The organism is Micromonospora sp. NPDC049240, assembly GCF_040647835.1.
Taxonomy (GTDB): domain Bacteria; phylum Actinomycetota; class Actinomycetes; order Mycobacteriales; family Micromonosporaceae; genus Micromonospora.
Map to the genome: position 1 here is coordinate 1 of NZ_JBEZCX010000020.1, position 115,343 is coordinate 115,343.

Annotated in this window: 64 protein-coding genes, 1 pseudogene and 2 riboswitches (1 of these 67 running past the window's edge); of the genes and pseudogenes, 44 read left to right on the plus strand and 21 right to left on the minus strand. The window is 74.0% G+C overall.

Annotation, left to right across the window (positions count from 1 at the left end):
- A partial coding sequence (locus AB0B02_RS26180; protein ID WP_357304503.1) for an amino acid adenylation domain-containing protein occupies positions 1-5,388 on the minus strand: 5,388 nt, incomplete at its 3' end.
- A 294-nt stretch (positions 5,389-5,682) separates the two neighbouring features.
- Between AB0B02_RS26180 and AB0B02_RS26185 the strand changes: the two genes are divergently transcribed.
- The gene (locus AB0B02_RS26185; RefSeq protein WP_281939061.1) at positions 5,683-6,831 is read left to right on the plus strand and encodes an acyl-CoA dehydrogenase family protein; all 1,149 of its coding nucleotides are present in this window, start codon (positions 5,683-5,685) and stop codon (positions 6,829-6,831) included.
- Between the two features lie 13 nt (positions 6,832-6,844).
- On the opposite strand, the gene AB0B02_RS26190 is transcribed toward AB0B02_RS26185, so the two are convergent.
- Positions 6,845-8,167 (minus strand): NAD(P)/FAD-dependent oxidoreductase, encoded by a 1,323-nt coding sequence (locus tag AB0B02_RS26190; protein ID WP_281939063.1) that lies wholly within the window; start codon positions 8,165-8,167, stop codon positions 6,845-6,847.
- Positions 8,168-8,378: 211 nt separating this feature from the next.
- Between AB0B02_RS26190 and AB0B02_RS26195 the strand changes: the two genes are divergently transcribed.
- Positions 8,379-10,130, plus strand: a complete 1,752-nt coding sequence (locus tag AB0B02_RS26195) for an AMP-binding protein (RefSeq protein WP_281939065.1) — start codon at positions 8,379-8,381, stop codon at positions 10,128-10,130.
- Between the two features lies 1 nt (position 10,131).
- Here the strand turns inward: AB0B02_RS26195 and AB0B02_RS26200 are convergent, their stop codons facing one another.
- The 5 genes from AB0B02_RS26200 to AB0B02_RS26220 are packed head-to-tail and all read right to left on the minus strand — an operon-like array spanning position 10,132 to position 25,652.
- Complete coding sequence (locus AB0B02_RS26200; RefSeq protein ID WP_281939067.1) at positions 10,132-11,385, minus strand: cytochrome P450; 1,254 nt, start codon at positions 11,383-11,385, stop codon at positions 10,132-10,134.
- A gap of 9 nt (positions 11,386-11,394) precedes the next feature.
- Entirely contained in the window at positions 11,395-13,155 is a 1,761-nt protein-coding gene (locus tag AB0B02_RS26205) for a non-ribosomal peptide synthetase (protein WP_357304509.1), read from the minus strand.
- Positions 13,142-13,900 carry a thioesterase domain-containing protein gene (locus tag AB0B02_RS26210; RefSeq protein ID WP_357304512.1) on the minus strand — a complete coding sequence of 253 codons (759 nt, stop codon included), beginning with the start codon at positions 13,898-13,900 and terminating at the stop codon, positions 13,142-13,144. Before AB0B02_RS26210 ends, AB0B02_RS26205 begins: the two co-directional genes overlap by 14 nt.
- Positions 13,901-13,914: 14 nt before the next feature.
- Positions 13,915-14,133, minus strand: a complete 219-nt coding sequence (locus AB0B02_RS26215; RefSeq protein WP_281939074.1) for an MbtH family protein — start codon at positions 14,131-14,133, stop codon at positions 13,915-13,917.
- On the minus strand, positions 14,130-25,652 hold the full coding sequence (locus tag AB0B02_RS26220; RefSeq protein WP_357304515.1) for an amino acid adenylation domain-containing protein: 11,523 nt from the start codon (positions 25,650-25,652) through the stop codon (positions 14,130-14,132). The genes AB0B02_RS26215 and AB0B02_RS26220 overlap by 4 nt, the downstream gene beginning before the upstream one ends.
- Before the next feature lie 277 nt (positions 25,653-25,929).
- Here AB0B02_RS26220 and AB0B02_RS26225 point away from each other — a divergent pair, with 277 nt between their 5' ends.
- The 3 genes from AB0B02_RS26225 to AB0B02_RS26235 are packed head-to-tail and all read left to right on the plus strand — an operon-like array spanning position 25,930 to position 28,779.
- Complete coding sequence (locus AB0B02_RS26225) at positions 25,930-26,679, plus strand: class I SAM-dependent methyltransferase (protein WP_357304518.1); 750 nt, start codon at positions 25,930-25,932, stop codon at positions 26,677-26,679.
- A complete protein-coding gene (locus AB0B02_RS26230) occupies positions 26,669-28,546 on the plus strand; it encodes an HAD-IIIC family phosphatase (protein ID WP_357304523.1) in 1,878 nt (625 codons plus the stop codon). Before AB0B02_RS26225 ends, AB0B02_RS26230 begins: the two co-directional genes overlap by 11 nt.
- Entirely contained in the window at positions 28,543-28,779 is a 237-nt protein-coding gene (locus AB0B02_RS26235; RefSeq protein ID WP_281939081.1) for an acyl carrier protein, read from the plus strand. Before AB0B02_RS26230 ends, AB0B02_RS26235 begins: the two co-directional genes overlap by 4 nt.
- On the opposite strand, the gene AB0B02_RS26240 is transcribed toward AB0B02_RS26235, so the two are convergent.
- Positions 28,749-29,531 (minus strand): alpha/beta fold hydrolase, encoded by a 783-nt coding sequence (locus AB0B02_RS26240; protein ID WP_357304526.1) that lies wholly within the window; start codon positions 29,529-29,531, stop codon positions 28,749-28,751. The two genes, AB0B02_RS26235 and AB0B02_RS26240, sit on opposite strands and share 31 nt — an antisense overlap.
- A gap of 128 nt (positions 29,532-29,659) precedes the next feature.
- On the opposite strand from AB0B02_RS26240, the gene AB0B02_RS26245 reads away from it, so the two are divergent.
- Positions 29,660-30,700: a ketoacyl-ACP synthase III family protein gene (locus AB0B02_RS26245; RefSeq protein WP_281939085.1), complete on the plus strand. Its 1,041-nt coding sequence runs from the start codon at positions 29,660-29,662 to the stop codon at positions 30,698-30,700.
- Here the strand turns inward: AB0B02_RS26245 and AB0B02_RS26250 are convergent.
- Entirely contained in the window at positions 30,684-31,832 is a 1,149-nt protein-coding gene (locus tag AB0B02_RS26250; protein WP_357304529.1) for a glycosyltransferase, read from the minus strand. The two genes, AB0B02_RS26245 and AB0B02_RS26250, sit on opposite strands and share 17 nt — an antisense overlap.
- Positions 31,833-31,947: 115 nt before the next feature.
- Between AB0B02_RS26250 and AB0B02_RS26255 the strand changes: the two genes are divergently transcribed.
- On the plus strand, positions 31,948-32,361 hold the full coding sequence (locus AB0B02_RS26255; protein WP_357304533.1) for a hypothetical protein: 414 nt from the start codon (positions 31,948-31,950) through the stop codon (positions 32,359-32,361).
- Positions 32,362-32,462: 101 nt separating this feature from the next.
- On the opposite strand, the gene AB0B02_RS26260 is transcribed toward AB0B02_RS26255, so the two are convergent.
- Positions 32,463-33,755, minus strand: coding sequence for a cation:proton antiporter (locus tag AB0B02_RS26260; protein ID WP_357304536.1), 1,293 nt, complete (start codon positions 33,753-33,755; stop codon positions 32,463-32,465).
- 313 nt (positions 33,756-34,068) lie between these two features.
- Positions 34,069-34,272, plus strand: a riboswitch (cobalamin riboswitch).
- Between the two features lie 34 nt (positions 34,273-34,306).
- Here AB0B02_RS26260 and bluB point away from each other — a divergent pair.
- The 14 genes and pseudogenes from bluB (at position 34,307) to cobA (ending at position 52,737) form a co-directional block, all read left to right on the plus strand.
- Entirely contained in the window at positions 34,307-34,948 is a 642-nt protein-coding gene (gene bluB, locus AB0B02_RS26265; protein ID WP_357304539.1) for a 5,6-dimethylbenzimidazole synthase, read from the plus strand.
- A gap of 196 nt (positions 34,949-35,144) precedes the next feature.
- Positions 35,145-35,274, plus strand: a riboswitch (cobalamin riboswitch).
- A gap of 320 nt (positions 35,275-35,594) precedes the next feature.
- Positions 35,595-39,263 (plus strand): cobaltochelatase subunit CobN, encoded by a 3,669-nt coding sequence (gene cobN, locus AB0B02_RS26270; protein WP_357304542.1) that lies wholly within the window; start codon positions 35,595-35,597, stop codon positions 39,261-39,263.
- Complete coding sequence (locus AB0B02_RS26275) at positions 39,260-41,506, plus strand: VWA domain-containing protein (RefSeq protein ID WP_357304545.1); 2,247 nt, start codon at positions 39,260-39,262, stop codon at positions 41,504-41,506. Before cobN ends, AB0B02_RS26275 begins: the two co-directional genes overlap by 4 nt.
- Positions 41,507-41,566: 60 nt before the next feature.
- Positions 41,567-42,178 carry a cob(I)yrinic acid a,c-diamide adenosyltransferase gene (cobO, locus tag AB0B02_RS26280; protein WP_281939095.1) on the plus strand — a complete coding sequence of 204 codons (612 nt, stop codon included), beginning with the start codon at positions 41,567-41,569 and terminating at the stop codon, positions 42,176-42,178.
- Positions 42,175-43,536 carry a cobyrinate a,c-diamide synthase gene (locus tag AB0B02_RS26285; RefSeq protein WP_357304548.1) on the plus strand — a complete coding sequence of 454 codons (1,362 nt, stop codon included), beginning with the start codon at positions 42,175-42,177 and terminating at the stop codon, positions 43,534-43,536. The genes cobO and AB0B02_RS26285 overlap by 4 nt, the downstream gene beginning before the upstream one ends.
- On the plus strand, positions 43,533-44,315 hold the full coding sequence (gene cobI, locus AB0B02_RS26290; RefSeq protein ID WP_281939097.1) for a precorrin-2 C(20)-methyltransferase: 783 nt from the start codon (positions 43,533-43,535) through the stop codon (positions 44,313-44,315). The genes AB0B02_RS26285 and cobI overlap by 4 nt, the downstream gene beginning before the upstream one ends.
- Positions 44,312-45,151, plus strand: coding sequence for a precorrin-4 C(11)-methyltransferase (gene cobM, locus AB0B02_RS26295; protein ID WP_281939099.1), 840 nt, complete (start codon positions 44,312-44,314; stop codon positions 45,149-45,151). The genes cobI and cobM overlap by 4 nt, the downstream gene beginning before the upstream one ends.
- Positions 45,148-46,299 carry a cobalt-precorrin-5B (C(1))-methyltransferase gene (locus AB0B02_RS26300; protein ID WP_281939101.1) on the plus strand — a complete coding sequence of 384 codons (1,152 nt, stop codon included), beginning with the start codon at positions 45,148-45,150 and terminating at the stop codon, positions 46,297-46,299. The genes cobM and AB0B02_RS26300 overlap by 4 nt, the downstream gene beginning before the upstream one ends.
- A pseudogene (gene cbiE, locus AB0B02_RS26305) lies at positions 46,299-47,510 on the plus strand (precorrin-6y C5,15-methyltransferase (decarboxylating) subunit CbiE); the annotation flags it as partial. The gene AB0B02_RS26300 and the pseudogene cbiE, both read left to right, overlap by 1 nt.
- Entirely contained in the window at positions 47,498-49,243 is a 1,746-nt protein-coding gene (cobJ, locus tag AB0B02_RS26310; RefSeq protein WP_357304552.1) for a precorrin-3B C(17)-methyltransferase, read from the plus strand. The pseudogene cbiE and the gene cobJ, both read left to right, overlap by 13 nt.
- Positions 49,231-49,428, plus strand: coding sequence for a 4Fe-4S binding protein (locus AB0B02_RS26315; protein WP_281939103.1), 198 nt, complete (start codon positions 49,231-49,233; stop codon positions 49,426-49,428). Before cobJ ends, AB0B02_RS26315 begins: the two co-directional genes overlap by 13 nt.
- Positions 49,425-50,525, plus strand: coding sequence for a HoxN/HupN/NixA family nickel/cobalt transporter (locus tag AB0B02_RS26320; RefSeq protein ID WP_357304555.1), 1,101 nt, complete (start codon positions 49,425-49,427; stop codon positions 50,523-50,525). Before AB0B02_RS26315 ends, AB0B02_RS26320 begins: the two co-directional genes overlap by 4 nt.
- Positions 50,522-51,118: a precorrin-8X methylmutase gene (locus AB0B02_RS26325; protein WP_281939106.1), complete on the plus strand. Its 597-nt coding sequence runs from the start codon at positions 50,522-50,524 to the stop codon at positions 51,116-51,118. Before AB0B02_RS26320 ends, AB0B02_RS26325 begins: the two co-directional genes overlap by 4 nt.
- On the plus strand, positions 51,115-52,737 hold the full coding sequence (gene cobA / locus AB0B02_RS26330; protein WP_357304558.1) for a uroporphyrinogen-III C-methyltransferase: 1,623 nt from the start codon (positions 51,115-51,117) through the stop codon (positions 52,735-52,737). The genes AB0B02_RS26325 and cobA overlap by 4 nt, the downstream gene beginning before the upstream one ends.
- Before the next feature lie 73 nt (positions 52,738-52,810).
- Here cobA and AB0B02_RS26335 read toward each other — a convergent pair whose 3' ends face one another.
- The 5 genes from AB0B02_RS26335 to AB0B02_RS26355 all read right to left on the minus strand — a co-directional run bounded on the left by AB0B02_RS26335 (position 52,811) and on the right by AB0B02_RS26355 (position 60,680).
- Positions 52,811-54,859: a glycogen debranching N-terminal domain-containing protein gene (locus tag AB0B02_RS26335; RefSeq protein ID WP_357304651.1), complete on the minus strand. Its 2,049-nt coding sequence runs from the start codon at positions 54,857-54,859 to the stop codon at positions 52,811-52,813.
- Between the two features lie 5 nt (positions 54,860-54,864).
- Positions 54,865-55,224 carry an SCP2 sterol-binding domain-containing protein gene (locus AB0B02_RS26340; protein WP_281939110.1) on the minus strand — a complete coding sequence of 120 codons (360 nt, stop codon included), beginning with the start codon at positions 55,222-55,224 and terminating at the stop codon, positions 54,865-54,867.
- Between the two features lie 225 nt (positions 55,225-55,449).
- Complete coding sequence (locus AB0B02_RS26345; protein WP_357304562.1) at positions 55,450-56,982, minus strand: ricin-type beta-trefoil lectin domain protein; 1,533 nt, start codon at positions 56,980-56,982, stop codon at positions 55,450-55,452.
- Between the two features lie 151 nt (positions 56,983-57,133).
- Positions 57,134-59,488, minus strand: coding sequence for an AbfB domain-containing protein (locus AB0B02_RS26350; protein ID WP_357304564.1), 2,355 nt, complete (start codon positions 59,486-59,488; stop codon positions 57,134-57,136).
- 181 nt (positions 59,489-59,669) lie between these two features.
- Positions 59,670-60,680 (minus strand): hypothetical protein, encoded by a 1,011-nt coding sequence (locus AB0B02_RS26355; RefSeq protein ID WP_357304567.1) that lies wholly within the window; start codon positions 60,678-60,680, stop codon positions 59,670-59,672.
- A gap of 199 nt (positions 60,681-60,879) precedes the next feature.
- On the opposite strand from AB0B02_RS26355, the gene AB0B02_RS26360 reads away from it, so the two are divergent.
- On the plus strand, positions 60,880-62,445 hold the full coding sequence (locus AB0B02_RS26360) for a cellulose binding domain-containing protein (RefSeq protein WP_281939116.1): 1,566 nt from the start codon (positions 60,880-60,882) through the stop codon (positions 62,443-62,445).
- A gap of 216 nt (positions 62,446-62,661) precedes the next feature.
- Here the strand turns inward: AB0B02_RS26360 and AB0B02_RS26365 are convergent, their stop codons facing one another.
- Positions 62,662-64,155, minus strand: a complete 1,494-nt coding sequence (locus AB0B02_RS26365; RefSeq protein ID WP_281939120.1) for a sulfatase — start codon at positions 64,153-64,155, stop codon at positions 62,662-62,664.
- Between the two features lie 210 nt (positions 64,156-64,365).
- Between AB0B02_RS26365 and AB0B02_RS26370 the strand changes: the two genes are divergently transcribed.
- From AB0B02_RS26370 to AB0B02_RS26390, 5 genes are all read left to right on the plus strand, one after another.
- A complete protein-coding gene (locus AB0B02_RS26370) occupies positions 64,366-65,637 on the plus strand; it encodes a glycosyl hydrolase family 18 protein (protein ID WP_281939122.1) in 1,272 nt (423 codons plus the stop codon).
- Between the two features lie 20 nt (positions 65,638-65,657).
- Positions 65,658-66,839 carry a glycosyl hydrolase family 18 protein gene (locus AB0B02_RS26375; RefSeq protein ID WP_281939124.1) on the plus strand — a complete coding sequence of 394 codons (1,182 nt, stop codon included), beginning with the start codon at positions 65,658-65,660 and terminating at the stop codon, positions 66,837-66,839.
- A gap of 231 nt (positions 66,840-67,070) precedes the next feature.
- The gene (gene lanKC, locus AB0B02_RS26380) at positions 67,071-69,704 is read left to right on the plus strand and encodes a class III lanthionine synthetase LanKC (protein WP_281939126.1); all 2,634 of its coding nucleotides are present in this window, start codon (positions 67,071-67,073) and stop codon (positions 69,702-69,704) included.
- A complete protein-coding gene (locus AB0B02_RS26385; protein WP_255562982.1) occupies positions 69,701-69,835 on the plus strand; it encodes a hypothetical protein in 135 nt (44 codons plus the stop codon). Before lanKC ends, AB0B02_RS26385 begins: the two co-directional genes overlap by 4 nt.
- Before the next feature lie 212 nt (positions 69,836-70,047).
- On the plus strand, positions 70,048-70,461 hold the full coding sequence (locus AB0B02_RS26390; protein ID WP_281939131.1) for a hypothetical protein: 414 nt from the start codon (positions 70,048-70,050) through the stop codon (positions 70,459-70,461).
- Between the two features lie 52 nt (positions 70,462-70,513).
- Here AB0B02_RS26390 and AB0B02_RS26395 read toward each other — a convergent pair whose 3' ends face one another.
- On the minus strand, positions 70,514-72,655 hold the full coding sequence (locus AB0B02_RS26395) for a discoidin domain-containing protein (RefSeq protein ID WP_357304573.1): 2,142 nt from the start codon (positions 72,653-72,655) through the stop codon (positions 70,514-70,516).
- 182 nt (positions 72,656-72,837) lie between these two features.
- On the opposite strand from AB0B02_RS26395, the gene AB0B02_RS26400 reads away from it, so the two are divergent.
- Both AB0B02_RS26400 and AB0B02_RS26405 read left to right on the plus strand, forming a co-directional pair.
- Positions 72,838-74,154, plus strand: a complete 1,317-nt coding sequence (locus tag AB0B02_RS26400) for a family 43 glycosylhydrolase (RefSeq protein ID WP_357304576.1) — start codon at positions 72,838-72,840, stop codon at positions 74,152-74,154.
- A gap of 107 nt (positions 74,155-74,261) precedes the next feature.
- A complete protein-coding gene (locus AB0B02_RS26405; protein WP_281939137.1) occupies positions 74,262-75,089 on the plus strand; it encodes a peptidoglycan-binding domain-containing protein in 828 nt (275 codons plus the stop codon).
- A gap of 104 nt (positions 75,090-75,193) precedes the next feature.
- On the opposite strand, the gene AB0B02_RS26410 is transcribed toward AB0B02_RS26405, so the two are convergent.
- Positions 75,194-78,559, minus strand: coding sequence for a CARDB domain-containing protein (locus AB0B02_RS26410; RefSeq protein WP_357304580.1), 3,366 nt, complete (start codon positions 78,557-78,559; stop codon positions 75,194-75,196).
- Between the two features lie 262 nt (positions 78,560-78,821).
- Positions 78,822-80,117 carry a beta-1,3-glucanase family protein gene (locus tag AB0B02_RS26415; RefSeq protein WP_357304654.1) on the minus strand — a complete coding sequence of 432 codons (1,296 nt, stop codon included), beginning with the start codon at positions 80,115-80,117 and terminating at the stop codon, positions 78,822-78,824.
- Between the two features lie 327 nt (positions 80,118-80,444).
- Between AB0B02_RS26415 and AB0B02_RS26420 the strand changes: the two genes are divergently transcribed.
- Complete coding sequence (locus AB0B02_RS26420) at positions 80,445-83,534, plus strand: discoidin domain-containing protein (protein ID WP_357304583.1); 3,090 nt, start codon at positions 80,445-80,447, stop codon at positions 83,532-83,534.
- A gap of 44 nt (positions 83,535-83,578) precedes the next feature.
- Here the strand turns inward: AB0B02_RS26420 and AB0B02_RS26425 are convergent, their stop codons facing one another.
- The gene (locus AB0B02_RS26425; protein WP_281939143.1) at positions 83,579-84,382 is read right to left on the minus strand and encodes a DUF1206 domain-containing protein; all 804 of its coding nucleotides are present in this window, start codon (positions 84,380-84,382) and stop codon (positions 83,579-83,581) included.
- A gap of 104 nt (positions 84,383-84,486) precedes the next feature.
- On the opposite strand from AB0B02_RS26425, the gene AB0B02_RS26430 reads away from it, so the two are divergent.
- The 11 genes from AB0B02_RS26430 to AB0B02_RS26480 all read left to right on the plus strand — a co-directional run bounded on the left by AB0B02_RS26430 (position 84,487) and on the right by AB0B02_RS26480 (position 111,087).
- Positions 84,487-85,278, plus strand: a complete 792-nt coding sequence (locus AB0B02_RS26430; RefSeq protein ID WP_357304588.1) for an alpha/beta fold hydrolase — start codon at positions 84,487-84,489, stop codon at positions 85,276-85,278.
- 142 nt (positions 85,279-85,420) lie between these two features.
- Positions 85,421-86,428 carry a class I SAM-dependent methyltransferase gene (locus AB0B02_RS26435; RefSeq protein ID WP_281939146.1) on the plus strand — a complete coding sequence of 336 codons (1,008 nt, stop codon included), beginning with the start codon at positions 85,421-85,423 and terminating at the stop codon, positions 86,426-86,428.
- 5 nt (positions 86,429-86,433) lie between these two features.
- On the plus strand, positions 86,434-89,058 hold the full coding sequence (locus AB0B02_RS26440) for an amino acid adenylation domain-containing protein (protein ID WP_357304658.1): 2,625 nt from the start codon (positions 86,434-86,436) through the stop codon (positions 89,056-89,058).
- Entirely contained in the window at positions 89,039-90,208 is a 1,170-nt protein-coding gene (locus tag AB0B02_RS26445) for a potassium transporter TrkA (protein WP_357304593.1), read from the plus strand. Before AB0B02_RS26440 ends, AB0B02_RS26445 begins: the two co-directional genes overlap by 20 nt.
- Complete coding sequence (locus AB0B02_RS26450; RefSeq protein WP_357304596.1) at positions 90,199-91,560, plus strand: DUF6002 family protein; 1,362 nt, start codon at positions 90,199-90,201, stop codon at positions 91,558-91,560. Before AB0B02_RS26445 ends, AB0B02_RS26450 begins: the two co-directional genes overlap by 10 nt.
- Entirely contained in the window at positions 91,557-93,908 is a 2,352-nt protein-coding gene (locus AB0B02_RS26455; RefSeq protein WP_357304599.1) for a non-ribosomal peptide synthetase, read from the plus strand. Before AB0B02_RS26450 ends, AB0B02_RS26455 begins: the two co-directional genes overlap by 4 nt.
- Positions 93,905-95,563, plus strand: a complete 1,659-nt coding sequence (locus tag AB0B02_RS26460; RefSeq protein ID WP_357304602.1) for a beta-ketoacyl synthase N-terminal-like domain-containing protein — start codon at positions 93,905-93,907, stop codon at positions 95,561-95,563. The genes AB0B02_RS26455 and AB0B02_RS26460 overlap by 4 nt, the downstream gene beginning before the upstream one ends.
- Positions 95,560-99,063, plus strand: a complete 3,504-nt coding sequence (locus AB0B02_RS26465) for an amino acid adenylation domain-containing protein (protein ID WP_357304605.1) — start codon at positions 95,560-95,562, stop codon at positions 99,061-99,063. The genes AB0B02_RS26460 and AB0B02_RS26465 overlap by 4 nt, the downstream gene beginning before the upstream one ends.
- Positions 99,060-101,363: a lantibiotic dehydratase gene (locus AB0B02_RS26470; RefSeq protein ID WP_281939159.1), complete on the plus strand. Its 2,304-nt coding sequence runs from the start codon at positions 99,060-99,062 to the stop codon at positions 101,361-101,363. The genes AB0B02_RS26465 and AB0B02_RS26470 overlap by 4 nt, the downstream gene beginning before the upstream one ends.
- Positions 101,360-105,724, plus strand: a complete 4,365-nt coding sequence (locus AB0B02_RS26475; RefSeq protein ID WP_281939160.1) for a type I polyketide synthase — start codon at positions 101,360-101,362, stop codon at positions 105,722-105,724. The genes AB0B02_RS26470 and AB0B02_RS26475 overlap by 4 nt, the downstream gene beginning before the upstream one ends.
- Positions 105,721-111,087 (plus strand): amino acid adenylation domain-containing protein, encoded by a 5,367-nt coding sequence (locus AB0B02_RS26480; protein ID WP_357304611.1) that lies wholly within the window; start codon positions 105,721-105,723, stop codon positions 111,085-111,087. Before AB0B02_RS26475 ends, AB0B02_RS26480 begins: the two co-directional genes overlap by 4 nt.
- Here the strand turns inward: AB0B02_RS26480 and AB0B02_RS26485 are convergent.
- Positions 111,055-113,370 (minus strand): lantibiotic dehydratase, encoded by a 2,316-nt coding sequence (locus AB0B02_RS26485; protein ID WP_357304614.1) that lies wholly within the window; start codon positions 113,368-113,370, stop codon positions 111,055-111,057. The two genes, AB0B02_RS26480 and AB0B02_RS26485, sit on opposite strands and share 33 nt — an antisense overlap.
- A 46-nt stretch (positions 113,371-113,416) precedes the next feature.
- Between AB0B02_RS26485 and AB0B02_RS26490 the strand changes: the two genes are divergently transcribed.
- The 3 genes from AB0B02_RS26490 to AB0B02_RS26500 form a co-directional block, all read left to right on the plus strand.
- Complete coding sequence (locus tag AB0B02_RS26490; RefSeq protein ID WP_357304617.1) at positions 113,417-114,427, plus strand: 3-oxoacyl-[acyl-carrier-protein] synthase III C-terminal domain-containing protein; 1,011 nt, start codon at positions 113,417-113,419, stop codon at positions 114,425-114,427.
- A gap of 76 nt (positions 114,428-114,503) precedes the next feature.
- Positions 114,504-114,737, plus strand: coding sequence for an acyl carrier protein (locus tag AB0B02_RS26495; RefSeq protein WP_281939165.1), 234 nt, complete (start codon positions 114,504-114,506; stop codon positions 114,735-114,737).
- Positions 114,734-115,343, plus strand: the 5' portion of a protein-coding gene (locus AB0B02_RS26500; RefSeq protein WP_357304621.1) for a thiamine pyrophosphate-dependent dehydrogenase E1 component subunit alpha. Its footprint extends 296 nt past the window's final position; the window shows 610 of its 906 coding nt (coding positions 1-610); it begins with the start codon at positions 114,734-114,736; its stop codon lies beyond the right edge, outside the window. Before AB0B02_RS26495 ends, AB0B02_RS26500 begins: the two co-directional genes overlap by 4 nt.

Sequence of the window (115,343 nt, forward strand, 5' to 3'; positions counted from 1 at the left end):
GTAGGCGTTGATCATGAGCCGGTTGGGGGACCAGTGGTGGACGAGGTCGCCGGGGCAGGCTTCGGCGCCGACGAGGAGGCATCGTAGGTGGGGTATGGGGGTGGGGGTGACGGTGGCCAGGAGTGTGGGTGGGATCAGGGTGTGGGTTATTCGGGCGTGGTGCAGGAGGTCGCTGAGGTCGTGTCCGGCGACGATTCCGGGTGGGGCGATGATGAGGGTGGCGCCGTGGGGTAGTGACATGAGGAGTTCCATGACCCAGGCGTCGAAGCTGGGTGTGGAGAGTTGTAGGACGCGGGCGTCTGGTCCGAGGGTGAGTCGGGTGTGGAGGGTGTGGGCCAGTGAGGTGAGTCCGGTGTGGGGGACTCGTACGCCTTTGGGTTGGCCGGTGGATCCGGATGTGAAGATCACGTAGGCGCTGGCGTGTGGTGTGGTGGGGGCGACGACGTCGACGGGTTCGGTCGGTTCGGTGGGGATGTCGTCGGCGGGTATCGCGGTGAGGTTGAGGGTGGTGGCCAGTTGGGTGGTGGTGTGGTCGGTGACGGCGATGTGGACGTCGGCCTGGGTGATCATGGTGTGCAGGCGTGGGGTGGGCAGTGTCGGGTCCAGGGGTGTGAACACGCCGCCGGCTCGGGAGACTGCCAGCACCGCGGTGACGAGGTCGATGCCGCGTGGGAGGAGGAGTCCGACCACTGTTTCGGGGCCGACGCCGGCGGTGGTGAGTCGGGTGCTCAGGGCGCCGGCGCGTTGCCACAGTTGGTGGTAGGACAGGGTCAGGTCGCCGGCGGTGACGGCGGGGGCGTCCGGTTGGGCGGTCACTTGTGCGGCGACCATTTGGGCCAGGGACAGCACGGGTTGGCTGTCGCCGCCGTCGCCCCAGCGCAGCAGGTCGGCACGCTCCGCTGCGGACACCACGTCCCACTGCGAGAGTCGGGCTTCGACACCCCCGGCGGCCAGTCCGGTCAGGACCCGCAGCCACCGATCGACCAGTTCGGTCACGACCGCCCGGTCGAACAGATCCAACGAGAACTCCACCACCCCATCCATCCCGGACGGACGGCCGTCCGGACCGCGGTGCTGGCGGACGATGACGCTGAGGTCGAGGCGCGCGCTGTCGCGGCCGACCGGCAGGACATCCGCGTCGAGGCCGGGCAGGTCGAAGGCGGTCTCGACGATGTCGTCCTCGATCGCGAGCAGGATCTGGACCAGCGGGTGCGCGGCCAGCGAGCGGGTGGGGTTGAGCACCTCGACCAGGTGGTCGAAGGGGACGTCCTGATGGGCGTAGGCGTCGAGGGTGGTGTGCCGCACCCGGCGCAGCAACTCGGCGAACGTCGGATCGCCCGAAGTGTCCACCCGCATCACCAGCGTGTTGACGAAGAAACCGACCAGATCGTCCAGCCGCTCGTCCAACCGACCCGCCACCGGAGAACCGATCGGAATGTCCACCCCCGCACCCAGCCGGCTCAACAACCCACCCAGACCAGCCAGCAACACCATGTACACCGTCGTACCGGTCTCCCGGGCCAGCCGGACGATGCCCGCATGCAGGTCGGCGTCGAACGTGAACCGGTAGGTGTCACCCCGGAAGGAGGCAGCCGCCGGCCGTGGCCGGGCCAGTGGCACCGAGACGATCTCGGGCAGCCCCGCGAGCACCGACCGCCAGTAGCCGGTCTGGCGGGCGAGGCGGCTGTCGGGCTCGTCCGGCGGGCCGAGGTACTCCTCCTGCCAGAGCGTGTAGTCGGCGTACTGCACGGGCAGCGGTGGCCACGCCGGTGTCGTGCCGGCGAGCCGGGCCCGGTAGGCGGTGCCCAGGTCACGCACGAGCGGGCCCATGGAGGCCCCGTCGGCGGCGATGTGGTGCAGAACGATCAGCAGTACCGTCGTCGAGTCGTCCACGGCGTACAGGTGACACCGCACGGGCAGGTCGCGGGTGAGGTCGAACGGCGCTGCCACGGCGCGTCGCAGTGCGGGCCCGAGCTCGTCGGCGGGTACCGGACGTTCGTCCAGCGCGATGTCGAGGCCGCCGGCGTCGAGGACGGCCTGGTGCGGGTCGCCGTCGACCTCCGGATACACGGTACGCAGCGACTCGTGGCGCGTGGCGAGGTCGTTGAGGGCGGCGCGCAACGCGTCCCGGTCGAGCGGTCCGCGCAGCCGCACGGCCAGCGGGACGTGGTAGGTGTCCCGGCTGCCGAGCCGGTCGAGGAACCACAGCCGTCGCTGGGCGGGGGAGAGCGGGACGAGATCCGGTCGACCAGCGGGGCGCAACGCCGGGCGGGCGGCGCGACCGGGTGCCACGTGGGCGAGCACGCCGGTGACGGTGGGCCGGGCGAAGAAGTCGGCCATCTCCAGATCGGTGGCCAGCGTGGACCGGATGCGGCCGATCAGCCGGGTCGCGAGCAGCGAATGGCCGCCGAGGTCGAAGAAGTTGTCCTCGGCGCCGACCGTGCGAACGCCGAGCGCGTCGGCGAACAGCTCCGCCAAAATCTGGGCGTACGGTTCGTGGTGCACGCCCGCGCTGACGCCGGGCGATGCCGGTGACGGCAGCGCGGCGCGGTCCAGCTTGCCGTTGGCGGTCAGCGGCAACGCGTCCACGATCACCAGCGCCGCCGGCACCAGGTGATCAGGCAGCGTCCGGGCCAGGTCGTGGCGCAGGGCGGCCGGGTCGAGTGTGGTGTCCGGGGCGGGGACCACGTAGGCGACGAGACTGATCTCGCCGCCATCGTTCTCCCGAGGCACCACCACGGCCTCGGCGACGTGGGCGCCCCGGGCCAGCACGGCGGCGATCTCGCCCGGCTCGACCCGGAAGCCGCGGACCTTGACCTGGTCGTCGGTGCGGCCGAGGAACTCCAGGGCCTGCCCCGTCCACCGGACCCGGTCACCGGTGCGGTACATGCGCGCGCCGGGCGGCCCGAACGGATCGGCGACGAACCGGGTGGCCGTGAGGTCGAGTCGGCCGAGGTAGCCGCGGGCGACACCGTCGCCGGCGACGTAGAGTTCCCCGGCGGCGCCGGCCGGTACCGGGTGCATGCTGCCGTCGAGTATGTAGGCGGCGAGATGTGGCAGCGGCGTGCCGATCGGGCTGACCGGGCGACCGACATCGTCGGCGGTGACGTCGTAGCGGGTCACGTGGACCGTCGTCTCGGTGATGCCGTACATGTTGACCAGCCGCGGGCGGTCGGCGCCGTGCCGGTCGAACCAGCCGCCGAGGCGGTCCGGGGCGAGGCGTTCGCCGCCGAAGACGATGTAGCGCAGGCTGAGGTCGTCAGGCGCCGTGACGTCGGCGCGGTCGAGCGCGGCGAACGCGGAGGGTGTCTGACTCAGGACGGTGACGCGTTCGCGGGCGAGCAGCCGCCGGAAGGCGTCGGGCGCGCGAGCGACGTCGCGGGGCACGATGACGACGCTGCCGCCGGTGGTGAGCGCGCCCCAGATCTCCCAGACGGAGAAGTCGAACGCGTGGGAGTGGAACATGGTCCAGACGTCGGCCGGACCCACGTCCAAGTCGACGAGCGTGTTCGCGAGCAGCCGTTCGACGTTGCGGTGGGTGACGACGACACCTTTCGGCGCGCCGGTGGAGCCGGAGGTGTGGATGACGTACGCCGCGCTGTCCGGGGTGGGGCCGGCCATTGGCTCGGCGGTCTCGGTCGCGCCGGTGTCGTCGCCCCCGTCGACGTTCAGCACCGCGATGTCGAGTGGCGGCAGCAGGTGCCGTAGCGCGCTCGTGGTCACCACGGCGGCGGGTGTGGTGTCGGCCAGCAGGTAGGCGACGCGGTCGGCGGGGTGGTCCGGATCGATCGGCGCGTAGGCGGCCCCCAGCCGGGTCACGGCCAGCATCGCGGTGACCAGTTCCGCGGAGCGGGGCAACACCAGCGCCACGCGCTGCTCGGGCCGGACGCCGTGCCGGTGCAGCAGCGTGGCCAGGCGTGTCGAGTCCGATTCGAGGTCGCCGTAGCTCAGGGTGCGGGACCCGTCGATGACCGCCGGAGCGCCGGGCGTGGCGACGACCCGCCGGCGAACCAGGTCGACGAGGGTGGTGTCGGCGGTGGCGGATGCGGCTGCGGATGCGGCTGCGACGCCGGCTCCGGCGCCCACGCCCATGCTCAAGCCGCCGACCGGCCGGTCGATCCGGCGGGCGGCGGCGGCCAGCAACGCGAGCAGGCGGGTGGCGTGGCCATCGAGGTCGGACGGGGTGTAGAGCGCGGGATGCCCGTTCAGGTCGACGCGGGGTCCGGCGCCGGCGCGGTCGTAGGCGACCACGGAGAGGTCTTCCAGCAGCGGCGCGGCCGGGTTGTGCATGATCGTGCGGTGCTCGCCGAACCGGAGCTCCTCGAACCGCATGACGTTGACCATCGGGCCGAAGAAGCGCCGCTCGGGCCCGCCCAGTCGCAGTTCGCGGTGCAGGTCCTCGCCGCGGTAACGCTGGTGCGCGAGCGCGGCGCGCAGCTCGCCGTCGACCTGCCCGACGAGGTCGGCCACGGTGGTCGTGGGGCGCACGGTCAGGCGTAGCGGCACGACGTTCGTCGTCATCGCCGGGGTGCGGCCGGCGTGGGGTGCGCTCCGGCCCGCGACGGGCAGACCCAGCACGATGTCGTCGGCGCCGGCCATGCGGTGCAGGTACACGGCTGTGGTGGCGATGAGCAGCCGGGACCAGCGCACGCCGGTACGCCGTTCGGCCGCCAGCAGTTCGTCGACGGTGTCGGCGGGCAGTTCGTGACGACTGCGGACGAAGGTGGAGCTGATCGACGTGTCCACCGGGTTGAGGCTGATGCGTTCGGGCCGGTCGGCGAACCGCTCGTGCCAGAAGGCACGGTCGGCGGCGCGGGTTCCCGAGCTGTGGTAGGCGGCTTCTTCGTCGACGAGCGCCGCCAGCGAGCCGAACGGGGTCGGCGGTGGGGTCCGGCCCGAGACGAGTGCCGTGTAGAGGGCCGCGACGCGGCGGGTGATCAGGCTCGCGCCGTAGGCGTCGACCGCGATGTGGTGGTAGCGCTGGTACCAGAAGACCCGATTCGGCCCAGCGGTGAACACGACGTGGGCGAATGGCGCGTCCGTGGTGAGATCGACCGGCCGGGCGAGGTCGGCGCGGGCGTACGCGTCGACGGCCACGATCGCGTCCTGACCGGTGTCGAGATCGATGACGCGGGGCGCGACGGGCGCCGGTGGGTGCAGCACCTGCACCGGCCCGTCGGCCGAGCGGGCGAATCGCACGTGCAGCGCCTCTGCCTCGGCCACCGCCAGGGTGATGGCCCGTACCAGCGCCCCCACGTCGACCGCCCCGTGGATCTCGAGGTAGTTGCCCCAGAGATAGAGCGACGCGTCCGGGTCCATCTCCTGCCCGAGCCAGACGCCGGTCTGGGCCGCCAGCAACGGGTACCGCGTGGGTGACGCTGCGGACACGGCACTCCCCTCGTCGAGTCTTACCCGCACACCGATCGGCGGCGCGATCGGCGTTGCTGTGGTTGCCGCACAAAACAGACGCAGGTCCCTTGCCCCGCGGTGCACTTAATTCGAAGTGCATAAATGTTTGGTCAGGCTTTCATGATGCCCGGAACGCTGTCAACACTTCGGTTCGCTTCGATGTAAGGGTCTTAGTGATCGTTTTTATCCGTGCGGAGCGGGGTGGCCGCCGGTGCGGAAGGTGAACGATGTGAGTCGATGCGAGTGGCTGTCGGCAGTGGTTAAGGTGAGGTGGTGGACGACACCTACCGATCGCCGTGGCAGGTCGACGACGTCGCCGAGCTGGCCAGCCTGAGCCGCCGCTTCTTCACCACCGAGGCCGCGCCGCGGCGCGCCGAGTGGGCGGCGCAGCGGCACGTCGACCGGGTCTTCTGGCGCCAGGCGGCAAAACTCGGCCTGCTGTGCGCCGGCGTGCCGGCCGAGTACGGCGGCGGTGGCGGCGACGCCCGCCACGATCTCGTCGTCATCGCCGAGCAGGCGCGCGCGGGGGAGTTCGGCTTCGGGAACGCGGTGCACAGCGGTGTCGTGGCCCGGTATCTGGTCACCTACGGCACCGACGGGCAGAAGCGCCGATGGTTGCCGCCGATGGCGAGCGGTGACGTGATCGCCGGGATCGCGCTGACCGAGCCGGAGGCGGGATCGGATCTGAAGGCGATCCGCACGCGCGCCGAGCGCGACGGCGACGGCTGGCGGGTGAGCGGCGCCAAGACGTTCGTCACCAACGGCGGCTCGGCCGACCTGCTCGTGGTGGCGGCGAAGACGAACGCGTCCGCCGGGGCGCGGGGCATATCGCTGTTCCTGGTTCCGGTGGGAGATCAGCCCGGGGTGGTACGTGGCCGGGTGCTCGACAAGATCGGCCAGGAGTCGGCCGACACGTCGGACATCACCCTCGACGACGTCCGGCTGCCCGCGGAGGCGTTGCTGGGCCGGGAGAACGCCGGCTACGCGATGCTGCTCGACCAGTTGTCGTGGGAGCGCCTGCTGGTCGGTGTGATGGCCGCCGCCGTGACCGAGCGCGCGGTCGAGCTGACGGTGGCCTACGCCCACCAGCGCATGGTGTACGACGACGAGCTGTTCGCCCTGCAGCACGTGCGCATGGAACTGGCCGAGTGCGCGACGTTGGCGCAGGTCGGCCGGGTCTTCGTCGATCACTGCGTCACCCGGCACCTGGACGGCACGCTCGACGCGCGCACCGCGTCGATGGCGAAGTTCTGGCTCTCCGACGTGCAGTGCCAGGTGCTCGACCGGTGCCTGCAACTGCACGGCGCCAACGGCTACACCCGCGACTACCCGATCGGCCAGCTCTACGTCGACGCCCGCGCGCAGCGCATCTACGGCGGAGCCAACGAGGTGATGAAGGAACTCATCGCCGGCACCCTGTGAACCTCGCGCGAGGCTACGCGTTGGCAGGCTCGCCGAGAGCGACGTGGTCGCGTTCGGCGGCTTCGAGTTCCGGATAGACCGGGCAGCCGTAGAGCGGCTCGTACGGCGCGAAGCTCCGGTACTCCTCGATCGTCCGCAGGTGTCGGGCCAGCGGGTTCTTCTGGCTCCAGAAGTCACCGCCGAGCAGCCGCGCGATCCAGATCGGCGCCACCCGCGCGCCGGTGCTCTTGAGAAACCGGCCGAGCCGGAAGTCGTGCTCGTAGAACGCGTAGATCAGCCGGAAGTACGTGTCGTAACCGGTCTTGTAGAACCGCGAGTAGAGCTCGGTCGCCGCCGTCTCGTCCTGCGCGCCGTCGAGGATCGCCACCGTCGTCTCACCGGCCCGGATGCCCGAGGTGAGCGCCAGGTAGACCCCGGCGGAGAAGATCGGATCAACGAAACAGCCCGCGTCGCCGGCCATCAGGTAACCCGGACCGGCGACCTGGTCGGAGAAGTAGGTGAAGTCGCTCTCCACCCGCGTCTCGCTGTGCTCGGTGAGATCCGCGATCCGCTGGTGCACCCGCGGTATCCGCCGGGTGAACTCGTCGAACACCCGATCGGCGCCCATCCGTTGCAGGATCTCGGGTCGGGTGACCGCGCCGACGCTGATCCGCTCGGGCCGGATCGGGATCGCCCACACCCAGCCGTCGGCGTGGCTGCCGATCTGGATGTCGCCCGCCACGCCGGGATTGGTGGCCTCCCGCACCCCGTCGTAGTGGCGGAACGCGGCGACCATGCGCAGCCGGTCCGGGGTGCGACGGCTGCGCAGCACGCCGGTGCTGATCACGCCGGCCCGGCCGCTGGCATCGATGATGCGGCGCGCGGACAGGTGACGCGTCACGCCGTCCTGGGTGTAGGTCACGCCGGTGAGGCGCTCGCCCGCGCGCTCGAACCTGGTGACCCGCGCGCCGAGACGCACGTCGGCGCCGGCCTTGGCGGCGTGCCGCAACAGCATGTCGTCGAAGGCGGACCGCTCGACCTGGTAGGTGGTCAGCTCGCGCCCCGCGCCCTGGTCGGTGAAATCCACCCGGGTGTAGCCGCCGTCGACGTCGCAGAACTCGGCCCCCGTCTTCACCGGAAAGTCGGTCGCGTCGACCTCCTCACGCACGCCCAGGCGGTCCAGCAGCGCGGCGGTGTAGGTCAGCATCGACTCTCCGATGTGAAAACGGGGGAACTGCGCGCGCTCCAGCAGAACTGTCGAGTGCCCGCTCGCCGCGACGAGCTGCGCGGCCGAGGAGCCGGCCGGGCCGCCTCCGATCACGATGGCGTCGACTTCTTCCCGGATTGTCTCGGACACGATGTCCACTCCCCACATAGATCGACACCCGTCGCTACCACTATTGCATCGACCGGGGTCCACGAAAAGGGTTTGCATGCTTGTGGTCCGCGACTGCGGTCGCCTGATGTGATCGTCCGGGGTTTGCCGCTGCGGTCGTCCGCGTGAAACGATAACGATCGATCAGCTGACCGATTGTCGCGTGGCCGTGCACCGTGTCCGGAGGTTTACCGTGTCCGCATCCTCGTCGGCTCCCGCCAGCGATCTCTTCCGGGCCGCGCGCGACCTGTTGCAGAGACACCGCGACGACTACGCCGCCGCCACCGCCGCCTTCAGTTGGCCGAGGCTGCCGTCGTTCAACTGGGCGCTCGACTGGTTCGACCACCTGGCGGAGCGACCGGATCGCCGCGACCGACCGGCGTTGCAGCTGTGGGAGACCAGCACCGGCAGCCCGCGGTGCGAGACCACGCTGACGTACGCGCAGCTCTCCGCCCGCTCCAGTCAGCTGGCCAACTGGCTCCTCGGGCACGGGGTGGCCCGTGGTGATGCCGTGCTGGTGATGCTCGACAACCGGGTGGCGCTGTGGGAGACCATCCTGGCCGTGATGAAGCTCGGCGCCGTGATCGTGCCGGCCAGCCCGATGACCGGCGTCGACGGGATCGCCGACCGGATGCTCCGCGGCGGTGTCAGGCATGTGATCGCGACGGTGGCGAGCGCGCCGGTGTTCGACGCGGCCGGGCGCGGCGACGTCACGTTCATCGCCAGCAGGGACGAGCCCGGTCAGCCGGTGCCCCCCGGGTGGCTCGACCTCGAGGACGCCGCCACGGCGGCCACGACGTTCACCCCGTCCGGTCCGACCCGTGCCCAGGACCCGCTCATGCTGTACTTCACCTCCGGCACCACCTCGCACGCCAAGCTGGTCAGTCACACCCACTCGTCACTGCCGGTCGGACAACTGTCGACGATGTACTGGATCGGGCTGCGGCGCGACGACCGGCACCTGGCGGTGGCGTCACCGGGCTGGGCCAAGCACGTGTGCAGCAACCTGTTCGCGCCGTGGTCGGCCGAGGCGTGCGTGGTGGCGCTGCGCGCCGGCAGGTTCGACCCGGACGTGACCCTCGAGACGCTACGCCGGGGCGAGGTCACCACGTTCTGCGCGCCGCCGACGGTGTGGCGGCAGCTCCTGCCGCGCACGACCACCCGCACCCGGCTGCGGCTGGACGCCGCGACGTCGGCCGGTGAACCCCTCGACGCGGCGCTGCTCGACGGCGTGCGTGCCGAGTTCGGCGTCACTGTCCGCGACGGCTACGGCCAGACCGAGATTCCGGGCCTGATCGCGAACTCGCCCGGCGTCGCCGTACGGCCCGGGTCGATGGGCCGGCCGCTACCGGGGTTGCCGCTGGTGTTGCGGGACAGCCGCGGCGCGCTCGCCGAGGAGGGCGAGATCTGCCTGGATCTCGCGTCGGACCCGATCGGCCTGATGGCGGGATACCTCGGCGACCCGGCCGCTACCGCCCGGGTCATTCGGGACGGCTTCTACCACACCGGCGACATCGCGCGCCTCGACGGCGACGGGCACTTCGGCTACGTCGGCCGGGCGGACGACCTGTTCAAGTCGTCCGGTTACCGCATCTCACCCTTCGAACTGGAGCGGGCGCTGCGCGAGCACGACACCGTGACCGACGTCGTCGTGGTGCCGGCGGCCGACCCGGTCCGGTTCACCGTCCCGAAGGCGTTCGTCGAGCTGGCACCCGGTATCCCGCAGGACACCGACGCCGCCGGCGAGCTGTTCCGGTTCATCGCGACCCGGCTCTCGCCGTACCAGCGGGTGCGGCGGCTGGAGTTCGTGCAGCTTCCGCGCACCAGCACGGGCAAGGTGCAGCGCGGTGAGGTGCAGGCGTGGCAGCGGCAGGGCGGCGAGCGCGTCGAGTTCCGCGAGGACGAGTTCACCGGCCTGCCGCGCTGGGGCGCCGCGACCCGCTGAGTCAGCTCGCCGCCGGTCGCCCGGCGCGGCGGGTCCGGATCGGGAGGTGGCTGATGCCCGCCACGAAGTTGGACTTCAGGTGGCGCACCGGCCCGGCCGGCTCGATGTCGTCGACCAGCGCCACGAACTCGGTGAGCAGCATCCGCAGTGCGATGCGGGCCAGCGAGGCGCCGACGCAGAAGTGCGGGCCGTACCCGAAGGCGAGATGACGCTCGGTCCGGCGGCCGATGTCGAAGCGGTACGGGTTGGCGAAGACCGCCTCGTCGCGGTTGGCCGAGCCGAGCCACACCGCGACCGCGGTGCCACGCCGGATCCGCTGATCCGCGATCGTCACATCCGTGCGGGCGTACCGCATGAAGTGGTTGGCCGGCGACGACCACCGTAGGCCCTCCTCGACCGCGGGCGCGATCAGACCGGGGTCGGCCTTGAGACGCCGGAACTCGTCGGGGTGCTCGAGGAACGCGCAGACCAGTGCCGTGAGCACGTGCGGCGTCGTGACATTGGCGCCGAGCAGCAGGCTGTAGCAGTTGTAGACGATCGCGTCGTGCCGCAGCGGCCCGCCGTCCGGCCGCATCTGCGTCAGGAAGCCGATCAGGTCGTCGGACGGCTCGGCGAGGCGACGGGTGACCTCGCTGGAGAAATAGTCGAAGAGCTCGTGGTGGACGCCGACGAGCGTGATGTGGCTGTCCCCCTCCTGGAACTCGGTGTCGTCGGGCGCGATCGCCATCGTCGTCGCGCGCGTCAACCGGGGCCAGTCGGCCTCCGGGATGCCCATCAACGCGCCGGTGAACGACATCGGGAAACCAGCCGCCGCGACCGCCAGGTCCCACACGTCCCCGTCGCGGGCGGGTTCCAGAGCTTGGCGCACCGCGCGCGTCAGCAGGTGCCGGCGCTGGTTCAGCCGGTGCGGGGACAGCTCCCGGGCCAGCGGCTCGCGCATCGACGTGTGCCGCGGCGGATCGGTCGCGGCCATCATCTGGCCACCGGCCGGGTCACCGCGGCTCAGCGCGTTGAGCAACGTGCCGCGTTGCGACGTGAACTCGGTGTGGTCGGCCAGCACCCGACAGGCGTCGGCGTGCCGCGTCACCGACCAGAACTCGCGGCCGTCCGCCAGCCGCTGGTGGTGCGCGGGCGCATGCCGGCGCAGCGCGTGCCAGATCGGGTGCGGGTCACCCGTGGCGTACAGCTCGGGGTCGAACAGGTCGACCCGGCTCAGGTCGACCTCGGCGTCCGCGGTGGGCACGGTTATCCGCATGCCAGTTCCTCAGCTCCCGGTGCCCAGATGCGCGTCGACGATCCGGGCCAGCTCCGCCACCGTCGAGTTCTCGTAGAACGTCCTGGCCGGCAGGGAGAGGCCGAAGTTCGCCTCAAGTTCGCCGGTGATCCGCATGCCCGCCAGTGAGTAGCCGCCGAGCTCGAAGAAGTCGTCGTGCACGCCGACGGTGAGCAGGCCCAGCACATCGGCCCAGACCGTGGCGACGGCCTGCTCCGTCGGGGTGCCCGGCGGCTGGAACTCGGCGTTGACCTCGGGCCGGTCCCGGCCGGCCCAGGCGGCCAGGGCCGCTCGGTCCACCTTGCTCTGGGGCGTCAGCGGCAGGTCCTCCACGACGGTGATCGCGGCCGGCACCGCGTATCGGGGCAGCGACGCGGCCAGGTGGCGGCGGATCGACAGCGTCGACAGCGGAGGTTCCGCGGGATCACCTGCCACGAAGGCGACCAGGCGCTGGCTGCCGTCCGGGGCGCCCTGTGCCACCACGGCCGCGGACCGCACCGGCGGACAGCGGCGCAGCGCCGCCTCCACCTCGCCCGGTTCGACGCGGTAGCCGCTGATCTTCACCTGGTCGTCCACGCGGCCGAGGAAGTCCACCGCTCCGTCCGGGCGGCGGCGCACCAGGTCGCCGGTGCGGTACATGCGGGCGCCGGCCACGAACGGGTTGGCCACGAAACGCTCCGCGGTGCGGGCCGGCTGCGCGTGGTAGCCACGCGCCAGCCCGCTTCCGTCGACGTACAGCTCACCGGTCTCGCCGTCGGGCACCGGGCGCAGCCTGGCGTCGAGGATGTGCCCGCCGCTGCCCGGCACCGGCCGGCCGATGGGAACCGCCGGTCCGTCGACCGGCGTGCGTACCGGGTGACACAGGCTGAACGTGGTGTTCTCCGTCGGCCCGTAACCGTTCACCACGCGCAACCCCGGCACGGCCGCCAGCACGCGGTTGACCGCCGCCGGGTCGATCACGTCACCGCCGACGAGGAGCGTGCGAACCCCGCCGAACGCGTCGAGCGGCCCGGCGGCCATGTGGTGGAACAGACCCGCGGTCAGCCACAGCACGGTGACCCGCTCGTGGGCGATGACGTCGAGCAGGTCGCGCGGCTCGACGGCGTCATGTGGCCGCACGGCCACCCGCGCGCCGTGGCACAGCGGCGTCCACAGCTCGAACGTGGACGCGTCGAACGCGACGGGCGCCGCGTGCAGCACCGTGTCCGCCGGGGTCACCTCGACGTAGTCCGGTGCGGCGACGAGCCTGGTGACGGCGCGGTGGGGTATCCGGACGCCCTTGGGACGGCCGGTCGAACCGGAGGTGTACGCGACGTAGGCGGTGCTGTCCGGATGCGGCCGTCGGGGCGTGGGGGCATCGGGGCCGTCGCCGTCGACGGAGAGGGCGGTACGGCCGTCCACCGCGCTGTCGTCCTCGGCGGTCACCACGATCCGCACGCCGGCGTCGTCGAGCAGCGCACGCCGGTAGTCCGGTGGCTGCGACGGGTTGACGCCGAGGTAGGCGGCGCCGGCCTTGAGGACGCCGAGCAGCGCGACCGGAAGCCGCACCGACGCCGGCACGTCGACCCCCACCGGGGTGTCCGGCCGGACGCCCGCCGCGATCAGGCGATGGCCGAGGCGGTTCGCGGCGGCGTCGAGGTCCCGATAGGTCAGCCGCTCGTCGCGCCAGCTCACCGCGACCGCGTCCGGGCGGGTGGCGACCTGCTCGGCGATCATGTCGAGGACGGTGCCGGCGGACTCAGGTGTCGGCATCGCTGGCCGTCCTTTCGAGGTCGCGCATGATCTCGCCGCGCAGTGCCGGCGGTGCGGCCAGGAACGCGTGATGGTCGCCTCGCAGCGTCACGAAACGCACGTCCCCGGAGTAGGCGCGCCAGCCGACCATCTGCTCGGGCCGGATCTCCCGGTCGTCGGTCCAGCCGATCACGGTGATGGCCGTCGCCAGCCGGACCGGTTCCGGGAAGACGTACCGGCGGTTGGCCGCCAGGTCGGCTCGCAGCACGCCCAGCCCGACCTCGATGGCGTCGGGCTGCGGCCGGCCGCCCATCGCCCGGATCAACCCGGCCAGTTCGACGCCCAGGGCTTCGTCGTCCATGTCGAGGAACCGACCGTACGGGCCGTCGTGGGGCGCCACCTCCGACGACACGAAAAGCCGGTCCGGTACCGGAAGGCCGAGCCGCTGCAGATGCAGCGCGGTGGCGAACCCCGCCAGAGCCGAACTGCAGTGCCCGAAGAACGCGAACGGCCGGTCCAGCAGCGGCCGGATGTCGTCCACCAGGGCGGCGGCGTAGTCCTCGTACCGGCCGTAGTGCGGCTCGCGGAACCGGTTCTCGCGCCCCGGCGGCTGCACCAGGCACACCTCGGCCGGGCCGAGCCGGGCCGGCCAGCGCGCGTACATGGACGCGCCGACTCCGGAGTACGGCAGCAGGAACAGGCGGTACGTGCTGTCGTCCGTGGGCTTGCGCAGCAGCCATGGTCGGCGGGTGGCCGTGACGTCCATGCGGGCGGCTCCGGTCAGGTGTCGGTTTCGGCCATCGCCTCGACCAGGCTGCGTGGCCGCATGTCGGTCCAGTGCTCCTCGACGTAGGTCAGGCAGCCCTCGCGGGTGTCCTCACCGTGCACCACCCGCCATCCGGCGGGCACGTCGGCGAACGTCGGCCACAGTGAGTGCTGGTCCTCGTCGTTGACGAGCACGACGAAGCGGCCGTCGGGATCTTCGAAGGGGTTGGTCATTCTCGGCTCCTTGACGTGGTGTGCGGATCGGCGCTGAGCGCCCGGGCCAGCGCCGGCCCGAATGCGGCGACCGCGTCCGGTTCGAGCAGCCGTGGATGGGTGGAGGCGACCTCGACCGTGCGGACCGCCCCGTTGACGTAGGGCTGCCAGCTTGCCGGGTCGGGCCAGTCGTCCACCGGGTTGGCGGTCGTGACGACCAGCAACACGTCGCCGTCGAAGCGTTGCGGTCGGTAGCCGAACTGGAGGCGGATGTTGTTCTCGAACGTGCCGAGCACCGCCTCGATACCGGCCTCGTCCACCCCGGACAACGCGCCACCGGAGGCATGGAGCCGGCGTACCGTGGCGGCCACCGTGATCTCCTCGAGGTCACCGGGATCGGCGCCGACGAACATGAGGAAGCCGGCCAGGATCTCCTCGCGGGAGGGTATGGCCGGTGGCGTCGAGAACGCGCTCTGCGGGTAGGTGTCGAGGATCGCCAGCAGCTCGACGGTGTCGCCGGCCGCCTGCAGGGTGGTCGCGAGCGCGTGCGCGGCGATGCCACCGAACGACCAGCCGAGCAGGTGGTAGGGGCCGTCGGGCTGCACCGCGCGGATCTCGGCCAGCCACCTGTCGACAAGCGCCGGCATGTCGGCCGGAGCCGGGTCGCCGTGCAGACCGGGTGACTGCAACGCGTACAGCGGCCGGTCCGGTTCGAGGAACCGGGCGAGTCTGGCGTACGACCAGCCGACACCGGCGCCCGGCGGCAGGCAGTACAGCGGTGGGAGCGTGCCGCTGGGCCGCAGCGGCAGCAGTGTCGCGAACGAGTCGAGGTGACCGTCGCCGTCGTCGAGCCGCCGGGCCAGGTCGGCCACGGTCGGCGTCTCGAACAGGTGCAGCAGGCTGAGCCGCGTGCCGAGCGTCTCCTCGATCCGCCGCAGCAACGTCGGGGCCAGCAGCGAGTGCCCGCCCGCGGCGAAGAAGTCGTCGTTCGGGCCGATGTGCGGCCGGTCGAGCACCTCGGCGAACAGCGCGCACAGCAGCTCCTCGCGGGGAGTGCCGGCGGTACCCCCGACCCCGGTCACGGGCGCCGGCGCGGGCTCGTCGGCGGGGACGACAGTGATGTCGGCGGGCACCAGGTGGGCGGGCAGCCGGGTCCGCAGTCGATCGCCCAGCGCCGCCACGTCCAGCGTCGCGCCCGGATCGGCCACCAGATAGGCCGACAGCCCCTGCGTGGCTCTGCCGTCGCCGTGCAGGGCGAGATCCACGTCGCGGACACCGGCCTCGCCGCGCAACGCGGCGCGCACCTGACCGAGATCCAGCGGTGTGACGGCCCCGGCCGCCACCACACGGGCCCCGTCGCACCGCGACAGGGACCGCTCCGGATCCGCCAAGGCGGCGGTGAGCAGTTGGCGCCAGCGGCCGACCAGGGCCTCGACGGTGGCGCGGTCGAACATGTCGGTCCGGAACTCGGCGATGCCGTCCAACCCGAGCAGCGCGCCGTCGGCCGCCTTGCGCTCGATGAGCTGGAAGGACAGGTCGAACTTGGCGCTGGCCGTCGGGACCGGCTCCGCGCCCACCGTGACACCGGGCAGACCGAAGCCGGTGAACGGCACGTTCTGCAACGCGAGCAGAACCTGGAACAGCGGCTGGTGGGCCAGGGACCGGGTCGGGTTGAGGGCCTCCACCAGGTGTTCGAACGGCACGTCCTGGTGACCGTACGCGGCGAGCGCCGTCGACCGGGCCCGCTCGACGAGGCCGGCGAAGCTCGGATCGTCGCTGGTGTCCACGCGCAGGACGAGTGTGTTGACGAAGAACCCCACCAGGTCGTCGAGGGCTTCGTCGAGGCGCCCGGCGACCGGTGTGCCGATGGGGATGTCGTCACCGGCGCCCAGCCGGGAGAGCAGCCCGGCAAGGCTGGCCAGCAGCACCATGAACGTCGTGGCGTCGACGCTGCGGGCGGTGGCCACGAGCGCGCCGTGCAGGTCGGCGTCGAAGGTGAAGGTGACGACCCCACCGCGATAGGAGGCGACCGGTGGCCGTGCCCGGTCGGCCGGCAGCACGAGTTGTTCAGGCAGGCCACGCAGGGTTTCCCGCCAGAAGGCCACCTGGTCCGCGTAGAGGCTGTGGGGGTCGTCCTCGGCCCCGAGCAGTTCCTGCTGCCACAGCGTGTAGTCGATGTACTGGACCGGCAGTGGCGACCAGGCCGGTGGCCGCCCGTCGCTGCGGGCGGTGTAGGCGGTGAGCAGGTCGCGGGTCAGCGGCGCCATGGACCAGCCGTCGCCCGCGATGTGGTGTATCAGCACCAGCAGGACCGAAGTCCGGGCGTCGACGGTGAACAGCCACGCCCGTACCGGCAGCTCAGCGGCCAGGTCGAAGCGGTAGGCAGCGGCCACGGCCAGCGCCTCCGCCAGGCCGGCCTCGTCGGCGGGTGTCACGGTCATCGGCACGGCGAGGCCGTCGACCGGCTGGACCTGCTGCACCGGGTGGCCGGCGGTCTCCGGGAAGGTGGTGCGCAGCGACTCGTGCCGGCCGACCACGTCGGTCAGCGCGGCCCGTAGCGCCGGCACGTCGAGTTCGCCGCGCAGCCGCAGCCCGATGGGCACGTTGTAGGCGGCGTCGGCCACGCCGAGACGTTCCACGAACCACAGCCGCCGCTGCGCGTACGACAGCGGCACGACGGCGGGGCGGGGCATCGGCCGGACCGCGGGCCGGGTGGTGGCGACCGCGTCGGTGAGGTGCTCGGCGAGCATGGCCGCGGTCGGGGCCACGAAGATCTGTCCCACCGGTATCTCGACGCCGAGCACGGCCCGGATGCGCGCGGCCAACCGGGTGGCCAGCAACGAGTGCCCACCCAGGGTGAAGAAGTTCTCCTCCGCGCCGACGGTGGGGTGGCCCAGGACCTCGGCGAACAGGTCGCACAGGATCTCCTCCTGCGGCGTGCCGGGCGCGCGGGTGGTGCGTGACGGGGTGGCGGCGGGGGCCGGAAGAGCGGCCCGATCCACCGTCCCGTACGGCGTCCGCGGGAGATCGTCGAGTACGACGGTGGCCGACGGCAGCAGATGGGCGGGCACGTGCCGCCGTAGTGCGGCGGCGTCGACGTGATGTCCGGCGTGCCCGGCGACGTAGGCGACGAACCGCGGCGGCGTCTCCTCGCCGGAGCGGACGACGACGCCGCGCCGGACCGCCGGGTAGTCCGCGACGGCCGCCTCGACACGGCAGGGGAGCAGACCCGGTTCGAGGCCGTCGACCTGTTCGGTCGGGCCGTAGAGGTCGAGCTGCCCGTCCGGGCGCAACCGGCCACGGTCACCGGTCGCGGCCAGGCCGGTGCCGTCGTGCACGTGGATGTCGCCGGCGACGCCCGGCGGCACGGGCCGCCGCCAGGCGTCGAGCAGGTGGAGGCGTTCACCGGCAGCGGGTCGCCCGATCGGCAGCGGATCGATCGCGGCGGTGCCCGCGGCGGGTTCGAGCGGGTCGCTGATCGTGAGCCAGGGGTGCGTGGCGGTGCCGTACACGTTGACGAACCGCCGGCCGACGGCCCAGTCCGTCACCATCGCGGGAGGGCAGTTCTCCCCGGTGACGGCGATGCCGTTGAGGCCGGCGGGCGCCGCGTCCGGGTCGAGGTCGCTGAGGCGGGTCGGGGTGGTGATGAGGTGACTGACGCGTCCGGTGTGCAGCCAGCCGTCGAGATCGGCCGAGTCGGTCGGCACGGGTAGCAGCGACGCACCGGTTTCGGCGGCCAGGAGCGCCAGCGCTCGCGCCACGGCGGGCCCGGCGGTCGCCTCGTGCGCGACGCGGGCATCGGGGCCGATCCCCAGTGCGGCGGCCAGCGCCCGCGCCCGCGCCGTGAGCACGTCGTCCACCTCGACGGTTCGAGCGACGTCCGGGTCGGGCACCGTGGCGTGTTCGGCGGGCGTCAGCAGATCTATCGCGCCCAGCCGGATGCCGGGGTCGGCGACGGCGGCGGCGAGGAGGCGGCGGTAGCGGTCGGCGAGGGCCTCGACGGTGGCCCGGTCGAACAGGTCCGTGTTGAACTCCACCATGCCCGAGATGCCGGCCGGCGCGCCGGTCTCGTCGCGTTCCTCCGCGACGTTGACGAACAGGTCGAACCGGGAGGCGCCGACGCGGGGCCCGTGCGCGCCGGCCGCGAGGTCAGCCGACCTGAACTGCCCGCCCGGTGCGTTCTGCAGGGCGAACATGACCTGGAACAACGGCTGGTGGGCCAGGGACCGGGTCGGGTTGAGCACCTCGACGAGATGCTCGAACGGCACGTCCTGATGGCTGTACGCGGCCAGCGCGGTCGACCGGGCTCGCGTGAGGAGGTCGGCGAAGGTCGGATCACTGCTGGTGTCCATGCGCAGGACCAGAGTGTTGACGAAGAACCCGACCAGTTCGTCAAGCGCCTCGTCCAGCCGGCCGGCCACCGGGGTGCCGATGGGCACGTCGCAGCCTCCGCCCAGCCGCGACAGCAGCCCGGCCAGTCCCGCCAGCAGCGCCATGAACATGGTGGCGCCGTGACCACGGGCGGTGGCGGCGAGCGCGGCGTGCAGGTCGGCGTCGAGCGTGAAGGCGACCACGTCACCGTGGTACGCGGCGACCGGTGGCCGCGGTCGGTCGGCCGGCAGCACGAGCTGTTCCGGTAGGCCCCGGAGCGCGTCCTGCCAGTAGCTCACCTGCTGCGTGTAGACGCTGTCGGGATCACCCTCGGCGCCCAGCAGTTCGTGCTGCCACATCGTGTAGTCGGCGTACTGCACGGGCAGCGGTGTCCAGGCCGGCGGTTGCCCGTGGGCGCGGGCGGCGTAGGCCGTGTGCAGGTCGCGGGTCAGGGGCGCCATGGACCAGCCGTCACCCGCGATGTGGTGCATCAGGATCAGCAGTACCGAGGAGTGCTCGTCGACGGTGAACAGCCACGCCCGCACGGGTGGCTCGGCGGCCAGGTCGAACCGGTGACCGGCGGCCTCGACGAGCGCGGCCGCCAGGCCGGCGGCGGTCACCCCGACGGTCTCGACGTGCGCCACCACCTCGCCGATCGGGAGCACCCGCTGCGACGGTACGCCGTCGGTGTCCGTGATGACGGTACGAAGCGACTCGTGGCGTTCGAGCACGTCACGGTAGGCGGCCCGCAGGGCGGCCTCGTCCACGGCCCCGTCGAGGCGGATCGGCACCGGCACGTTGTAGGTGGGACTGGGACCTTCGAGGCGGTGCAGGAACCACAACCGGCGCTGCGCGAAGGACAGCGGCACCACGTCCGGCCGGGCGATCGGCACCACGGCCGGGCGCAGCGAGCGGTGCGGGTCCAGCGCCGTCGCCAGCCCGGCCACCGTGGGCGCGTCGAAGAGCCTGCGCACCTCCAGTTCGACTCCCAGCGTGGAGCGCACGCGACTGACCAACCGGGTGGCCAGAAGCGAGTGGCCGCCCAGATCGAAGAAGCTGTCGTGGACGCCCACCGCCGAGACGCCCAGCACCTCCGCGAACAGGCCGCACAGCACTTCCTCCTGCGGTGTGCGGGCCGCCGCCACCGCGCTTGTGGCACCGGATTCGGGTACCGGCAACGCCGAGCGGTCGAGCTTGCCGTTCGGGGTCGTCGGCAAGGATTCCAGCAGCATCACGACCGGCACCATGAACTCCGGCAGCCGGTCCCTGATCCAGTCACGCAGGCGGGATTCGACGAGCCCGGCGTGGGGCGCGGGCACGACGTAGGCGACGATCTGGGTGACGCCCGGCCGGTCGTGCGCGACGACGGCGACCTGGTTGACGTCGGGGTGCTCGGTGACGACGGCCTCGACCTCGGACAGCTCGACGCGATGACCGCGGATCTTCACCTGGTGGTCGACGCGGCCCAGGTACTCCAGCGTGCCGTCGCGCCGCCACCGCACCAGGTCCCCGGTGCGGTACATGCGGCCACCGGCCGCGCCGAACGGGTCGGCGACGAAGCGTTCGGCGGTCAGCCCGCGGCGTCGCAGGTACCCGCGAGCGGCGCCACGACCGGCGATGTACAGCTCACCGGTGGTCCCCGGCGGCACCGGGTTCAGCCACGGGTCCAGCACGTACACCTGCTGGTTCGCGATGGGCCGGCCGATCGGGGCCGCGGGTGGCCAGTCGTCCACGCCCGGCGGCAGTTCGCACGCGGTGACGACGTGCGCCTCGATCGGGCCGTAGTGGTTGTGCAGGCGGCGTTGCGGACCGCGGCGCATGAAGTCACGGATCTGCCTGCTGAGCAGCAGCGCCTCCCCGGACTGCGACACCTCGCGCAGCGCCGGCAGATCCGTGTCGTGCTCGTTCGCCGCCTCGCAGACCGCCTCGATGACCAGCGTCGGGCTGTAGAACTCCCGGATGCGCTGCCGCGCCAGCCATTCGGCCAGCGCACCCGCGTCCCGGCGGATGGTCTCGGCCGGCAACACGAGCGTCTTGCCGGTGGTGAGCGCCGAGAAGACCTCCTGCGTGGCCACGTCGAACGTGACGGTGGTGAACTGGGCCACCCGGGCGTCGGGGTCGGCGCCGATGTGCGCGTCGTGCCAGCGCAGCATGTTGGCGATGACGGTCGTCGGCATGACGACGCCCTTGGGCCGGCCGGTGGTGCCGGAGGTGTAGAGCACGAAGACCGGGTTGAGTGGATGCGGCCGGCCGGTGCGCTCGGCATCGGCCAGGTCTCCGGCGGGGACGGTGCGCAGCCGGTCGCGTACCTCGTCGGCGTCCACCACGATCACCGGCGCGACGTCGTGGTCCACGCCGCCCGCCAGCGCGGTGACGGTGAGCACGGCGGCGACCTGCCCGTCGTCGAACATGAAGTCGACGCGTTCGGCCGGGAAGCCGGGGTCCGCCGGCAGGTAGGCCGCGCCGGTCTTGTTCACCGCGAGCAGCGCCACGATCAGGTCGACCGACCGCGGCATCAACAGCCCGACGAGGCGTTCCGGGCCGGCGCCGTGTGCGACGAGCAGGCGGGCCAGCCGGTTGGCGCGCGCGTTGAGGTCGGCGTAGGTCACCCGCTCGCCGTCGGACTCGACCGCGATCCGCTCCGGCGCCCGCGTCACCTGCGCCTCCACCCGCTGGTACAGCAACTCGGCAGGCACCGGCCGTATCGTGTCGTTCCACGCGGCGAGATCCGCCCGCTCGGTCGGTTCGAGGAGGTCGAGCGCGCCGAGCCGACGGTCGGGATCGGCAACCGCCGCGGCCAGCAACCGGATCCAACGCCGCGCGAGTACGCCCACCGTGGCCCGGTCGAACAGGTCGCTGCGGTACTCGATGATGCCGTCCATGCCGGTCGGCCGCCCGGTGGCGTCGTGGCGCTCGACCACGTTCCAGAACAGCTCGAAGCGGGACGTCGCGGTGCCGACGGGCTGGAACGTGACCTGCGCGCCGGGCAGCTCGAAGCCGGCCTCCGGCGCGTTCTGCAGGGCGAGCATGACCTGGAACAGCGGGTGGTGGGCCAGCGACCGGACCGGGTTGATCACCTCGACCAGACGCTCGAACGGCACGTCCTGATGGGCGTACGCGGCCAGCGCCGTGCCGCGGACGCGTTCGAGCAGGTCCGCGAACGACGGGTCCCCGCTCAGGTCGACCCGCATGACGAGCGTGTTGACGAAGAAGCCGACCAGGTCGTCGAGCGCCTCGTCGAGCCGCCCGGCGACGGGGGTGCCGATCGGCACGTCCCGGCCCGCACCCAGCCGCGAGAGCAGCCCGGCCAGGCCGGCCACCAGCACCATGAACACGGTCGCGCCGGACGACCGGGCCACCTCGACGATCCGCTCGTGCAGCCGCGCGTCGACACTGAAGTCGAGCAGGTCGCCCTCGTAGGACGAGAGCGCCGAGACGGGCCGGTCGGTGGGCAGCGCGATGCGGTCGGGCAGGCCGGCCAGCGCCCGCTGCCAGTAGTCGGTCTGCTGGGCGGCCAGGCTGTCCGGGTCGTTCTCGGCGCCGAGCAGCTCCTGCTGCCAGAGCGCGTAGTCGGCGTACTGCACCGGAAGGGGCCGCCAGCCGGGCGCACGCCCCTGCGTCCGGCTGGCGTACGCGGTGAACAGGTCGCGGGCCAGCGGCGCCATCGACCAGCCGTCGGCGGCGATGTGGTGCACGTTGAGGAGCAGCACGTGGTCATCCGGCGCGAGCACCAGCAGGTCGCCCCGCACGGGTGGCTCCGAGGCGAGCTGGAACGAGTAGCGGGCCGCCCTCTGCAACACCGCTTCCAGCGTCTCCGACGTCACCGGCGTGACGGTGAGGTCCACCCCGGCTCGGTCCGGCGGCCGGACCAACTGGGACGGCGTACCGTCGACCTCCGGGTAGAGCGTGCGCAGGCTCTCGTGGCGGGCGACCACGTCGGTCAACGCGGCCCGCAGCGCGGCGCGGTCGAACGTGCCGGTGATCCGCAGCGGCAAGAGGATGTTGTAGGTGGGGCTGGGGCCTTCGAGGCGGTGCAGGAACCACAGCCGGCGCTGCGCGAACGACAGCGGCACCACGCGTGGCCGGGCCCGCGGTGTCAGGGCCGGGCGCAACAGTCGGTTGGCGTCCAGCCGCGACGCCAACCCCGCTACCGTTGGCGCCTCGAACAGCGTCCGCACCTCCAGCTCCACACCGAGGGTGGAGCGCGCCCGGCTCACCAGGCGGGTCGCCAGCAGCGAGTGCCCGCCCAGGTCGAAGAAGTTGTCCCGGGTGCCCACCGAGGACAACCCGAGCACCTCCGCGAACAGGCCGCACAACACCTCCTCCTGGGGTGTGCGCGCTTCGGCGCCGCCGGTGACACCGAATTCGGGTGCCGGTAGCGCCGCCCGGTCGAGCTTGCCGTTCGGGGTCAGCGGCAACGACTCCACCACCATCACGACCGGCACCATGAAGTCCGGCAACCGCTGGCGGAGATGCTGGCGCAGCGCGCCGACGAGCAGGCGGCCGGGATCACCCCCGAGCGGGCGGTTGGTGAACGCGGTGGCCGCGTGCCGGCCACCGGGCGCGGCCGGCGCGACGGCCACCGCCATGCCGGTGCCGGGCGGACTGTCTGCCGTCGTGCCGGCGGCGATGTCGAGGTCGAACCGGTCGACGTCCTCCGCCGACCATCGGGCGGCCGCCACGCGCCCGGCCCGGTGCACGGCGTCGAGCGCGTCCTGCGGGTCCACGCCGCCCGCGTCGTACGCGGCGGCCACCGCGTCGACCCAGACCCGTCCGGCGTCCACGACACGCGCCACGGCGGCGTCGGCGGCGACGCGCGCGTTGGGGATACCCGTGACGCGTACCGCTTCGCCGACGCCGGCCAGCCGCTCCACCAGGGCCGCCACCGACGAGACGTCGATGTCCCACCGCCAGGTGGTCTCGGCCGGTGCCGCCGGATCCGGCCCGCCGGCGCGGTAGAGCACGGCGTCATAGCGGTAGCGGTTCAGCTCGGTGTCGTGGCGTCCCCGCTTGAGCCGCACGTCGACCGCGCCCAGCAGGGGGAACGCGGCTGCGGCGTCGGTGAACATCCGTGGGTCGACAAGCAGTTCCCGTTCGAGGTCGATGTCGTGGTCGAGTCGCTGCCGGACCTGGTCGACGTCGGCGAACGCCGGGGTGTCGACCAGCCGGACACCGGCGTGGAAGCAGCGCACCAGCGCGAGGTTGCGCAGATCGCCCAGGAACACCGCACCGCCCGGCCGGACCGACCGGAGCGCGATGGTGACCACGTCGACCAGGTAGTCGGCGCTCGGGAAGTACTGGACGACGGAGTTCACCACCACGGCGTCGAAGTGAGCCTCCGGCAGGCCGGTCGGATCGTCGGCGGCCTGCTCGCGTACCCGCACCCGGCCCGCCAGCGTCGGATCGGCGGCTGTCCGGGTCCGCAACGCGGTGACGGCCGGACCCGAGAAGTCGGTCGCCACGTACTCCTCGGTGTGCGGCGCCAGCGGCCCCAGCAGCAGGCCGCTGCCGGCTCCGATCTCGAGCACGCGGCGGGGTCGCAGCGCACGGATCCGCGTGACGGTCTCGTCGCGCCACTCCCGCATCGCTTCCAGCGGGATCGGCGCGTCGTCGTAACTGCTGTTCCAGCCGCTGAAGTCGTCGTCGAGCGGCGCCGGCACGGTGGACCGACCGGAGTAGAGATCGTCGTAGACGTCGCGCCACTCGCCGACCAGTTCCGCCGCGACCTCCTGGGTGCCGGCGGCGTCGGTGGCCGGCACCACGTACCCGACGAGGCGCTGGTCGCCGGGTTGGACCTCGTGTACGGTCACCGCGGCCTGTGCGACGCCGGGGTGGGTGGCCAGCACCGCCTCGACCTCGCCGAGCTCGATGCGGAAGCCGCGCACCTTCACCTGCCCGTCGGCGCGGCCGACGAAATCGAGCACGCCGTCGGGCCGCCATCGGACGATGTCGCCGGTGCGATACATCCGGCCGCCGCCCGGATGGTACGGGTCGGCCACGAACCGCTCCGCCGTGAACGCCGGTCTGTTCAGGTAACCGAGCGCCACCCCGGCGCCGGCGATGTAGAGCTCGCCGTCGACTCCGGGTGGCACCGGCCGCAGCGCCGGGTCGAGCACGTAGACGCGGGCGCCGTTGACCGGCCGCCCGATCGGCGGCACCCCCATCTCCGGGTCGACGAAGCAGGTGGTCGCGTGCACCGTCGTCTCGGTCGGCCCGTAGATGTTGAGGATGCGGCAGTCCGGCCGGGTCTCGTGGAGGTCCCGGACGGTCTGGGCGGGCAGCGCCTCGCCCCCGAGAACGACGGTGTGCAGGGCCAGTGACGCCCACAGCTCGGCGGCGACGGTGCGGGTGGCCAACAGCTCGGCGAAGGCCGACGGCGTCTGGCTGAGCACGGTCACGCCCTCGGCGGCGAGCAGTCGTAGGAAGTCCAGCGGAGAGCGGGTGTCCGAACGGCTGGCGACCACCAGCCGGCCGCCGTGCGACAGCGGTCCCCACATCTCCCACACGGAGAAGTCGAACGAGTACGACTGGAACAGCGTCCACACCTGGTCGTCACCGAGACCGGACCACGGTGCGTCGGTGGCGAACAGCCGGATGACGTTGCGGTGCGCGACGGCGACGCCCTTGGGGCGGCCGGTCGACCCGGAGGTGTAGATGACGTAGGCGGTGTGCTCGGGGGTGAGGCTGCCGCCGGTCTCGTCGACGCTCAGCGTGTCGGCGGGAAGCTCGGCCAGACGGGCCACCGTCTCCGGGTGGTCGAGCTCGATGACCGTCGCGGTGGCGGGCAGGCCCACACCGCTCGCCCCGGTTGTCACCACACACGCCGGCCGCGCGTCGGAGACGAAGAACGTCAGGCGATCCGGTGGGTAGTCCGGGTCGAGCGGGAGGTACGCGGCGCCGGTCTTGAGCACCGCGATGACGGCGACGACCAGGTCCACCGAGCGCGGCAGCGCCAGGGCGACGATGCGGCCGGGCGCCGCGCCTCGCTCGACAAGCAGGCGGGCGAGCCGGTTGGCGCGCTCGTCGAGCCGGCCGTAGGTCAGGCGGTCGTGGCCAGCCGCCACGGCTTCCGCGCCGGGCGTACGGATCACCTGTGCCTCGAACATCTGCGGCAACGTCGCGCTGGTCCGCCCCGAGTGCCGGGCACGCTCCGTCGCAGTGTCCGTCATAGCGCTCCTCAAGCTCGCCGATCACGTCGGCAGCGGTGCCGCTCGAATCCCCCTGCGGTGGTCGAAAATTGTCCCGGCGAGCAGCCTCCTGGAATGCCTCGAAGCTAGAGCGCCCATCGATGGCAGTCAAGGCTTGACCTCGTCCGACGCCTCTGGTAGCGATATAGAAGTCAATAAATGCTTTGATCATCATCGACTGTTCGCGAAACGATCAGTGCACCTCGGCGCTTGACATCGCCACGCACCGGGCCGGGGCGGTCATGCAGGGGGAGGCTTCGTGCTCCATCGCAAGGACATCGTCTTCACAAAGCCGCCCATCTTCCGGCCCGGAATCGAAGAGTACGCCACCGCGCACACCTCGCCGGTTGCCGGAGAACTGCACCAGATACAGCAGCGCACGCAACGGGAGTGCCCACAGTGGGCGGACATCGCGTCCACCTCCATCCAGGCCGTCTTCCTCGGCATGCTCGTATCCCTGGCACAGGCCCGAAACGTGTTGGAGGTCGGCACCTTCACCGGTCATGGCGCGGTCGCGATGGCGTCCGCGCTCCCCGCCGACGGCAGGGTGGTCACCGTCGACAGCTTCGTCGCCGACGAGCAGGCCCGCGCGGTCGCCAAGTCGGCATTCGACGCCAGTCCGCACGGTCACAAGATCCGGCTGGTGGAAGGTGACGCGCTTGACGTTCTCGGCGAGGTGAACGGGCCATTCGACATCATCTTCGTCGATGCCGACAAGCCGAACTACCAACGGTATTTCGACCGGATCATGCAACGGCGGTTGCTTTCCCCGCACGGATTACTCATTTTCGACAACACGTTGTGGGGCGGGGCGGTCACCGACCCACCGCCGGCCTCCGGCGTCGAGCTCGACCGCACCACGGACGCCGACGAGTGGTTGCGCGCCATGCGCGGCGACTGGGCGCGGCACCTGGCCGCGTTCAACGCCTCGATCACGGCCGATCCGCGGGTGGAGAACGTGTTACTGACGGTGCGGGACGGCATGACGCTGATCCGACATGCCCGTTGACGGACAGCCGCCGTTGGAGGCGTTGCGGTCGCTGCACTCCGCCGGCGCGCTGGCCACCGAGTTCCGTCGCGTGCCGCCACTGCTGAACCAGCTGGCCCGCGCTCCCGACGCCGCCGCCAACCTGACCCGGGCCGGTCAGCTACTGACCCGCATGGACCCGGCCGACGTGCCCCGGCCGGACCGGCGCGGTCTGCTCACGGTCGCGATCACCAGCGCCACCACCGTACGGCCGTTGCTGGCGCCGTTGACCGCCGAGTGCGCGCGACACGGTCTGCTGATGCGGCCCCACGTGACCGAACAGGACCCGCACGCGCTCGCGCTGCGCCGGGGCGGCGTCGTCGAGGCGGCCCGGCCCAATCTCACGCTCTGGCTGCTGGCCCCGCCGATGGTCACCTCGCGGCTGCCACCCGGCTGGCGGGCACCGGATCTCGCCGCCGTGCTCGCCGCCGTCGGCGACGAGATCGGCGCCGTCGTCAGCGAGGTTCTCGCCACCACCACCGGGCTGCTGGTGCTCAACACGACGCCGCTGGTCCGCGCGCTCAGCCACCAGGCGCGCGACCTGCGGACCCGGGCCGAGGTCGGCGCGTTGTGGCGCGAGTTCAACACGGCCCTGCTCCGGCTGAGCGCGCGCGATCCACGCGTCGTGGTCATCGACCTCGAACCGCTGGCGAACGCCACCGGACCCGTCAGCGACGAGCGCATGGCCGGGTACGCGGGGGTGCACCTCAGCGACGAGCTGTTCGCCGCGTACGCCCGCGAGGTCGGCCACCTCGCCGCCGCGGCGGCCGGGCTCACCCGCAAGGTGCTCGTGGTCGATCTCGACGGCACCCTGTGGGACGGCATCCTGGGCGAGGACGGTCCGGCCGGGATCGCCGCCGCGGGAACGCTGCGCGGGGAGGCGTTCCGCGCCGTCCAACAGCTCCTCAAACACCTGTCCGGGCAGGGGGTGCTCCTTGCCGTGAGCAGTAAGAACGACATCGACGCGGTACGCGCCGTGCTGCGCGAGCACCCGGACATGGTGCTGCGCGAGGCGGACTTCGCGCGCCTCAATGCCAACTGGCATCCCAAGGACGTCAACCTGGACGATCTCGCCACCGGGCTGAACGTCGGCGCGGACAGTCTCGTCTTCGCCGACGACTCGCGTTACGAAGTCGGCCTGATCGCCGCCGCCCGACCGGAGATCGCCGTGGTCGAGCTCGACGACGAGCCGGCGTCCCACGTGTCGCGACTGCTCGCCGACGGCTGGTTCGACGTGCTCGACCTGACCGATCAGGACCGCACCCGCACCGCCGGCTACCACGCCGACGCCGCCCGCACCGAGCTGCGCGATCAGGCCGGCTCGACCGCGGCGTACCTGCGAAGCCTCGGCACCGTGGTGCGCCTGGCCCGACCGCGCCCGCACGAGATCGGCCGGATCTCGCAGTTGACGTTGCGCACCAACCAGTTCAACCTCACCGGCGAGCGGGTGCAGCCGGCCGGTGTCCAACGGCGGCTGGACGATCTCGTGGTCGCCGTGGAGGTCACCGACCGCTACGGCCGCTACGGCATCGTCGGCGCCGTCTTCGCCCGCCGCGACGGCGACACGCTCGACCTCACCAACGTCGTGCTCAGCTGCCGGGTCTTCGGCCGGGACATCGCCGAGGCAGCGGTGATCAGCATGCTGCACCACGCCCGCGACACCGGGTGCGACCAGGTGATCGGCCGTTACCGTCCGACCGGCCGCAACGCCGGTGCGGCGCGGTTCTACCCGGCGCTCGGCTTCGCGCCCGCCGCCGGCGGCTTCCGCCACGACCTGCGGGCTGTGCCGGAGCAGCCCGAGCACCTCGCCGTCGAGAACGACCTTGCCCCGACGGAGGCGGCGTCATGATCGATGAGGCGGAGTTCCTCCGGCTCGTCCGCGACGAGCTGAGCCTGCCGGTGGCCGACACCGGTGACCTCGACGTGGACCTCGACGCGGTCCCCGGCTGGGACTCGATCCATGTGCTGCGGCTGGTGGTGGCCATGGAGAGGCGCACCGGCCACCGGGTGCCCGTCGGCGCCCTGCTGACCCAGCGGACCCTGCGTGGCATCTACCGCCGCGCGACCGCGGCGCCGGACTGACCCGGCACCGCCGCGAGCAACCGCCGGCCCACGTCCTCGACCACCGCACGTTCCTGCGGCGTCAGGAAGAAATGGTCACCGGACCACGTCCGCAGCTCGAACCGGCCCCGGGTCACGTCCCGCCACGCGGCGACGTCGTCGACGGACACCTCCGGATCGGTGTCGGCGCTGTAACCGACGATCGGCACGTCCACCCGATCGACGTGATCCGGATAGTACGTCTCCACCAACCGGTAGTCAGCCCGCACCATCGGCAGCAGCATCGTGCGCAACTCCGGATCGTCGAAGACATGTGCGGTATGACGGTCGAGCCGGCGGATGTCGTCGATCAGCGCGGCGTCCCCGCGAATGTGCAGATCGTTGCGCGACAGGCGATGGGGCGCGGGTCGCGCGGACACGAACAGCATGCGCAGCACCGGGCCGAGGTCGCGCTCCAGCCGCACCGCGACCTCGTGGGCCACCGATGCCCCCAGACTGTGGCCGAAGAACGCCAGCGGCGGTCCGACGAGTGTCGCCGTCGCCGTGCTGATCGCGTCGGCCATCGGCGCCATCGCCTCGATGAACGGCTCCCGGATGCGGTCCTCGCGGCCCGGGTAGCGCACCGCGAGCACCTCGACGCCGGGCGGCAACGCGCCCGGCCAGTTGCGGAAGAAGCTTGCCGCGCCGCCGGCGTGCGGGAAGCACACCAGCCGCGCGGTGGGAGCCGGCACCCGCCGATGCCACCGGAACCAGAGCGGGTCGGCTTGCGTCATCTCGCCTCCTCACTCCGGCCGGACGTCACCATCGACCGGTGCCGCCACGCGACGCCCCCTCAAGCCTTTCACGTTAGTCTATGCGTTGACCGGCTTACGGGCCGAACCCGCCGACCGAAGGGAACACCGTGCGCTGGGCCGACGTCTATCTCGCCGGGACCGGTGCGTATCTGCCCGAGCGTCGCGAGTCCGCGCGGCGGGCCGTCGCGACGGGGCGCTACGACGCCGCCGAGAGCACCGCCAACGGCATCCGCGCCGTCCGCGTCGCCGGCCCCGCCGAGCCGCCGCCCGTGATGGCCGTCGCCGCCGCGCGGCAGGCGCTCGACCGGGCGGGCCGCCCCACCGACGGTGGGCCGACCCTGGTGATCCACGCCAGCCTCGGCCACCAGGGCTTGGACTTCTGGACGCCGGCGCACTACATCCGTCGCGAGACGATCGGCGGCGACGGCCCGACCTTCGAGATCCGGCACAGCTCCAACGGTGGGATGGCCGCGATCGAGACCGCCGCCGCCTACCTGACCGCGATGCCCGCCGTCACGGCAGCCGTCATCACCGCGGCCGACGCGTTCGCCCTGCCGTACGTCGACCGGTGGCGCAGCGAGAACCAGCAGGTGTACGGCGACGGCGCCGGCGCCCTGGTGCTCACCCGCGAGCCCGGCCTTGCCCGCCTGGTCGCGACCGCCACCGTCACCGACTCGGGCCTCGAACCGATCTACCGCGGCGCGGCCGAATGGGTGGCGGCGCCGATGCCCGACGGCGGCCCGGTGGACCTGCGCGGCCGCAAACGGGAGTACCTGTTGCTCAGCCCGGAACGCTACGACGAGGCGATCGAGCAGACCCAGGCCGGCCTGCGCACCGCCCTGGACAACGCCCTGGCCGACGCGGGGATCACTGTCGACGGGGTGGACCTGTTCGTCCACCCGGTCATCGGCGAGACGGTCGTGGCGTACACCTATGGCGAGCGCCTGGGCATTCCGGCCACGGCGACCCTCTACGACTGGGGCCGGGACATCGGGCACCTCGGCGCCGCGGACCAGTTCGTCCAGCTCCATCACCTGCTCGTCAACGGCCTGGTCCGAGCGGGGCGGCACGTCGTGGCCATCGGCTCCGGTGCCGGCTTCGGCTGGACGGTCGCGGTGTGGGAGATCCTGCCTACCGCACCCCGGTGAGCGCGGGGAACTCGGCGACCAGATCGTCCACCGACGGCAGCGCCGCCATCTGCCGGCGTACCGTGTCCGCCCGCTCGCGGTAGGCCGGCTCGCTCAGCACCTGCCGGATCTCCCGCCGCAGCCGCGCGATCGTCGCCTCGGGGGCCGGCGCCGTCGCCGCGACGCCGGCATCGACGCAGCGGGCGGCGTTGTACAGCTGGTCTCCCATGATCGGCATCGTCACCATGGGAACCCCGGCCCCCAGTGCCTCGCGCACGCTGTTCTGCCCGGCGTGCGTGACGAACACGTCGCAGTGGGCCAGCAGCAACGGTTGCGAGATCGTGTCGACCAGCACCACGTGCGGCCGCCCCGGCGCCACGCCCGCCGGCAGCACGCCTGCCGTCGACACGATCGCGTCGACCTCGAGCCCGTCCAGGGCCGTGACCAGCATCCGGACAAGTGCGGGCCCGTAGCCGGTCACATGCGGCACCAGGGTGCCGAGGCTCGCGAAGACCAGTGGGCGTCCGGAACGCCGCTGTTCCAGCCATTCCGGCAGCGACTCACCGGCGGTCAGCGGATCGGCGTGCCGGTAGCAACGCGTGTGCGGCAGCGACTCCTCGGCCCGGTCGTAGCCTGGCGGCAGGAAAGAGGCGTGCCGATAGCGGTAACTCGCCAGCCCTTCCGGGTCCGGCGCGAGGCCGAGCGCCTCCCGGTGCGGCGCCAGCGAGGCCGCCAGCCGATCGGGCCCGTACGTCAGCGCCGTCGCGCCCCCGGTCGACACCGAGACGTGCGGCACGCCGAGCACCTCCGCCGCCAGCGCGCCGCCGAACTCGGTCGACGCCCGGACAATGAGATCCGGCGTCTTCCGCTCGGCCAGTGCCAGCAGGTCAGCGGCGGTTCGCCCGGCCGGCCCTCCCGCCATCTGCTGCGCCACGGTGCGCGCCCCGTCCTCAAGCTCCGCCAGCGGCACGACAGGCGACCGACCGTCCTCGCCGGTGAGCTGCGCCAGCCAGTCGTCCCCGACCGCAGCCGTGGCGAACCCCTGCCGTCGAGCCAGCGGCTCCGCCGCTGCGGGCACCGCGACCGTGACGTCGTGTCCCGCCCGTCGCGCCGCGTCGGCCACCGGCAGCAGCGGCCGGACATGGGACGTCATCGCGTGACTCGTGATCCAGATATGCATAGACGGCCTTCGCTGGATTGGATGAGCGTCACTGTACCGAAGCCGGTGGCTCACTGCCACCGCCCGGCGTCCCGGTTAGAGTCACCGTGTGCACCAGGCGGACGTGACCACCGAGTTGGCCCGGGCGACCGCTCTGATCGGCGGCGGTGACGTCTCCCGCGACCGTCTGATCAGCGAGTGGGCCGCGTCGTCGGATCCGCTGACCCGTTGCGTCCTGGCCCACCACATCGCCGACCTCAGCCCCGACGCTGCCGACGAACTGGCCTGGGACGAGCGCGCCCTGGCCGACGCGGACACCGCCCCGCATTCGTCGGTAGCCCCGTTCTATCCCTCACTGCACCTCAACCTCGCTGCCTCGCACCTGCGCCTGGGCGACCTCCCCGCCGCCCGCCGTCACCTCGACCGCGCCGAAGCCACCCGGTCCGCGCTGGGCGACGACCCGTACAGCGTGATGATCGGCGCCGCCGTCGACCGACTGCGCGCCAGGACCCAGGCTCCGTAACCCGGAGGCGCGCTGCCCCGGATCGCCGGCGACGTCCGGGAGGCGACGGCGCGCCGACAGTGGTGCCCACGGTCGGGCTTCCACGGCGTGACGGGCGGAGATCAGCTCAGAGCCTCGGCACGACGGTGTTCCCGCGCCGACGCGGGCAGTCGGGCGGCCGCGTAGCGCAGGCAGGGCGGCGCCATCACCGAGGTGACGATGGCGACCAGCACGATGACCGTGAACATGGCGGTGTCGAGGACGCCGAGGCGCAGCCCGACCGTGGCGACGATGATCTCGATGACGCCTCGGGCGTTGAGGCCGGCGCCGAGGGCGAGGCCCTCCCAGTGACCCAGGCGGGCGGCCCGGGCCCCGACGTACGCGCCGACGAACTTGCCGACGACCGCCACGGCCAGCACCAGCAGGGCGACACCGAGCACGGCGGGCCGGGCCAGCGCGGTCAGATCGCTGCGCAGGCCGACGGTGGCGAAGAACAGCGGCGCCAGTACGCTCATCACGACCAGCCGCAACGGGGCAAGAGCCTCACGGTCCAGGCTGGCGCAGCCGTTGATCACCAGACCGCCGACGAAGGCGCCGAAGACCGGCTCCAGGTGCAGCGCGTGGGTGGCGGCGGCGAACAGCAGCAGGATCACCACCACCGACGCGACGGTGGGACCACGCTCTCCACCAGCTCGTACCCGCCGCAGCAGCGCGCCGACGAGCGGCCGGGCGAGCCACAGGGCGACCACGACGACGAGGGCCACGGTGCCGACCGCGAGGGCGACGTCGAGGCCGCCGAGACTGCCGGCTGCCATCGCGGCCACGACCGAGAGCAGCAGCCAGCCGACGACGTCGTCCACGATGGCCGCGCTCATGATCAGGTGGCCGATGTCGCGGTGCAGCAGTCGCATCTCCCACAGGGTCTTGGCGATGACCGGGATGGCACTGACACACATCGCCACCGCGAGGAACAGGGCGAAGACCGGGCGGTCGGTGCCGGCCGGGAGCACGCTGGACGGGAGGAGCAGGCCCAGGCCGACGCCGAGCGCCAGGGGGACGACGAGCCCTCCGATGCTGACCCGGGCGGCCACGCCACCGTCGCGGCGTAGCTGCCCGAGGTCCAGGTGCATGCCGGTGAGGCCGACCAGAAGGAGCACGCCGAGTTGACCGACCGCGTCGAGCAGGTGCAGTTGCTCGGACTGCTGGGGGAACAACCACCGGGACAGGTCGGGCACGGCCGCGCCGAGGACCGACGGACCGAGCACCACGCCTGCGGTCAGTTCACCAACCAGCGAGGGCATGCCCGCGCGTGCCGCGAGGCGCCCGAGCGCGACGGCGGCGGCCAGCAGGATGCCCACCTGGAGCAGGAAGATCAGCAGCGAATGGGTGCCGAGAGGTGCGACCGGTATGGCCACCAGGAGTCCTTTCGGTGCGGGCCGCGCGGACGCGGACGGGAAACGCCGCGGCGGAGCCGACCCGCCGCGGCATCGGTGCGGGCCGTGGCGTCAGCCGGTCGACGTAGCACCATTCCCGGATTGACTGTCGCCAACGAATTGACCTTCCCAAATTCGTTGAGATCACTCAAGGCATCGGACAACCGGATCGGGAAGGCTCGCTGGAAGGCGATCGGCGCTGCCGGCGGCGGTTCCCCGGCCGTGAGCCGCTGGATGACCGCTTGTGGCTCTCCATCCCGCCACGGGCGCGGCCCCCTCCGGGTATTGTGCCGGGCGGCATGAACTGTTGCGAGGTGCCCCACCCGGTGGTGGGGAGAATCGGGAAGCCGGTGTGACTCCGGCACGGGCCCGCCGCGGTGACCAGGGAACTGCCGCCCACGCGCACGTGTGCGCAGTCACTGGCCGAACCGGCTGGGAAGGCGGGCGGACCGGTGTTGATCTGGGAGTCCGAAGACCGGCCTCGCGTCATCGGCCCCACCCGGGTGGGGCATGAGCGCAGCGGGAGCCTGCCCATGATCAGCGACATCTACGACGTGATCCACCGCCGCCGCGACGTCCGCGGCCAGTTCACCGGCGAGCCCCTCGCCCCCGGGGTCCTCGACCGGGTGCTGGCTGCGGCGCACGCCGCGCCCAGTGTCGGACTGTCCCAGCCGTGGGATTTCATCCTGGTCCGTGACCGGGACCTGCGCGAAGCGTTCCACCGGCACGTCCGGGCCGAGCGTGACACGTTCGCCGCCACTCTCGACGCCGAGGCGGCCCGGCGGTTCTCCCGCATCAAGATCGACGGGATCATGGAGTCCTCGCTGTCGATCGTGGTGACCTACGACCCCGACCGCGGCGGCCCCGCGGTCCTGGGGCGGCACGCCATCGCCGACGCCGGCCTGTACTCCGTGTGCCTGGCCATCCAGAACCTCTGGCTGGCCGCCGCCGCCGAGAACCTCGGCCTCGGCTGGGTGTCGTTCTATCGCGAGCAGTTCCTCCAGCGGTTGCTCGCCATTCCGGCCGGCATCCGACCCGTCGCCTGGCTCTGCCTCGGCCCCGTCACCCACCTCGAAGCGGTGCCCGATCTCGAACGACACGGCTGGCGCCACCGCCGCCCCCTGCGCACGGCGATCCACCACGACCGCTGGAACCCCGGATCGGTCACGGACTGACGTCTGTCCACCGTGGCTGGGGCCGGTGGCCCGGCCGGCATCGCGCGGCAGGGCCACCGGCCCGGGTGTCGTGACGGCGCCCGACCCGGCGAGGTCGATCAACACGTTTCGATGGCTGGGTCGCGCCCACCCCTGGCGGGAGGGGCGTTGACCCGGGGTCGGGAGGTGTGGCAGCATTCGCGGCCTGACGGCAGTGAAGGAAGCCGGTGTGATTCCGGCGCGGTCCCGCCACTGTCACCGGGGAGTGATCCCCCCTCGCGAGTCACGGCCGTGTGCGTGCGGTTGGAAGGCCGGGGGTGAGCGTCGATCCGGAAGCCAGGATACTTCGGCCGTCGGACGTACCCCAGGGCGTGGACACCCGAGGAGGACCCGATGACGCACGGCATCTCTTTCATCGACGAACATCGTCATGATCCGCACGGTGGACACTCCGCCGCACCCGTCGCCCGCCACGCCGCCGGCCGTGCCGGCGCACCCGGGACGGTTCACGCTCCCGACTGGGCCGCGTGCCGCCGGCGTTGACCGCTCGCCGACCCGCGTCCCGGTGAGTCGCGCCGTGGGTCGCCGCACCCGCTGACGCCGCTCCCATCCCGCTTCGCCCCGGTCGCCTTCACGCGACCCCGGGCGTCACTCTCCGGAGTTTCTCGTGCGCATCCTGCTGCTGTCCACCGCCGACACCGACCTGCTGGCCGCCCGCGCCAGTGACGCCGACTACCGGCTCGCCAACCCCGAGCGGGTCGACGCCGACGCGGTGCCCGCGCTCGTCGACGGCGTCGACCTCGCCGTCGTACGCCTGCTCGGCGGCCGGCAGACGTGGCCGGACGGGCTGGCCGCCGTGTTGGCCAGCGGCGTCCCCACGGTGGTGCTCGGCGGTGAGGCGCTGCCTGACGCGGAGCTGATGGCGGTCTCCACCGTGCCGTCCGGTGTGGTCACCCAGGCGCTCGCGTACCTGGTCGAGGGTGGCCCGGCGAACCTGGGCCGGCTGGCCCGGTTCCTGTCCGACCGGGTGCTGCTCACCGGCGAGGGCTTCGACCCGCCCGCGCCCACCCCGGCCTACGGCGTGCACGGCGATCCGGAGATCGTCCCCGGCCGGCCCACCGTGGGGATCGTCTTCTACCGGGCGCACGCGCTGGCCGGCAACACCGGCTTCGTCGACGTGCTCGCCGACGCGGTACGGGCCGCCGGCGGGAACCCGCTGCCGATCTTCTGCGGCTCGCTGCGGGGGTTGACCACCGGCGCCGGTCCGCTCGGACTCTTCGGCCGGTGCGACGCGCTGCTGGTCACCGTGCTCGCCGCCGGCGGAGCGGTGGCCGCTGACGCCTCCGGCGGCGGCGACGAGGACGCCTGGGACGTCGGCGCCCTCGCGGCGCTGGACGTGCCGGTGATCCAGGCCCTCTGCCTCACCAGCACCCGCGAGCAGTGGGCGGGCAGTGACGCCGGACTGTCCCCGCTGGACGCCGCCATGCAGGTGGCCATCCCCGAGTTCGACGGCCGGATCATCACCGTGCCGTTCTCGTTCAAGCGGATCGACGCCGACGGGCTCTCGGTCTATGCCGCCGACCCCGACCGGGCCGCCCGGGTGGCCGGCATCGCGGTCCGCCACGCCCGGCTGCGGCACGTGCCCGCCGCCGACAAGCGCGTCGCGGTGGTGCTCAGCTCGTACCCGACCAAGCATTCCCGGGTCGGCAACGCGGTCGGTCTGGACACCCCGGCCTCCGCCGTCCGGCTGTTCGCGGCGCTGGCCGACGCCGGCTACCACCTGGGCGACGCCCCGCCACCCGACGACGGCGACGCCCTGATCCACGCGTTGATCGCCGCGGGCGGCCACGACGTGGAGTGGCTCACCCCGGAGCAGCAGCGCGCCGCCGAGGCCCGGATACCGGGACACACGTACCGGCGGTGGTTCGACGAGCTGCCCGCCGCGCTGCGCGAGCGGATGCGGGAGCACTGGGGTGAGCCGCCCGGCGAGCTGTACACCGACGGCGGGGACATCGTGCTGGCCGGCCTGCGCTTCGGCAACGTGGTGCTGCTGATCCAGCCGCCGCGCGGCTTCGGGGAGAACCCGATCGCCATCTACCACGACCCGGACCTGCCGCCCAGCCACCACTACCTGGCCGCGTACCGCTGGCTCGCCGCGCCGGTCGCCGACGGTGGGTTCGGCGCGGACGCCGTGGTGCACCTGGGCAAGCACGGCACCCTGGAGTGGCTGCCCGGCAAGGGCCTCGGCCTGGCGGCCGACTGCGCCCCCGACGCGGTGCTGGGCGACCTGCCGCTGGTCTATCCGTTCATCGTCAACGATCCCGGTGAGGGCACCCAGGCCAAACGGCGTGCCCACGCCGTCGTGGTCGACCACCTGGTGCCGCCGATGGCCCGCGCCGAGACCTACGGAGACCTGGCCAGACTGGAGCAACTGCTCGACGAGTACGCCACCGTGCAGGCCCTCGACCCGGCCAAGGCGCCGACCGTGCGGGCGCAGATCTGGGACCTGGTCTGCGCCGCCGAACTGCACCACGACCTGCACGCCGAGGCGATGCCCGACGCCGACGACTTCGACGACTTCGTGCTGCACCTCGACGGCTACCTCTGTGAGGTCAAGGACGTGCAGATCCGCGACGGGCTGCACGTCCTCGCCGCCGCCCCCACCGGCGAACCGCGGGTCAACCTGGTCCTCGCGGTGCTACGCGCCCCGCAGGTCTGGGGCGGCACCCGTGCCCTGCCCGGCCTGCGGCAGGCCCTCGCCGGCGCGTACGGTCTCGACGAGCAGGCGCTGCTCGCGTCGCCGGGGCGGCGGGTGGCCGTGCCGGCCGCGCTGACCGAGGTCGTGGACGGGCCGTCGGTCACCGCCGCCGACGCCGTCGACCTGATCGAGGCGCTGGCGCGCCGGCTGGTGGTCGGCCTGGAGACCCTCTGCTGGGAGGCCGACGCGGTCGAGGCGGTGGTCGCGGAGGTGACCGGCCGGGCCGTCCCGGACGCCGCCGCGGTGCTCCGCTTCGCCGCCACCGAGGTGGTGCCCCGCCTGGCGCGGACCACCGACGAGCTGACCAACACCCTCGGCGCCCTGGACGGCCGGTTCGTGCCGCCCGGCCCGTCCGGCTCGCCCACCCGGGGGCTGGTCAACGTGCTGCCCACCGGTCGCAACTTCTACTCCGTCGATCCCAAGGCCATCCCCAGCCGCAACGCCTGGGACGTCGGCACGGCGCTGGCCGACTCGCTGCTCGCGCGGCACCTCGCCGACACCGGCGTGTACCCCCGGTCGGTCGGGTTGTCCGTCTGGGGCACCAGCGCCATGCGGACCCAGGGCGACGACATCGCCGAGGTGCTGGCCCTGCTCGGCTGCCGACCCGTGTGGGACGACCGCTCGCGGCGGGTCACCGGCGTCGAGGTGGTGTCGACCGCGGAACTGGGCCGGCCCCGCGTCGACGTCACGGTCCGCATCTCCGGGTTCTTCCGCGACGCGTTCCCGCACGTGGTGGCGCTGCTCGACGACGCCGTCCGGCGGGTGGCCGCGCTGGACGAGCCGGACGCGGAGAACTTCGTCCGCGCGCACGTCGCCGCCGACCTGGCCGAGCACGGCGACGAGCGGCGGGCCACCGCCCGGATCTTCGGCTCCAAACCGGGCGCGTACGGCGCGGGGCTGCTGCCGCTGATCGACGCCCGTACCTGGCGCAGTGACGCCGACCTCGCCGAGGTGTACGCGGTCTGGGGTGGCTACGCCTACGGCCGCGGTCTCGACGGGCGGGAGGCGCGTGCCGACATGGAACGCTCGTTCGCCCGGATCGCGGTGGCCGTGAAGAACCAGGACACCCGCGAGCACGACATCGTCGACTCCGACGACTACTTCCAGTACCACGGCGGGATGGTGGCGATGGTCCGCCACCTGACCGGCGCCTCGCCGGAGGCGTACGTGGGTGACTCGGCGATGCCGCACGACGTGCGCACCCGGACGCTGGGCGAGGAGACCCGGCGGGTGTTCCGGGCCCGGGTGGTCAACCCGAAGTGGATCGCCGCCATGCGCCGGCACGGCTACAAGGGCGCGTTCGAGCTGGCCGCCACCGTGGACTACCTGTTCGGCTACGACGCCACCGCCGGGGTGGTCGACGACTGGATGTACGAGCACCTCGCCGCCGCCTACGTCTTCGACGACACCACCCGTGACTTCCTGGAGCGGTCCAACCCGTGGGCGTTGCGCGGCATCACCGAGCGGCTGCTGGAGGCCGCCGACCGGGGGCTGTGGGCCGAACCGGAGCCGGCCACCCTGGACCGGCTCCGCGACACGTACCTCGCCAGCGAGGGTGACCTGGAGGAACGCGCATGAGCACCTACCCGTTCAGCGCTGTGCTCGGCATGGCCGACATGCGGCTGGCGCTGCTGCTCAACGCCGTCTCCCCGGCGATCGGCGGGGTGCTGGTGCGGGGCGAGAAGGGCACCGCCAAGTCCACCGCCGTACGGGCCCTCGCCGCGCTGCTGCCACCGGTGCGGCGGGTGGCGGGCTGCCGGTTCGGGTGCGATCCGGCCGCGCCCGACCCGGCCTGCCCGGACGGTCCGCACCCCGCCGGCGCCGCCGCCGAGACCGTGCCGGCCCGGCTGGTCGAGCTGCCGGTCGGCGCCGCCGAGGACCGGGTGGTCGGCTCGCTGGACCTGGAGCGGGCCCTCGGCGAGGGGGTACGCGCCTTCGAACCGGGCCTGCTGGCCGCCGCGCACCGCGGGGTGCTCTATGTCGACGAGGTGAACCTGCTGCACGACCACCTGGTCGACCTGCTGCTCGACGCCGCCGCGATGGGTCGCAACCACGTCGAGCGGGAGGGCGTCTCGGTCAGCCACGCCGCCCGGTTCCTGCTGGTCGGCACGATGAACCCGGAGGAGGGTGAGCTGCGCCCGCAGCTCCTCGACCGGTTCGGGCTCACCGTCGAGGTGGGCGCCAGCCGGGACCCGGCGGTCCGCGTCGAGGTGGTCCGTCGCCGGCTGGCCGCCGACGCCGACCCGGCCGGCTTCGCCGCCCGCTGGGCCGAGGCCGAGGCGCGGACCGCCCGACAGGTGGCCGCCGCCCGGCAGCGGCTCGCCCGGGTACGACTGCCGGACTCCTCGCTGCGCCAGATCGCCGAGGTCTGCGCCGCGTTCGACGTGGACGGGATGCGCGCCGACATCGTCACCGCCCGTACCGCCATGGCGCACGCCGCCTGGCACGGGCGGGACCGGGTGACCGTCGACGACGTCCGGATGGCCGCCCGGCTGGCCCTGCCGCACCGGCGTCGCCGCGACCCGTTCGACACTCCCGGCCTGGACGACAAGCGCCTCGACGAGGCGTTGCAGCGCGCCCAGGACGAGCACCCCGACGACCCGGACGACGGCGGCCCCGACGGCGACGGCCCGCGGGACGGCGGTCCAGGCGGTCCGGGCGGTCCCGGCGGTCCGGGCGGTCCGGGCGGTCCGGGCGGTCCGGGCGGCCACGGTGGGGCCGCCGGGGACGGTCCCGGCTTCGGCGGGGGCGGCCCGGACGGGCGCGGCGGAGACCGGGGTGCCGGGGACGGTCGCGGTCCCGACGTGGCAGACCCGGAGGCGCACGGTTCCGGCGGGCGCGGCACCGTCGACGCCGAGCGACGCGGACCCGACGGAGAGCCGTTCGCCGGGGACGGGCCGCCCGGTCCCGGCGGGCGGGCCGACGGCGGCCGGCCGGGCGACGGCGGCAGCGACGACCGGCGTCGGGGCCGGCCCGGTCCGGGCGACGGCGGCGCCGGCCCTCAGTCGGTGGCCGTACCCCGGGGTGGGCTGACGGCGCGGCTGCTCACCGCGCCCGGGGTGGGGGACGGGGTGCCCGGTCGGCGGTCCCGCGCCCGCACCGGGCGGGGCCGCACCACGGGCGCCCGGGTGCCGTCCGGTCGGGTGGCCGCGCTTCACCTGCCGGCCACGGTCCGCGCGGGCGCGCCGCACCAGGCGGCCCGGGGTCGGCTCACCGGCCCACTGCGGCTGCGCCCGGACGACGTGCGCGAGGCGGTCCGCGAGGGACGCGAGGGCAACCTGGTGCTGTTCGTGGTGGACGCCAGCGGGTCGATGGGCGCCCGCGAGCGGATGACGGCGGTCAAGGACGCCGTGCTCGCCCTGCTCACCGACGCGTACCAGCGGCGGGACAAGGTGGCGGTGATCGCCTTCCGGGGCGACCGGGCACGCACCCTGCTGCCGGCCACCTCGTCGGTGCTGACCGCCTCGATCCGGCTGGCCGAGATGTCCACCGGTGGGCGTACCCCGCTGGCCGAGGGCCTGCTCGCGGCGGCCGACCTGCTGCGCCGGGAACGGCTGCGCGACCCGAAGCGCCGCCCGCTGGTGCTGGTCGTCACCGACGGTCGTGCCACCGCGGGTCGGCGCCCGCTGGAGCGGGCGGCCACGGCGGCGACGGTGCTCGCCGCCACCGGCGCTCCCTGCGTGGTCGTCGACTGCGAGTCGGGTCCGGTCCGCCTGCGCCTGGCCCACCGCCTGGCCACCCAGCTCGACGCCCCCCGCCACCCGTTGCACGCGGTCACCCGGCCGTCCGCCCGCGGTCCCGCACGCGCCGCCCCGGCGTAGCGGACGACGCGCGCCCATGACCGACCGTCCGACCGGAGTGCCGACGAGGAGAGATCGCTGATGCCACAGGGGAAGCCGAGCACGGTGCCCGACGACGGCCTGACGACCCGGCAGCGGCGGCACCGGCCACTGCTGATCGTCCACACCGGACAGATGAAGGGGAAGTCGACCGCCGCGTTCGGGTTGGCGCTGCGGGCCTGGACCGCCGGCCTGCCGATCGGGGTGTTCCAGTTCGTCAAGAGCGCCAAGTGGCGGGTGGGGGAGGAGAACGCCTTCCGGGCGCTCGGCGAGGTGCACGAGCGCACCGGTCAGGGCGCGCCGGTGGCCTGGCACAAGATGGGCGAGGGCTGGTCCTGGATCCAGCGCGCCGGTGCGGCCGACCACGCCGCCGACGCGCTGGAGGGCTGGCGGCAGATCCAGCGCGACCTGGCCGCCCAGCGGTACGGGCTGTACGTGCTGGACGAGTTCACCTACCCGATGAAGTGGGGCTGGGTGGACGTCGACGAGGTGGTCGCCACCCTCGCCGACCGGCCCGGCTTCCAGCACGTGGTGATCACCGGGCGCGACGCCGACCCACGGCTGGTCGAGGCGGCCGACCTGGTCGCCGAACTGACGAAGGTCAAGCACCCGATGGACGCCGGTCAGAAGGGCCAGAAGGGTATCGAGTGGTGACCGACCCGACGACGCCCTGGGCGCTGCCCCGGCTGGTGGTGGCCGCGTCGGCCAGCGGGCACGGCAAGACCACGGTGGCCACCGGGCTGCTCGCCGCGCTGCGCCGCCGTGGCCTGACGGTCAGCCCGCACAAGGTCGGTCCGGACTACATCGACCCCGGCTACCACGCGCTCGCCGCCGGCCGGGCCGGCCGCAACCTCGACCCCTTCCTGGTCGGCGCGGACCGGATCGCCCCGCTGCTGCGGCACGGCGCGAGCGTGCCCACGCCCGCCGACGTCGCCGTGGTCGAGGGCGTGATGGGCCTGCACGACGGCGCGGTGGGCCGGGGCGGGTTCGCCTCCACCGCGCACGTCGCGCGGCTGATCGACGCGCCGGTGCTGCTGGTGCTCGACACCACCGCGCAGGGCCGGTCGGCCGCCGCGCTCACCCTCGGCATGGCCGCCTTCGACCCGACGGTGCGCATCGGCGGGGTGATCCTCAACCGGGTCGGTTCGCCCCGGCACGAGACGCTGCTGCGCGACGCGCTCGCCGAAGTGGGCGTGCCGGTGCTCGGGGCGGTCACCCGGGCCGCCGAGGTGGCCGCCCCGGCCCGGCACCTGGGGCTCGTCCCGGTCGCCGAGCGGGCGCCCGAGTCGCTCGCGATCGTCGCGGCCCTCGCCGACCTGGTCGAGTCCACGGTGGACCTGGACGCCGTGCTCGACCTGGCCCGCACCGCCGCGCCGCTGCGGGTGCCCGCCTGGGACCCGGTCGCCGCCGTCGGCGGCCCGGCCGGCGGGGACCGTCCGCTGGTCGCGGTCGCCGGCGGTCCGGCCTTCACCTTCTCGTACGCGGAGACCACCGAACTGCTCACCGCGGCCGGCGCCGACGTGGTCACCGTCGACCCGCTGCGCGACCCGGCACTGCCCGCCGGCACCCGCGCGGTGATCGTCGGGGGCGGTTTCCCCGAGGCGTACGCGGAGGCGCTGGCCGGCAACGCCACACTCCGTGCCGAGGTGGCCGCCTTCGACGGCCCGATCGTCGCCGAGTGCGCCGGGCTGCTCTACCTCGGCCGGTCCCTGGACGGCGCGGCCATGTGCGGGCGGCTCGACCTGACGGCCCGGATGACCGGCCGGCTGACCCTCGGCTACCGGGAGGCGGTCGCCGCCGCCGACTCCCCGGTGGCCCGGGCCGGCGACGCGGTACGCGGCCACGAGTTCCACCTCACCACCACCGACCCCGGCCACGGCGAGCAGCCGGCGTGGCGCTGGAACGGCGCGGCGCACGGCTTCGTGGCCGGCCGGGTGCACGCCTCCTACCTGCACACCCACTGGGCCGGCCACCCGTCCGCCGCCCGGCGCCTGGTCGAGGCGTGCCGATGACCGCCGGGGCCGCCGCGCCGGTCGACGCCGTGCTGACCGGGATCGGCGTCGGGCCCGGCGACCCGGAACTGCTCACCCTCAAGGCGGTACGGGTGCTGCGTGCGGCCGACCTGGTCTTCGTTCCCGTGATGGCCGATCGGCCCGCGGGCGCCGCGGACCAGGGCGGGGCCGCCGGGCGGGCCGAGCGGACCGTGCTGGCGCACGTCGGGGCGGACCGGCTGCGCCGGCTGCCGTTCGCCCTGGACGACCGGGGCGGCGTGAGCCCGCGCCGGGCGGCGGCCTGGGACGCCGCCGCCCGCGTGGTGGTCGAGGCGGTCGACGCCGGGGCGCGGGCGCTCGCCTTCGCCACCATCGGCGACCCCAACGTCTACTCCACCTTCGGCTACCTGGCGCAGAGCGTCCGCGCGCTGCGCCCGGTGGTGCGGGTCGCCACCGTGCCCGGTATCACCGCCATGCAGGAGTTGGCCGCGCGCAGCGGCACCCCGCTCTGCGAGGGACGCGAGCCGCTGACCCTGCTACCGGCGACCGCCGGGCTGGCGCTCTTCGCCGACGCGCTGGCCGGCCCGGGCACCGTGGTCGCCTACAAGGGCTGGCGGCGGCACCCGGAGCTGGTCGGGGAGCTGCGCCGGCAGGGCCGCCTCGGCGACGCCGTGCTCGGGTGCGGCCTCGGGCTGCCCGACGAGCGGATCGGCGCGGTGGACGACGCCGAGCACGACCTGCCGTACCTGTCGACGCTGCTGGTTCCCGCCCGCCGGGACCGCCGAGGAGGAAAACTGTGACCGGCTCCGGAAAGGTGTGGTTCGTCGGGGCCGGCCCCGGCGCGGCGGACCTGTTGACCCTGCGGGCGGCCCGGGTGATCGCCGACGCCGACCTGGTGATCTGGGCGGCCAGCCTGGTGCACGCCGACGTGCTCGGCCACGCCCGGGCCGACGCGGAGATCGTGGACTCGTCGCAACTGCCCGTCGAGGGAGTGCTGCCGCTGTACGAGCGGGCCGCGCGGCGCGGGCTGACGGTGGCCCGGATCCACTCCGGCGACCCGGCGCTCTGGGGCGCGGTGCAGGAGCAACTGGACCTGTGCCGGGCGCTCGGCCTGGCCGTCGAGATCGTTCCCGGCGTCTCGTCGTTCACCGCCGTCGCCGCGATCGCCGGACGCGAACTGACCGTCCCCGAGGTCGCCCAGTCGGTGATCCTCACCCGTCTCGAAGGCGGCAAGACCCCCATGCCGCCCGGCGAACGGGTCCGCGACTTCGCTAGGCACGGCACCACGATGGCGCTGTTCCTCTCCGCCGCACGGTCCGGCCAGGCGCAGGCCGAGCTGCTGGCCGGCGGCTATTCGGCGGACACCCCGGCGGTGGTCGCGTACCGGGCGACCTGGCCGGACGAGCTGGTGGTGCGCTGCACGGTGGGCACCCTGGCGGCGACGGTCAAGGAGCACCGGCTCTGGAAGCACACGCTCTTCCTGATCGGGCCGGCGCTGGCCGCCACCGGGACCCGCTCCCACCTCTACCACCCCGGGCACTTCCACACCTACCGGCGGGCGGAGCCGGCCGCCCGGGCCGAACTGCGCCGCCGCACCGCGGCCCACCCCACCGATCCGACGGACGGTTCCCGGTGACGTACCCGGAACCGCCGCTGCGGGAGCCGGACCTGCCGCGTACCGCGAAGGTGCGGCCCACCGCGCTGCGCACCGGCTGGACCACCGGCGCCTGCGCGACGGCCGCGGCCAAGGCCGCGGTGACCGCGCTGGTCTCCGGCGTGCCGCAGCCCGAGGTGGAGATCGGGCTGCCGGCCGGCCGACGGGTCCGCTTCCCGGTCGCCCGCTGCGAGCTGACCGGTGTCCCGCCGAGGCGCGCCGAGGCGGTCGTGGTCAAGGACGCCGGTGACGACCCGGACGTCACCCACGGCGCGGAGCTGACCGCCACCGTCGACTGGGCCGACGCCCCCGGGCTGCGCCTGGCCGGCGGGCCGGGCGTGGGCACCGTCACCAAACCCGGCCTTGGGCTCGCCGTGGGTGGCCCGGCGATCAACGACACCCCGCGCCGCATGATCGACGCGGCGGTGGCCGAGGTGGTCGACCTGGCCGAGGTCGGCGTCCGGGTGGTGATCAGCGTTCCCCGGGGCGAGATCATGGCCCGCAAGACCACCAACCGCCGGCTCGGCATCCTCGGCGGCATCTCGATCCTCGGCACCACCGGGATCGTCCGTCCCTTCTCCACCGCCTCCTGGCGGGCCAGCGTCGTGCAGGCCGTGCACGTCATGGCCGCGCAGGGCGAGCGGACCGTGGTGCTCTGCACCGGTGGGCGTACCGAGCGGGCGGCCCGCGCGCTGCTGCCGGAGCTGCCCGAGGTCTGCTTCGTCGAGGTCGGTGACTTCACCGGCGCGGCGGTCCGGGCCGCCGTCGCCGACGGCATGACCGGTGTGGTGTTCGTCGGGATGGCCGGCAAGCTGGCCAAGCTCGCCGCCGGCGTCCTGATGACCCACTACACCCGCTCGGCCGTGGACCTGTCGCTGCTCGGCGCCGTGACCGCCGAGGCCGGCGGCGACCCGGCGCTGGTCGCCGCCGTGACCGGGGCGAACACCGGCCGGCACGCGTACGAGCTGTGGGAGGCCGCCGGGCTGCTCGGTCCGGCCGGGGACCTGCTCTGCCAGCGGGTCCGGCAGGTGCTGCTGCGCTTCGCCGGGCACGCCGTCACGGTGGACGTGGCGATGGTCGACTTCGCCGGGAGTCGCACGGTCGCCGCCACCGGCCGGTGGGCACGGTGAGCACGGTGACCGTGGTCGGCCTGGACGCGGCCGGTGCGCCGGCGCATCCCGCCCTGACGCCGGCGCTCGCCGCCGCCGGGCTGGTGGTCGGCGCCGCCCGGCACCTGGCCGCGGTGCCCGTACCGCCCGGCGCGGCCACCGTCGCCCTCGGGCCGCTCGCCCCCGCCGTGGACCGGCTGGCCGCCGCCGTCGCCGCCGGCGTACCCGCCGTGGTGCTGGCCAGCGGCGATCCCGGCCTGTTCGGCATCGTCCGGCGCCTGCGCGCGGCCGGGCTGCCACTGCGGGTCGTGCCGGCGGTGTCCAGCGTGGCCGCCGCGTTCGCCCGCGCCGGGCTGCCCTGGGACGGCGCCGCGGTGGTCACCGCGCACGGCCGGGACCCCCGGCCGGCGCTGAACGCCTGCCGGGCGCTGCCGCTGGTGGCGGTGCTCACCGCCCCCGGCACCGGGGCCGCCGAGCTGGGCGTCGGGCTGGTCGGCTGGTCCCGCCGGCTGCTGGTCGCCGAGCACCTGGGCACCGACGCCGAACGGATCAGCGAGGTCACCCCGGCCCAGGCCGCCGCCGGGACGTGGTCCGACCCGCACGTGCTGCTCAGCGTCGCCACGCCCGACCCCGGCGGGATGCGGTGGGACAACCAGCCGGCCGCCGCGCCGGTCGACGGGTGGGCCCTGCCGGAGAGCGCCTACGCCCACCGCGACTCCATGATCACCAAGTCGGAGGTACGTGCCCTCGTCGTCGCCCGGCTGCGCCCCCGGCTGGGCCGGCTGGTCTGGGACGTCGGCGCGGGCAGCGGATCGGTCGGCGTCGAGTGCGCCCTGCTCGGTGCGGCGGTGCTCGCCGTCGAGCAGGACGCCGGGGCCGCCGACGCGATCCGGGCCAACGCCGCCGCGCACGCCGTCGACGTACGGCTGGTCGTCGGGCGGGCCCCGGCGGTGCTGGCCGGCCTGCCCGACCCGGACGCGGTCTTCGTCGGCGGCGGGGGCACCGACGTCCTCGCCGCCGTGGTGGCCCGCCGCCCCGACCGGGTGGTGCTCACGCTGGCCGCCCTGGACCGGGTCGCGCCGGCCGTGGCGCTGCTGCGCGCCGCCGGCTACCGGGCCGGGGGCAGCCAGCTCTCCGCCGCCCGCCTCGCCGACCTGCCCGGCGGGTCGATCCGTCTCGCGGCCACCAACCCGGTGGTCGTCCTCACCGGGGAGCGCACGTGCACCACCTGACCTCGCACGCCCGGATCGGGCTCGTCGCGGCCACCGCCGCCGGCCGATGCCACGCCCGGACCGTCGCCGCCGCCTGGCCGCACGCCCGGCTGGTGCCGGGGGAGAGCGTCGCCGACGCACTGCGAACCGCCTGGTCCGACTGTGACGCGGTGATCGCCTTCCTGGCCACCGGCGCGGTGGTCCGGATCCTCGCGCCGCTGCTCGGCGACAAGCGCACCGACCCGGCCGTCGTGGTCGTCGACGAGGCAGCCCGGCACGCCGTGGCGCTGCTCGGCGGGCACGCCGGCGGCGGCAACGCCCTCGCCGAGGCCGTCGGCGCGCTGGTGGACGCCCGGCCGGTGGTCACCACCGCCACCGATGCGGTCGACCTGCCCGGCCTGGACACCCTGGGCTGGCCGGTGGAGGGTGCCGTCGCCGCGGTCTCCCGGGCCGTGCTGGACGGCGAACCGGTCCGGCTGGTCGCCGACGTCGACTGGCCACTGCCCGCTCTGCCGCCGAACGTGCGCCCGTCCGGTGCCGACGCACCGGGGGCCGCCGACGGGGTGCCGGCCGGCTACCGGCTGCTGGTCACCGACCGGCTGGTGCCGCCGGACGACCGGACCGCCGTGCTGCGCCCCCCGTCGCTGGTCGCCGGGATCGGGGCCAGCCGGGGCGTGCCCGCCGACGAGGTGCGCGACCTGCTGCACCGGGAGCTGACGTCGGCGGGGCTCAGTCCGGCCAGCCTGCGCTGCCTGGCCAGCGTCGACGTCAAGGCCGACGAGGTGGGCATCGTGGCGACCGCGAACGCGCTGGGCGTACCGCTGGTGACGCATCCGGCGGTGACGCTGGCGGCGGTCGACGTGCCGCACCCCAGCGAGGTGGTGCGCGCCGCGGTCGGCACACCCAGCGTCGCGGAGGCCGCCGCGCTGCTCGGCGTCGACGGCCGGTCCGGCGACGCCGAACTGCTGGTGCCCAAGACGGCGTCGGCGATGGCCACCGTGGCGGTGGCCCGGCACGCGCCGCGCGGCCGGCTCGCCGTGGTCGGGCTCGGGCCGGGCGCCGCCGACCTGCGTACCCCCCGCGCGGTCGCCGAGCTGCGCCGGGCGGCCGTGGTGGTCGGCCTGGACCAGTACGTCGACCAGGTGCGCGGCGTGCTGCGCCCGGGCACCCGGGTGGTGGCCAGCGGGCTGGGCGCGGAGGAGACCCGGGCCCGGGCCGCCGTCGCCGAGGCCGCCGCCGGCCGGGCGGTCGCGCTGATCGGCTCCGGCGACGCCGGGGTGTACGCGATGGCCAGCCCCGCCCTGGAGTACGCCGACGAGCGGATCGACGTGGTCGGCGTGCCCGGGGTGACCGCGGCGCTGGCCGCCGGGGCGCTGCTCGGCGCCCCGCTCGGCCACGACCACGCGTACCTGAGCCTGTCCGACCTGCACACTCCCTGGGAGATCATCGAGCGGCGGGTGACCGCCGTCGCCGAGGGCGACTTCGTGGCGCTGTTCTACAACCCGCGCAGCCGGGCCCGCGACTGGCAGCTCGGCCGGGCCCTGGCGATCCTCGCCGCGCACCGCCCACCGGACACCCCGGTCGGCGTGGTGCGCAACGCCAGCCGCGACGGCGAGCGGGTGCACCTGGCCACCCTGGCCACCCTCGATCCGCAGGTGGTCGACATGTACAGCGTGGTCGTCGTGGGCAGCAGCGACACCCGCCTGGTCGCCGGTCGGATGGTCACGCCCCGGGGGTACCGGTGGCGCTCGTGACCATCGGCGCCTGCCAGGGCTGCGGCGCCTGCCTGCTCACCTGTCCCACGCACGCGATCCGGCCGGTCGCCGGCGGCCTGACCGTCCGGGCCGACCGCTGCACCGGCTGCCTGGAATGCGTGGAGATCTGCCCGGTGGACGCGATCCGGCTCACCGACCCCGACGAACGTGGAGGAACCCGATGAGTACGACCGCCGCCAGCACCGCACCTCCGGTCGGCCGCTGGAGCCGCGCCGAACGAGCCCGCCTCGGCGGCATCGTGCTCGCCGTCGCCATGCTGCACGTCGCCGGCTGGAGCTTCTACCTGTACTGGAACAACCAGCCCGCGGCGGCCGGTGGGCTGGCCGGCGCCGGCACCCTGGCGTACGTGCTCGGGGTGCGGCACGCGTTCGACGCCGATCACATCGCCGCCATCGACGACACCACCCGGCTGATGCTGCTGCGCGGTCGGCGGCCGGTGGGTGTCGGCTTCTTCTTCGCCCTCGGGCACAGCGCGGTGGTGCTGCTGCTGGCCCTGATCGTCGGCCTGGCCTCGACGAACCTCAGCGGCGCGGGGCTGGTGCGGGCCCGCGAGCTGGGCGCCACCGTCGCGATCGTCACCGCCACCGTGTTCCTGACGCTGGTCGCGGTGCTCAACGCGGTGGTGCTGAGTGGGCTGGCCCGGCTGTGGCGCCGGCTGCGCCACGGTGGCCTGGACGAGCGGGAGCTGGACCTGCACCTGCTCAACCGGGGGCTCATGCAGCGGGTCCTCGGCGGCCGGGCCCGGGCGCTGGTGCGCTCCTCGTGGCACATGGCCCCGGTCGGTTTCCTGTTCGGCCTCGGCCTGGAGACCGCCAGCGAGGTGACCCTGCTGGCGCTCTCGGCGAGCACCGCCGCCGCCGGTGGCCTGCCGGTGCTGGCCCTGCTGACACTGCCGCTGCTCTTCGCCGCCGGGATGTCCGCCATGGACACCGCGGACAGTCTGCTGATGAGCCGCGCCTACTCGTGGGCGTACCGGCAGCCGGCCCGGCGGCTCTTCTACAACCTGGCCACCACCGCGATGACGGTGCTGGTGGGCGCCGTGGTGGCCAGCGTCTATCTGGCCGGGCTGCTGGTCGACCACCTGGGGATGACCGCGCTCTCCGGGTACGCCGCCGTCGCCGACCACTTCGAGCAGCTCGGATACGTCGTGGTGGGTCTCTTCGTGGCCTCCTGGGTGGGCGCGGTCGCGCTGTGGAAGCTGCGCGGCTACGACCGCCGCTACGCCGGCACGCTGCCCGCCGGCACCGGGGAGCAGCCGTGAGCCGGGTGGTGCACCCGATCGAGGCGGAGTCCTACCGGATCCTGCGCGAGCGGGTCGACCTCACGCACCTGCCGCCGTTGACCCGCGCGGTGACCGAGCGGGTCGTGCACGCCAGCGCCGACCTGGCGTACGTCGACGAGTTGGTCTGCGACGAGGCGGGCCTGGCGTCCGGGCTGGCCGCGCTGCGCGCCGGCGTGCCCGTGGTGACCGACGTGGCGATGGTCGCGGCCGGGATCACCCGGGCCGGCCTGGACCTGGTCTGCCCGGTCGCCGAGCCGGCGGCCGCCGAGCTGGGCCGGGCCGCCGGGATCACCCGGTCGGCGGCGGCCGTGCGGATCGCCCTGGACCGGGTCGGCCCGGGCGCGGTCTGGGTGGTCGGTTGCGCGCCGACCGCGCTTGTCGAACTGCTCACGCTGGCCGCCGCACCGGCCCTGGTCGTCGGTATGCCGGTCGGTTTCGTCGGTGCCGCCGAGTCCAAGGCGGCGCTGCGGGCCAGCGGCCTGCCCGCCGTGTCCAACGTGGGGGAGAAGGGCGGTTCGGCGGTCGCCGCCGCCGCCCTCAACGCCCTGCTCTACATCGAGGAGATGCCATGACCGGTCTGGTCATCGTCGGGCACGGTACGCGCAGCGCGGCCGGGGTCGACCAGTTCGCCGCGCTCGTCGAGCGGGTTCGTCGACGCGGTGTCGTCGGGGACGTCGAGGGTGGCTTCATCGAGCTGTCCCGTCCGCCGCTGACCGACGCGGTGACCGCGTTGGTGGAGCGGGGACACCGGGCGCTGGTGGCGCTGCCGCTGGTGCTCACCGCCGCCGGGCACGGCAAGGGCGACATCCCCGCCGCGATGGCCCGCGAGCAGCAGCGCCACCCCGGGTTGACCTACCGCTACGGCCGTCCGCTGGGCCCGCATCCCCTGCTGCACGCCGCCATCGAGGAGCGGATCGACGCCGCGCTGGCCGGCGCCGACCGGGCCGGTACGTGGATCGCGTTGATCGGCCGGGGCTCCACCGACCCGGACGCCAACGCCGAGGTGGCGAAGGTCGCGCGGCTGCTCTGGGAGGGACGCGGTTACGCCGGTGTCGAGCCGGGGTTCATCTCCCTCGCGGAGCCGTCGGTGCCGGCGGTGCTGGAACGGCTGCGCCGGCTCGGGGCGCGGCGGATCGTGGTGGCGCCGTACTTCCTGTTCGCCGGGGTGCTGCCGGACCGGATCGTCGCCCGGTCGGCCGAGTTCGCCGCCGCGCACCCGGATCTGGACGTGCGGGTGGCCGAGGTGATCGGCGACTGCGACGCGCTGGCGGACCTGGTGCTCGAACGGCACGCCGAGGCGCTGGCCGGGGACATCCGGATGAACTGCGACACCTGCGCGTACCGGGTGCTGATGCCGGGCTTCGCCGACAAGGTGGGCCGCCCGCAGCGCCCGCACGACCACCCGGACGACCCGGTCGACGGTCACCACCATCACCACGGCCACGGCCACCATCACCACCACGAGGCGACGGCGGGGTCGGTCGCGGTCGTCGGCGGTGGGCCCGGCCCGGACGACCTGATCACGGTACGCGGAAAGGCCCTGCTGGACGCCGCGGACGTGGTGGTGGTCGACCGGCTGGCCCCGCACGGGCTGCTCGCGGGCCTGCGTGACGACGTGCTGGTGGTCGACGCGGCCAAGGTGCCCCGCGGTCCGTCGATGGCGCAGGACACGATCAACGCGGCGCTGGTGACGCATGCCCGCGCCGGCCGGCGGGTGGTGCGGCTCAAGGGCGGCGACCCGTACCTGTTCGGTCGCGGCCACGAGGAGGTGCGGGCCTGCGCGGAGGCCGGCGTGCCGGTGACCGTGGTGCCCGGCGTGAGCAGTGCGTTCGCCGCGCCGGCGCTGGCCGGTGTGCCGGTGACCCACCGCGGCGTCGCGCACGACGTCACCGTGGTCTCCGGGCACCTGCCGCCGGGTCACCCGGGCTCGCTTGTCGACTGGGCGGCGCTGGGCCGCGCCCGGGGCACGCTGGTGCTCCTCATGGCGGTGGACACCATCGCCAAGATCGCCGCCGTGCTGGTCGAGCACGGCCGCGCCCCGGAGACGCCGGTGCTCGCCGTGCAGGACGCCGGGCACCCCGGACAACGCGCGGTGCCGGCCCGGCTGGACGAGATCGGCGCGGTCGCCGCCCGGCAGGGTATCCGTCCGCCGGCCGTGTTCGTGGTGGGTCAGGTGGCCGCGCTGGGCTGACCGGCCCGTTCGTGCGGGAGGGACCCTCGCCGAGCGCGGCCACCGCGGCCGTGGGTCGGGCGAAGGCTCCCGCTCAGGGGCTCGCCGGATCCGGCCGGCGGCGCGCGAAGGCGTCGAGCCTGCCCCAGCGGCCGGGAATGTCCAGCAGGGTGATCCGTTCGAAGGCGGGCGGGAGCGCCGGGGTGGTGGCGAGGTGGTCCTCGTGGGGCTCCATGCCCAGCATCGTGCGGAGCAGAAGCAGCGATGCCCCGCTGGACCACGCCTGCGGGCTGCCGGCGGTCGGATACCGGACCGGGTAGCGGGTGGTCCGGCGGTCGAACCCGCCGAACGCCTCGGGCAGGCGACCCTCGAAGAAGCCCGCGGCCTCGATGACTCCTTCGGCGATGCGTCCCGCCTCGTCGGTCAGACCGTAGCGCCGCAGTCCCCAGGCGATGAAGGAGTTGTCGAACGGCCACACGGTCCCGTTGTGGTAACCCAGCGGGTTGTAGCGGGCCTGCCCCTCGGCCAGCGTGCGGACACCCCAGCCGGAGAACAGCGCGGGGCTCATCAGGAGTTCGGCGACCCGTCCGGCGCGCTCCGGCGGGACGATGCCACTCCACAGGAGGTGCCCGATGTTGGAGGACAGGCTGTCCACCGGCGTGCCGTCGCCGTCGAGCGCGAGGGCGTAGTAGCCGCGGTCCGCCAGCCAGAAGTCCCGGTTGAACCGGTCGTACAGGGCCGCCGCCTCCCGCTCCAGACGCTCGGCCAGGGCCGGATCGTTCCAGAAGGCACGCGCCAGCCGGGCCGCGCGGATCTTGGCATCGTAGGCGTAGCCCTGGGTCTCGCACGTCGAGCGGGGGAAGCCGGGGAGTCGTCCGTCGGCGTAGGAGATGCTGTCCCACGAGTCCTTCCAGCACTGGTTGTCCAGGCCGGTGGAGCGGTTACGGCGTTCGTACGAGACGTAGCCGGCGCCGGTGAGGTCGGCGTGGTTGTCCAGCCAGTCGAGCGCGGCGCGCGCCTCCTGTTCCAGCTCACGGACGAGATCCGCGTCGCCGCTCCACCGCTCGTACTCGTCGAGCAGCACCAGGAACAGCGGGGTGGCGTCCACGGTGCCGTAGTACGGCGAGTGGGGTTGCTCCTCGAAGGCCGCTGACTCGCCGTAGCGCAGTTCGTGCAGGATCCGGCCGGGATCCTCCTCCAGCACGTCGTCGGTGCGCGCGCCCTGGAGGGAGGCCAGGATCCGCAGGGTGGCCGGTGCCAGTGACGGCGTGAACGGCAGCGCCTGTAGACAGGTGAGCAGACTGTCCCGGCCGAACAGGGTCATGAACCAGGGCAGCCCGGCGGCCGGCACGGTGGCGCCGCCGAGTGAGAGCGGCGCGAACCGCAACGCCGCCAGGTCCACCAGGCTGCGTTGGTAGACCTGGCGCAGCACCGGGCTGTCGGTGTCCAGGGTCGGAGCCGCCGCCACCCAGGCACGTACGCCGTCGGGCAGGGTCGACGCGTCGGGCCGGTGGACCCGGAGCCCGGCCCGCAGGTCGACGCCGTCGGGTCGCGGCGCTCTCATCTCGGCCCTCACCTCGACCGTCCAACTGGCTCCGGCGTCCAGCCGGATCGGGAAGTCGAGGTGTTCCGGGGTGAAGGTCGCCGGCTGGCTGGCCGTGAGGACCACCTCCCGCTGGAAGGTGGCCCGGCGATAGCCCAGCCGTAGCTCGTCGGGGGTGACGTGCGCGTAGCGTTCGCCGACCTTCGCGTCGGCAGCGAACTTGATCTCGAAGATGTCGGCGAAGTCGGCGGCCACCTCGAGACGCACCGCGAGGTCGAGGTCCGACTCGCCGTAGTTGAAGACGGTGACGGTCTCGACCAGGTCGGCGCCGATGCGGCGTCGTCGGATCGCGGACACGTCCGCCTGGACGTAGTCCATCCGGCCGCCGGGAACGAGGAAGAACGCCACCTCGAAGTACTGGCTGTCGTCCACCGAGAGGGCGGTCATCCGCTCGCCGTCGATGGTCAGCACCCACCGGGACAGGTAGCGCGAGTCGGCGGAAAACAGACCCACCGGCGCGGCCGACGAGGCCTCGATGTCCCCACTGCTGTCGGAGACGACGAACGTGTTCCCGTCGATGCAGGACACGGTGCCCGGCACGTCCCTCACGCGGCGCCTCCACCCTGCCGGCCGGCCGCCGTCACGGGCGCGGGGAACAGCCGTCCGATCCGCAGTGCCAGCGCGAGATCACCGTCGACCATGATCTCGCCCCGGGCGATCGCCGCCAGCCCGTTCATCCCGCCGGCCACCATCGCCACGGCGGTCTGTTCGGAGAGCGTGATGACCGTGGTGGCGGGGCCGTCGTCCTCGGTGACCCGTAGCCGCCCGTGGTCGATGTCGAGCCGCCGGTGGTGTACCCCTCGGTCGTCGTGGATGTCGAACCGCACGCTGCCGCTGACCTTGACGAGCCGCTCGTCGGGGCCGCTCCGATCCAGACCGTCGAGAAAGGCGTCGATCGGCGTCACCCGGACCTCCTCGCTGCCACCGGTGTCTGGCCGGCGGTGGCTACCCGCGCCGGGGCGGCTCTAACACCGCCCACACCGTCGGAGCGGGGTGCAAAGCACGCAGACGGGCCGATCTGCGGAACCCGTACCCGGCCCGGCGGGACGCCCGGTTCGGCAGTCGTTCCCGAGCGGCACGACGCCCGTCCTCGGCCCACCTCGGACGGGACGCCGTGTCGGGCGCTCCGCTCAGCCGGTGCGCCACTTCTGGTTGGCGGTGCCGCCGCACTCCCAGAGTTGCAACCGCGCGCCGTCGTTGCCGTTCCAGTCCTTGATGTCGACACACTTGTTGGCCTGCGGGTTGACCAGGTCCCCGGCGGCGGACAACACGAACTGCTGCGCGGCGTTGCCGCTACAGGTGGCGATCTGGATGACCGCGCCGTTGTCCCGGGACCCCCAGGCGACATCCATGCACATGTTGTTCTGCGTGCGCAGGCTACCGCCGGTGAAGGTCCAGCTCTGTGCCGCCGTGCCGTTGCAGTTCCAGGTCTGGAGGGGAACCCCGTCGGAGAAGTTCGAGTTCGGCACGTCGACGCACGTGTTGTTCCAGTTGCTGATGATCCGGGTCCCGGTCCCGCCGCCGGTGGTGACCAGGTTCAGCCCGTAGACGCCGAGGATCTCGTTGACCGGCTGGAACCACATGGTGCCGCCGGAGGTGCAGTTGCCCGATCCGCCCGAGGTCACCCCCTGTGCCTGGTCGCCGGAGAGCCAGGCGCCGCCGGAGTCGCCCCCCTCGGCGCAGGCGTTGCTGCGGCTGAGCCCGTAGACCGCGCCCTGCGCGTAGTTGACCGTCTCCTCCCGACCCAGGAGGGTGCCGCAGCGCCAGCCGGTCGTCCGTCCCGACCGGCATACCGAGCTGCCGATCACCGCGTCCCGGGAGCCGGCGACGGGAGCATTGCCCCCGGCGTAGTTGTTCACCCAGGGGCGTGGCGTCCAGTCTCCGTTGGTGCGGACCCAGGCGTAGTCGTTGCCGGGGAACGACGAGCCGGCGAAGGTGCCCTGCGCCACGTTGTCGTACCCCCGGGTGGGGCTGCCGGTGGCCCCGCAGTGTCCGGCGGTGACGAAGCCGCCCGCGACGGCGAAGCCGACCGAGCAGAGCACGCTGCCGTTGATGACGAACTGGTCGCCACCTCGGATGTCGTACATCGGGCGCGGCGCGTCCGGAGCCGTCGCGTAGCGGACGAGCCCGCCGGCGAGGCCGCTGCCGCCGACGAACGCGCGGGCGGTGCGCTCCTGGCCCGGCGCGACCCGCACCACGACCTCGTTGGCGGCGGCGTCGACGTACCAGCCGCGCACGGCGGCGCCGGGCGGATGGCTGCGTGCCCGCCGATCCAGTGTGGTCAGTGCGGAGGTGAGACTCGTGAGCGCCCGGGGGACGAGCCGGGGCCGGGCCCCCTCGGCCCGTACCGCCGCGGCGGCGGACGCGTCGGTGACGGCGACCGTGAGGGGGCCGCTCGTGTCCAACCACGAGCCGGCGTACCGGGCGCCGAGGCGGGAGCGCAGCCGTCGGTCGACCACCGCGGCGGCGGCCTCGGCTGTCAGGCGGGCGGTGAGTTGGTCGTCGGTCAGGCGCAGATCGCGGCGCATCGCCTCGGCCATGCCGGCCGGCAGGCCGGACACCTGCGCCTGTGCCCGAGCGGTGGGGGAGGTCTCCGGCGGTGCGGCGGCCGGCATCGGCAGCGCGAGCGTCGCGGCGGTGAGCAGCGCCATTGTTCTGGTCATCGAACTCCTTCCGGTTGGTGCGGCGTCGCGCCGTGCCTCCGGGCGCGAGAGAGCGCTCTCAGAGTGAAACCGTAAACAACCTTTGTCAATAGATGTGCCTCGATCGAAGTGGCGCGGGGGACGCTGCCGGGGAGTCAGCGCCCCGGCTTGGTCAGGGCGCCCAGGGCGTCGTGACGTTCCAGGTGCTGTCCGCGGCCCACAGCGCGGGTGAGTTCCACGCCTCGCCGCCCGCGCCGTTGCTCAGCCAGACCTCGGAGTCGTAGTGCCGCAGGTACCTGCCGCGGAAGTTGTAGGACTCCAACGAGACGCCGCTTCCGGTGACCCCGACCCGGGCGCACCAGGTGGCGTCCGCGCGGAGCAGCGCCGAGCCGTCGTTCGGCGAGTTGCGTACGCGCGAGTTCTGGTGCCGGAGGAACTGCCCGGGGAAGTTGACCGACTCGAACGAATAGCACGTTCCGTCGGCCAGACCGGCCCGGACCGTGTAGGTCGCGTCGTTCCTGAGCAGCGCGGAGCTGTTCCCGTCCACGACCTCCGTGTAGGCGAGGCTGTCCCGGTGCCGCAGGTACCGGTTGGTGAGTCCGGGGGTGGTGACCTGAAAGGATCGGCGGGTGTTCAGCGGCAGCGCCACCGGCGCCGAGCTGCCGACGGATCTCGACGCGTTGATGAGGGACAGGTTGGCGGCCCGTACCCGGGCCTGGTCCATCTTGACCACCTGCCGGTCGTAGGTGAGGAATCCGTTCAGCTCACCCTCCTGGTCGGCGATCTCGGTGTAGACCGAGGCGCTCAGTCCCTTGCCGAGCATGAGGTTCTGGGTGCCCTGCACGAGTCCGACGTAGCGGTCGGTCAGCGCCGTGGAGTTCGGTTGCCACTCGTACGCGAAGAAGGCGCCGTTCGGGCTCCACTCGTGTCCGGGCGCGCGCAGGCCCAGGCCGCCGAACTCGCCGAGCACGGCGATCCGGCTGCTCGACGGCACCGGCGAGTCCGGCCCCAGGTAGACGTGCCAGTCGTCGATGTCGCCGTTGCCGGGGTCGCCCAACGACTGGCAGCAGTTGTAACCGCTGTGCGCGTTGACGAGGCGGGTCGGGTCCTGGTTCTTCACGTTCTGGGCGACCCGGCGGGTGTCGGCCAGCGCACGCTCCCCCCACCCCTCGTTGTAGACGGTGTAGGTGACGACGGCCGGCGAGCTGCGGTGCTCGTCCACGATCTCGCGGGCCTCGGCTTCGAGCTGCGCCTGCTGCGCGTCGGTCGCGTCGATGTCCTGCGCGGTCAGTGACGGGACGTCCTGCCACACCAGCAGACCGAGCCGGTCGGCGTGGTAGAACCAGCGCTGCGGTTCGACCTTGATGTGCTTGCGCACCATGTTGAAGCCGAGGTCCTTGTGCTTCTGCAGGTCGAAGGCGAGCGCGGCGTCGGTGGGCGCGGTGTAGAGCCCGTCCGGCCAGAACCCCTGGTCCAGCGTGCCGGTCTGGAAGACGAACTGGCCGTTGAGCTTCGGCCGCAGGACGCCGTTGACCACGCCGGTGCTGATCTCGCGCATGCCGAAGTAGTGCGTGGTCCGGTCGACCTGACCGCCCGCCGCGTCGCGCAGGGTGATCCGCAGGTGGTAGAGGAACGGGTCGTCGGGGGACCAGCGACGGGCGTTCGGCACGGGCACCGTGAACTCGGTGAAGCCGCCGGTCGCGGAGCCGACCACGGTGGAACCGTCGAGCGCCTCGGCCACGACGCGGTGCCCGCTGACGTCCCCGCGGGTGAAGACCCGCACGCGGAGGGTGTTGTCGGCCAGGCGTGGGTAGAGGTCGACGCTGCTGATCGACGCCGCCGGCACCGGTTCCAGCCACACCGTCTGCCAGATGCCCGAGCTCGGCGTGTAGAAGATGCCGCCGGGTTGCTTGGTCTGCTTGCCGATCGGCGGCAGACTGCCGCTCTGCCGGCTGTCCGTCGGGTCCCACACCTTCACCACGATCTCGTTCGCGCCGCTGCGCAACTGCGCGGTGACGTCGAAGGTGAAGGCGTCGTAGCCGCCGGTGTGGCCGCCGACCGCGACGCCGTTGACCCAGACGGTGGTCTGCCAGTCGACGGCGCCGAAGTGCAGCAGGACGCGGCGTCCGCCCCAGTTCGGGGGCACCGTCACGACCCGCCGGTAGAACAGGTGGTTGCGGTTGTCGCCGGCGGACCGTTGCACTCCGGAGAGGGCGCTCTCCACCGGGAACGGCACGTTGATCCGCTCGGGCAGGTCGGTGCCGAACTGCGGGGCGTCGTCCGTGGCGGACTGGCGTAGCTGCCACTCGCCGTTCAGGTTGAGCCAGTCCGGCCGGGTCATCTGCGGTCGCGGGTAGTCCGGCAGCGGCACGCCGTCGAGGGCCTGGGCGGTCCAGGGAGTGGTCAGCGGCGGGTTCTTGGCCGGCACGGCGTGCGCCGGCGCGGCCGGCGCGGTGAGCAGGCCGGCGACCAGCGTGAGAACGGCCAGCAGGGGCGCGGCGAGGCGGACGGGATCGGGACGTGTCATGCCGTCTCCATCGGGCGGGCCGTCAGGGCCGAGCTGCGCCGCCGGCGGCTGGCGGTGGGTGCCCGGCGGCCGATCAGGTCAGGCCCGGTCCCGACATCGTTATAGAGCCCTCACGGGCCGCCCGTCAATCCTCATCCATCGATATGTCACATCGCGTCATCCATGGGGCCGGCAACCGGTCTCAGGTGGTCAGGGGCGTGAGGAACACGGTGGCGGTGCAACTGATCGCGCCGACGTTGGTCACGGTCAGGGCGAGCTGGCGTTGGGTGGTGCCGTCCGGGTTGACCCGCTGGACGTACCAGGTGCGGGTGATCTCCATCTGGCACGGGTCGGTGAGCTGCGCGCCCCAGGGCGACAGGCCGATCAAATGCACGGCGGTGAGCGGGTTGGCGTTGTTCCAGGTCCAGGTGGAGGAGCCGGCCGGGGCGAGGGTGCCCACGTACCAGGTGGTCGGCACGGAAAGCTGCGCCAGGCGGACCTGCGCACCGCAGGTGACCGCGCCGATGTTGCGTACCACGAAGGCGAACTTGCGGACCGCGCCGGCCTCCTGGAGGTACCAGGTCCGGGTGATCTCGAGCTGGCAGGCGGCTGCTCCGCTCGCGCCGGTCGGGCTCAACCCGAGCAGGTAGGAGACGGTCGGCGACACCTGCTCGACCCACCGGTAGTTGCCGGTGGCGCCCGGGGCGAGTGGCGCGATGGTCCAGTCGTACGTGGCGGGTTGGGCGGACAGCAGGACCGTCGCCCCGCAGGTGACGGCGCCGTTGTTGCGGATCTGGAAGTGGAAGCGTCGTTCCCCGCCCGGCTGTTGGGAGTACCAGCGGCGGGTCACCTCGAACTGGCACGGCAGGGCGGCGCTCGCGCCGGTGGGGGAGAAGCCCACCTGGTAGGCCACGGTGAGCGGGTTGGCGTTGTTCCACACCCAGCCCTGGGTGTCGCCCGGGGCCACCTGCCCCGTCGACCACGAGGCCGCCAGGGCGGCGCGGTTGGCGGAGGCGTCGGTGCCGGCGGACACCGTCCCCGGTGGGGCCGGCACGACCCGCTCGGATCGGGTGCCGCCGGCGCGGGAACCGTCGGGCGGAACCGCCGCGGCGGGGACGGCCGAGCCGGCGAGCATCAGCAGCACCAGCATCGCGCCGAGGCGTACCCGTGGCGTCGTTCCTCGCATCTGCCGCCCCCACTCGATGTGCGTCACGATCGATCCTCACGATCGCACGCCCGCCCGGCCGATCATGCGACCGACCGGGACGGATAGCTGACACCGTGGCGTGGAGGCGGCTCACGCCGGTGACCGCGCCGCCGTGCCTCCGGGGGCCTGGACAACTTCAGTTAACAAACCTAATAATTAGCCTCCCGTCGATACCCCTCGACCGGGCACCCCTCGGGAGGACCGGATGGCGCGCAGATTCCGAACACCGTTCCTGGCGGCCCTGGCGGCCCTGGTCGCCGCCGCCGCGGCGACCCTGACCCTCGCCGATCCGGCCCTGGCCGCCGGTCCGACGGCCACGTTCACCAGGACCTCCGACTGGGGTACCGGCTGGGAGGGTCGATACACCATCACCAACGGCGGCTCGGTCCCGATCACCGGCTGGCAGGTCGCCTTCACGCTGCCGGCGGGCACCACGCTCGGCTCGTACTGGGACGCCACGGTCACCAGCGTGGGACAGCGGCACACCTTCACCAACCGCTCCTGGAACGGCACCCTGTCCCCCGGCGCGTCGGTGTCGTTCGGGTTCCTGGCCACCGGCTCCGGCTCGCCCGGCGACTGCACGCTCAACGGCGCGCCGTGCGGAGGTGGCGCGCCGCCCACCACGGCACCCCCCACCACCGCCCCGCCCACCACCGCCCCGCCCACCACCGCGCCGCCCACCACACCGCCACCGACCACGGCACCGCCCACCACCGCGCCGCCGACCAGCCCGCCGAACACCGGGCTGCCGCGGCACGCCCTGATCGGCTACCTGCACGCCAGCTTCGCCAACGGCGCCGGGTACCTGCGGATGGCCGACGTGCCCGCGGACTGGGACATCGTCAACCTCGCCTTCGGTGAGCCCACCTCCGTCACCTCCGGCGACATCCGCTTCCAGCTCTGCCCGGTCGCCGAATGCCCCACCGTGGAGACCGAGGCCCAGTTCATCGCCGCGATCCGCGCCAAACAGCAGCAGGGCAAGAAGGTGCTGCTGTCCATCGGGGGCCAGAACGGGCAGGTGCAACTCACCACGACCGCCGCCCGGGACACCTTCGTCCGCTCGGTGTCGGCCATCATCGACCGGTACGGCCTCGACGGCCTGGACATCGACTTCGAGGGCCACTCCCTCTACCTCGACCCCGGCGACACCGACTTCCGCAACCCGACCACGCCGGTCGTGGTGAACCTGATCTCGGCGATCCGCGCCCTCAAGCAGCGCTACGGGAGCGGCTTCGTGCTCACCATGGCTCCGGAGACGTTCTTCGTGCAGCTCGGCTACCAGTTCTACGGCTCAGGCCCCTGGGGCGGCCAGGACCCCAGGGCCGGGTCCTACCTGCCGGTGATCCACGCGCTACGCGACATCCTCACCGTCCTGCACGTCCAGGACTACAACTCCGGTCCCATCGTCGGGCTCGACGGCCAGTACCACACGATGGGCGGCGCCGACTTCCACATCGCGATGACGGACATGCTGCTGGCCGGCTTCCCGGTCGCCGGGAACGCCAACGCCGTCTTCCCCGCGCTGCGCGAGGACCAGGTCGCGTTCGGCGCGCCCTCCTCCACCAGCGCCGGCAACGGCTACCTCGCCCCCGCCGGCGTGCAACAGGCGGTCACCTGCCTCGTGCGGGGTCAGAACTGCGGCGGATACAGCCCCCGCAGCGGCACCAACCCCAACTTCCGCGGCCTCATGACCTGGTCCATCAACTGGGACCGGTTCTACTCCTGGGAGTTCCGGCTCAACCACGGCCCGTTCCTCAAGGCGTTGCCCTGACGCGAGCGCGCCCGACCGGCCGGACCCGCCGCCCGCCGGCGGCCCGTACCGGTGGCGCGGCCCGGTCCGTCCGGACCGGGCCGCGCCACGACCCGGTGGGCCGGGTCTGCCGGTGTGCCAGATCCGCAGCCGTGCCCTCGTCCGGGCGAAGCCGCCGGCGCGGGGTGGCAACGAGCGGACCTGGCTCCACGCGTTCCTCGACGAGCGGGTCGTCGGTCAGGCCGGCACGTCGCCGGCCGTCCAGCAGGACGAGTGGCCGTGGCAGCCGGTGTAACCGGCGAGCGCCTGGTGCAGCGCGGCCAGCCGCGAGGCGGGAAGGTCGCCGGCGAGGTTGGTGAGCTGGTCGGGGTCGGTCGTGCGGTCGTAGTACTCGCGCTCACCGTTCGCGTACTCCACGTAGGTGTAGGTCGCGGTCCGCAGCGCGTTGTAGGTGGTCGGGCTCCCGTTGCGTTGGTCCTGGGCGTCCGGGTCGTCGGCGGCCTGCTGGGGTCCGTGGTGCTCGACGAGCGCTCCGTCGCGCCAGTTCGGGGCCGCGTCACCCTGGACGAGACCGAGCAGGCTGCGGCCGTCGACGTCCGCGCCGACGTCCGCGCCGGCGATCCGCTGGAAGGTCGGCGCCAGGTCGATGTTCTGGACGACCTCCGGCCGGGTCCGGCCCCGGCTGACGCCGGGACCGACGATGACGAGCGGTACGCGTACGTCGGTGTCGAAGGCGGTCTGCTTGCCGCCGGTGAGCCGGTACTCGCCCATGTGGAAGCCGTTGTCGGAGCTGAACACCAGGTAGGTGTTGTCGGCGACGCCGCTGACCGTCAACTGCTCGCGGAGGTTGGCGATGAGCCGGTCCACCGCCTGCACCGCCTGCGCACGCTTGCGGAAGTTGCGGTCCAGGGTGTCCTTCTCGGTGGCGGTCAGGGGTCCGTTGCCGGCCAGCCAGGAGGGCGCCTGGCGGGGCAGGCGGTCGTAGGCCGGGCCGCGTGGGGCGGTGAGACCGGGGAACTTGTCGAGGTCCTGGTCGGCCGGGGTGAACGGGCTGTGCGGTGCGAACGTCGAGACCTCCAGCAGGAACGGTGTCCCGGCCGCCGCGGCGCGCTGGATGAAGGATCTGCCCTTCCGGGCCAGCACGTTGGTGAGGTAGTCGGCGGGTGCGTCGCCGTAGTGCCTGATCACATGGTTCTCGTTGAGGTCGTAGTTGTACTCGGGGTAGCCGTTCCCCGCTCCGTACCACTCGGACCAGCCCGGCGGGACGTAGGGCTGGGTCCCGCCCTGGGTGTCGGCCGGTTGGTAGCCGTTGAGGTACTTGCCCATGAACGCCGTGGTGTAGCCCCGGCCCTGCACGGCGGTGGCGAAGGTGCGGTTCTCGTTCCCCCGGCTCTTGAAGACCGCGAATCCGCCGTCGCTGCCGCCGTTGGTGAACACGCCGGTGTCGTGGGGGAAGTTGCCGGTCAGGATGGACGAGCGGGAGGGGCAGCAGAGCGAGTCCGTCACGGTGTAGTTGGTGAACGTCACGCCCTCTGCCTGCAACTGCCGTACCTGCGACAGGTACGGCACGAGGTTCCAGGCCAGATCGTCGGTGAGCACGAAGACGATGTTGGGCGGAGCGGCGGCGGGCTCGGGCGCGGGTTCCGCGCCCCGTGCGGGTGCCCAGGCGGCGACGGCTGCCAGCGTGACGACGGACATCGCGGCGAGGCGGCTCCGGAGAGTGGTCGGCATGGGGGCGAGCCTGCCTGATATCGACCGGCATCTCATTAACGGGTGGTAATGATCCGGTCAACGTGCCCGCGGCGCACGCGGTGACGACGAGGGTCGGCGAGCTTGGCACCTCTCGACAAAAAATTCAAGGTGGTCTAACTCTGGACCTTTACTGTTAACACTCCTAATAATTGGCTCCTCGGTTCCGTCCCCTCCGGAAGGCCCACCCCCATGCGCCGCCCCGCCGTCCTCGCCCTGGCCGCCGTCCTGGCCGCCGGCGGCACCACCGTCTATCTGGCGTCGTCCGCCTCCGCGGCCGCCGCCTGCTACCCGACCTGGTCGTCGTCCGCCGTGTACGTCGGCGGCGGTCAGGCCTCCTACCAGGGCGTCAACTACCAGGCCAAGTGGTGGACCCAGAACGAGAACCCGGCCACGCACAGCGGCCAGTGGGACGTCTGGGCCAACCAGGGCGCCTGCGGCGGCACCACGCCGCCGACCACGTCACCCCCGACCACGACACCGCCGCCCACCACCCGACCCCCGACCACCCCGCCGCCCACGACCACCCCGCCACCCACCACGCCTCCGCCGACCGGCAACGGTCAGCTCCCGAAGCACTTCCTCACCGGGTACTGGCAGAACTTCGACAACCCGGCCCAGGAGATCCGGCTCCGTGACGTGCCGGCCAACTACGACCTGGTCGCGGTCGCGTTCGCCGACGCGACGAGCACACCGGGCGCGGTGTCCTTCGGCATCGACGCGGGCCTGAGCGCCTCGCTCGGCGGCTACACCAACGCCGACTTCAAGAACGACGTCGCCACCCTGCACGCGCGGGGCAAGAAGGTCGTCATCTCGGTCGGCGGCGAGCGCGGCACCATCTCGGTCGCCAGTTCCAGTGCCGCCACGAACTTCGCCAACTCGATCGTCGGCCTCATCGGAACCTACGGGTTCGACGGCGTCGACATCGACCTGGAGAACGGCGTCAACGCGACGTACATGGCCCAGGCGCTGCGCGACATCCGCAACCGGACGAGCGCCAACCTGATCATCACGATGGCGCCGCAGACGATCGACATGCAGAGCACCGGCGGCCAGTACTTCCAGCTGGCGCTGAACATCAAGGACATCCTGACCGTCGTCCACACCCAGTTCTACAACTCCGGCGCGATGCTCGGCTGCGACAACACCGCCGCGTACAGCCAGGGGTCGGTCAACTTCCTCGTGGCGCTCGCCTGCATCCAGCTCGAGAACGGGCTCCGGCCGGACCAGGTGTCCCTCGGGCTGCCGGCCGCGCCGAGCGCGGCCGGTGGCGGCTACGTCAACCCCTCCGTGGTCAACCAGGCCCTCGACTGCCTCGCCCGCGGCACCAACTGCGGCTCCGTCAAGCCGCCGCGCACCTACCCCGGAATCCGTGGCGCCATGACCTGGTCGATCAACTGGGACGTCACCAACGGCAACGGATTCGCCAACACCGTCCGCCCGCACCTCACCACCTTGCCCTGACCCCCCCGCAGGAGCGTGTCATGAAACTCAGGCAGAAGATCCTGGCTCTGGCCGCCGTCACGGTCACCGCCACCGCGATCGCGATCGTCCCCATGTCCACGTCGAGCGCGGCCGTGGCCTGCTACCCGGCCTGGTCCGCGTCCGCCGTGTACGTCGGCGGCGGTCAGGCGTCCTACCAGGGCGTCAACTACCAGGCCAAGTGGTGGACCCAGAACGAGAACCCGGCCACCCACAGCGGGCAGTGGGACGTCTGGGCCAACCAGGGCGCCTGCGGCGGCGGCACCACCCCGACCACCCCGCCGCCCACCGGCCCGACCAACCCGCCGCCGGCCGGCAAGATGGCCGCGTCGCCCTACGTCTACCCCGGCTGGGGCAACCCGCCGGCGCCCTCGACCATCACCGCTCAGGGCGTCCGCGCGTTCACCGTCGCGTTCGTGCTGGCCAACGGCTGCAACCCGGTCTGGGACGGTGAGGGCGGCCTGACCGGCGGCGTCCACGAGTCCTGGATCAACCAGGCCAAGGCGGCCGGCGCGACGATCGTCCCGTCGATCGGCGGCTGGCAGGGCAACAAGCTCGGCCCGAACTGCGCCACCCCGGAGGCCCTCGCCGGGGCGTACCAGAAGGTCATCAACACCTTCGGTCTCAAGGCCATCGACATCGACATCGAGAACTACGACGAGTTCGAGAACTACGTGGTCGCCGACCGCATCGTGAGCGCGCTGGGCATCATCAAGCGCAACAACCCGGGCGTCACCACGATCCTCACCTTCGGGACGACCACGAGTGGCCCCAACACGCACGGCGTCCGGCTGATCAACCAGGCCCGGGCGCTGAACGCCAACGTGGACGTCTTCACCATCATGCCGTTCGACTTCGGCGGCGGCAGCGACATGTACACCAGCACCCGCAACGCCGCGGAGGGCCTGAAGAACCAACTGAAGTCCACGTTCGGCTGGAACGACCAGACCGCCTACGCCCACATGGGCATCTCCGGCATGAACGGCCTGTCCGACCAGCAGGAGGTCACCACCCCGGAGACCTGGACGCGGATCCGTGACTACGCCAGGAGCAGCGGCCTCGCCCGATTCACCTTCTGGGCGGTGAACCGCGATCGCGGCTGCGCCGGCGGGGGCGTGGTCTCCACCTGCAGCGGCATCGCCCAGAGCGACTGGGAGTTCAGCCGCATCTCCGCCGGCTTCTAGGCCCGGAGGTCTCCGGTGGACGGTTCAGCGACCAGGCGGAACCCGAAACCGGAGACCTCACCCGCCGGTTGCGGACCCCGGTGAGGGGATCACCGCCTCCGACCAGCGGCGTCACTTTTCTGGGGTATCGAAGCGTGTGACCGTGTGCCACGATCGCTGTCGAACCCGCTCAGGGCGCCGCGCAGGTCTCACGACGGTGGTGCGAGCCGTGGCTGACGTAGTGAAGGGCCGATGGACAACCGGTATCAGTACTACCGGATCGCTGATCCGACCTTCTACGACCGACCCGGTGCGGACGGCGGCCCCCGGCGGGACCGCTTCGGGACGGACCTGCGGGCCGGGCCGGGATGGGACCTGTCGACCCGGGACGGGTGGACGATGGTGACGCCGCCACGGGGCCTCGTCGCGACGCAGGGTTGGAAGATCCACGTGTCCGCGACGCTGGACAACGCCCGACGGATTCTCGACACCGTCTCGACGTACTGCCAGCAGGCGCAACTCGCGTACAAATTCCTCAGCACCGAACTCGATCTGACGCTGCGCAACTCGAAGTACGCGGACCGGGCCGCCAGCGGCAAGTTCATCACGATCTACCCCGAGGACACCGACGAGTTGGAGGCCGCGCTCCGCCGGCTCGGCGCGCGGCTCGACGGGGAACCCGGCCCGTACATCCTCAGCGATCTGCGGTGGGACCGGGGCCCACTGTTCGTGCGCTTCGGCGGGTTCGCGCCCCGCCGGGTCACGACGGCCGACGGCTCGCGGGTTCTCGCGGTGCGGCAGCCGGACGGCACGCTCGTGCCCGACCGGCGGGAACCCTCCTTCTCGGTGCCCGCCTGGGTCGACGTCCCGGCCTTCCTCCGGCCGGCGGTCCAGGAGCGCGGCCGGCAGCAGACGCGACCCGAGGAGTTCCCGTACGAGATCGAGGGTGTGCTGCACTTCTCCAACGGCGGCGGCGTCTATCGGGCCCGGGACGTCAGAACGGACCGGGTGGTCGTGCTGCGGGAGGGCCGACCGCACGCCGGCATCGACGGCCTCGGCCGGGACGCGGTGCACCGACTCGACTGCGAGGCCGACATGTTGGCCCGGCTGCGCGGGCTGCCCTGCGTCCCGGCCCTGTACGAGAAGTTCACCTGCTGGGAGCACGTGTTCCTCGCCGAGGAGTTCATCGAGGGGCGGACGCTCGGTCGCGAGTTCAGCGCGCGGTACCCGCTCACCCGGGCGGGCGCCGGTCCGGACGAGATCCGGGACTACGTCCGGTGGGCGCTCGACGTGCTGGGGAAGGTGGGCGACGTCCTCGCGGACCTGCACGGTCGCGGGGTCGTCTTCGGCGACCTGCATCCGCACAACGTCATGGTGCAGCCGGACGGCGCGGTCCGGCTCATCGACTTCGAGCTCGCCACCGGGGTGGACGACAGCGCCCGGCCCGCGATGGGCGCGCCCGGCTACGTCGCCGCGGACGGTCGCACCGGAGTCGCCGCGGACCGGTACGCGTTGGGGTGCCTGCAACTGTCGATGTTCCTTCCGCTGACCGCCGTGTTGCCGCTCGCGCCGGGCAAGGCCGCGCAACTCGTCACCGCGGCGATGCGGCGCTTCGACCTTCCCGCCGGGTTCGGGCCCGAGGTGGTGGCCAACCTCGGCCTGGCCGGGGACGACCAGGGTGCGGTGTCCGCCGCGTCGCCGGACCTGGTCCCCGGTGACCTGGACACGCCGGAGGTGCCGTTCACCCGCGTCCGCGCCGCCCTGGCGACCGGCATTCTCGCCACCGCCACCCCCGGGCGGCGGGACCGGTTGTTCCCGGGGGACATCGAGCAGTTCCAGGTCGGCGGTCTCGGGCTGGCCTACGGCGCGGCGGGTGTGCTGCACGTCCTGGACCGGACGGGGGCCGGACGGTTTCCCGAGCACGAGGAGTGGCTCGTACGCCGGGTGCAGGACGAGCGGGGCGCGCTGGCGCCGGGCTTCTACGACGGTCTGCACGGCGTGTGCCACGTCCTCGACGGGCTGGGCCGGCACGAGGAAGCGTTGACCCTGCTCGACCGCGCGCCCCGGGCCGCCGGGCTGGATCTGCTGTCCAGTCACCTGTTCGACGGGCTCGCCGGCATCGGTCTCAACTATCTGCACTTCGCCACCGCGACCGGTGACCGGAGCTGGACGACCGCCGCGCTGGACATCGCGTCGAGGCTTGAGGACCGCGACGCGGGCCGGGCCGCCGCCGGCAACCGTCCGGCCGCCGGCCTCCTGCGGGGAGCCAGCGGCGTCGCGCTGTTGTCGGTCAGGTTGTTCGAGGCGACCGGTGACCGCGCCCACCTGGAGTCGGCGGAGCGCTGGTTGCGGCACGACCTGGGCCGCTGCGTCCTGATGCCGGACGGGTCGCGTCAGGTGGACGACGGGTGGCGCGTGTTGCCCTACCTCGCCGCCGGCAGCGCCGGCATCGCGATGGTGCTGCGGGAGTTTCTCCGGCACCGGCCGAGTGACGAGCTGGGGACGGTGCTCGGCGAGTTGACCCGCGCGGCGTGTGCCGAGTTCACCGTCCAGTCCGGCCTGTTCAACGGGCGGGCCGGACTGCTCGCCCTGTTGCTCGGCCTGGACCGGTCCGACGTTCCCGTCGTCGCCGCGGACGGCGGCGGCATGACCGTCGCCGACCTCGTCCGTCGGCACGTGGCCGCGCTCTCCTGGCACGCCGTGGCCTATCGCGGTGGTCTCGCCTTCCCCGGGGACCAGCTCGAACGGCTCTCCACCGATCTGGCCACCGGCGCGGCGGGCGTCCTCCTCGTGCTCTGGGCCGCCGCGCGGCGTGCACCTGTCCCCGTCCTGCCGTTTCTCGGCGGGACGGTGCCGCGACGAGAGCGGAGGGGGGTGATGAGATGAACTTTCTGTTGAACCTGCAGGGCGTCACTGTCGAGCAGGAGCCCGCGCCCGAGGCGCCCACCAGCACCTTCAGTTACTTCTACTGCCGGGACTACAGCACGTACAGCGTGTGGGTCGGCTGCGGCGACTAGCCGCCCCGTCCGGGTCCACGCCCGGCTACCGGCTCCCGGGGACGACCGTCGCACGGGTCGCCCCGGGAGCCGTTGCCGTCGCTGTCGCCTGACCGCCAGTGTCCGGGCACGGACAGTGCACGCGTGCCGGCGTCCGGGCCGGTCGATGATGGGTCCGTCGACGTGCCGCCGAAACGGGCCGGCGGGCGTGGCACTCCGGCAGGAGGATGGACATGTCGTTCGAGGTCGACTTCAACTGGGCGTCGCAGGCCGTCATCGAGACGGTGGCGGTGCCGTTCCCGTCCCTGGAGACGCCACCGGACGTGGTCGTCGCCGATCCTCCGGTCCCGCAGTTGGCCTTCCAGCAGTCCGGTCCGGTCACGGTCACGATGCTCGGCTGTGGCCGGTGGAACCGGGACACCAGCTACCGGTTCAACGCCGGCTGCAACCCGGAGCCGCACCACGCGGCGCAGGTGGGGGAGGTGGGGGTGCTCTCCGCAGCCGAGGCGCAACGGTTGGAGACGTGGTTCCTGCAGCGCTATCCGAACTCCAACCCCGCCGTGCTCAAGAACGGCGGGAAGTGGAATCTCGTCCTCACCCGCAACGGCGCGGTGTTCAACTTCCACGTCGCCGTCCAGCCGGGCTAGCCGCGACGCGGCGGGGGCGCGGGCCGGCCCGGCCGGCCCGCGCCCCCGCCGGTCACCGGTACACGCGCACGTAGTCGACGAGCATCCGCGCCGGGAACGGCGTCGACGCGTCCGGCGGGCCGGGCCAGTCGCCGCCCACGGCCAGGTTGAGGATCAGATAGAAGGGGTGGTCGAACACCCACGGGCCGCGGGTCGTCTCCACCGTCTCCTTGCTGGCGTAGAACACCTGCGTGCCGTCGACGAGGAAGCGCATGCCCCGGCTGTCCCACTCGACCGCGTAGACGTGGAAGTCGGCGGACAGGTCGACCGTCCAGACGTGCTCCTGGCCGTAGCCGCCCCCACCGTTGTAGGCGGGCGCGTGCAGCGTGGTGTAGCTGCGGTAGGTGTCGCGGCCGAGAATCTCCATGATGTCGATCTCGCCGTTGTACGGCCACGGCCGGCCGGTGAGGAAGTCGCCGCCCATCATCCAGAACGCCGGCCAGAGGCCGTTGCCCCGGGGCACCCTGATCCGCGCCTCGATCCGGCCGTACTGCACCTGGAACTTCGTGCCGGTGTTCATCCGGTGCGAGGTGTAGGCGCGTCCGCCGGCGTTCTCCCGCCGGGCCTCCATGACGAGTTGGCCGGCGCCGTTCATCGCCGCGTTGGCGTTGTCGGTGTAGTACTGCGACTCGTTGTTCTGCCCGGTGCCCGGGTCGACGGTCCACTTCGCCGCGTCCGGCCGGGCGCCGGCCGGTCCGTCGAACTCGTCGGCGAAGACGAGGGTGGTGGCCGGGAACGTGGGGTCGGCGGGCCGGGCCGGGGGAGCGGTCGGGGCGCCTCCGGTGCCGTACACCTGGAACTCCCACAGCGAGTACCCGTAGCCGTTGCTGCGCGCGGTGCCGTACATCCGCACGTAGCGGCCGGTGCCGGTGACGGTGAGGTCCTGCCGGAAGCCCGGGTTGCTCGTGGTGCGGTAGACGGTGGTCCAGGTGGTCGCGTCCGTCGAGGTCTGGATCTGGTACGCGGTGGCGTAGGCCGCGTCCCACTGGAGGACCACCCGGTGTACGGTCGCGGTGGCCCCGAGGTCGACGTAGATCCAACCCGGGTCGACCCAGCCGGTGGTCGGGCTCGTCGCCCAGCGCGAGGCCGGGTCCAGGTCGAACGCCCGCGCCGGCGAGCACTGCCAGCAGGCGCCGTCGTCCTGGTGGGACGAGGCGACCGCCGGCCTGCCGTAGGACAGCAGCACGTCGCCGCCGGACGGTGGCGGCGTCGTCGGTGTCGTCGGGGTCGCTCCGGTGGTGCGGACCGCGAGTTCCCAGAGCGAGTAGCCGTACGCCGTGGCCCGCGCGGTGCCGAGGACCCGCAGGTAGCGGCCGGAACCGGTCACGGTGAGCTGTTGGCCGCCGCCGGTGCCGGTGGTGGTGGCGTAGACGGTGGTCCAGGTGGCGCCGTCGGTGGAGAGCTGGATCTGGTACGCCGTCGCGTAGGCCGCCTCCCAGGTGAGGTCGACCCGGCAGACGGCGCGCTCGACGCCGAGGTCGACGCGCAGCCACTGCGGGTCGGCGGCGGCGCTGGACCAGCGGGTGCCGGGGTTGCCGTCCACCGCCGCCGAGGCGGGCAGCGCGGCGTTCTCGGTCGACGAGGCGGTGGCCGGGCGGTTCGACGCGGCGTTGCCGGTGGTGTCGCACCCGGTGGCGGCGCGCGTGCCGTACACCTGGAACTCCCAGAGCGAGACCCCGTACGCGGTGCCCCGGGCGGTGGTGGTGACCCGCACGTACCGTCCGGTGCCGGCGACCGCGAGCGTGTCGACGCCGCCGTCGCCGCCGGTGACGGCGCGCAGCGTCGTCCAGGTCGCGCCGTCGGCGGAGACCTGCACCTGGTAGGCGGTGGCGTAGGCGGTCTCCCAGGCGAGCACCACCTGGCTGACGGTCGCGGCGGCGCCCAGGTCGACGCTGAGCCACTGCGGGTCGGCGGCGGCGCTGGACCACCGGGTGCCGGAGTCGCCGTCCACCGCCGCCGAGGCGGGGAAGGCGGCGCTCTGCGTGGACGAGGCGGTGACCGGGCGGCCCTGGGACAGCAGCGGGTCGGCGCCCTGGGCCGGACCGGCGGCGAGGCCGGTCAGGGTGGCGACGAGCGTCGCCGCGAGGGCGGCGGCGGTGAGGCGGCGACGGGTACGCGTCGGCGGGTCGACGGTGCGGACGGGTTGGCGGTTCATGGGCGTCTCCAGGAGCGGGCGGTGGCCGGAGAATGGCTCGCCGGTCGGCCGTGACCAGCGGTGGAGAGCGCTCCCTGGTGACCAGGTTCGGCGCGCGACGGGCGCGTGTCAAGGAAATCCGGCGGTTCCGGAACCACGCCGCCGCCGCGCCATGGCATCGACATCTGTGGTTGCATGTGGGCATGCGTCGCACTCTCGCCCACCTGCTGGCCGTGCTCGTCGCCGCGTCGTGCGTGCTCGTCGCCGCGCCGGCCGGCGCGGCGACCACCGCGCCGTCCCTGGTGCTCGGCACCGACTTCCCGGACCCCGACATCCTCAAGGTCGGCGGCACCTACCACGCCTACTCGACGAACAACGGCAACGGCAACGTGCCGGTCGCCACCGCGTCGGCGCTCACCGGCCCGTGGACCCGACGCGCCGACGCGCTGCCGACGCTCGGCGCCTGGGCCTCCGGCGGCCTCACCTGGGCGCCGGACGTGTCCCGCCGGGCCGACGGCACCTATCTGCTCTATTACACCGCCCGCAGCCGTGCCGCCGGCCGCCAGTGCATCGGCGCGGCCACCTCGACCTCGCCGCTCGGCCCCTTCGCCCCGGTCGGGTCCGGCCCGCTGGTCTGCGACGCCGCCGAGGGCGGTGACATCGACCCGTCCAGCTTCGTCGACACCGACGGCCGGCGCTACCTGCTCTACAAGGACGACGGCAACGCGGTCGGGCAGCCGACGAGCCTGTGGGCGCAGGCGGTCGCCGCCGACGGCGTGACGCTCCAGGGCGGCCGGGCCGAACTGCTGCGCAGTGGCCGCGCCGAGGAGGCGGGCGTCATCGAGGCGCCGGTGCTGACCCGGGTGGGCGCGCACTACGTGCTCTCCTACTCCCTCGGCGGGTACGGCGGCGACGGCTACCAGACCAGCTACGCCAGCGCCACGTCGCTGGCGGGCCCGTACACCAAGGCGTACCGGTCGCTGCTGACCACCGCCAGCCTCGACGGCGCCGTGCGCGGGCCGGGCGGCGCGGACGTGGTGCGCGAGTCCGGCGGCGACCGGCTGGTCTTCCACGGCTGGGTGAACGACTACTCGGCGCGCGGCATGTACGTCGCCGACCTCGGCTGGGCCGGGGACAACCCGGTGGTGCGGGGCAGCCGGGTGCGCTACGAGGCCGAGCGGGGCACGCTCAACCACTGCGCCGTCCGGAGCACCGCGACCGCCTCGCAGGGACAGGTGGCGGCCTACCTCGACTACGCCGACAGCTGGGTCGAGGTCAGCGTCTTCGCGCCGCGCGCCGGCGGCTACACCGCGTACGTCGGCTACTCCGCCGGCTACGGCGACGCCGAGCACACGCTTACCGTCAACGGCGGTGGCGCGCAGGTGGTCGCGTATCCGAACACCGGGTGGGAGACGTGGCGGCAGGTCCGCGCGGACGTGGTGCTGAACGCCGGGTGGAACACGCTGCGCCTGACCCGGCGCAGCCGCTGGGCGGAACTCGACTACCTGGAGATCGCCTGATCGTCGGCACGGGTGACGCCGTTCGTGGGGCGGGAGCCCCCGGGCCTCGCCGTGCCTTCCGGGCCGCCCGGCCGGGCGGCCCGATCCCGACACCGTACGGAGGTCACGTGATCACGAGAAGGAGCCTGCTCGTCTCGGCGGCGGCGGCGGTGGCGGTCGGCGCCGGCGCACCGCTGCGTGCCGGCGCCGCACTGCCCGAGGTCGACATGGAAGCCCTGATCAAGGCGGCGCAGATCGATCCGCGCCGGGCGGACACCGCGCTCACCGAGGGCGCCCGGGACAGCGTGCTGCTGGTGGAGCGCGCGTTGCAGGCCCGGGGGCTGCTGGCCTCGACGTACGTGGACGGGCACTTCGGCACCAGCACCGTCGCCGCGTACGCGGCGTACCAGCGCTCGCTCGGCTACACCGGCCTCGACGCGACCGGCCTGCCGGGCCCGTCCTCGCTGCGGTCGCTGGGGGACGGACGCTACACCGTGGTCCGGTCGATCTCACCCGGCAGCATCGTGACGATGCGCGGGGTGCAGGTCAACACCCGTACCCGGTCGATGCTGCTGGAGGCGGAACGTCTGCTCGGGCGTCAGCTCGGCCTCACCCAGGGCTCCTACAACACGGGCGTCGGCGCCTCCGCCGGCACCCACGACGGCGGCGGGGCGCTGGACATCTCGGTCAGCGGGCTGTCGTCGGCGACCCGGACCGACGTGCTGCGCCGGCTGCGCACGGTGGGCTTCGCCGCCTGGTACCGGACCCCGGACCAGGGCGACTGGGGATACCACATCCACGCGATCGCGTTGGCCGACACCGACCAGTCGACCGGTGCCCAGAACCAGGCCGGCGACTACTACCTGGGCCGTAACGGACTGGCCAACCGGGCACCCGACGACGGTCCGGTGGTCAGCCCGAAGCGCACCTGGGAGGAGTACCAGCGGGCGCTCTGAGTCGCGGCACGCCGGCCGACTCCGACCTGACGGGACACGGAACGGGGTGGCCCGCGCGCCGACCGGCGCCCGGACCACCCCGCCCGTCGGCGGTGTGACAGGCGTCAGCCGCCGGTGATGGTGAACGTGGTGCCGGGCTGCCGGACGATGTCACCGTCGGCGGAGTTGCTGATGGTGACGTTGGTCAGCGTGGCGTTGCCCCGGGCGCCGCTCATGGCGAGGATGCCCGCGCCGTTGTTCGACCGGTCGATGCGGACGTTGCTGATCGTGACGTTCGGCATGCTGCCGCCGCCGTTCTTGAACTGGATGCCGTCGTAGGTGGAGTCGATGACGTCGGTGTCGCGGATGGTGACGCCGGTGATGTCGCCGCTGGCGGGGAACAGGGTGATGGCCCCGAACTCCTGGTCCTCGTTCCAGAACACGCCACCGCACCGGTAGAGGCCGTTGTTGGCCACCAGCGTCGTGCCGGAGAACGGCAGCGGACTGTGGTCGGTCGCCAGCATGATCCCGGGGTAGTTCATGGTGTCGGAGATCAGGTTGTTCTCCACCGTGTTCCCGTAACCGCCGTAGATCGCGACGCCGTTCGCCCGCCACGGCAGTTGCACGGTGTTGTTGAGGAAGCGGTTGTCGTGTGCCACGTCCACCGCGGCGTCCTTGACGCGGGGGTTGGCCCACACCGCGAGCGAGTCGTCCCCGGTGGTGCGGAAGGAGGAGTTGAACACCCGCGAGTTGCGGGTGCCGTTGGAGAAGTTGACCCCGTCGGCGTAGGTGTCGCGGATGCGCATCCCGGTGAACTCCAGGCCGTCGCCCGGGTTCCAGTAGGCGGGGGTGTCGGAGTAGTCGCGGCCCACCCAGGCGCCCACGTTGACGTGCTCGATCCAGACGTTGCTGATCTTCGTGTTCTTCCCGAACCGTCCGTTCAGGCCGTGCCCGCGGTTGGCGCGGTTGGTGGTCATGCCGAAGATGGCCAGGTCCGAGATGGTGGTGTTGTCGTCGATGTCGAAGCCGACGTTGCCCTCGTGCGGGTGGTTGATGTTGCCCACCACGTTCTGCGGCTCGGTCTCGGTGTAGAGCTGCGAGTGCCACATGCCCGCGCCCCGGATCGTGGCGTTGCGGATGCCTCGCTGGTTGTACTGCCCGCGGTTGGGGTCGGGGGAGAGGATCTTCTGTTCCTGCCGCCACTGGCCGGCCGGGATCCAGACGCAGCCGATGACGCCGTTCTGGTCGTCGGTCACGGCCCGCTGGATGGCGGCCGTGTCGTCGATCCCGTCGTTGGGGACGGCGCCGTAGGCGGTGATCGAGGTGCACTCCGCCGGCTTGCTCGCCGGCGGCGCCACCTGCTCCAGGTCGATCAGGTCGACGACGTAGAACGACGCGGTGTCGGTCGCGTCGCGTTGCAGCCGGAACCGGGTGCCGGCGGGGTACGACTGGGCGAGCAGGGCGTGCGACTCGTCGAACAGCCGCCGGGCGTTCGCCTGCGGGGTGTTCGAGAGCGACTCGGTGTCGTCGGTGGTGCCGTACAGCCAGCTGTTGCGGGAGGAGAGCGTCAGTTTCTGGACGAACGTGTCGTTGACGTAGAGGCTGAGGCTGGCGGTCAGCCCGCCCCCGTTGGGCGCGTCGGGGATGGAGTTGCGGACGACTATCGAGTTGGCCGGGCTGGTGGAGGTGACCTCGACGAACTGGCCGGTGCTGGTCAGCCGGACCGACTTGCGGCCGGACGACTCGGTGGCGAAGTTGGTGTGGCCGAAAGTGCGCAGCGGGTCGGCCTCCAGCAGGGTGCCCTGGTAGCGGGCCGCCTCGGCCTCGTACTCCGTCCACGGCACCGCCGCGCCGCGTCCCACCACCATGGACTGCGACAGCGAGTTGTTCGTCTCGTTGGTCTCGGTGACGACGCCGGTGGCGTCGGCGGTCGCGGTCAGCGTCACGCCGCCGGCGGTCGCGGTCCAACTGCCGGTCACGGCCACGGTGGCGGTCGCTCCGGCGGCCAGTGCCCCGGTGGCGGTGTTCAGGGTGGTGCCGCCGACCACGAGCCGGGTGACGCTGGCGGCGGCGGCGCTGGTGCCACGGTTGCGGACGCTGACGGAGAACGTCACGGTGGCGCCGACGGCGGGACTCGGCGGGTTGCTGGTGATGGCGACGACCTGGAGGTCCGGGCCGGGGGCCTGGCCGACGACCAGCGGCGCGGACGCGGTGAAGCTGTTGTTGTCGTTGTTCTGCTCGGCGACGGTGTCCGCCGGGTCGACGACCACGACGAGGGTGTAGGTGCCGATGGCCTGCGCCGGCGCGGTCGCCGACACGGTGGCCGTGGCGCCGGCGGCCAGGGAACCGACCACGCCGCTGGCGACGACGCCGCCGTTGAGCCTGAAGTCGACCTTGGTGCCGGCCGCGGTCGCGCTGCCGCTGTTCCGGACCGTCGCGCTCAGGTTGACCGGCGTGGCCTCACTCGGCGCGGTGGGGGTCCAGCTCGCCGCCGTCACGACCAGGTCCGGGTTCGGCGCCCAGCCGCCGAAGACCTGGAGGTCGGCGACCTGCGCGCCGGGCGCTCCGGTGTTGCCGGTGAACCTGAGCTGCACCTCGGCCACCCGAGCGGTGACCGGGATGGTCACCGAGTTCCGGTTGCCGGACGGGTCGAAGCCGTAGGCCGCGGCGGCCTTCAGGGTGGTGAACGTGGTGGCGCCCTGGGCGCGTCCCCGCACCTCGATGGTCTGCGTGCGGGCGCCCCAGACCGGGTCCGGGTTGAGTTTGACCACGATCCCGGTGACGTCGGCGTCGGCGCCCAGCTTGACCGTCAGGGTCGCCGGGAGACCGTTCGACTCCCAGTAGGAGGTGGGGCTGTTGTCGGTGGCGTTGGCGGCCACGAACGTGAACACCGAGGAGGACGCGTCGACGGGCTTGCCGGCGGACAGGTTGGTGCCGGACGGTGTGCCCGGGTCGCCGCCGCCCTGCCCGGCGACGCCGTAGATCTCCAGCTCGGCGATCTGGGCGGCGGGCCATCCGGTGTTGCCGGTGATGGTCAACCGCAGGTAGCGGACGGTCGCGGCGGTGAAGTCGATCGTCACCGTGTTCCCCGAGGCCGGGTCGAAGACCCGTCCCGCCGAGGGGGAGAGGGTGCTGAAGGTGCTGCCGTCGCCGCTGCCCTGCACGGCCAGCGTCTGGGTCCGGGTCGCCCAGGCCGTCGACGCCGGCAGTTTGAGTTTGACCTGGTCCACCGCGACGCTGCTGCCGAGGTCGACCTGCACCCACTGCGGGAACGCCTGGGCGGGGCTCTCCCAGTACGTCTGCTGGTTGCCGTCGGTGACGTTGCCTCCGACGTAGGTCTCGACCGAGCCGCTCGTGGACACGGCCCTGCCGGCGGCGAGGTTCGCGCCGCCGGCTGCCGCCGCCGGGGTGGGTACGAGGGCCGACAGGCCGGCCAGCAGGGCTGCGGTGAGCCCACTGACGAGCCGTCGGCGGTGATTCTTCGGTGTCATCGGGTCCTTCGATCCGTGGGTGCGGGGGCGGGCCGCTCGCATCACACTGATGCGATTCTTGGCTTCTTCCGTGGTGTCGTTACGTTCTTGCGTCTCTCTAGCGAGTTTTTGCAAGGATGGTCGTCAATGTTTCAGACGGATGACCGACACGTCAACGGGGTGGAGGAAGAAAGACCACGGAGCGGGAGCGGCGGCGCCATCGGCGCCGGTCGTTCGCGTCGGTTCCGGAGCCGCCCCGGGCGGCTCCGGAACCGTCACGCGTTCACCAGCCGACGGCGACGATCAACCACTGCGGGTCGCCGTGCGAGACGAACGACGACTGGTCGGCGACGTCGTCGTACGGGAAGCCGTAGGCGCGGCCGTTGATGGCGCGGTCGTGCCAGAACTTCGCGTACCAGTTGGCCGGCGACTGCTGGTAGAAGCGGGTCGGGTCCTCCCACTGCGTGCGGGGCAACTGCGCGGTGTGCCGGTTCAGCGCGGCACAGCCGGTCGGGTCGCCGGCGAACCGGCCGGCGCAGCCGAAGATGTCCGACGTGGCCGCCGACAGCCCGACCGAGTCGGCGTACGCGGTGAAGTAGCCGGCGTACTGGCCGCCGGCCCGGAACTGCGGCGAGCTGCCCGGCGCCGGGATCCGGTAGGGCGCCTCGATGCTGGCCAGGTGCTTGAACTCCGCCGGCACCGCGTCGGCGAAGCGCTGGAACGTCACCGAGCGGTCCTCGGCGAAGGTCGCCTCGTTCTCGCCGACTGCGACGTCGTAGCCGTCGCGCGCGTGCAGCCGCATCGCCAGCTTGAGCGCGAACGCGTCGACCCGGGTGGTGTTGCCGTTGAACTGGTTCGTACCCACCGTGAACTCGATGAAGTCGCTGTACTGACTGGTCGGCGAGCCGAGGCGGAAGTACATCCGGCCCGCGGAGTTGACCGGCATGTCCAGGTAGGGCTGCTCGGCGATGGAGTGGGTCTGCCCGTTGAAGCTCCAGTAGACCTGGCTGTCGGGGTAGCGGCCGTTGGTCCGATTGAGCACCTTGACGGTGAGCACGTTGCGGGCCGGCGGAATGCTTGTCGTGTCACCCCAGAACCCGCCGGTCGGCGGTGGTGTGGTCGGCGGCGTCGTCGGGTCGTCGGTGGTGGCGACCGCCACCTCCCAGAGCGAGTAGCCGTAGGGCGTGGCCCGGGTCGTGCCGTACATCCGCAGGTAGCGGCCGGTGCCGGTGACCGCGAGGGTCTGCGTGCCGCCGGTGCCGGAGGTGGTCGAGGAGACGGTGGTCCACGGCCCGTCCGGTGCGGCGGCCACCTGGAGCTGGAAGGCCACCGCGTACGCGGCCTCCCACCGGAGCGTGACCTGACAGATGTTCCGGGTGGCGCCGAGGTCGACGCGTAGCCACTGCGGGTCGGCGAACGCGCTCGACCAGCGGGTGCCGGTGTTGCCGTCGACGGCGGCCGAGGCCGGGAAGGCGGCGCTCTCGGTGGACGAGGAGACCGCCGGGCGGCCGGCGGCCACGTTGCCGCCGCAGGCGGCCAGGCCCGGGGCGGCGCCGGCCGAGGGGGCGGCGGCGAGCAGGCCGCCGGCGAGCAGGGTGAGCGCGGTGACGGCGGCGGCGAGCAGCCGACGCCCGGGACGGCCGGGGGCGGGACGGGCCGGCACGAGCCGGTGCGGGACGGGTGGGGTGGGGGACATGAACGCCTCCTTCGGTGGATCCGACGGAGGGCGCTCTCTCGGCCACCGAGGGTGGACCCGGATCGCGGTCGCTGTCAAGGAACAACCCGGCGCTCCATGATCTTTTCCGGACTTTCCGCGCATCGTTGACTCAGTGAAGAGCGTCGATGACGCTGGGTGCGAGGGCGCTCTCTCCGCAAGGTCCCCACCACCAACGTCTGGGAGCCACGCATGCCCGCGACACCACCGCTGCCCGCACCCGTACGCCGCCGGCACCGCCCGGCCGGCGTGACGCTGGCGCTGCTCGCCCTCCTCGCCACGTATCTCGTCGTGCCCGGCCCGGCCGCCGTCGCGGCCGGGCCGCTGATCTCGCAGGGACGCCCCACCACCGCCTCGTCGTCCGAGGGCGCCGCCACCCCGGCCGCCGCCGCCACCGACGGCGACGCCGGCACCCGTTGGTCAAGCGCGTTCGCCGACCCGCAGTGGCTCCAGGTCGACCTCGGGGCCACCGCCACCGTCGACCAGGTGCAGCTCGTCTGGGAGGCGGCCTACGCGACCGCGTTCCAGATCCAGGTGGCCGCCGCGCCGACCGGACCGTGGACCACCGTGCACACCACCACCGCCGGCACCGGCGGCACGCAGACCCTCGCGGTCACCGGCACCGGTCGCTACGTGCGGATGTACGGCACGGCCCGGGCCACCGGCTACGGCTACTCGCTCTGGGAGTTCAGGGTCTTCGGCAGCATCGGCACCACCCCGCCGCCCACCGGCCGGCCCATCTCGGAGTTCCGGACGGTCGCCGCGTCCTCGTGGGAGGGTGGCAACGCGCCCGCCGCCGCGCTCGACGGGCGGAGCACCACCCGCTGGTCGAGCCAGTTCGGCAGCGACCCGCAGTGGCTGAGCATCGACTTCGGCGGCGTCGCCACCATCAACCGGGTGGTGCTCGCCTGGGAGGCCGCCTACGCCACCGGCTACCGCCTGGAGACGTCCGCCGACGGTGCCACCTGGACCACGATCTACGCCACCACCACCGGCCGGGGCGGCACCGAACAGCTCACCGTCACCGGCACCGGTCGCTACCTGCGTCTCTACGGCACCGCGCGGGCCACCGGCTACGGCTACTCGCTGTGGGAGGTGCAGGCGTACGGCGGCGTCGACGACACCGCCACCACCGCGCCGCTGCTCTCCGGCCCCACCCGCCCGCCGGCGACCCGCGACCAGTTCGCGCTGACCGCGCCGGCCGACGCGGCGATGGTCACCACCACCCGCCGGCCCGCGCTGAGCTGGACGGCGGTCGCCGGCGCGACCCGCTACCAGGTGTGGATCAACATCAGTCGCACCGACTACGACTTCACCGCCGCCGGCAACCTGCTCGACCTCTACACCAAGGTCGCCGAGCCGACCGGCACGACCTACACGCCCACCTGGGACCTGCCGGACCGCTGGACCTACCAGTGGTACGTCACCACCGTCGGCGGCACGCCGGTCACCTCGAACATCCGGCGCTTCAGCGTCTACCTGCCGGTGCTGGAGAACGTCGCCGACGGGATCGGCGTCGTCGCCGGCGCCCGCGACCTCAACCGCAGCGGCGCCATCGAACCGTACGAGAACTGGCGGCTGCCGGTGTCGAGCCGGGTGGACGACCTGCTCACCCGGATGACGCCCGAGGAGAAGGCGTACCAACTGTTCTACAACGCCCAGGCGTACCCCCGATCGGGTTGGCACTTCGGCCCCGCGCAGGCGGCGGACCTGCACAGCCAGCTGCTCGCCTCGGCCGGCACCCGGCTGGGCATCCCGTTCGTCTCGGCGGGCGACACCATCCACGGCTACCAGACGACGTACCCGATGCAGAGCGCGCTGGCCGCGGCGAGGAACTACCCCCTCGACTACCGGCTCGGCGACATGCAGCGGCGGGAACAGTTGGAGGTCGGCACCCGCGGCGTGCTCGGTCCGCTGGCCGAGGTCGGCACCAAGGTGATCTACCCCCGGATCCAGGAGGGCAACGGCGAGAACGCGCAGGTCGCCGCGGCCCAGGTCCGCGCCCTGGTGGCCGGCCTCCAGGGCGGCCCGGAGCTGAACCCGCACTCGGTGCTGGCGACGGTCAAGCACTGGCCCGGCGAGGGCGCCGGCGGCGAGGCCCTGATCGTCTACGACAACGTGACGATCAAATACCACATGATCCCGTTCCGCGCGGCCATGGAGGCCGGCGCGGTCAACATCATGCCCGGATACGCGGGCAGCTCGCTGCTCGACCCGGGCGGCCCCGGCGCCGGCGACAGCGCCAAGATCCTCGCCTACCTGCGGCAGAACCTCGGCTACCAGGGTCTGATCACCACCGACTGGCTGCCGTCGGGCTCCTGGATCGGCGCGGCGAAGGCCGGCTCCGACGTGATGGGCGGCGCCGACCCGGGCGCGGCCGGCTTCTCGATCGCCGACTTCGTGGCCAACGTGCCGGCGTCGCGCATCGACGACGCGGTCCGGCGGGTGCTACGGCTGAAGTTCCAGCTCGGCATCTTCGAGGCCCCGTACGGCGACCCGGTCAACGGCCCGTACCGCTTCCACCAGCCGGCGTACACGGCGCTGGCCGACCAGGCCGCCCGCGAGGCGATGACGTTGCTGAAGAACGACGCCGGCACGCTGCCGGTGCGGCTCGCCGCCGGTGACGACATCGTGGTCGCCGGACCACGGGCGGCCGACGGCGGCTCCTGCTGCGTGTGGACCAGCTTCTTCCATGCCGAGTACGGCTCGCGGACCATCCTGGACGCCATCCGGGACCGGGCCGCCGAGGCCGGGGTGACCGTGCACCAGGACGACAGCCCGAACCCGAAGCTGGCGGTGGTCGCGGTCGGCGAGGCCTCCTACACCCACGCGACCAACTGGCCCAAGGAGCAGCCGTACCTGCCGCCGGACCAGCTCGCGGTGATCCAGAAGTTCCGCGCCCGGGGTATCCCGGTGGTGGTGGCGCTGGTGCTGCCCCGGCCCTACGTCATCACCGAGTGGCGGGACCTGGCCAGCGCCGTCGTGGTCACCTACCGGGGCGGCGAGGAGATGGGCCCGGCCCTGGCCGGCCTGCTCTTCGGCGACTACCAGCCGCGCGGCAAGCTGCCCTGGCAACTGCCCCGCAACCTCTCCGACGTGCTGCGTCCGGGCGGCACCGACACCCCGACCGACGCGGTCGAGTCGTGGGACCTGCCGTACGACCTGGGCGCGACCGCGGCCGAGCGGGGGCAGATCCGGGCCGCGATCGACGCGGGACAGCCACCGGCGACGACGTACGGTAATCCGCTCTACCCCTACGGCGCCGGGCTGACCGGCTTCTGAGCGCACGGGCGGGGCGCGCGCCGGCATCCGGCGCGCGCCCCGGCTCACACCTTGCGGAAGCGCGCCTCGGTCACCGCGAACAGCCCGTACGCCGCGAACCCGGCCGCGACCACGAGGAGCAGCGCGGTGCCGTAGGGCTCGCCGGCCAGCGTCCGCAGCGCCGCGTCGAGCCCGCGCGCCCGGTCCGGCTCGTACCGCCACGCCGCCAGGACGAACAGCACCCCGGCGATCCCGTACGCCAGCCCCTTGGCCACGAAACCCGCCGTGCCGAGCCGGCGCACCAGCCGTCGGGTCGCCGCCGCCATCTCGCCGACCCGCAGGTGCTTCTCGAAGCGCCCGGTGACTCCGACGAACGCCAACCATCCCCCGAGCCCGGCCAGGACCAGTCCCGCCACGAGGACGGTGAGCCGTCCGCCGCTCGATGCGAGCAGGCCCTCGGCGGTGTCCTGCTGGGTGTCGGCGCTTGACGACTTCTTGCCGCGCGCCACCTTCACTCCGCTGAACGCGAGGTAGAGGTAGAACGCGGCCCGGCCGGCCGACGCCAGCCGCTCGGTCGGCCGGCGCTCCCGGAGCATCTCCAGCACCTGCCAGACCGCCATGGCCACCAGCCCGACGACGATCGCCACGACGAGCACCAGGCCGAACGGCTCGTCGGCGATCTCCTGCATGGCGCCCGACTGGTCGCCGTCGGCGGCCGGGCCGCCCGAGGCCACCCGGACGACCACCCAGGCGAAGAGCAGGTGCAGAATGCCGTAGCCGACGAAGCCGGCCCGGGTGAGACGTTCCAGCGTGGGATTGTCGGCGGCGCGGGAGACGGTGCCGCGAGCCCGCGAGGACAGCGATGACATGCGTCGACATTCACCCGTAGCGGCTCTGGCGAAACGTGGGCGAGGGCGAGGCCGTCCGCGGCGGCACACCCGGCGGCGATGCGGTCGTGTCTATGCTCGTGGTCATGTCCCTGGGGAGCGCGGGCGGCGCGGACCGCTGGTTCGAGTCGGCGACCGGGACGGCCGGCGGGGCCGAGGTGTTCGTCTTCCCGTACGCCGGTGGCATCGCCGCGTCGTTCACCCCCTGGCAAGAGGCGGCCCCGCCGGAGCTGTCGGTGCGGGTCGCGCAGCTGCCGGCCCGGGGGGTCCGGTTGCATGAACCGCCCGTCGACGATCTGACCGAGCTGGTGGCGGAGCTGACGACGGCGGTCACCGAGCGGGCGTCGGGCCCGTTCCTGCTGTTCGGGCACAGCCTGGGCGCGCTGGTGGCGTTCGAGGTGACCCGGGAGCTGCGTCGCCGGGGCGGCCCCGATCCGCTGGCGTTGCTGGTCAGCGGCGCCGAGGGGCCGCAGACCCGGCGGGTCGCGCGGCGCTGCCACGAGCTCGACGACACCGACCTGATCGAGGCGCTGCGCGACTTCGGGGTCACGTCGGCCGCGCTGCTGACCGACCGGGAGCTGATGGAGCTGATCCTGCCGGGGATCCGGGCCGACTTCGCCCTGTCCGAGCGGTACGCCTACCGTCCCGAACCGCCGCTGGAGCTGCCGGTGCACGTGCTGCTCGGCGACCGCGACGAGCACGTCGACCCGGACCGGGCGGCCGGGTGGGCGCGGGACTGCGCGGCCCCGCCGCGGGTCCACGTGTACGCCGGGGGGCACTTCTTCCTGGCCGAGCACCGGTCGGCGATCCTGGACCTGATGCGACGCATCGTCACCTGTCACACCGCTCCGGCGCATTCCGCGACAAAGGACAGGTAAGGACCCACCGGTGCTCGGGGGCTTCCACGATGCCGGCCGGCGGACATGGTGGATCGACGAGACGCGGTGCTAGAGTTCGCCATTCCTTCGTCGAGGAACGCCGCTGCCGAGGCGGCACACCGTAGCGCGCGCCGAGGTGCTGATGAGCCGGCCGTACCTGCCGTCCCTGGTCCTGCGCGACTACCTGCACGCGGTGGCGACACTCCACCCCCACCTGCGCGGGATGCTCGACTTCGGGCGGCCGGGCGCGGCCGAGGCGCTGGCCGAACTGGCCGCCACGGTGAGCGAGTTCGACACCGACTCCACCGGCCGGGGCGACTCGTACCGCCGGGCCCAGCGCGACACGCTGGTGCGCTGGACCGGGATGCGGCAGCTGCTGGAGCTGGCCACCCCGGCGGACGCCGAGCCGGTCACCCTGATCCTGGACGTGCTCGGCGGCGACGGCACCGTGGCCCGCGCCGCGAGCGGCCAGTCCGCCTGCTTCGAGTCCAAACTGGCGTTCGTCACCGGTGACGTGTCCGGCCACATGGTCGACCGGGCGCTCGCGCACGGCCTGCCCGCCGTCCGCCAGGCCGCGCACTTCCTCTTCCTGCGCGACGGCAGCGTGGACGCGGTGCTGCTGGCGTACGGCACCCACCACATCCCGGCGCACCGGCGGCCACCGGCGGTGGCGGAGGCGGCCCGGGTGGTCCGCCCCGGCGGCCGGATCGTGCTGCACGACTTCGACGAGTCCAGCCCGATGGCCGGGTTCTTCGCCGAGGTGGTGCATCCGCACGCCGCCGGCGGCCACGACTACCGGCACTTCACCCGCGCGGAGCTGGCCGGCCTGTTCGCCGACGCCGGCCTGCCGGTGCGCGTCGTCGACCTGTACGACCCGCTGATCGTGCGCGCCGACACCGAGCGGGCCGCGTACGCCGGGATGCGCGACTACGTCGGCGACATGTACGGCGTCCGGGACTTCTTCACCACGATCGGCGACGACGCGGTGTGGCGGTTGCTCACCCACCACTTCGACCACACCGGCTACCTGACCGCGATCGGCGGTCGGGACGGCATCCCGGTCCGGCCGGTGGTCTACCGGGCCGACGGGCAGTTCGTCGCCGAGGTGCCCCGGATGGCGATCGTCGCGACCGCGACCAGGACGGCGTGACCACCATGTCCGATCCGCGCTACCTACCCGATCTGGTGCACCGGCCCACCGGCCCGGACGCCGACCGGATCGCGGTCGTCGCCCCCGACGGCGAGCTGAGCTACGCGCGACTGTGGGAGCGGGCCGACGCGACGACGGAGCTGCTGCGCCGGGCCGGCGTCCGGCCGGGCGACCGGGTCGGCCTGCACCTGCACCGGTCCGCCGACTACGTGACGGCGCTGCTGGGGACGCTCGGGTCGGGCGCGGTCGCGGTCCCGGTCGATCCCGAGCTGCCCTCCGGCCGGGCCGAGCAGATGCTCGCCCTGGCCGCCCCGCGCGTCGTGCTCCACGCGGACCGGCCCGCGACGGTGGCCGCACCGGCGGGCACCCTCTGGCGCGACGTGCGTACCGCCGGGGCGGGGGCAGGCCTCGACCCGCCGGACCGCGCGGGCTGGGCGCCGCCTGCGGAACAGGCCGCGCTGGTGTTGTTCACCTCGGGTTCCACCGGCCGGCCGAAGGGGGTGGTGTTGCACCACGCCGGGCTGGTCAACCGGCTGGCCTGGGGCCACGACCGGTTCGGCTTCACCGCCGAGGACCGGGTGCTGCACAAGGCGTCGATCGGGTTCGACGCGTCGGTGCACGAGATCTTCGCCCCGCTGGTCGCCGGCGGCGTCGTGGTCGTCGCCGGTCCGGGGCTGCCGTTCGACAGCCTCGGCCTGGTCCGGCTGATCCGGCGGGAGGCGGTCACCACCGCGCACTTCGTGCCGACCATGCTGCGGCACGTGCTGGACGAGCCGGAGTTCGCCGGCTGCGGGACGCTGCGGCGGGTGCTGTGCGGCGGCGAGGCGCTCGACATGCGGCTGGTCCGGCGGCTGCGGGAGGTGCTGCCGTGCGGGCTGTTCAACGGGTACGGCCCGAGCGAGACCTCGATCAACGTGTCCTACTGGGACTGCGCGGAGCCGTACGCGGGCAGCATCGCCCCGATCGGCCGGCTCGTCGACGGCGTGGTCGCCCACGTGCGCGACGAGGAGGGCCGGCCGGTCGCCGACGGGGACACCGGTGAGCTGTGGCTCGGCGGGGTGGCGGTCGGCCTGGGCTATCTGGGCGACGACGCGCTCACCGCGGAACGCTTCCGGCCCGACCCGGAGCGGCCGGGCGGCCGGCTCTACCGCACCGGCGACCTGGTGCGGGTCGCGCCGCAGGGGTTCCTGGAGTTCCGGGGCCGGGTCGACGACCAGGTCAAGGTCCGGGGCGTGCGGGTGGAACCGGGCGAGGTCGCGGCCGTGCTGCGCGAGCATCCGGCGGTGCACGACGCGGTGGTGGTGACCGCGCCCGACGCCGACGACGGGCCGCGCCTGGTCGGCTACGTCGTGCCCCGGCCGAGACGCGCCCCGACGGTCGGTGGGCTGCCCCGGTTCCGGCTGCCCAACGGCATGGCGGTGACCGCCGCCTCACCCGACGAGGCGGTCTTCCTCTTCCGGCAGATCTTCGACCACGCGGAGTACTCCCGGTTCGGCGTCCGCCTCGGTGACGGCGCGGTCGTCGTCGACGTGGGCGCCAACATCGGCCTGTTCGCGCTCTGGGCGACCCGGCAGGCCCGCGACGTACGCCTGGTCGCGGTCGAACCGAATCCGGACACGCTGCCGTACCTGCGGGCCAACCTCGGCCTCTACGCCGCCTCGGCGTCCGTCGTCGAGGCGGCGGTGACCGACGTCGCCGGCACCGCCGAGCTGATCTCGTTTCCGGAGCTGAGCTACCTGTCCGGCCTCGGCGCCGACCGGGCCGGGGCGGCGTCGGAGCTGGTCCGGTCGCACTACCGGCACGGCGGCGGCGCCGCCGACGACGCCGAACGCGCCGCGCTGCTGGCGGACGCGCGCCGCCGGCTGACCCCGGTGGCGCACGTCGTGCCGACGGTGACCCTGTCCGAGCTGCTGGACCGGTTCGCGCTCGACCGGGTCGACCTGCTGAAGGTCAACGTGGAGGGCGCCGAGCTGAGCGTGCTGCGCGGGGTGCGTCCGGAGCACTGGCCCCGCGTCCGCCAGGTGTGCCTGGAGGTCGAGCGCAGCAGCGTCACCGCGCCACCGGCCCGGGAGCTGCTGTCGGCGGCCGGGTTCACGGTGCACGAGATCGGCGACTGGAACGTCGGCGCCGACGCCGACGTCAGCTACCTCTACGCGGTGCGGTCGGGGGAGCAGCCGCCGGCCGGGTCGCCCTGGGCCGAGCCCGCCGACCAGATGCTGACCACCGCCCAGCTCCAGGGCTACCTGGCGTCGGCGCTGCCGTCGGCGATGCGCCCGGACCAGATCGTCCTCGTCGACCACCTGCCCCGGCTGCCCAACGGCAAGGTGGCGCGGCGGGAGTTGCCGCCGCCACCCCGGCCGCGGGCGGGCCTCGCCGCCGAACCGGGCGGCCTGCTCACCGACCGGCTGCGCGAGGCGTGGCGGGTCACGCTCGGCGTCGACGCGGTCCACGACGACGACAACTTCCTCGCCCTCGGCGGGCACTCGCTGACCGCGCTGCGGGTGGCGGTGCGGGTGCGCGAGATGGCCGGCCTGGAGGTCAGCGCGGCGGGCTGCCTGCGCGCCGGGTCGTTCGCCGACTGGCTGACCCGGGTCACCGACGGGGGACACGATGTCCGCGCCGCCCGGTGACGCGTCCCGGCACGTCGTCGTGGTGGGCGGCGGCCGGCTCGCCCGCGCGCTCTGCGACTCACTGGCCGCGATCCCCACCCCCGTCCGGCTCCGGGTGACCGTGCTGGCCCGCGACCCGGGCGCGGCGGACCGGCTGGCCCGGGGCGCGCAGGTGCGGGCCACGGTCGCCGGCACCGCCGTCGGGTTCGCCGCCCGGCCGTTCACCCCGTCCACCACCGACCCCGGGGCCGGCTACGCCGCCGACGCCGCATCGATGGCGCGGCTCCGGCCCGACGTGCTGGTCTGCGCCGCGTCGGCCCAGTCGCCGTACGAGCGGACGCACGCGCCGTCGGCCTGGACGGAACTGGTCACCGCGGCCGGGTTCGGGGTGACGCTGGCGTTGCAGGCCGAGCTGGTGTCCCGGCTGGCCGCCGCGCTGGCCGCCGGCGCGCCGGACGCGTCGCTGGTGAACGCCGCCTTCCCGGACGCGGTCAACCCGCTGCTGGCCGCGGCGGGCCGGCCGGTGCTCTGCGGCATCGGCAACGTGGCGACGCTGGCCGCCTGCCTGGACGCCGCGCTGGGCGGCCCCGGACCCCGGCGGTTGGCCGTGCTCGGTCACCACGCCCACCTCGCGGCACCCGACCCGGCCGCCGCCGACGACACCGCCGAGGTGCGCGCCTGGCTGGACGGCCGGGAGGTCCCGGACGTCACGACGCTGCTCGCCGGCTACCGCGCCCTGCCCCGCCCGGAGCTGAACGCGCTGGCCGGGCACGCCGGGGCCGCCGTGGTGGCGGCGCTGGCCGCCGGGGTGGACGAGGTGGTGGCGAACCTGCCCGGTCCGTTGGGCCTGCCGGGCGGCTACCCGGTCCGGCTGCGCGCCGGCCGGGCCGAACTGCGCCTGCCGGCCGGCGTCGACGTGGCGCACGCGTCGGCCTGGAACACCGCCGCCGGCCGCCGGGACGGCGTCGAGGTCGACGACGGCCACGTGCGCTACCCGGAGCGGGCCCGGGCGGCGCTGGCGGCGTACCGGCCGGACCTGGCCGGCGGTTGGCACGTCGGCGAGCTGCCGGACGTCTTCGCCCGGTTCACCGCCCTGCGTGACCACCTGCGAGCGGTGCCGCCGGCGCCGGCCCGTGTCCGGAGTGTGTGGGAGGAAACCCGATGTCCGTGACCGCCCCGACCACCCGCAACCTGATCACCGACTACCAGGACGTCATCGCCTCGGCGGTGCGGCGGTGCGGCGCGGTCCCCGGCGACGCCGCCGGCACGCCCGGCTTCGCGCCCGGCTTCGACCTGCCCGAGCTGACCCCGGCCGTGCGCGACTTCTACGCCGCCGCCACGGTGCGCTGGGCCCCGCTCGGTGCGTACGGCGGCCACCGCCTCCACCTGCTCGACCTGACCGGCAACCCGGGCACCCGGACCACCAAGACGTTCGCGTCCCTGGTGATCGTCGCCCGTGCGGTGGAACACATCCGGCGTACCGGCGCCCGGCTGCGCATCGTCACCCCGACCTCCGCCAACAAGGGCGTCGCGCTGCGCGACGCGGTGGCCCGCGCGTACGCGGCCGGGCTGGTCACGCCCGAGCAACTCGCCATCGTGGTGCTCGCGCCGCGGGCGACCCGGCACAAGTTCCGCCACGACGCGCTCGCCGCCGACCCGGTCGCCCGCCGGCTCAACCCGCTGCTGCGCTACACCGGCGACGACCCGGAGGGCGTGAAGGCGCTCGGCCGCGCGTTCGTCGACGCGTACGCCGCCCGGCTGCACGACGAGCACGGCGTCACGCTCTGGTACACGCTGGACCTGAAGAACTACCTGGTGGCCGACGCCGCACGGGCCGCGTTCGAGGCCGATGTCGCCCCGACCGGCGGGGCCCCCGCCCGCTGGCACGCCCACGCCGTGTCCAGCGCGTTCGGTCTGCTCGGCTACAACCTCGGCCGCGACGTGCTGGAGGCGGCCGGCCGGGCCGACCCGGACGACCGTCCCGGTTTCCTGCTCGTGCAGCACCTCGGCACGCCCGACATGGTGCTCAGCCTGCGCCACGGCTCGTTCGCGCGGGACAACGTCCCGACCTGGACCCGCGACGAGAGCCTGGACGCCTGGACGCAGGACAAGGACCCACGCTTCCCGGCCGTCACCGACGACCCGGCCGAGGTGCTCGACCCGACCTTCTACACCCACCGCCCGGTGACCTCCCCGGCGATGAACGCGCTGATCGACCGGCACGGCGGCGACGGCATCGTGGTGTCGCGGCGCGAGTGCGTCAAGCGCTACCCGGCGGCCCGGGCACGGCTGGCCGACGCCGGGCTCGTGCTGCCGGCCGAGCCGGGTCGGCTGCGGGAGTGGTCCATCGTGATGGCGCTGACCGGCGTCTGCAACGCCGTCGACCGGGGCCTGGTGCCGGCCGGACACGACATCGTGGTGCACGGCACCGGCAGCTACGCCGACGACTTCACGGTCGCCGACGCGGACGCCGAGGTGTCCACCGTCGCCGACGTCGCGGCGGCCGTCGTGGGCCGGCGGTGAGCCCGACGCCGGCCGCCCACCCGCTCGGCCTGCCCGCCGGGCCGGCCGAGCGGCTCGTCGTGCGGGCCCGGACCGCCGGGGTCGAGCCGGCCACCGTGGTCCTCACCGCGACCGCGCTGCTGGTCCGCCGGTACACCGGCGCCCAGGTGGTCACGCTGGGCCACGGCGACGAGCCGGTGACGCTGGACCTGACCGTCGACGCCCCGATCCGGGAACTGTGGCGCGTGCTGCGCCCGGCGCCGCCCGGCGTCATCCCCGACGCGGTCGTCCGGATCGACCCCGACCTGCGCGCCGGCACGCTGACCGGCCTGCCCGACGACTACGCCGACGACCTGCACGCCGACCTGGTGGAGTTTCTGTCCGCGCTCGACCCGGACGCGTCGTCGGCCGACGTGCTGCGCGCGGCCCGCTACGAGCGGCGTCCGGCGCCCGACCTGGGCCGGCTGCACGGCGGCGACGGCACCGAGGCCGACGCCGTACGCGGGGAGACGATCCCCGCCGCGTTCGCCGCGGTGGTCGCCGCGCACCCGGACCGGATGGCGGTGTTGGCCGACGACGCGACGGTGACCTACCGCGACCTCGGCGCGGCGGTGACCGCGACCGCGGCGGCGCTGACCGGGCCGGGCGACCCCGCGACGCCGCCCGCGCCGGTGGCGGTGCTGTGCCGCCACGGGGTCGCCACGATCACCGGGATCCTCGCGGCGCTGGCGTCCGGGTCGGCGTACGTGCCGCTGGACCCCGTGTTCCCGACCGTCCGGCTGGCCGGCATGATGCGCGACGCCGGGGTACGGGCCGTCGTCACCGACTCCGCACACGCGCGGCTCGCCGCCACGCTGGCCGCCGACGCCGGGCTGCCGGCGCTGCCCGTGGTGCCGCTGCGACCGGGCGTTCCCGGGTCCGGCCGGCCGGTGCCGCCCGGCCCGGCGCGACCGGACGACCCGGCGTACGTGCTCTACACCTCCGGGTCGACCGGGCGGCCCAAGGGGGTGGTGCAGAGCCACCGCAACGTGCTGTTCGGCATCCGTAACCACGTGCGCAACTTCGCCGTCCGGCCGGACGACCGCACCAGCGTGCTCACCTCGTTCGGCTACGACATGGCGGTCACCGACACGTTCGCCGCGCTGTTGTCCGGCGCCGCCGCCGTCCCCGTCGACGTGCGGACGCACGGCCTCGGTCACCTGGCCGGCGCGCTCGCCGACCGGGGCGTCACGGTCTACCACTCCACCCCCACCGTCTACCGCTACCTGGTGGCGAGCCTGGGCGACGGCGGGCGGCTGCCGTCGGTCCGGGCGGTCCTGCTCGGCGGCGAGGAGGTCACCCGGCACGACGTGACGCTGGCCCGGCGGTCGTTCGCGCCGGGTGTGGTGTTCGTCAACGGGTACGGCACCACCGAGATCAGCTTCGCCACGCAGCACCACCTGCCGCCCGACGCCCGACCGGAGCGGGCCGTGGTGCCGATCGGGCACCCGCTGCCGGGCGTCGAGGTGGTGCTGACCGACCCGGCCGGGCGCCCCACCTGCCGGACCGGCGAGGTCGTCGTGCGCACCCCGCACGTCGCGCTCGGTTACCTGGGGCTGCCGGAGCTGACGGCGGCCCGGTTCACCGAGCACGACGGGGTGCGGGCGTACCGGACCGGGGACGTCGCCCGGCGGCTGCCCGACGGGACGCTTGTCTTCCTGAGCCGCAGCGACCGGATGGTGAAGATCCGCGGTTACCGGGTGGAGCTGGGTGAGGTCGAGGCCCACCTGGCCGGGCTGCCCGGGGTGGGCCGGGCGGCCGTGGTGGCACGGCGTGGCGCGGCCGGCGCCGGCGAGCAGGAGATCATCGGGTACGTCGTGCAGGCCGGGGCGGACCTGCGGCCGGCGGAGCTGCGGGAGCGGCTGGCGGCGGTGCTGCCGGACTTCATGGTGCCCCGGGCCGTGGTGCCGGTGGCGGACCTGCCGACCGGCCCGACCGGCAAGCTCGACCCGGCCGCCCTGCCCGACCCGGACACGGAGGCCGAGGGTCCGATCGGTGAGCCGCCGTCGGGGCCGGTCGAGGAGACCATCGCGGCGGGCTGGCGCGCGGTGCTGGGACTGCCCACCGTGGACCGGCGGGTGAACTTCTTCGCCGCGGGCGGCCACTCGCTCCAGCTCGCCCTGGTGCAGAAGCACCTGGAGGACCGGCTCGGGCGGCGGGTGCCGCTGGCCCGGCTGGTGGAGTTCCCGACGGTGGCGTCGCTGGCCGCGCACCTGACGGCGGGAAGCGCGGTCGACCTGCCGGAGGACGGTCGCCTGGCGGCGGTCGGCCGCCGGATGGCGCGGCGCCGGGCCGCGCGGAGCGGCGACCGGGGGGAGGGCGACACATGAGTGAGGACGACCGGATCGCGGTGGTGGGGCTGGCCTGCCGGGTGCCCGGCGCGGACGACGCGGTCACCCTGTGGCGCAACCTGCTGGCCGGCACGGCGTCGGTACGCCGGCTCACCGCCGCCGACGGCGCGCCCACCGACCCCGACTGGGTGCCGGTGTTCGGCCGGCTCGACGACCTGACGGGGTTCGACGCGGACCTGTTCGGCTACCCGGCCGGGGCGGCGGCGCTGCTCGACCCGCAGCACCGGCTGTTCCTGGAGGTGGCCTGGCACGCGCTGGAGGACGCCGGCATCGACCCCGACCGCGACCCGGCCCAGGTCGGCGTGTTCGCCGGCTGCGGCCCCAACCGCTACCTGCGTCACCACCTGCTGGGCAGCCCGGCCCTGCGGCCCGCCGCCGGGGACCTGGCCGAGGACTGGGACGACGTGCTGACCGGCGCGGACGGCGACTACCTGCCGACCCGTGCCGCGTTCGCGCTGGGCCTGACCGGGCCGGCGGTGGCGGTCCGGACCGCCTGCTCGACCTCGCTGGTCGCGGTCTGCCAGGCCGCGCAGAGCCTGCTGGACTACCGCTGCGACGTGGTGGTCGCCGGTGGCGCGGCGGTGGTGTCGACCCGGCAGGCCGGCTACCGCCTGCGCCCGGGTGGCCTGCTGGCCACCGACGGGGTGTGCCGCCCCTACGACGCGGCGGCCACCGGGCAGGTGTTCGGCAACGGGGCGGGCGCGGTGGTGCTCAAACGGCTCGCCGACGCGCGCGCCGACGGCGACCACGTCCACGCCGTCCTGGCCGGGTGGGCGGTGAACAACGACGGCGCGGACCGGCCCGGCTTCACCGTGCCGGGCGTGGCCGGGCAGGCGGCGGTGCTGGCGGAGGCGTTGGCGTCGGTGGGCTGGGACCCGGCCGACGTGGGCTACCTGGAGGGCCACGGCACCGGCACGCCGGTCGGTGACGCGATCGAGGTCGAGGCGCTGGTCCGGGCCCGGCGGGGCAGTCGGGCCCCGCTGCTGCTCGGCTCGGTGAAGGGCAACGTCGGCAACCTGGACGCCGCCGCCGGCGTGATCTCGCTGATCAAGACCGCGTACGCGGTCCGGACCGGGCAGGTGCCGGGCACGGCGCGCTTCACCGGCGCGCACCGCGACGTCGACCTGGCCGCGGCGGGCGTCGAGGTCACCGCGCGGACCCGTTCGTGGGACGGGCCGCGGCGGGCCGGGGTCAGCTCGTTCGGCCTCGGCGGCACCAACGCGCACGTGCTGGTGGAGCAGCCCCCCGCCGCGGGCGACCGGGACGGGCCGGTCGTCGCCGGCGGCGACCGGGTGGTGCTCGGCCTGTCGGCGGGCAGCCCGACCGCGTTGCGGCAGCTGGCCGGGCGACTGGCCGCGCGGCTGGCCGAGGGCGACCTCGCGGTCGCGGACGTGGCGTACACGCTGGCGGTGGGCCGGCGGCGGCTGGCCCACCGGGGCGCGGTCGGGTGCGCCGACGTGCCGGAGGCGGTCGCGCAGCTCACCGCGTTCGCCCGGGGTGGGCCGGTGGCCGAGGACGCCGCGACCCGGTCCTGGCGCGACGGTGGCGACCTGCCGGTGGCGCGGGGGCGGCGGGTGCCGCTGCCCAGCTATCCGTTCCAGCGGACCCGGCACTGGGTCGAGGCGGCGCGATGACCGGCCCCCACCTGCCGTACCCCGAAATGTGCCTGCCCGACCTGGTCGCCGGACACGCCGCCCGGCGACCCGACGCGCCGGCCGTGACGCAGGGCGGCCGGACGCTGAGCTACGCCGACCTGGTCGGCCGCGCCGCCGCCCTCGCCGCGTCGCTGCGCGCGGACGGCGTCGCCCCGGACGACCTGGTGGGCGTCTGCGTGGACCGCCGCCCGGAGCTGGTGGTGGCGCTGCTGGGCGTGCAGGCGGCCGGCGCCGGCTACGTTCCGCTCGACCCGGCGCTGCCGGCGCCGCGACTGCGCGAGCTGGCCGCCGAGGCCCGCCTGCGCGTCGTGGTGGGCGCGCCGGCCGTCGCGCCCGGCGTCTTCGCCGACCAGGCCGTACGGGACGTGCCCACGTCGACGGCCCGCTGGCGGCCGACGCCGGCCACGCTGGCCACCACCGCGTACGTGATGTTCACGTCGGGGTCGACCGGGCGGCCCAAGGGGGCGGTGATCGAGCACCGGGCGCTGACCGAGGCGGTCACCGGCATCGCGGAGTTCTCCGGCTTCGGTCCCTCGACCCGCTGCCTGGCCTTCGCCTCGATCGGGTTCGACGCGTCGGTGGCCGACCTGCTCGCCCCGCTCGCCGCCGGTGGCACTGTCGTGCTGGCCGGTGACGCCGAGCGGGCCGACCCGACCCGGCTGTACCGCGTCTGCGCCGAGCAGGACGTCGACGTGGTGGTGCTGCCGCCGCCGGTCCTGCCGCTGCTGGACCCGGCCCGGCTGCCCGGCGTACGGCTGGTGATGACCGGCGGGGAGGCGACCGGCCCGGAGCAGGTCGGCCGGTGGACCGAGGGCGGCCGGCGGTTCGTCAGCGTCTACGGCCCGACCGAGGCGACCGTGCTGGTGACCTGGTTCGAGGGCAGCGGCGTGTGGACCCGGCCCATCCCGATCGGCCGGCCGGCCGCCAACCACCGCGTCCACCTCGTCGACGACCGGTTCCGCGAGGTCGGTCCCGGCGAGATCGGTGAGGTGCTGGCCGGCGGGCCCGGTCTCGGCCGGGGCTACCTGTTCGACGCCGCGCGCACCGCCGAGCGGTTCGTCCCGGACCCGTTCACCGACCGGCCCGGGCAGCGCCTCTACCGCACCGGTGACCTGGCCCGCCGGCTGCCGGACGGGAACCTGGAGTTCCTCGGCCGGGCCGACCGGCAGGTCAAGATCCGCGGGCAGCGCATCGAGTTGGGCGAGGTGGAGGCGGTGCTGCGCCGCCACCCCGGCGTAGACCTGGCCAGCGTCCAGGCGGGCGGCGGCCCCGGCGGGCCGGAACTCGTCGCGTACGTGGCGACCCGCCTGGACGTGGCCGCGCTGCGCGCCCACTGCGCGCGGCTGCTGCCGGCGGCGGCCGTGCCGGCGCGGATGCACACCATGCCCGCGCTGCCGGTCACCATCAACGGCAAGATCGACGTCGACCGGCTGGCCGCGCTCACCGCCGCCGCGCCGGAGCCGGCGCCGACCGGAGAGGCGCCGGCGACCGACACCGAACGCCTCGTCGCGCGGGCGTGGTCGGCGCTGCTGGACGCGCCGGCCGTCGACCGCGACGCCGACTTCTTCCACCACGGTGGACACTCGATCGCCGCGATGCGGCTCGTCGCCGACCTGCGGGAGCGGCTGGGCCGGGACGTCGCGGTCGAGGACGTGCTGCTCGGGCGGACGCTGCGCGGCATCGCCGCCCGCGTCGACGCCGCCGCCGGGACCGGCCCGGCCGACGCCGTCCGGGGCCGACCGCCGGCCCTGTCCCCGGCGCAGCGCCGGCTGTGGTTCCTCGACCGCTACTTTCCGGCCGCCGCGTCCGCCTACAACGTCGCCTTCGCCGAACGGCTCACCGGCGGACTCGACGTCGCGGCCCTCGCCACCGCGCTGACCGCCGTCGCGGACCGCCAGCAGATCCTGCGGTGGCGTATCCCCGACACCGACGGCGTGCCGTACGCCGTGGTCGACCCGCCCACGCCGGTGCCGCTGCCGGTACGCGACCTCCCGCCGGGCACGGACCTCGCCACGCACCTCGCGGCCGGCGCGGCGAGGCCGTTCGCGCTGGCCACCGACACGCTGTGGCGGGCCGAGCTGATCCGGACCGGCGTCGACGAGCACGTGCTGGCCGTCTACGCCCACCACGCCGTGTTCGACGGCTGGTCCCAGTCGCTGTTCCACGCCGACCTGGCCACCGCCTACCGCGCCGCGCTCGGGCAGGGGCCGCCGCTGCCGCCGCTGGCCGCCGCCTACGGCGACTACGTCGCGTGGCGGGAGGAGCGCTCCCGGCGTCGCGGCGCGTCCGACCTGGACTGGTGGCTGGCGCACCTGAACGGCGCGCCCGTGGTGGTGGAGCTGCCCGGGGGACGGCGGCGGCCGGCCGAGCAGACGTACGCCAGCGCGACGGTCGGCACCCGGCTGGACCGGGCCGCCACCACCGCCCTGACCGACCTCGCCGCCGGGCTCGGCGCGACCCCGGCCGCCGCCGTGCTGGCCGCGTTCGCGCTGGTGCTGGCCCGCCGCACCGGCCTGCCCGACCTGCTCGTGGGCACCCCGACGGTGGACCGGCGCGCGGCCGACTTCGCGCCGATGGTCGGGTTCTTCATCGAGATCGCGCCGCTGCGGCTGCGCCCGCTCCCGGAGGCCGGCTTCGCCGCCCACGTCCGCGCCGCCTGGGCCGAGCTGCTCGCCGCGCTCGCCCACCCGGAGGCGCCTGTGGAACGCGTCGTCGGCGGGTTCGGCCTGGGCGGCCTGCTGGACCGCAGCCCGCTGGTGCAGGTGCTGTTCAACATGTACACGTTCGACGAGCCGAAACTGGAGCTGGCCGGCCTGACCAGCGAGCCGGTGCCGGTGGCCGCGCCCGGGTCCCCGTTCGACCTCACCCTGTACGGCGTGACCCGGGACGGGCAGCTCCGGGTGGAGATCGTGTTCAACCCCGACGTCTACGGCCGCGGGCTGATGGCGGCGGTGCTGGGCGAGGTGGAGCGGATGCTGCGTGTCGGGGCCGCCGATCCCGGGCGGCCGGTCTCCGAGCTGCCCGCCTGGACGGCCGTTCCCGCCGGGAGCCCGGGCGAGGTGCCCCGGGCCGCGCCGGTCACCCGCGCCACGAGCCGGCCGGGGGCGACCGCCGCCCGCCCGGCCACCGCCACCGAACGGCGGATCGCCTCGGTCTGGTGCGACGTGCTCGGCGTGCCCGAGGTGGCCGCGACGGACAGCTTCTTCGACGTCGGCGGCGGCTCGCTGGCCGTCGCCGTCGTGCAGCGGCAGCTCAACCGGCTGCTCGGCACCGACCTGCGGGTGGTGGACCTGTTCCACCACCCGACCGTCCGTGCGCTCGCCGCGCACCTGGACAGCGGCCACGCGTCCGGCGGGTCGCCCGGCGACAGCGCCGAGGACGCGGCGGTGGAACGGGCCGCCCGCCGGGGCGCGGTGCGCCGCCAGCGGGTGCTGCGCCGGGCCGCCGACGAGCCGGCCGGGGCGGGTGACCCGGCATGACGCACCTGGTGCCCCTCGGCGACACCGGCTGGTCGGTCTGGCGGGACGCGCTGCTGCGCGGCGCCGGGTTCCCGGCCGACGGCCTGGACCGCTTCGCCGCCCCGGAGTGCGCCGCCGCCGCCGACCGGCACCTCGCCGGCCAGGTGGACGACGCCGCGTTCCCGGCCGCGTACGCCGACGCCACCCGGGCGGCGTCGGCGGCGGTGTGCGGGATCGCCGCCGACCCGCTGTTCCGCGAGGCCGTCACCTGGCAGAACCCGGACGTGCTGGTGGCGCTGGACGGGCTGGTCCGCGACGGCCCGGACGGGCCACGCAACGTCCGCCGCCGGGGCCGGGAGAACGTCGTCGCCGGCTACTGGCAGCGCTACGTCGCCAAGTGCGAGACCATCGGCTTCTTCGGCCCGGTGTGCTGGGGCGTGGTGGCGCCGGGACCGGCTGCCGTCACCGCCCGGCCCGGCCCCGGCCTGCTCCGCCGGCGCGTCGTGCACCTGGAACACTGGGCGCTGTCCGCGTACGCCGACCGGCTGGTGGCGGACCCGCTGCTGCGGTCGTGGCTGGCCCCCAGGCTGGCGCCGCACGCCCACCTGGACGGGCGGGTCGTGCACCGGCCCGCCCAGCGTCCCGCCCCGGTGTCGCTTACCGAGTCGATCGCGCTGGCCCGCTGCGACGGACGCCGCCCCGCCCGGGAGATCGTCGACGACCTGGTCTGCGACGAACAGACCGGCGTGCGCCGGCCCGAGGAGGGGTTCCTCCTCCTCGCCCACCTGGCCGAGCGAGGGCTGCTGCGCTGGGACTTCGACCTGCCGCCGGGCTTCGCCGCGGAGGCGGGCCTGCGCGAGCGGATCGACGCCGTCGGCGACCCGGCGGCCCGGGAGCCGGCCCGCGCCGGACTGGACCGGCTCGCCGCCGCCCGCGACCGCGTCGCCGACGCCGCCGGTGACCCCGCCGCGCTGGCCACCGCGCTGGCCGCCCTGGACACGGAGTTCACCGGACTGACCGGCCGGCCGCCGCGCCGCCGGGCCGGGCAGAACTACGCCGGGCGGGCGCTGTGCCACGAGGAGACCGTCCGCGACGTCGAGTTCACCGTCGGCCAGGACCTGCTCGACGCCCTCGCCCCGGCGCTGGACCTGCCGTTGCGGGCCGCGCGCTGGCTCACCGCCGAGCTGGCCACGGCGTACGGGGACGCGCTGCGCGACCTCCACGACGACCTGAGCGGCGACGGGCCGGTCCGGCTCGGGGACCTGTGGTTCGTCGCCCAGGGGCCGTTGTTCGGTCCCGGTGACCGGCCCGCCGACCGGGTCGCGCGCGAGTTCGCCGCCCGCTGGGAACGGGTGCTCCGGCTCGCCGACCTGCCCGCCGGCACCGCGCGGCTGACGGTCGACGCGGCCGAGCTGGCGCCCCGGGTCGCGGCGGAGTTCCCGGCCACCCGACCCGGCTGGAGCGCGGGCCGGATCCACAGCCCGGACCTCCAGCTCGTCGCGGAGTCGCCCGACGCCGAGTTCGTCGCGGTGCTCGGCGAGCTGCACGCCGCGTACCCGACGTTCAACGCCGAGCTGTTCACCCACTGCCATCCGGACCTGGCGCGGCTGCGCCGGGCGTACGCGGCGGACCTGGGCCCGGCGCGGCTGCGTCCGGTCTACCCGGTCGACTTCCCCCGGGTCGGCGGCCGGCTGTCGGCGTCCCTGTTCGGCCCGGACGACCACCGGCTCGCGTTCGCCGACGCCCCCGGCGCGGGCCGGGACCGGCTGGTGCCGGCCAACGCCGCGGTGGTCTCCGAGGTGGCCGGCGTGCTGGTGGCGACCGGCCCCGACGGCACCCGCTGGCCGCTTGTCGAGGTGTTCTCCGACCTGATCGCGGTGCACGCCGGCGACGCGTTCAAACTCATCACCGAACGCCCGCACAGCCCTCGGGTCACCGTGGACCGGCTGGTGCTGGCCCGGGAGACGTGGCGCGTCACCGTCGGGGCGACCGGCCTGACCGACGCCGTCGACCCGGCGCGCCGTTACCTCGCGGTACGCCGGTGGCGGGCCGCGCTGGGCCTGCCGGAGCGGGTCTTCGTCCGGGTGGCCACCGAGCTGAAACCCGAGTACGTCGACCTGACCAGCCCGCTCTACGCCAACCGGCTCTGCCTGATGCTGCGGGCGGCCCGGCGGGCGGGCGGCGCGGACGTGCCGGTGACGGTGACCGAGCTGTTGCCCACGCCGGCGCAGGCGTGGCTGCCCGACGGCCGGGGCCGCCACTACGTCAGCGAGCTGCGCCTGCACATCCGCGATGCCGCCGAGTCGGAGGTCATGCCGTGACGAACGAGACAGTGGAGCCGATCGCGATCGTCGGGCTCAGCCTGCGCGTGCCGGGCGCGGCCTCGGCGGAGCGGTTCTGGCGCAACCTGGTCGACGGCGCCGAGTCGTTCACCCGGTTCAGCCGCGCGGAACTGCTGGCCCGGGGCGTCGCCGTCGACGAACTCGACGATCCGGCGTACGTGCCGGTGGCCGCCGTGCTCGACCAGGTCGACCAGTTCGACGCCGGCCTGTTCGGGATGAGCCCGCGCGACGCGGAGCTGGCCGACCCGCAGCAGCGGCTGTTCCTGGAGCACGCGCACGCCGCGTTGACCGACGCCGGCTGCGACCCGGCCCGCTACGACGGCGAGATCGGCGTGTACGCGGGCGGCAACGCCGACCTCTACCAGTGGCTCAACGTCCGGCGGAACCCGCGCGCGCTGGCCGACGCTGGTGAGCTGCGGGTGTCGTTGGGCAACAAGCCGGACTACCTGGCCAGCAGCGTGTCGTTCCGGCTTGGTCTGCGCGGCCCGGCGATGACCGTGCAGACCGCCTGCTCGTCGTCGCTTGTCGCGGTGCACCTGGCCAGCGAGGCGCTGCGCAACGGCGAGTGCGACACGGCGCTCGCGGGCGGCGTCTGCGTGGAGCTGCCGCACGCCGTCGGGTACGTCGCGGACGAGGGCTACACCTCCGCCGACGGGCACTGCCGCCCGTTCGACGCGCGCGCCGACGGCACCGTCTACGGCAGCGGTGTCGGTGTGGTCGTGCTCAAGCGGCTGTCCGACGCGCGGGCCGACGGGGACGACATCCGGGCGCTGATCATCGGCAACGCGGTCAACAACGACGGCGCGACCAAGGCCGGCTTCACCGCGCCCAGCGTCACCGGCCAGGTGGAGGTCGCCGTGCAGGCCCTCGCGGTGGCCGGCGTCGCCCCGCGCTCGGTCAGCTACGTGGAGGCGCACGGCACGGGCACGGTCCTGGGCGACTCGATCGAGATCGCGGCGCTGAGCGCGGCGTACGGGCGGCGCACCGCCGAGCGGGGCTGGTGCGGGGTCGGTTCGACGAAGGCCAACATCGGTCACCTCAGCGCGGCCGGCGGCGTGGTCGGCCTGATCAAGACCGTGCTGTCGATGCGGCACCGGCTGATCCCGCCCAGCATCAACCACGACCGGCCCCACCCGGAGATCGACTTCGCGGCGAGCCCGTTCTACGTGGTGTCGACGCTGACCAAGTGGGAGCCGGCGGAGCAGCGCCCGTTGCGGGCCGGCGTCAGCTCGCTCGGCCTCGGCGGCACCAACGCGCACCTGGTGCTCCAGGAGGCCCCACCGCTCGCCCCCACCGAACCGGACGACGGCGGCGGGGAGCTGCTCCAGGTGTCCGCCGCGACCCCGGCCGCGCTGGCGGCGGCGTGCGCCGGGCTGGCCGCCCACCTCACCGACCGGCCGGAGCTGGAGTTGCGCGACGTGGCGTACACGCTGCGGGAGGGACGGCCGGCGTACCGGCACCGGGCCGCGGTGGTCGCGGTGGACCGGACCCGGGCGGCGGCTGCCCTGACCGACCCGCGCCGCCGGGGCGACGGGGACGCGGCGCACCCGCCCCGGGTGGGTCTGCTCTTCTCCGGCCAGGGCTCGGCGCACCCGGGCATGGGCGCGCACCTGGCCGCGACCGAGCCGGTCTTCGCCGCCGCCGTCGAGGAGTGCGCCCGGGTCCTCGGCCGGGACCCGCACGAACTGCTCGTCGGCGCGGGACCCGGGGCTGACGAGCGACTGGCCGAGCCGGAGGTGCTGCAACCCGCGCTGTTCACGGTCGGGTACGCGCTGGCGACGCTGTGGCGGCACTGGGGCGTCACGCCCGCCGCGATGCTCGGCCACTCCATCGGCGAGCTGGTGGCGGCCACCGTCGCCGGGGTCTTCGACCTGCCCGACGCGGTGCGCCTCGCCGCCGCCCGGGGCCGGCTGGTCCGGGCCGCGCCGGAGGGCCGGATGCTCGCCGTGCAGCGCGGCGCCGACGAGATCACGCCGCTGCTGCCGGCCGGCGTCGCGGTGGCGATCAGCAACGGGCCGCAGACCTGCGTGCTGGCCGGCGCGCCGGAGCCGGTGACCGCGTTCGCCGACACGCTGCGCGGGCGCGGCATCGGCTGCACGCCGCTGCGCACGCCGTACGCGATGCACGTGCCGCTGCTGGAGCCGGTGCGCGACGAGTTCGCGGCGCTGGTGGCGGCGGTGCCGCGCCGGGCGCCGGCGGCGCCGGTGTGGTCGGCGGCGACCGCCGCGCCGTTCACCGACGCGCAGCTCACCGACCCGGCGTACTGGGCGGAGCAACTGTGCCGGCCGGTGCGCTTCGGGGCCACGGTGGCGGCCCTCGCGGCGACCGGCCCGCCCGACGGGTGGCTGCTGCTGGAGTGCGGCCCCGGCCGCCAGCTCGCCGGGCTGGCCCGGCTCAGCCTGCCGCCGGGGGCCCGCGCGCCGCTGCGCACGCTGCCCGCGCCGGGGGAGCGCCTGACCGACCGGCAGACCGCCCACGAGGCGGCCGGCCGGTTGTGGACCGCCGGGGTGCCGGTCCACCTGCCCACGCCCGGCCGGCCACGTCGGGTGTCCCTGCCCGGCTACCCGTACCAGCGGACCCGGCACTGGATCGACCCGGCGCCGGCGGCCGTGGCGCCCGCCGCGCCGGCCGCCGACCGCCGCCACGACGACGGCGTCGTCGAGGTTCCCCTCTGGCGCGAGCTGCCCGCCGCGGCGTCCGCCGAGGCGCCGGCCGCGCTGCTGCTGTTCGCCTCGGGCCGGCGGGGCACGGCGCTGGCGGAGCGGCTGCGGGAACGCGGCGTCGACGTCACGGTGGTCCGCCCCGGGCCGGCCTTCGCGGTCCGCCCGGACGGCTACCAGGTGCGGCCGACAAGCGTCGCCGACCACCGTCGGCTGCTCGACGAGTGCGCCGACGACGAGCGCGCCGGCCGGGTCGTGCACGCCTGGCCGCTCGACGGGGACCCGGCCGGCTCCGACGTGGCCGCCGTGTCGGCGGCCCAGGACCACGGCTACCTCGCGCTGCTGACGCTGCTGGAGGCGCTGCCGGACGCCGACGTGGAGCTGGACGTGGTGACCGCCGGGGTGGCCGACGTGACCGGCGTCGACCTGCTGCGCCCGGAACACGCGACGGTCGCCGGGGTGGTGCGCTCGGCGCCGCTGGAACGCCCGCGGCTGCGTGGTCACTGGGTCGACGCCGACCCGGGCGAACCCGCCGTGGACCCGCTGGCCGACGAGCTGCTCGGCGTCGACCGGGCCGAGGCGGTCGCGCTGCGGCTCGGTGGGCGTCGCTGGACGCGCGAGTTCGCGGCGGTGCCGGCCGGCGGTCGGGCCGGTTCCGGGCCGGTCGTCCGGGACGGCGGGCGGTATCTGATCACGGGCGGCTCGGGCCAGGTCGGCGGCGCGTTCGCCGCCGAGCTGGCCCGGCCCGGCGCGCGGCTGGTGCTGGTGAGCCGCGCCACGGCGCCGCCGGCCGACCGGATCGCAGCGCTGGAGCGCGCGGGCGCCCGGGTGCGGCACCTCACCGCCGACGTGGCCGACCCGGACGCGATGCGGGCGGTCCGCGCCGAGGTGCTGCGCGACCTCGGCGGTCTCGACGGCATCATCCACGCCGCGCGGCGGCCGGACACCGGCCCGGCCGCCGGGTCCCGGCTGGCGGAGGCCGCCGCGGAGCTGCGGCCGAAGCTCACCGGCGCGCTGGTGCTGCGCGAGGTCTTCGGTGACCTGCCACTGGACTTCGTGGTGCTCAGCGCCTCGGTGACCGCGCTCGCCGGTGGACTGGGCCGGGTCGACGACACGGCGGCCAACGCGTTCCTCGACGCGTACGCCCGCGCCCCGCACGGCTGGCCGGCCCGGGTGGTGGCGCTGGCCTGGGGCGCGTGGCGGGAGGACGGCGTGCCCGACCACGACGGGCTGCCCGCCGCGGCGGCGACGGCGGCGGCGCGCCGGGTCCTCGCCGGGGGCCGCGCCGGCTCGGTCGCGATCGGCGCGTACACCGTGGCCGCGGTCGCCGGCCACGAGCGGCGGCTCGCCTCGGTCACCGCCGCGACCACCGCCACCGCGACCGCCGTCGACGGCGACCTGACCGCCACCGTCGCCGGGATCTTCCGCGACGTCCTGGGCGTCGCCGAGGTCGGCCCGTACGACGACTTCTTCCGGCTCGGCGGCACCTCGTTGGTGGCGGCGCACCTGGTGCTGCGCATCCGCCAGGCCGTCGGCGCCCGGCTGTCCATGCGGGTGCTGTTCGACGCGCCGACGGTCGCCGCGATGGCCGCCCGGATCGAGGCGCTGCGCGCCACCCCGCCGGCCACGGCGGCGGAGGCACCGATCCCGCGCCTGCGCCGGCCGGGGCGGCCGGCGTGACCGAGTCGCCGCCGGACCTCACCCCGGTCGACGGCGTCTACCGCGCCGCCGCCTCGTACGCCCAGGAGCGGGTCTGGTTCACCGCCCAGCTCAGCCCGGGACAGCCGCTGTTCACGATGACCGACGCGGTCACCCTGCCGGCCGGGGCGGGCCCGGAGCAGGCGCTCGCCGCGCTGCGGACGGTCACCGAACGGCACGAGGCGCTGCGCACCACGCTGTGCCTGGTGGACGGCGAACTCCGGCAGGACATCCACCCCACAGTGCCGGTGGAGCTGCCGGTGACCGACCTGTCCGGGCTGCCGCCGCCGGAGCGGGAGCGGGCCCGCGTCGGGATCGTCGCCGAGTACGCCCGCCTCGACCTGCCGATGGACGGCCTGCCGCTGTGGCGGGCGCGGCTGCTGCGGCTCGACGCGGACACCTGGTGGCTGCTCTTCGCCGGCCACCACGTGATCCTCGACGGCACGTCGCTGCTCAACCTGCGCGCGGAGCTGACCGAACTGTGCGCCGCCGCGGTGGCGGGCCGCGCGCCGGACCTGCCCGACCTGCCCGTCCAGTACGCCGACTACGCGGCCTGGGAACGCGACCGCCTCGACGGCCCCCGCCGGGGCGAGCTGCGCGCGTACTGGCGGGAGACGCTGGCCGGCCTGCCCGCCGTGCACGGGCTGACCACCGACCGCCCGCGCCCGCCGACGCGCGCGTTCCACGGCGCCGACGTGCGCCGCGCCCTGCCCGACGGCGTGGCGGAGGCGTTGCCCGAGCTGTCCCGGCAGACCGCCGCCACCCCGTTCATGGTGCAGCTCGCCGCGTTCGTGGCGCTGCTGCACCGGCTGTCGGGCAGCGACGACGTCGTGGTCGGCATGCCGGTGGCCGGCCGGGACCGCGCCGAGCTGGAACCGCTGCTCGGCATGTTCATGAACATGCTGGTGCTGCGCGTCGACGTCTCCGGTGATCCGCCGTTCCGGACGCTGGTCCGCCGGGTCCGCCGGGTGGTGCTCGACGCGTGGGACCACCAGGACATGCCGTTCCAGAAGCTGGTCGAGGACCTGGCGGTGCGCCGCGACCCCGGTCTGCCGCCGCTCTACCAGGTGACGTTCCACCACCTGCCGACCGGGCGCGGCGCGGCGTTCGGCGGCGCGATGGACGACCTGTCGCTGGAGATCGCCGGCGACGAGCTGCGGCTGGAGTACGACACCGCGCTGTTCGAGCCGGCCGGCATGGCCGCGTTCGCGGACCGCTACCTGCTGCTGCTCGCCGCCGCCGTCGCGTCGCCGCAGACCCGGGTGGGCGCGCTGCCGGTCATGTCGGACACCGAACGGGACCGGGTGGTGACCGGCTGGAACGACACCGCCGCCCCGGTGCGCCGGAGCACCCTGGCCGAGTTGTTCGACGCCCAGGTCCGGCGCACGCCGGACGCGGTGGCGCTTGTCGACGGCGACACCCGGCTGACCTACGCCGAGTTGTCCGCCGCCGCCGACCGGGTGGCCCGGCGGCTGACCGCCCACGGGGTGGGGCCCGAGTCGGTCGTCGCCGTCCACGAGCCCCGCTCCAGCCGCCTCGTCGCCGGGCTGCTCGGCATCCACCGGGCCGGCGCGGCGTACCTGCCGCTGGACCCGGACCATCCGCCGGAGCGGTTGGCGTTCATGCTGACCGACGCCGGCGCGGAGGTGCTGCTCGCCGACGAGGTGCCGGCCGGCCTCGCCGGCGCGGGCGTGGTGCTGCCGTTGACCGGTCCGGACCGGCCGGTGCCGGTGGGCGGACCGGATCGGCCGGTGCCGCGGACCGGACCGGACCGGCCGGGACCCGTGCCGGGCCGGGCCGCCGGGCCGGGCAACGCGGCCTACGTGATCTACACCTCCGGGTCCACCGGGCGACCGAAGGGCGTGGTCAACGCGCACGCCGGCGTGGTCAACCGGCTGGACTGGATGCAGGACGCCTTCGCGTTGGGGCCGGACGACGCGGTGCTGCACAAGACGCCGATCGGGTTCGACGTGTCGGTGTGGGAGGTGTTCTGGCCGCTCGTGGTGGGCGCGCGGCTGGTGCTGGCCGCGCCGGGCGGGCACCGCGACCCGGCGTACCTGCGGGAGCTGATCGAACGCGAGCGGATCACCACCGTCCACTTCGTACCATCGATGCTGGATGCGTTCCTGGCCACCGCCGACGCCGCCGACCTGGCCCGGTGCGGCTCGCTGCGGCGGATCGTGTGCAGCGGCGAGGAACTGCCGCTGGACCTCGCCCGCCGGGCCGTGGCCGCGCTCCCGGCGGCGTCGCTGCACAACCTCTACGGGCCCACCGAGGCGGCGATCGACGTGACCGCTTGGGCGGCCACGCCCGCCGCGCTGGCCGCCGTCACCCGGGTGCCGATCGGCGGGCCGATCCGCAACGTGCGCGCCCACGTGCTCGACCGGGCCATGCGGCCGGTGCCGGTCGGGGTGGCCGGGCAGCTCCACCTCGGCGGGGTGCAGGTGGCTCGGGGCTACCTGCGCCGGCCCGGGCTCACCGCCGACGCGTTCCGCCCCGACCCGTTCGGCGCGGCCGGCGGGCGGCTCTACGCCACCGGCGACCGGGCCCGCTGGCGGGCCGACGGGACCCTGGAGTACCTCGGTCGCCTCGACGACCAGGTGAAGCTGCGGGGGCTGCGGATCGAGCCGGGGGAGATCGCCGCCGTGCTGCGCGAGCAGCCGGGCGTCGGCGCCGCCGCCGTCGCGGTCCGCGGCGCCACCCCCGCCGGTCAGCGCCTGGTCGCGTACGTGACACCGGCGGCGGGCGGCGGGGCGGTGGACCCGGCGGCGCTGCGGGAGGCGCTGCGGCGGCGGCTGCCGGACTACATGGTGCCGTCGGCGTTCGTGCCGCTGGACGCGCTGCCGCTGTCCGCCAACGGGAAACTGGACACCGCCGCGCTGCCCGACCCGGTGCCCGACGGCGGCGGCGCCGCGGCGCACCGCCCACCGGTCACCCCTGTCGAACGGGCCGTCGCCGCCGCCTGGCAGGACGCGCTGGGGGTCGCCGACGTCGGCCTCGACGACGACTTCTTCGCCCTCGGCGGGCACTCGCTGCTGGCGATCCGGATGCTGGCCACGCTGCGCGCGGCGTACGGGCCGGTCGACGTCGGCGTGATGGACCTGTTCCAGCACCCCACCGTGGCGGGGCTGGCCGCGCTGATCGACGCTCCGGCCGACGACCGCCGGCGTCCGCTGCTCTACGAGCTGACCCGGCCGGTGCCGGCGGAGCAACGGGTGCGGTCCTACGTGTGCGTGCCCTACGGCGGCGGGCTGGCCAGCATCTACCAGCCGCTCGCGGACGAGCTGCCGCCCGGGCACACGCTCTACTCGCTGGCCGTCCCCGGGCACGACGTCGGGGTCGACGACACCGAGCTGCCCTTCGACGAGCTGGTCGAGCGGTGCGTGGCCGAGATCGAGGACCGGGTGGACGGCCCGCTGGTCCTCTACGGCCACTGCGTCGGCGGCGCGCTGCTGACCGGCATCGCCCGGCGGCTGCACGAGCGGGGCCGGCCGATCGAGGCGATCTACGCCGGTGGCGTGTTCCCCACCGCCCGGCCGGACAACATGCTCGGCCGGCTGGTCGACTGGGTCGACTCGCGGGGCGCGGACCGGCGCTACGAGACGTTCCTGCGGTCGATCGGCGCCGAGCTGGCCGACCTGGACCCGGCCCAGGTCGACCGGTTCGTCCACCACGTGCGGCGCGAGGCGGCCGAGGCGCAGGAGCGGTTCACCGCCTGGCTGGACGCCGAGCCGGTCCGGGTCCCCGCGCCGGTGATCTCCGTCGTGGGCACCCACGACGTGCTCACCGAGTACTACGAGGAGCGCTACCGCGAGTGGGACTTCCTCGGCGGTTCCACCGCACTTGTGGTGCTCGACCAGGCCGGGCACTACTTCGTCAAGCAGCGGGCCCGGGCGCTCGCCGAGGTGCTCACCCACCCGGGCCTGTCCGCGCCGGCCACCGCGCCCGCTCCGGTCGCCGGTGACGGCTGGGAGCTCGCCGCGACAAGCGCCGACCCGGCCGCCGTCGAGGCCGGGGTGCAGCCCGGCGTACGCCGGTTCCTGGCGCTCACCGCGAGCCAGCTCGTCTCGGCCACCGGCTCGGCGCTGACCCAGTGGGCGGTGCCGGTCTGGGTCTACCTGAGCACCGGGTCGATGCTGTGGTTCGGCCTGTCCGGGGTGATCGCCTACCTGCCGGCGTTGCTGGCGCTGCCGGTCGCCGGCACCGTCGCGGACCGGTTCGACAGGCGTCGGGTGCTGATCGCCGCCTGCGCGGTCGCGGTGACGGCGGAGGCGCTGCTGGCTACGCTGCTGTGGACCGACCGGCTGGGGCTGGCCGCCGTCTACACGCTGGTCTGCGTGCTCGGCGCGGCGTCGGTGTTCCAACGCATCACCTACCTGGCCGCGATCCCGCAGGTCGTGCCGAAGCGCTACCTGGGCCACGCCAACGGCATCGCCCAACTCGCCGTGGGGCTCAGCTCGCTGGCGGTGCCGCTGCTGGCGGCGGGCCTGCTCGCGGCCGTTGGCCTGACCGGGGTCCTGGTGATCGACATGGTGAGCTACACGGTCGCGATCGGCGTGCTCGCGGTGGTGCGCTTCCCCCGGCTGCTCGGCCGCCGCCGCAAGGAGCCGTTCCTGGCCGAACTGGTCGGCGGGGCGCGGATGGCGTGGGCGGAGCCGGGCTTCCGGGCCATGCTCGGCTTCTTCTCGCTCTACAACCTCTGCCTGGCCAGCCTGCTGCTGGTGCCGCCGATGGTGCTGGCGTTCGGCACCATGGGCCAGGTCGGCACCGTGGCGTTCGCCGAGGCGCTGGGCGCGGTCCTGGGCGGGCTGGCGGTCGCGGTCTGGGGTGGACCGACCCGACGCCGGATGCCCGCGCTGATCGCTGTCGCGTTCGGGGTCGCGATCAGCCTGGTGCTCAGCGGCGTACGCCCGAACCTGTGGCTGATCGCGCTCGGCAGCTTCGGCGTGGGCCTCGGTCTGGGCCTGCACAACGGCATCTACCTGTCGCTCATCCAGGTGAAGGTGCCGCAGCGGTTCCACGGCCGGGTGCTGGCGATCATCCAGACGCTGACCTGGGCGACGTTGCCGCTGGGCTTCGCCGTGCTGGTGCCACTGAGCGGCGCCGTGCTCGAACCGATGTTCGCCCCGGGCGGCGCCCTGGCCGGCAGCGTGGGCGCGCTGATCGGCACCGGCCCCGGCCGGGGGCTCGGGTTCGCGTTCGTGGTGTCCGGCCTGGCGCTGGCCGTGGTGGCGGCGGGCGCCTACGGCATGCGCCGGCTGCGCCACTTCGACACCGAGACCCCGGACGCCCCGGCGGACGCGACGCGGTGGCTACCGCGCGGGCGCCGGGTCGACGATCTGTAGCCGCAGCTCCGAGGCGTACGCCCGGCCGGCCGCGTCGGTCAGCCAGGCGTCGCCGGGGCCGGGCAGCAGCTCGGTGACGGTCAACCCGACCCGCTCCCCGCCCCGCTCGTGCGCGCCGCGCAGCAGCGTGCACAGCAGCCGGGTGTAGACGCCGCTGGTCAGGTCCACGAAGGTGGGCTTGAGTTCGGTGTCGACCCGGACGAAGACCTGCTCGGGCAGGCCGAGCGCGCGCCGCCAGCGCCGCACCGCGAGGTAGCGCGCCCGCTCGCCCTTCACCGTGTGCAGCCCGGTCGCGCCGACCGTGGTGCGCCACGTCTCCCGCACCAGCACCAGATCGTCGACCGTGACCCGGGGCGTGTGCCCGGCGTTCCCGGCCAGCTTCCACGTGTCGAACACCTGGTGGTCGACGAGCGGCGCGAACACCTCCAGCAGCGGCCACTGCCGCCCGTCCCCGGCGTACGCCCGCAGGCCGCCGTCGGCATCGGGTCGCACCGTGAGGTCGGTGATCGGCACGAGGCGGTCCGGGTCGGCGCCGGGGGCGCCGGTGAAGCCGAGCTGCGCGTCGGCGGGCCCGTGCAGCCACTCCGCGATGCGGGCGGTGTGCCGGGGCCAGTCCACCGGGGCCAGCAGCCGCACCCGGCCCTCGGGCAGGTCGGCGCGCATGGCGTCGCGCAGCCGCTGCGGATCCGGGTGGCCGTGGGCGAAGAAGTGCGTGTCGAACGCGGCCAGGGCCACGTGCAGCTCGCCGAGCACGACGGTGACGTCGCCGCGTCGCAGCGCCGCCTCGTCCGGGGCGCACAGGTGCACGTCCGGGCTGTGGATCCGGGCGGCGGCCCAGCCGGGCGCGGTGGCGGGGAACGCGGCGGCGACCCGCGCGGTCAGCTCGGCGGCGTCGAAGCGCAACTCGCGGGCGTCGGGGTCGGCGTCGGCCAGCCCGAGCACGGTCGCCCAGCGGGCCAGGAAGTCGGCGGTGACGGCGGCGCTGGGCGGGTCCGCCCCGAACACCACCGCCTGGGCGTGGAACCACAGGTCGGCCAGGGACACGTCCGGGCTCCCCGCGTCGGCCGACAGGTCGCGGTGCAGCGCGGCCAGCGCGTCGGCGTACGCGTCGCCGATCGCCGCCGTCAGCCACCGCGCCGACAGCAGCAGCGGCTCCAGCGGGGCGAGCCGGCGCAGCAGCGCGTCGCCGAAGCGGATGTCGAGGTCGCGTACGGTCTCCAGGTGGCACAGGGTGCGCCCGGCGTACACCTCGCCGGGTTGGTGCCGCGCGGGCCGGCCGGTCAGCTCGACGAACCGGCGCTCCAGCGTGGACATCGCCGCGGCCAGCGCGTCGGGGTCGGCGGCGGCGGCCACCGCGTCGCGCAGCGCGCCGACGTCGGCCAGCTCGCCGAGCAGCCGGGCGCGGAGCGCGTCGTCGCCGATCGCGGCGAGCTGGTCGCGCAGCGCGTCCTCGGCGGTGAGGTCGACCGGCAGGTCGAAGCCGATCCGCAGCACGCCGCTTCCGGCGAGCGCGTCGAGTTGCGCGTGCACGTCGGCGGCGCGACGGAAACCGCTGGCCGGGTCCGCGAGCAGCCCGGCGACGAGGTCCCCGACCCGCGGTCGCCGCCGGGCCAGCGCCAGCAGCGCGGCCGTCCCCGCCGGCAGCGCCTGCGGCGCGCGGTGCGGGTGCCGCAGCACCCGGTCCCGCAGCGTCAGCTCCGGCGACAGGCGCACCGGCAGCCAGTCGCGGACGCCCGCCGCGCGGGCGAACGCCGCGCCGAGCGCGTCCAGCCCCCACCGTTCCAGGAAGACCCGGCGGTCCCGGGTCAGGGCCGGACCCGGCCGTACGGTGACGACCGGACCCGGGCCGCCCAGCTCGGTCCAGCAGATCGGGCCGAAGAAGCCGACCGTGTCGTTCTTGAGGCAGTAGCGCTGCCAGTACTTCGCCACCACCTCCTCCCGGTGGCGCCGGCGCAGGTTGCGCGGGGCGTGCGGGCCGTCCCGCCGGATCGCGTCGACGGCCACCAGCACCGCCGGGTTCTGCCAGGTGAGCGCCGTGCGGAACGCGTCGTCCCCGGCGACGTCGTGGACCGCCCGGCCCAGCTCGGCGGCGGCGGCGTCGAACGCGGCGTCGAACGCTGCCTCGTCGCAGGCCCCGGCGAGGTGGGCGTCGGCGACGGCGGCGAGCGCGGGCGCGGCGAACCGGCGCATCCCGGCGACCGGGAAGCCGGCCGAGCGCAGCAGCGCGGAACGCCAGACGTGCCACGGGGTTCCGGTCAGGGGCGTGAGATGCTCTCGGGGCACCCGGCAATGGTAGGCATCGACGGGATCCACGGCGGGACGGGCGAACATGAGCTTCGGGCTGGTGTCCTTCGGGGAGGCGCTCGGCGACCCGGCGCCGGTGGCCGACGTGGTGGGGGAGTACACCGACGACGTGCAACGGGTCCTCGGCTACGGCTACCGGCAGGTGCACCGCGCCGCGCCGCAGGTCGGCGTGACCGACCTCGCCGAACGGGCCGCCCGCCGGGCGCTCGCCGCCGCCGCGCTGCCCGCCGCCGAGGTGGATCTGCTGGTGCTGGCCGTCACCGACGTCACCGAACACCTCTACTGGGACGCCGCCGCCGACCTGGCGCACCGGCTCGGCCTGGTGGACGCCGAGGCGGTGCTGCTCACCCAGGCGTGCACCACCGGCGTGCTCAGCCTCGACACCGTCGCGGGCCGGTTCGCCACCCACCCGGGGTACGCGACCGCGCTGGTGGTGGCCGCGAACCGGACCTGTGAGGCGTACTGGAACCGGATGGACACCCAGCCGATGGTGTTCTCCGACGGCGCGGTCGCCACGGTGGCCCGGCGCGGGCACCCGCGGCTGCGCTGGCTGGCCACCGAGGCCGTGACCGACGGTCGCTACGCCGGGTTCCACCGGCTCGACAGCGGCGGCGCGGCGACGCCCTTCGGGCCCGGCGGCGACCCACCCGCCGCGCTCGACGGGTGGCACGTGATGGAGTTCTTCGACTACGACGCCGAGCAGTTCGCGCAGTTCGCCCGCGAACTCGACGAACGGGCCGTGCGGGTCACCGAGCGGGCCTGCGCCCGGGCCGGTGTCGCGGTCGCCGACCTGGCGCGGCTGATCCTGGTCGGCGACAACGAGCGGGCCATGGCGTCGCTGGCCGAGGCGCACGGCGTGCCACTGACCCGGACCAACCGGGAGTTGGCCGCCGAGCACGGGCATCTCGGGGCCGCGGACCAGCTCTTCGGGTTGAGCCGCCTGCTGGCCGCCGGGGAGCTGGTCGAGGGCGACCGGGTCGCGTTGATCTCGCTGGGGCGGGGCATGCACTGGGCCTGTACCATCGTCGCGGTATAGGCATCGATCATCCGGTCGGTGGGCCAGCGCGCCGCCGCCGCTGCCGCCGGAGGACCCGTTCCGGAAGGGACACGGCATGTCCAGTCGGCTGGTGCGGCTCGTCGCCGACGTGCTGGAGCTGCCGGTCGACGAGGTTGACGCGCAGACCGGGCCGGCGACCACGGCCGCCTGGGTGAGCCTGCGTCACCTCCAGATCGTCGCGGCGGTCGAGGACGCCTACCGGGTCACCATCACCCCGCGGGAGATCCGGGCCGTGCGGTCGGTGGCGGATCTGCGCGCGCTGCTGGCGCGGCGGGGCGTCGAGGAATGACGGCCGTCGCGCCGTCCCCGCTCGGCGACGCCGACCTCGACGCCGGGCTGCTCATCCGCCGCTTCGAGGAGGAGCTGCTCCGCCTGTACGCCGACGGCCACCTCGCCGGCACCACCCACACCTGCCTGGGCCAGGAGCACATCCCGGTCGCGCTGGCCCCGTTGCTGACCGGGGACTTCGTGTTCAGCAACCACCGGGGGCACGGGCACTACCTGGCCCACCGCGCCGACCCGCACGGCCTGCTGGCGGAACTGCTCGGCCGGGACGGCGGGGTGTGCCACGGGCACGGCGGCAGCCAGCACCTGCGCCGGGACGGGTTCCTGTCCACCGGGGTGCAGGGGGAGAGCCTGCCCGCCGCGGTCGGCGTCGGGCTGCACCTCAACCGCACCGGGCAGGACCGGATCGTGGCGGCCTACGTCGGCGACGGCACCTGGGGCGAGGGCGCGGTCTACGAGGCGCTCAACATGGCGGCGCTGTGGCGGGTGCCGCTGCTGGTGGTGGTGGAGCACAACCGGATCGCCCAGTCCACCCCGACCACCGCGCAGTTGGCCGGCACCATCGCCGGCCGGGTGGCCGGGTTCGGGATCACCGTCAGCGAGTCGGACT

What these genes read in the sequence shown, in the direction of transcription:
- AB0B02_RS26200 (WP_281939067.1), bottom strand. Translation starts at nt 11,385, where the DNA reads ATGCGGATAACCGTGCCCACCGCGGACGCCGAGGTCGACCTGAGCCGG.
- AB0B02_RS26205 (WP_357304509.1), bottom strand. Translation starts at nt 13,155, where the DNA reads ATGCCGACACCTGAGTCCGCCGGCACCGTCCTCGACATGATCGCCGAG.
- AB0B02_RS26210 (WP_357304512.1), bottom strand. Translation starts at nt 13,900, where the DNA reads ATGGACGTCACGGCCACCCGCCGACCATGGCTGCTGCGCAAGCCCACG.
- AB0B02_RS26215 (WP_281939074.1), bottom strand. Translation starts at nt 14,133, where the DNA reads ATGACCAACCCCTTCGAAGATCCCGACGGCCGCTTCGTCGTGCTCGTC.
- AB0B02_RS26220 (WP_357304515.1), bottom strand. Translation starts at nt 25,652, where the DNA reads ATGACGGACACTGCGACGGAGCGTGCCCGGCACTCGGGGCGGACCAGC.
- AB0B02_RS26230 (WP_357304523.1), top strand. Translation starts at nt 26,669, where the DNA reads ATGCCCGTTGACGGACAGCCGCCGTTGGAGGCGTTGCGGTCGCTGCAC.
- AB0B02_RS26235 (WP_281939081.1), top strand. Translation starts at nt 28,543, where the DNA reads ATGATCGATGAGGCGGAGTTCCTCCGGCTCGTCCGCGACGAGCTGAGC.
- AB0B02_RS26240 (WP_357304526.1), bottom strand. Translation starts at nt 29,531, where the DNA reads ATGACGCAAGCCGACCCGCTCTGGTTCCGGTGGCATCGGCGGGTGCCG.
- AB0B02_RS26250 (WP_357304529.1), bottom strand. Translation starts at nt 31,832, where the DNA reads ATGACGTCCCATGTCCGGCCGCTGCTGCCGGTGGCCGACGCGGCGCGA.
- bluB (WP_357304539.1), top strand. Translation starts at nt 34,307, where the DNA reads ATGATCAGCGACATCTACGACGTGATCCACCGCCGCCGCGACGTCCGC.
- AB0B02_RS26275 (WP_357304545.1), top strand. Translation starts at nt 39,260, where the DNA reads ATGAGCACCTACCCGTTCAGCGCTGTGCTCGGCATGGCCGACATGCGG.
- cobO (WP_281939095.1), top strand. Translation starts at nt 41,567, where the DNA reads ATGCCACAGGGGAAGCCGAGCACGGTGCCCGACGACGGCCTGACGACC.
- cobI (WP_281939097.1), top strand. Translation starts at nt 43,533, where the DNA reads ATGACCGCCGGGGCCGCCGCGCCGGTCGACGCCGTGCTGACCGGGATC.
- AB0B02_RS26320 (WP_357304555.1), top strand. Translation starts at nt 49,425, where the DNA reads ATGAGTACGACCGCCGCCAGCACCGCACCTCCGGTCGGCCGCTGGAGC.
- cobA (WP_357304558.1), top strand. Translation starts at nt 51,115, where the DNA reads ATGACCGGTCTGGTCATCGTCGGGCACGGTACGCGCAGCGCGGCCGGG.
- AB0B02_RS26345 (WP_357304562.1), bottom strand. Translation starts at nt 56,982, where the DNA reads ATGACCAGAACAATGGCGCTGCTCACCGCCGCGACGCTCGCGCTGCCG.
- AB0B02_RS26350 (WP_357304564.1), bottom strand. Translation starts at nt 59,488, where the DNA reads ATGACACGTCCCGATCCCGTCCGCCTCGCCGCGCCCCTGCTGGCCGTT.
- AB0B02_RS26360 (WP_281939116.1), top strand. Translation starts at nt 60,880, where the DNA reads ATGGCGCGCAGATTCCGAACACCGTTCCTGGCGGCCCTGGCGGCCCTG.
- AB0B02_RS26365 (WP_281939120.1), bottom strand. Translation starts at nt 64,155, where the DNA reads ATGCCGACCACTCTCCGGAGCCGCCTCGCCGCGATGTCCGTCGTCACG.
- AB0B02_RS26370 (WP_281939122.1), top strand. Translation starts at nt 64,366, where the DNA reads ATGCGCCGCCCCGCCGTCCTCGCCCTGGCCGCCGTCCTGGCCGCCGGC.
- AB0B02_RS26375 (WP_281939124.1), top strand. Translation starts at nt 65,658, where the DNA reads ATGAAACTCAGGCAGAAGATCCTGGCTCTGGCCGCCGTCACGGTCACC.
- lanKC (WP_281939126.1), top strand. Translation starts at nt 67,071, where the DNA reads ATGGACAACCGGTATCAGTACTACCGGATCGCTGATCCGACCTTCTAC.
- AB0B02_RS26385 (WP_255562982.1), top strand. Translation starts at nt 69,701, where the DNA reads ATGAACTTTCTGTTGAACCTGCAGGGCGTCACTGTCGAGCAGGAGCCC.
- AB0B02_RS26390 (WP_281939131.1), top strand. Translation starts at nt 70,048, where the DNA reads ATGTCGTTCGAGGTCGACTTCAACTGGGCGTCGCAGGCCGTCATCGAG.
- AB0B02_RS26395 (WP_357304573.1), bottom strand. Translation starts at nt 72,655, where the DNA reads ATGAACCGCCAACCCGTCCGCACCGTCGACCCGCCGACGCGTACCCGT.
- AB0B02_RS26400 (WP_357304576.1), top strand. Translation starts at nt 72,838, where the DNA reads ATGCGTCGCACTCTCGCCCACCTGCTGGCCGTGCTCGTCGCCGCGTCG.
- AB0B02_RS26410 (WP_357304580.1), bottom strand. Translation starts at nt 78,559, where the DNA reads ATGACACCGAAGAATCACCGCCGACGGCTCGTCAGTGGGCTCACCGCA.
- AB0B02_RS26420 (WP_357304583.1), top strand. Translation starts at nt 80,445, where the DNA reads ATGCCCGCGACACCACCGCTGCCCGCACCCGTACGCCGCCGGCACCGC.
- AB0B02_RS26425 (WP_281939143.1), bottom strand. Translation starts at nt 84,382, where the DNA reads ATGTCATCGCTGTCCTCGCGGGCTCGCGGCACCGTCTCCCGCGCCGCC.
- AB0B02_RS26430 (WP_357304588.1), top strand. Translation starts at nt 84,487, where the DNA reads ATGTCCCTGGGGAGCGCGGGCGGCGCGGACCGCTGGTTCGAGTCGGCG.
- AB0B02_RS26435 (WP_281939146.1), top strand. Translation starts at nt 85,421, where the DNA reads ATGAGCCGGCCGTACCTGCCGTCCCTGGTCCTGCGCGACTACCTGCAC.
- AB0B02_RS26440 (WP_357304658.1), top strand. Translation starts at nt 86,434, where the DNA reads ATGTCCGATCCGCGCTACCTACCCGATCTGGTGCACCGGCCCACCGGC.
- AB0B02_RS26445 (WP_357304593.1), top strand. Translation starts at nt 89,039, where the DNA reads ATGTCCGCGCCGCCCGGTGACGCGTCCCGGCACGTCGTCGTGGTGGGC.
- AB0B02_RS26450 (WP_357304596.1), top strand. Translation starts at nt 90,199, where the DNA reads ATGTCCGTGACCGCCCCGACCACCCGCAACCTGATCACCGACTACCAG.
- AB0B02_RS26460 (WP_357304602.1), top strand. Translation starts at nt 93,905, where the DNA reads ATGAGTGAGGACGACCGGATCGCGGTGGTGGGGCTGGCCTGCCGGGTG.
- AB0B02_RS26465 (WP_357304605.1), top strand. Translation starts at nt 95,560, where the DNA reads ATGACCGGCCCCCACCTGCCGTACCCCGAAATGTGCCTGCCCGACCTG.
- AB0B02_RS26470 (WP_281939159.1), top strand. Translation starts at nt 99,060, where the DNA reads ATGACGCACCTGGTGCCCCTCGGCGACACCGGCTGGTCGGTCTGGCGG.
- AB0B02_RS26490 (WP_357304617.1), top strand. Translation starts at nt 113,417, where the DNA reads ATGAGCTTCGGGCTGGTGTCCTTCGGGGAGGCGCTCGGCGACCCGGCG.
- AB0B02_RS26495 (WP_281939165.1), top strand. Translation starts at nt 114,504, where the DNA reads ATGTCCAGTCGGCTGGTGCGGCTCGTCGCCGACGTGCTGGAGCTGCCG.